This is a genomic window from Lysobacter sp. 5GHs7-4 (assembly GCF_021284765.1).
Taxonomy (GTDB): domain Bacteria; phylum Pseudomonadota; class Gammaproteobacteria; order Xanthomonadales; family Xanthomonadaceae; genus Lysobacter.
In genome coordinates this window covers 339731-452766 of the sequence record NZ_CP089924.1, presented here as the reverse complement: position 1 = coordinate 452766, position 113036 = coordinate 339731, and the positions used below count along the sequence as shown (strand labels likewise).

Annotated in this window: 99 protein-coding genes; 43 read left to right on the top strand and 56 right to left on the bottom strand. The window is 69.0% G+C overall.

Annotated elements, in window-relative coordinates:
• Positions 1-470 precede the first annotated feature (470 nt).
• Positions 471-710 carry a hypothetical protein gene (locus tag LVB77_RS01905; RefSeq protein WP_232908537.1) on the bottom strand — a complete coding sequence of 80 codons (240 nt, stop codon included), beginning with the start codon at positions 708-710 and terminating at the stop codon, positions 471-473.
• Between the two features lie 149 nt (positions 711-859).
• Positions 860-2116, bottom strand: a complete 1257-nt coding sequence (locus tag LVB77_RS01900) for a TCR/Tet family MFS transporter (protein WP_232908536.1) — start codon at positions 2114-2116, stop codon at positions 860-862.
• A gap of 426 nt (positions 2117-2542) precedes the next feature.
• Between LVB77_RS01900 and gltB the strand changes: the two genes are divergently transcribed.
• Both gltB and LVB77_RS01890 read left to right on the top strand, forming a co-directional pair.
• Positions 2543-7000: a glutamate synthase large subunit gene (gltB, locus tag LVB77_RS01895; protein WP_232908535.1), complete on the top strand. Its 4458-nt coding sequence runs from the start codon at positions 2543-2545 to the stop codon at positions 6998-7000.
• 220 nt (positions 7001-7220) lie between these two features.
• Entirely contained in the window at positions 7221-8699 is a 1479-nt protein-coding gene (locus tag LVB77_RS01890) for an FAD-dependent oxidoreductase (RefSeq protein WP_232908534.1), read from the top strand.
• Between the two features lie 126 nt (positions 8700-8825).
• Here LVB77_RS01890 and folE read toward each other — a convergent pair whose 3' ends face one another.
• The 10 genes from folE to LVB77_RS01840 form a co-directional block, all read right to left on the bottom strand.
• Positions 8826-9419 carry a GTP cyclohydrolase I FolE gene (gene folE / locus LVB77_RS01885; protein ID WP_232908533.1) on the bottom strand — a complete coding sequence of 198 codons (594 nt, stop codon included), beginning with the start codon at positions 9417-9419 and terminating at the stop codon, positions 8826-8828.
• A gap of 87 nt (positions 9420-9506) precedes the next feature.
• Positions 9507-11240, bottom strand: coding sequence for a diguanylate cyclase (locus tag LVB77_RS01880; RefSeq protein WP_232908532.1), 1734 nt, complete (start codon positions 11238-11240; stop codon positions 9507-9509).
• 52 nt (positions 11241-11292) lie between these two features.
• Complete coding sequence (locus tag LVB77_RS01875) at positions 11293-12486, bottom strand: 7TM-DISM domain-containing protein (RefSeq protein WP_232908531.1); 1194 nt, start codon at positions 12484-12486, stop codon at positions 11293-11295.
• A 58-nt stretch (positions 12487-12544) separates the two neighbouring features.
• A complete protein-coding gene (locus LVB77_RS01870) occupies positions 12545-13750 on the bottom strand; it encodes a 7TM-DISM domain-containing protein (protein ID WP_232908530.1) in 1206 nt (401 codons plus the stop codon).
• Between the two features lie 414 nt (positions 13751-14164).
• Entirely contained in the window at positions 14165-15625 is a 1461-nt protein-coding gene (locus LVB77_RS01865) for an efflux transporter outer membrane subunit (protein WP_232908529.1), read from the bottom strand.
• Entirely contained in the window at positions 15619-16356 is a 738-nt protein-coding gene (locus LVB77_RS01860; protein ID WP_232908528.1) for an SDR family oxidoreductase, read from the bottom strand. Before LVB77_RS01860 ends, LVB77_RS01865 begins: the two co-directional genes overlap by 7 nt.
• 100 nt (positions 16357-16456) lie before the next feature.
• Positions 16457-19621, bottom strand: coding sequence for a multidrug efflux RND transporter permease subunit (locus tag LVB77_RS01855; protein ID WP_232908527.1), 3165 nt, complete (start codon positions 19619-19621; stop codon positions 16457-16459).
• 228 nt (positions 19622-19849) lie between these two features.
• Positions 19850-21076 carry an efflux RND transporter periplasmic adaptor subunit gene (locus LVB77_RS01850; RefSeq protein ID WP_232908526.1) on the bottom strand — a complete coding sequence of 409 codons (1227 nt, stop codon included), beginning with the start codon at positions 21074-21076 and terminating at the stop codon, positions 19850-19852.
• On the bottom strand, positions 21073-22017 hold the full coding sequence (locus LVB77_RS01845; protein WP_232908525.1) for an SDR family oxidoreductase: 945 nt from the start codon (positions 22015-22017) through the stop codon (positions 21073-21075). Before LVB77_RS01845 ends, LVB77_RS01850 begins: the two co-directional genes overlap by 4 nt.
• On the bottom strand, positions 22014-22283 hold the full coding sequence (locus LVB77_RS01840; protein WP_232908524.1) for a DUF2798 domain-containing protein: 270 nt from the start codon (positions 22281-22283) through the stop codon (positions 22014-22016). Before LVB77_RS01840 ends, LVB77_RS01845 begins: the two co-directional genes overlap by 4 nt.
• A 168-nt stretch (positions 22284-22451) precedes the next feature.
• Here LVB77_RS01840 and LVB77_RS01835 point away from each other — a divergent pair, with 168 nt between their 5' ends.
• On the top strand, positions 22452-23537 hold the full coding sequence (locus LVB77_RS01835) for a LysR family transcriptional regulator (protein WP_232908523.1): 1086 nt from the start codon (positions 22452-22454) through the stop codon (positions 23535-23537).
• Positions 23538-23710: 173 nt separating this feature from the next.
• Here the strand turns inward: LVB77_RS01835 and recD are convergent, their stop codons facing one another.
• Genes recD through recC form a run of 3 tightly spaced genes read right to left on the bottom strand, consistent with a single transcriptional unit; the run spans position 23711 to position 32525 of the window.
• Entirely contained in the window at positions 23711-25531 is a 1821-nt protein-coding gene (gene recD, locus LVB77_RS01830) for an exodeoxyribonuclease V subunit alpha (RefSeq protein WP_232908522.1), read from the bottom strand.
• Positions 25528-29160, bottom strand: coding sequence for an exodeoxyribonuclease V subunit beta (locus LVB77_RS01825; RefSeq protein WP_232908521.1), 3633 nt, complete (start codon positions 29158-29160; stop codon positions 25528-25530). The genes recD and LVB77_RS01825 overlap by 4 nt, the downstream gene beginning before the upstream one ends.
• Positions 29157-32525: an exodeoxyribonuclease V subunit gamma gene (gene recC / locus LVB77_RS01820; RefSeq protein ID WP_232908520.1), complete on the bottom strand. Its 3369-nt coding sequence runs from the start codon at positions 32523-32525 to the stop codon at positions 29157-29159. Before recC ends, LVB77_RS01825 begins: the two co-directional genes overlap by 4 nt.
• 457 nt (positions 32526-32982) lie before the next feature.
• On the opposite strand from recC, the gene LVB77_RS01815 reads away from it, so the two are divergent.
• The 6 genes from LVB77_RS01815 to LVB77_RS01790 all read left to right on the top strand — a co-directional run bounded on the left by LVB77_RS01815 (position 32983) and on the right by LVB77_RS01790 (position 37469).
• Positions 32983-33771, top strand: a complete 789-nt coding sequence (locus LVB77_RS01815; RefSeq protein WP_232908519.1) for an ATP-binding cassette domain-containing protein — start codon at positions 32983-32985, stop codon at positions 33769-33771.
• The gene (locus LVB77_RS01810) at positions 33771-34520 is read left to right on the top strand and encodes an MlaE family lipid ABC transporter permease subunit (protein WP_232908518.1); all 750 of its coding nucleotides are present in this window, start codon (positions 33771-33773) and stop codon (positions 34518-34520) included. Before LVB77_RS01815 ends, LVB77_RS01810 begins: the two co-directional genes overlap by 1 nt.
• A gap of 96 nt (positions 34521-34616) precedes the next feature.
• Positions 34617-35195 (top strand): outer membrane lipid asymmetry maintenance protein MlaD, encoded by a 579-nt coding sequence (gene mlaD, locus LVB77_RS01805; RefSeq protein ID WP_232908517.1) that lies wholly within the window; start codon positions 34617-34619, stop codon positions 35193-35195.
• Entirely contained in the window at positions 35192-35848 is a 657-nt protein-coding gene (locus tag LVB77_RS01800; RefSeq protein WP_232908516.1) for an ABC transporter substrate-binding protein, read from the top strand. Before mlaD ends, LVB77_RS01800 begins: the two co-directional genes overlap by 4 nt.
• Before the next feature lie 2 nt (positions 35849-35850).
• Positions 35851-36132 carry an STAS domain-containing protein gene (locus LVB77_RS01795; RefSeq protein ID WP_232908515.1) on the top strand — a complete coding sequence of 94 codons (282 nt, stop codon included), beginning with the start codon at positions 35851-35853 and terminating at the stop codon, positions 36130-36132.
• 74 nt (positions 36133-36206) lie between these two features.
• Positions 36207-37469 carry a VacJ family lipoprotein gene (locus LVB77_RS01790; RefSeq protein ID WP_343226216.1) on the top strand — a complete coding sequence of 421 codons (1263 nt, stop codon included), beginning with the start codon at positions 36207-36209 and terminating at the stop codon, positions 37467-37469.
• Between the two features lie 363 nt (positions 37470-37832).
• Here LVB77_RS01790 and rmuC read toward each other — a convergent pair whose 3' ends face one another.
• Positions 37833-39188, bottom strand: coding sequence for a DNA recombination protein RmuC (rmuC, locus tag LVB77_RS01785; protein ID WP_232908514.1), 1356 nt, complete (start codon positions 39186-39188; stop codon positions 37833-37835).
• A gap of 150 nt (positions 39189-39338) precedes the next feature.
• Between rmuC and LVB77_RS01780 the strand changes: the two genes are divergently transcribed.
• Positions 39339-39728, top strand: coding sequence for a hypothetical protein (locus tag LVB77_RS01780; RefSeq protein WP_232908513.1), 390 nt, complete (start codon positions 39339-39341; stop codon positions 39726-39728).
• On the opposite strand, the gene LVB77_RS01775 is transcribed toward LVB77_RS01780, so the two are convergent.
• Positions 39725-40669 carry a LysR family transcriptional regulator gene (locus tag LVB77_RS01775; RefSeq protein WP_232908512.1) on the bottom strand — a complete coding sequence of 315 codons (945 nt, stop codon included), beginning with the start codon at positions 40667-40669 and terminating at the stop codon, positions 39725-39727. The two genes, LVB77_RS01780 and LVB77_RS01775, sit on opposite strands and share 4 nt — an antisense overlap.
• Positions 40670-40764: 95 nt before the next feature.
• Here LVB77_RS01775 and LVB77_RS01770 point away from each other — a divergent pair, with 95 nt between their 5' ends.
• From LVB77_RS01770 to LVB77_RS01760, 3 genes are all read left to right on the top strand, one after another.
• Positions 40765-41715 (top strand): DMT family transporter, encoded by a 951-nt coding sequence (locus LVB77_RS01770; RefSeq protein WP_232908511.1) that lies wholly within the window; start codon positions 40765-40767, stop codon positions 41713-41715.
• Positions 41716-41744: 29 nt separating this feature from the next.
• Entirely contained in the window at positions 41745-42443 is a 699-nt protein-coding gene (locus tag LVB77_RS01765; protein WP_232908510.1) for a hydrolase, read from the top strand.
• A gap of 310 nt (positions 42444-42753) precedes the next feature.
• Positions 42754-43086, top strand: coding sequence for a hypothetical protein (locus LVB77_RS01760; RefSeq protein WP_232908509.1), 333 nt, complete (start codon positions 42754-42756; stop codon positions 43084-43086).
• Between the two features lie 10 nt (positions 43087-43096).
• Here the strand turns inward: LVB77_RS01760 and LVB77_RS01755 are convergent, their stop codons facing one another.
• Together LVB77_RS01755 and LVB77_RS01750 are read right to left on the bottom strand one after the other, a co-directional pair.
• Positions 43097-44281, bottom strand: a complete 1185-nt coding sequence (locus LVB77_RS01755) for a hypothetical protein (RefSeq protein WP_232908508.1) — start codon at positions 44279-44281, stop codon at positions 43097-43099.
• Between the two features lie 80 nt (positions 44282-44361).
• Complete coding sequence (locus LVB77_RS01750) at positions 44362-45531, bottom strand: class I SAM-dependent rRNA methyltransferase (RefSeq protein WP_232908507.1); 1170 nt, start codon at positions 45529-45531, stop codon at positions 44362-44364.
• 138 nt (positions 45532-45669) lie between these two features.
• Between LVB77_RS01750 and LVB77_RS01745 the strand changes: the two genes are divergently transcribed.
• The 3 genes from LVB77_RS01745 to LVB77_RS01735 all read left to right on the top strand — a co-directional run bounded on the left by LVB77_RS01745 (position 45670) and on the right by LVB77_RS01735 (position 47482).
• The gene (locus LVB77_RS01745) at positions 45670-46434 is read left to right on the top strand and encodes a rhomboid family intramembrane serine protease (protein WP_232908506.1); all 765 of its coding nucleotides are present in this window, start codon (positions 45670-45672) and stop codon (positions 46432-46434) included.
• A gap of 79 nt (positions 46435-46513) precedes the next feature.
• Positions 46514-46885: a hypothetical protein gene (locus LVB77_RS01740; protein WP_232908505.1), complete on the top strand. Its 372-nt coding sequence runs from the start codon at positions 46514-46516 to the stop codon at positions 46883-46885.
• A gap of 24 nt (positions 46886-46909) precedes the next feature.
• Positions 46910-47482, top strand: coding sequence for a cysteine hydrolase family protein (locus tag LVB77_RS01735; RefSeq protein WP_232908504.1), 573 nt, complete (start codon positions 46910-46912; stop codon positions 47480-47482).
• 17 nt (positions 47483-47499) lie between these two features.
• Here the strand turns inward: LVB77_RS01735 and LVB77_RS01730 are convergent, their stop codons facing one another.
• A complete protein-coding gene (locus LVB77_RS01730; protein ID WP_232908503.1) occupies positions 47500-49242 on the bottom strand; it encodes a phosphoethanolamine transferase in 1743 nt (580 codons plus the stop codon).
• A gap of 294 nt (positions 49243-49536) precedes the next feature.
• Between LVB77_RS01730 and LVB77_RS01725 the strand changes: the two genes are divergently transcribed.
• The 4 genes from LVB77_RS01725 (at position 49537) to LVB77_RS01710 (ending at position 53604) form a co-directional block, all read left to right on the top strand.
• A complete protein-coding gene (locus tag LVB77_RS01725; protein ID WP_232908502.1) occupies positions 49537-51189 on the top strand; it encodes a M20/M25/M40 family metallo-hydrolase in 1653 nt (550 codons plus the stop codon).
• On the top strand, positions 51179-52090 hold the full coding sequence (locus LVB77_RS01720; RefSeq protein ID WP_232908501.1) for a hypothetical protein: 912 nt from the start codon (positions 51179-51181) through the stop codon (positions 52088-52090). The genes LVB77_RS01725 and LVB77_RS01720 overlap by 11 nt, the downstream gene beginning before the upstream one ends.
• 159 nt (positions 52091-52249) lie before the next feature.
• Entirely contained in the window at positions 52250-52837 is a 588-nt protein-coding gene (locus tag LVB77_RS01715; protein ID WP_232908500.1) for a hypothetical protein, read from the top strand.
• Between the two features lie 74 nt (positions 52838-52911).
• Positions 52912-53604 (top strand): aspartate/glutamate racemase family protein, encoded by a 693-nt coding sequence (locus tag LVB77_RS01710; protein ID WP_232908499.1) that lies wholly within the window; start codon positions 52912-52914, stop codon positions 53602-53604.
• 12 nt (positions 53605-53616) lie between these two features.
• Here LVB77_RS01710 and LVB77_RS01705 read toward each other — a convergent pair whose 3' ends face one another.
• Complete coding sequence (locus tag LVB77_RS01705) at positions 53617-54093, bottom strand: Lrp/AsnC family transcriptional regulator (RefSeq protein WP_232908498.1); 477 nt, start codon at positions 54091-54093, stop codon at positions 53617-53619.
• Positions 54094-54218: 125 nt separating this feature from the next.
• Here LVB77_RS01705 and phhA point away from each other — a divergent pair, with 125 nt between their 5' ends.
• Positions 54219-55112 (top strand): phenylalanine 4-monooxygenase, encoded by an 894-nt coding sequence (phhA, locus tag LVB77_RS01700; RefSeq protein ID WP_232910424.1) that lies wholly within the window; start codon positions 54219-54221, stop codon positions 55110-55112.
• Positions 55113-55251: 139 nt separating this feature from the next.
• A complete protein-coding gene (locus tag LVB77_RS01695; RefSeq protein WP_232908497.1) occupies positions 55252-56835 on the top strand; it encodes a DUF389 domain-containing protein in 1584 nt (527 codons plus the stop codon).
• A 72-nt stretch (positions 56836-56907) separates the two neighbouring features.
• Here the strand turns inward: LVB77_RS01695 and LVB77_RS01690 are convergent, their stop codons facing one another.
• A complete protein-coding gene (locus tag LVB77_RS01690) occupies positions 56908-58299 on the bottom strand; it encodes an FAD/NAD(P)-binding protein (protein ID WP_232908496.1) in 1392 nt (463 codons plus the stop codon).
• 144 nt (positions 58300-58443) lie between these two features.
• Positions 58444-59169 carry a hypothetical protein gene (locus tag LVB77_RS01685; protein WP_232908495.1) on the bottom strand — a complete coding sequence of 242 codons (726 nt, stop codon included), beginning with the start codon at positions 59167-59169 and terminating at the stop codon, positions 58444-58446.
• A gap of 175 nt (positions 59170-59344) precedes the next feature.
• On the opposite strand from LVB77_RS01685, the gene LVB77_RS01680 reads away from it, so the two are divergent.
• Both LVB77_RS01680 and LVB77_RS01675 read left to right on the top strand, forming a co-directional pair.
• Entirely contained in the window at positions 59345-60481 is a 1137-nt protein-coding gene (locus tag LVB77_RS01680) for a histidine kinase (protein ID WP_232908494.1), read from the top strand.
• Complete coding sequence (locus tag LVB77_RS01675) at positions 60478-61110, top strand: response regulator transcription factor (RefSeq protein WP_232908493.1); 633 nt, start codon at positions 60478-60480, stop codon at positions 61108-61110. The genes LVB77_RS01680 and LVB77_RS01675 overlap by 4 nt, the downstream gene beginning before the upstream one ends.
• A 479-nt stretch (positions 61111-61589) precedes the next feature.
• On the opposite strand, the gene LVB77_RS01670 is transcribed toward LVB77_RS01675, so the two are convergent.
• The 6 genes from LVB77_RS01670 to LVB77_RS01645 form a co-directional block, all read right to left on the bottom strand.
• Positions 61590-61976 (bottom strand): HU family DNA-binding protein, encoded by a 387-nt coding sequence (locus LVB77_RS01670; RefSeq protein WP_232908492.1) that lies wholly within the window; start codon positions 61974-61976, stop codon positions 61590-61592.
• A 279-nt stretch (positions 61977-62255) separates the two neighbouring features.
• Entirely contained in the window at positions 62256-62954 is a 699-nt protein-coding gene (locus LVB77_RS01665) for a YafY family protein (protein ID WP_232908491.1), read from the bottom strand.
• Between the two features lie 105 nt (positions 62955-63059).
• Positions 63060-64412: an NIPSNAP family protein gene (locus LVB77_RS01660; protein WP_232908490.1), complete on the bottom strand. Its 1353-nt coding sequence runs from the start codon at positions 64410-64412 to the stop codon at positions 63060-63062.
• Between the two features lie 101 nt (positions 64413-64513).
• Positions 64514-65113: a hypothetical protein gene (locus LVB77_RS01655; RefSeq protein WP_232908489.1), complete on the bottom strand. Its 600-nt coding sequence runs from the start codon at positions 65111-65113 to the stop codon at positions 64514-64516.
• 100 nt (positions 65114-65213) lie between these two features.
• Complete coding sequence (locus LVB77_RS01650) at positions 65214-66590, bottom strand: ATP-binding protein (protein WP_232908488.1); 1377 nt, start codon at positions 66588-66590, stop codon at positions 65214-65216.
• Positions 66587-67252, bottom strand: a complete 666-nt coding sequence (locus tag LVB77_RS01645; protein ID WP_232908487.1) for a response regulator transcription factor — start codon at positions 67250-67252, stop codon at positions 66587-66589. The genes LVB77_RS01650 and LVB77_RS01645 overlap by 4 nt, the downstream gene beginning before the upstream one ends.
• A 224-nt stretch (positions 67253-67476) precedes the next feature.
• Between LVB77_RS01645 and LVB77_RS01640 the strand changes: the two genes are divergently transcribed.
• The 3 genes from LVB77_RS01640 to LVB77_RS01630 all read left to right on the top strand — a co-directional run bounded on the left by LVB77_RS01640 (position 67477) and on the right by LVB77_RS01630 (position 69503).
• Positions 67477-67803, top strand: coding sequence for a hypothetical protein (locus LVB77_RS01640; protein WP_232908486.1), 327 nt, complete (start codon positions 67477-67479; stop codon positions 67801-67803).
• On the top strand, positions 67800-68348 hold the full coding sequence (locus tag LVB77_RS01635; RefSeq protein WP_232908485.1) for a GNAT family N-acetyltransferase: 549 nt from the start codon (positions 67800-67802) through the stop codon (positions 68346-68348). The genes LVB77_RS01640 and LVB77_RS01635 overlap by 4 nt, the downstream gene beginning before the upstream one ends.
• A 123-nt stretch (positions 68349-68471) precedes the next feature.
• Positions 68472-69503, top strand: a complete 1032-nt coding sequence (locus LVB77_RS01630) for an MBL fold metallo-hydrolase (protein ID WP_232908484.1) — start codon at positions 68472-68474, stop codon at positions 69501-69503.
• Between the two features lie 101 nt (positions 69504-69604).
• On the opposite strand, the gene dinB is transcribed toward LVB77_RS01630, so the two are convergent.
• The 3 genes from dinB to LVB77_RS01615 form a co-directional block, all read right to left on the bottom strand.
• A complete protein-coding gene (dinB, locus tag LVB77_RS01625) occupies positions 69605-70681 on the bottom strand; it encodes a DNA polymerase IV (protein ID WP_232910423.1) in 1077 nt (358 codons plus the stop codon).
• A gap of 581 nt (positions 70682-71262) precedes the next feature.
• A complete protein-coding gene (locus tag LVB77_RS01620; RefSeq protein ID WP_232908483.1) occupies positions 71263-71733 on the bottom strand; it encodes a hypothetical protein in 471 nt (156 codons plus the stop codon).
• 25 nt (positions 71734-71758) lie between these two features.
• The gene (locus LVB77_RS01615) at positions 71759-72199 is read right to left on the bottom strand and encodes a hypothetical protein (protein WP_232908482.1); all 441 of its coding nucleotides are present in this window, start codon (positions 72197-72199) and stop codon (positions 71759-71761) included.
• A 218-nt stretch (positions 72200-72417) separates the two neighbouring features.
• On the opposite strand from LVB77_RS01615, the gene LVB77_RS01610 reads away from it, so the two are divergent.
• Complete coding sequence (locus LVB77_RS01610; protein WP_232908481.1) at positions 72418-72852, top strand: hypothetical protein; 435 nt, start codon at positions 72418-72420, stop codon at positions 72850-72852.
• A gap of 345 nt (positions 72853-73197) precedes the next feature.
• Here the strand turns inward: LVB77_RS01610 and LVB77_RS01605 are convergent, their stop codons facing one another.
• The 3 genes from LVB77_RS01605 to LVB77_RS01595 all read right to left on the bottom strand — a co-directional run bounded on the left by LVB77_RS01605 (position 73198) and on the right by LVB77_RS01595 (position 78754).
• Positions 73198-73746: a hypothetical protein gene (locus LVB77_RS01605; RefSeq protein ID WP_232908480.1), complete on the bottom strand. Its 549-nt coding sequence runs from the start codon at positions 73744-73746 to the stop codon at positions 73198-73200.
• Between the two features lie 15 nt (positions 73747-73761).
• Positions 73762-75105 (bottom strand): RHS repeat-associated core domain-containing protein, encoded by a 1344-nt coding sequence (locus LVB77_RS01600; RefSeq protein ID WP_343226242.1) that lies wholly within the window; start codon positions 75103-75105, stop codon positions 73762-73764.
• A gap of 742 nt (positions 75106-75847) precedes the next feature.
• The gene (locus LVB77_RS01595) at positions 75848-78754 is read right to left on the bottom strand and encodes an RHS repeat protein (protein WP_232908479.1); all 2907 of its coding nucleotides are present in this window, start codon (positions 78752-78754) and stop codon (positions 75848-75850) included.
• A gap of 136 nt (positions 78755-78890) precedes the next feature.
• Here LVB77_RS01595 and LVB77_RS01590 point away from each other — a divergent pair, with 136 nt between their 5' ends.
• From LVB77_RS01590 to LVB77_RS01555, 8 genes are all read left to right on the top strand, one after another.
• The gene (locus LVB77_RS01590; RefSeq protein ID WP_232908478.1) at positions 78891-79925 is read left to right on the top strand and encodes a class 1 fructose-bisphosphatase; all 1035 of its coding nucleotides are present in this window, start codon (positions 78891-78893) and stop codon (positions 79923-79925) included.
• 289 nt (positions 79926-80214) lie between these two features.
• Positions 80215-81606, top strand: a complete 1392-nt coding sequence (locus LVB77_RS01585) for a sigma-54 dependent transcriptional regulator (protein WP_232908477.1) — start codon at positions 80215-80217, stop codon at positions 81604-81606.
• A gap of 883 nt (positions 81607-82489) precedes the next feature.
• Positions 82490-83215 carry a 2OG-Fe(II) oxygenase gene (locus tag LVB77_RS01580; RefSeq protein WP_232908476.1) on the top strand — a complete coding sequence of 242 codons (726 nt, stop codon included), beginning with the start codon at positions 82490-82492 and terminating at the stop codon, positions 83213-83215.
• A gap of 50 nt (positions 83216-83265) precedes the next feature.
• A complete protein-coding gene (locus LVB77_RS01575) occupies positions 83266-83520 on the top strand; it encodes a DUF2164 domain-containing protein (RefSeq protein WP_232908475.1) in 255 nt (84 codons plus the stop codon).
• 62 nt (positions 83521-83582) lie between these two features.
• Positions 83583-83822: a hypothetical protein gene (locus LVB77_RS01570; protein WP_232908474.1), complete on the top strand. Its 240-nt coding sequence runs from the start codon at positions 83583-83585 to the stop codon at positions 83820-83822.
• A gap of 13 nt (positions 83823-83835) precedes the next feature.
• Positions 83836-84108, top strand: a complete 273-nt coding sequence (locus tag LVB77_RS01565; RefSeq protein WP_232908473.1) for a hypothetical protein — start codon at positions 83836-83838, stop codon at positions 84106-84108.
• A 60-nt stretch (positions 84109-84168) separates the two neighbouring features.
• Positions 84169-84375, top strand: a complete 207-nt coding sequence (locus LVB77_RS01560) for a hypothetical protein (RefSeq protein ID WP_232908472.1) — start codon at positions 84169-84171, stop codon at positions 84373-84375.
• A gap of 101 nt (positions 84376-84476) precedes the next feature.
• On the top strand, positions 84477-85013 hold the full coding sequence (locus LVB77_RS01555; protein ID WP_232908471.1) for a hypothetical protein: 537 nt from the start codon (positions 84477-84479) through the stop codon (positions 85011-85013).
• Positions 85014-85047: 34 nt separating this feature from the next.
• Here the strand turns inward: LVB77_RS01555 and LVB77_RS01550 are convergent, their stop codons facing one another.
• From LVB77_RS01550 to LVB77_RS01530, 5 genes are all read right to left on the bottom strand, one after another.
• On the bottom strand, positions 85048-85482 hold the full coding sequence (locus tag LVB77_RS01550) for a response regulator (RefSeq protein WP_232908470.1): 435 nt from the start codon (positions 85480-85482) through the stop codon (positions 85048-85050).
• Positions 85475-86614, bottom strand: coding sequence for an ATP-binding protein (locus LVB77_RS01545; protein WP_232908469.1), 1140 nt, complete (start codon positions 86612-86614; stop codon positions 85475-85477). The genes LVB77_RS01550 and LVB77_RS01545 overlap by 8 nt, the downstream gene beginning before the upstream one ends.
• Positions 86615-86826: 212 nt before the next feature.
• Positions 86827-87930 (bottom strand): PA0069 family radical SAM protein, encoded by a 1104-nt coding sequence (locus tag LVB77_RS01540; RefSeq protein WP_232908468.1) that lies wholly within the window; start codon positions 87928-87930, stop codon positions 86827-86829.
• Between the two features lie 114 nt (positions 87931-88044).
• On the bottom strand, positions 88045-88482 hold the full coding sequence (locus LVB77_RS01535) for a DUF1566 domain-containing protein (protein WP_232908467.1): 438 nt from the start codon (positions 88480-88482) through the stop codon (positions 88045-88047).
• A gap of 62 nt (positions 88483-88544) precedes the next feature.
• Positions 88545-89213, bottom strand: a complete 669-nt coding sequence (locus tag LVB77_RS01530; protein ID WP_232908466.1) for a hypothetical protein — start codon at positions 89211-89213, stop codon at positions 88545-88547.
• Positions 89214-89479: 266 nt separating this feature from the next.
• Between LVB77_RS01530 and LVB77_RS01525 the strand changes: the two genes are divergently transcribed.
• Complete coding sequence (locus LVB77_RS01525) at positions 89480-90415, top strand: rhodanese-like domain-containing protein (RefSeq protein ID WP_232908465.1); 936 nt, start codon at positions 89480-89482, stop codon at positions 90413-90415.
• Between the two features lie 51 nt (positions 90416-90466).
• Here the strand turns inward: LVB77_RS01525 and LVB77_RS01520 are convergent, their stop codons facing one another.
• Complete coding sequence (locus LVB77_RS01520; RefSeq protein WP_232908464.1) at positions 90467-91240, bottom strand: SIMPL domain-containing protein; 774 nt, start codon at positions 91238-91240, stop codon at positions 90467-90469.
• Positions 91241-91525: 285 nt separating this feature from the next.
• Between LVB77_RS01520 and cls the strand changes: the two genes are divergently transcribed.
• The 3 genes from cls (at position 91526) to LVB77_RS01505 (ending at position 94492) form a co-directional block, all read left to right on the top strand.
• Positions 91526-92929 carry a cardiolipin synthase gene (gene cls, locus LVB77_RS01515; RefSeq protein WP_232910420.1) on the top strand — a complete coding sequence of 468 codons (1404 nt, stop codon included), beginning with the start codon at positions 91526-91528 and terminating at the stop codon, positions 92927-92929.
• Positions 92930-93056: 127 nt separating this feature from the next.
• Complete coding sequence (locus tag LVB77_RS01510) at positions 93057-93326, top strand: hypothetical protein (protein ID WP_232908463.1); 270 nt, start codon at positions 93057-93059, stop codon at positions 93324-93326.
• 422 nt (positions 93327-93748) lie between these two features.
• Positions 93749-94492, top strand: coding sequence for a pyridoxine 5'-phosphate synthase (locus LVB77_RS01505; protein ID WP_232908462.1), 744 nt, complete (start codon positions 93749-93751; stop codon positions 94490-94492).
• A 21-nt stretch (positions 94493-94513) separates the two neighbouring features.
• Here LVB77_RS01505 and LVB77_RS01500 read toward each other — a convergent pair whose 3' ends face one another.
• From LVB77_RS01500 to dnaA, 15 genes are all read right to left on the bottom strand, one after another.
• On the bottom strand, positions 94514-94921 hold the full coding sequence (locus LVB77_RS01500) for a biopolymer transporter ExbD (RefSeq protein ID WP_232908461.1): 408 nt from the start codon (positions 94919-94921) through the stop codon (positions 94514-94516).
• Positions 94922-95051: 130 nt separating this feature from the next.
• Positions 95052-95468 carry a biopolymer transporter ExbD gene (locus LVB77_RS01495; RefSeq protein WP_232908460.1) on the bottom strand — a complete coding sequence of 139 codons (417 nt, stop codon included), beginning with the start codon at positions 95466-95468 and terminating at the stop codon, positions 95052-95054.
• A gap of 18 nt (positions 95469-95486) precedes the next feature.
• Positions 95487-95906 (bottom strand): biopolymer transporter ExbD, encoded by a 420-nt coding sequence (locus tag LVB77_RS01490; RefSeq protein ID WP_232908459.1) that lies wholly within the window; start codon positions 95904-95906, stop codon positions 95487-95489.
• A gap of 51 nt (positions 95907-95957) precedes the next feature.
• Positions 95958-96710, bottom strand: coding sequence for a MotA/TolQ/ExbB proton channel family protein (locus tag LVB77_RS01485; RefSeq protein WP_232908458.1), 753 nt, complete (start codon positions 96708-96710; stop codon positions 95958-95960).
• 74 nt (positions 96711-96784) lie between these two features.
• On the bottom strand, positions 96785-97456 hold the full coding sequence (locus LVB77_RS01480; protein ID WP_232908457.1) for an energy transducer TonB: 672 nt from the start codon (positions 97454-97456) through the stop codon (positions 96785-96787).
• Between the two features lie 146 nt (positions 97457-97602).
• Positions 97603-98736: a tetratricopeptide repeat protein gene (locus LVB77_RS01475; protein WP_232910418.1), complete on the bottom strand. Its 1134-nt coding sequence runs from the start codon at positions 98734-98736 to the stop codon at positions 97603-97605.
• 221 nt (positions 98737-98957) lie between these two features.
• Positions 98958-99761, bottom strand: a complete 804-nt coding sequence (locus tag LVB77_RS01470; RefSeq protein WP_232908456.1) for a M48 family metallopeptidase — start codon at positions 99759-99761, stop codon at positions 98958-98960.
• Between the two features lie 83 nt (positions 99762-99844).
• Positions 99845-100687 (bottom strand): type II CAAX endopeptidase family protein, encoded by an 843-nt coding sequence (locus LVB77_RS01465; RefSeq protein WP_232908455.1) that lies wholly within the window; start codon positions 100685-100687, stop codon positions 99845-99847.
• A gap of 10 nt (positions 100688-100697) precedes the next feature.
• Positions 100698-103169: a DNA topoisomerase (ATP-hydrolyzing) subunit B gene (gene gyrB, locus LVB77_RS01460; RefSeq protein ID WP_232908454.1), complete on the bottom strand. Its 2472-nt coding sequence runs from the start codon at positions 103167-103169 to the stop codon at positions 100698-100700.
• A gap of 121 nt (positions 103170-103290) precedes the next feature.
• Complete coding sequence (locus LVB77_RS01455; RefSeq protein WP_232908453.1) at positions 103291-104859, bottom strand: XVIPCD domain-containing protein; 1569 nt, start codon at positions 104857-104859, stop codon at positions 103291-103293.
• A gap of 89 nt (positions 104860-104948) precedes the next feature.
• On the bottom strand, positions 104949-105488 hold the full coding sequence (locus LVB77_RS01450; RefSeq protein WP_232908452.1) for a hypothetical protein: 540 nt from the start codon (positions 105486-105488) through the stop codon (positions 104949-104951).
• A gap of 80 nt (positions 105489-105568) precedes the next feature.
• Positions 105569-105919, bottom strand: a complete 351-nt coding sequence (locus tag LVB77_RS01445; protein ID WP_232908451.1) for a hypothetical protein — start codon at positions 105917-105919, stop codon at positions 105569-105571.
• A gap of 150 nt (positions 105920-106069) precedes the next feature.
• Positions 106070-107185, bottom strand: a complete 1116-nt coding sequence (gene recF / locus LVB77_RS01440; RefSeq protein WP_232908450.1) for a DNA replication/repair protein RecF — start codon at positions 107183-107185, stop codon at positions 106070-106072.
• 352 nt (positions 107186-107537) lie between these two features.
• Entirely contained in the window at positions 107538-108638 is a 1101-nt protein-coding gene (gene dnaN / locus LVB77_RS01435) for a DNA polymerase III subunit beta (protein WP_232908449.1), read from the bottom strand.
• 299 nt (positions 108639-108937) lie between these two features.
• A complete protein-coding gene (dnaA, locus tag LVB77_RS01430; RefSeq protein WP_232908448.1) occupies positions 108938-110272 on the bottom strand; it encodes a chromosomal replication initiator protein DnaA in 1335 nt (444 codons plus the stop codon).
• A gap of 378 nt (positions 110273-110650) precedes the next feature.
• Between dnaA and rpmH the strand changes: the two genes are divergently transcribed.
• From rpmH to yidC, 3 genes are all read left to right on the top strand, one after another.
• Positions 110651-110791: a 50S ribosomal protein L34 gene (gene rpmH / locus LVB77_RS01425; RefSeq protein ID WP_031374044.1), complete on the top strand. Its 141-nt coding sequence runs from the start codon at positions 110651-110653 to the stop codon at positions 110789-110791.
• Positions 110792-110860: 69 nt separating this feature from the next.
• Positions 110861-111298: a ribonuclease P protein component gene (rnpA, locus tag LVB77_RS01420; RefSeq protein ID WP_232908447.1), complete on the top strand. Its 438-nt coding sequence runs from the start codon at positions 110861-110863 to the stop codon at positions 111296-111298.
• A 15-nt stretch (positions 111299-111313) separates the two neighbouring features.
• A complete protein-coding gene (gene yidC / locus LVB77_RS01415) occupies positions 111314-113032 on the top strand; it encodes a membrane protein insertase YidC (RefSeq protein ID WP_232908446.1) in 1719 nt (572 codons plus the stop codon).
• The last annotated feature ends 4 nt before the right edge of the window (positions 113033-113036 follow it).

Sequence of the window (113036 nt, the reverse complement as noted above, 5' to 3'; positions counted from 1 at the left end):
GGAACCGGAGAGGCGCGATAGCCGGGATTCGCGGTCGCGGCTTATGACCGAAGGAAATCCCTGTGGGACGCCGCCCCTACAGGGAGCGCGCCAGCAAGAGAAAGGGGCAGCTAGCGCGAGTACGCGATGGTGCGGTAGCCGCCGCACCCTACTGCACTGCCCAGAGAGCTTGCCGCAATCCCGGCATGACGCTGAAGTCACTGGATCCCCGCCTACGCGGGGATGACGAATCGAGGCAGACGATGCGACCGACGTCTTGCGCCTGCGCGTACATGTGTGTGTGCGTGCAACGGCAGCGTGATTCCAACCGCCGGCAACCTGCATGTGCGAGCCACGACAGCGCGATGGCCAACGCAGTCCCGTAGGATGCGGTAAGCCGAAGGTGCACCGCATCGCTCTCCACCGCATGCAAAGTCACGACGGCGCGGCTTTCACCGCACCCTACGCGCAGACGTCAGACCAACGCCGCCTCAACGCCGATCGTCGCCCTTATCGTCCTTGCCCGTCAGATCGATCTTCTCTTCCTTGTTGTTCCAGCGCACCTCCTGCTTGCGCTCGCACCACGACGGCACCGGCTCGCCGGGGCGATCGGGCTGGCTGGTGCATTCCGGGCGCGCGTCGACCGCGGCGTTGGTGTCGAGATAATCCGGCGAACTGGCGCAGGCGCCCAACAGCAGCAGCGGCGCTAGCAGGGAAAGACGCGGGGACATGGCAGGCTCCGTGGAGGGGACGAACCCCGACCTTGCCGCAGCACCGGGCGCGCCGGCAAGGGCCCACGGTCAGGCCCGCCCGGCGCCGAAATGTTTCGATTCAGCTGGCCCTACCCGCCCGGTCGAGCCGATTCGCCGGGCCGATGCGATCACGCCGTCTCGGCCACCACGTTCAGTGGCACATCTCTGACACGCGCGTAGCGCCACGCGATCAGCACGCCCAGCACCAGCAATGCCGAGGCGATGAACCAGGGCACGCCCGGCAGATGCACCGGCGTGGCCTTGCCGACGAAATAGCCGAAGCTGCCGGCGAACAGCGTGGGACCGACGATGCCGGCCAGGCTGATCAGACTCATCAGCGCACCCTGGATGCGGCCCTGCACATCGGCGCCGACCTGGCGCGTGATCAGGGCCTGGGTCGCCGGCGCGGCCATCGCCCACAAGGCGCTGATCGGCAGGCCGACCAGGAACACCCAGCCGCTGCCGGCCAGGCCGTAGATCAGGAAGCCGATCGCGCCGCAGCCCAGGCCCAGCAGCAGCGTGCGGCGCTCGCCCAGGGCCTTCACCGCGCGCCCGATCAGCACCACGTTGACGATCACGCTGAGGATACCGACCAGGCCCAGCACGTAACCGACTTCCTGCTCCTTCCAGTTGTAACGGTAGTCGGCGAACAGCACGAACACGCTGGGATAGACGTAATGGGCGAGGTTGGCGATGAACACCACCGCCGCCAGGCCGAACACCTGCGGATAGCGCTTGAGCAGCATCAGCGAGCCGATCGGATTGGCGTGCGACCAGTCGAACTTGGGGCTGCGCTTTTCCACCGGCAGCGATTCGGGCAGAACGAACAGGCCGTAGAGGAAATTCAGCAGCGCCAGACCGGCGGCGAACCAGAACGGCAGACGCAGGTCGTAATGACCGAGCTGGCCGCCGATCACCGGACCGATGATGAAACCCAGACCGAACGCGGCACCGATCATGCCGTAGCTCTTGGCGCGTTCCTCGGGCTTGGTGACGTCGGCGATGTAGGCGTTGGCGGTGCTGAAGCTGGCCGAGGTGATGCCGGAGATCACCCGTCCCACCAGCAGCCACGGCAGGCTGTTGGCCAGCGCCATGAAGATGAAATCCAGACCCAGGCCCAGACACGACAGCAGGATCACCGGTCGGCGGCCGTAGCGGTCCGACAACGAGCCCTGGATCGGCGCGCACACGAACTGAATCGCCGCGAACAAGGTGCCGAACACCGCGATCCAATAGGCCGCGTGCTCGGTGTCGCCGCCGGCGAATTGTTTGATCAGCCCCGGCAGCACCGGAATGATCAGGCCGAACGACAACACGTCGATCAGCACGGTAACGAAAATGAAAACGAGCGCGGCGCGGCGCGCGCCGGGTGCGGATGCGGTCACGTGGGGGGCGTCGAAGCGGAAGCGATGGCGCAGTCTAGCGCGCGCGACCGTTTCGGACCCGTGCCGGAGGTCGCGCGGGGATGGTTTCGGACGTTACTAATTGCTCGCGTTGGCGGAAATTTCGCGATTGCGATCAGACACTTGCGGCCACGCTGCGGCAGCTCGCGACTGCGCCGGCGAAGCCCTGGGCGCGGTCGCACCACGATGCGTGCCGCAACGAATTGCCGCATCGCACAAATTGTGATTTATTCGAATCACGCTCGGTCACGACACGCCGGTACGGGACAACTCCCGCGCCTTTGGCAGGTTTGACCGTGCGCGCAGCGAGCAAGCGATCCATCCGTGTTCTTACAGGCCTGTCGCGCGTCGCGATCCATCGGCGCCGCGTTGCGCGGGCGTGTTTCCCAGAGCTGTTACGGAGATGCGATGCAAGCCAACCAGCAAGCGATGCTGTACGACCCTCGCGACGAGCGCGACAGCTGCGGCTTCGGCCTGATCGCGCAGCTAGACGACCGCCCCAGCCGCGCGCTGGTCGATCGCGCGCTGGAAGCGCTGGCGCGCATGACCCATCGCGGCGGCATCGCCGCCGACGGGCTCAGCGGCGACGGCTGCGGCCTGCTGATCCGCCACCCCGACGGTTTCCTGCGCACGCTGGCGCGCGAAAGCGGCATCGCCCTGGGCGCGCACTACTGCGCCGGGCTGGTGTTCCTGCCGCACGACGAAGCCGATGCCGCGCACGCGCGGGCGACGCTCACGCAAACCCTGGAACACGAACACCTGCGCCTGGCCGGCTGGCGCAGCGTGCCGGTGGACCTGAGCGCCTGCGGCGAGCTCGCGCGCCGCACCATGCCGCGCATCGAGCAGGTGTTCGTCGAGGCCGCGTCGCCGTTCGATCCGGCCGGCTTCCAGCGCTCTTTGTTCCTGGCGCGGCGCCGCGCCGAACAGCGCCTGCGCGAGATCGCGGATTTCTACGTGGTCAGCCTGTCCTCGGCCAGCATCGGCTACAAGGGCATGGTGCTGCCGGACCGGCTGACCCAGCTGTATCCGGATCTGCAGCGCGAGGATCTGCTGGCCAGCGCGGTGGTGTTCCATCAGCGCTTCTCCACCAACACCACGCCGCGCTGGCCGCTGGCGCAGCCGTTCCGCCTGCTCGCCCACAACGGCGAGATCAACACCATCGCCGGCAACCGCGCCTGGGCGCAGGCGCGCGCGCACGCCTGGCGCACGCCGACGCTGGACCTGCGCGAGTTCGACCGGGTGGTGAGCACCGACGGTTCGGATTCGCAGAGCCTGGACAACATGCTGGAAGTGCTGCAGGCCGGCGGCATGGACCTGCTGAAGGCGATGCGCATCCTGATTCCGCCGGCCACGCAATCGCTGGAGTACAAGGACGCCGACCTGGCCGCGTTCTACGAGTACTACGCGCTCAACACCGAACCCTGGGACGGCCCGGCCGGCATCGTCACCTGCGACGGCCGCTACGCCGCCTGCACGCTGGACCGCAACGGCCTGCGCCCGGCGCGCTGGCTGCGTTCGCGCGACCGCCATTTCCTGATCGCCTCGGAAGCCGGCGTGTGGGAGCTGCCGGCCAGCGAGATCGAGGCCAAGGGCAAGCTGGGCCCGGGCGAGATGATCGCCGCCGATCTGTACCAGGGCGAGTTGCTGGATTCCGAAGCGATCGACCGCATCAACCGCGCGCGCGCGCCGTACAAGCGCTGGCTCAAGCAGGGCATGACCTACCTGCACAGCGAGCTGATCGATCCCAACCTGGCCGCCGAGCCCTTCGATCCCGACACCCTGGCCGGGTTCCAGAAGCTGTTCCAGCTCAGCCGCGAGGAACGCGAGCAGGTGCTGCGCCCGCTGGCCGAGACCGAACAGGAAGCCACCGGCTCGATGGGCGACGACGTGCCGATGGCGGTGCTGTCGCAACAGGTGCGGCCGCTGTACGACCAATTCCGCCAAGCTTTCGCCCAGGTCACCAATCCGCCCATCGATCCCCTGCGCGAGGATTGCGTGATGTCGCTGGCGGTGCAGCTGGGCCGCGAGGGCAACGTCTTCGTCGACGGGCCTGGCAACGTCGGCCACATCCACCTCAACTCGCCGGTGCTGGCCCAACGCAAGCTGCGCCAGTTGCTGGCGATGGCGCCGTTCGACACCTCGCACCGCTTCATCGACCTCAACTTCGACCCGGCCGAAGGCCTGAAGGCGGCCCTGCACCGCGTCTGCGCCGAAGCCGAGGCGGCCGCGCGCGACGGCGCGGTGCTGCTGATCCTGAGCGACCGCCGCCCGCGCCGCGACGCGCTGATGCTGCACGCGCTGCTCGCCACCGGCGCGGTCCACCAGCATCTGGTGCGCACCGGCCTGCGCTGCGAATCCAACCTGATCGTCGAGACCGGCACCGCGCGCGATCCGCACCACTTCGCCTGCCTGCTCGGTTTCGGCGCGACCGCCGTCTATCCCTACCTCGCCTACCAGACCCTGCACGACCTGGGCGTGCGCGGCATCCTCAAGACCAAGCACGGCGAGGTCGCGCAGATCGGCCGCAGCTACCGGCGCGGGATCAAGAAGGGCCTGCTCAAGATCATTTCCAAGATGGGCATCGCCACCATCGGCAGTTACCGCGGTGCGCAGCTGTTCGAGATCATCGGCCTGGACCGCGAGGTGGTGGAGCTGTGCTTCGACGGCGCGCCCTCGCGCATCGGCGGCGCCGGCTTCGCCGAGCTGCAGGCCGATGCCGCGCATCTGGCCGCGCAGGGTTGGGACGCCAACCGCCTGCCCGAGATCGGCGGCCTGCTGCGCTACGTGCCCGGCGGCGAGTACCACCTGTTCAATCCCGACGTGGTCACGCGCCTGCAGCGCGCGGTCGGCAGCGGCGAATGGACGGATTGGCAGTCGTACGCCGAAGCGGTCAACGAACGCCCGACGGCGGCGCTGCGCGATCTGCTGCAACTGCGCAGCGAAGGCCGCGCGCCGATCGCGCTGGACGAGGTCGAACCGGTGTCGGCGATCGTCAAGCGCTTCGACTCGGCGGCGATGAGTCTGGGCGCGCTGTCGCCGGAAGCGCACGAGGCGCTGGCGATCGCGATGAATCGCCTGGGCGGGCGCTCGAATTCGGGCGAAGGCGGCGAAGACCCGGCGCGCTACCGCAGCGACAAGGTGTCCAAGATCAAGCAGATCGCCTCCGGCCGTTTCGGCGTCACGCCCGAATACCTGGTCAACGCCGAGGTGCTGCAGATCAAGGTCGCGCAGGGCGCCAAGCCCGGCGAAGGCGGTCAGTTGCCGGGCCACAAGGTCAACGAGCTGATCGCGCGGCTGCGTTTCGCGATGCCCGGCATCGGCCTGATCTCGCCGCCGCCGCACCACGACATCTATTCGATCGAAGACCTGGCGCAGCTGATCCACGACCTGCGCCAGGTCAATCCGCAGGCGCTGATCTCGGTCAAGCTGGTCTCGCACGCGGGCGTGGGCACCATCGCCACCGGCGTGGCCAAGGCCGGTGCCGACCTGATCACCGTGTCCGGCCACGACGGCGGCACCGGCGCCAGCCCGTTGTCGTCGATCCGCTACGCCGGCACGCCGTGGGAGCTGGGCCTGGCCGAGGCGCGCCAGGCGCTGGTCGCCAACGATCTGCGCGAGCGCGTGATTCTGCAGACCGACGGCGGCCTCAAGAGCGGTCTGGACGTGGTCAAGGCCGCGCTGCTGGGCGCGGAGAGTTTCGGCTTCGGCACCGCGCCGATGATCGCGCTGGGCTGCAAGTACCTGCGTATCTGCCACCTCAACAACTGCGCCACCGGCGTGGCCACGCAGGACGACAAGCTGCGCCGCGACCATTTCACCGGCCTGCCCGAGCGCGTCGAAAACTTCTTCCGCCTGCTCGCCGAAGAAGTGCGGCAGTGGCTGGCCACGCTGGGCGTGCGCACGCTGGGCGAGATCGTCGGCCGCACCGATCTGCTGCAACAGATCGAAGGCGACAGCGCGCGCCAGCAGCGCCTCGACCTGGCGCCGCTGCTGGCCGGCAGCGGCCTGGCCCACGGCGGCCATTGCGGCATGCCGGCGCCGCCGGTCGAACCCGAGGGCCTGGCCGCGCAACTGGACGTCGAACTGGCCGACGCGATCGAGCACAAGCGCGGCGGCCGGCACGCCTATGCGATCCACAACACCGACCGCAGCATCGGCGCGCGCCTGTCCGGCCGCATCGCGCGCGCGCACGGCGACCGCGGCATGGCCGATGCGCCCTTGGACCTGCGCTTCACCGGCACCGCCGGCCAGAGCTTCGGCGCGTTCCAGGCCGGGGGCCTGCGCTTCGAACTGGAAGGCGAGGCCAACGACTACGTCGGCAAGGGCATGGCCGGCGGCCGCATCGTGCTGCGCCCGCCGGTCGGCGCGCGCTATGTCGCCCACGAGACGCCGATCCTGGGCAACACCTGCCTGTACGGCGCCACCGGCGGCGAGCTGTACGCGGCCGGGCGCGCCGGCGAACGCTTCGGCGTGCGCAATTCCGGCGCGACGGCCGTGGTGGAAGGCGCGGGCGATCACTGCTGCGAATACATGACCGGCGGCGTGGTCGCGGTGCTGGGCCGCACCGGCCTGAACTTCGGCGCCGGCTTCACCGGCGGCATGGCCTACGTGCTGGACACCGAACGCGACTTCGTCGACCGCTACAACCACGAACTGATCGACATCCTGCGCATCTCCGCCGACGGCTTCGAGCATCACCGCTCGCACCTGCGCGATCTGCTGGAGACGCACGCCGAACTCACCGGCAGCACGTGGGCGCGGCGAATTTTGGACGAGATGCGCGACTACATGGGCAAGTTCTGGCTGGTGAAGCCGAAGGCGGCGAGCTTGGAATCGCTGGCGGAGACGCTGCGGAGCGCGGCATGAATGCGCTCGCTGTGGTGGCAAGAGCAAATCCCCCCTGCCCCCCTTTTTCAAAGGGGGGAACGGCAAAGGCGGTTTCGTTTGAAACCCGCACGTTTGAAACCCGCACACCTGAAACCCGCACCTTGCGCGGAAAACCGGTACCTCTCCCCCCTTTGAAAAAGGGGGGTTGGGGGGGATTTGCTTTTAGCGCGCGACCACGCAGCCAGCGGAGCCGGACCGAATGAGCAAGAAGCAAGTGTTCCAGTTCCGCGAAGCCCCGCGCGAGATGCCGGCGCGGATCCCGCTGGCGCTGCGTCAGGGCGGCGACTGGGGCGAGTTGTACGGGCGTTTCGGCGAGGCCGAGGCCAAGAAGCAGGCCGGCCGCTGCCTGGACTGCGGCAATCCCTATTGCGGCTGGGCCTGCCCGCTGCACAACTACATTCCCAACTGGCTGGAACTGGCGCGCGAAGGCCGCATCGACGAAGCCGCCGCGCTGTGCCACGAAACCAATCCGCTCCCGGAAATCTGCGGCCGCGTCTGCCCGCAGGACCGTCTGTGCGAGGGCAGCTGCACGCTCAACGACGGCTTCGGCGCGGTCACCATCGGCGCGGTCGAGAAGTACATCGTCGACAAGGCGCTCAGCGGCGGTTGGCGCCCCGACTTGTCGGCGGTGCAAGCGTCGGGACGGCGCGTGGCGGTGGTCGGCGCCGGTCCGGCCGGCCTGGCCTGCGCCGACCGGCTGGCGCGCGCGGGCGTGCAGGCGGTGGTGTTCGACCGCTACGAGGCCATCGGCGGCCTGCTGCAGTTCGGCATCCCCAGCTTCAAGCTGGAAAAGTCGGTGATCGCGACGCGGCGCGAGGTGCTGGAGGGCATGGGCGTGGAGTTCCGTCTCGGCGTCGAGATCGGGCGCGATATCGGCTTCGACGCGCTGCTGGCCGATTTCGACGCGGTGTTCCTGGGCCTGGGCAGCTACCGCTACACCGACGGCGGATTGCCGGGCCAGGATCTGCGCAACGTGCTGCCGGCGCTGCCGTTCCTGGTCCAGAACGGGCGCCTGGTGCAGGGCTCTAACGAAGGCCGCGCGATCGCCGGCTGGGAGGACCGCATCGACTTGCCCGACCTGCGCGGCAAGCGCGTGGTGGTGCTGGGCGGCGGCGACACCGGCATGGACTGCGTGCGCAGCGCGGTACGCCTGGGCGCGGCCGAGGTCAGCTGCGTGTACCGCCGCGACGAGGCCAACATGCCCGGCTCGACGCGCGAAGTGGCCAACGCGCGCGAGGAAGGCGTGCGCTTCCTGTTCAATCGCCAGCCCTTGGCCTTGCTGGGCGAAGGCGAAGTGAGCGGCGTGCGCGTGGCCGAGACGGTGTTGGGCGCGCCGGATGCGCGCGGGCGCCAGCGCGCGGAAATCGTGCCCGGCAGCGAGTCGGTGCTGGACGCGGACGTGGTGGTGATCGCGTTCGGCTTCCAGCCCGATCCGCCGGCCTGGCTGGGCGCGCACGGCATCGAACTGGAAAGCGACGGCCGCATCCGCGTGCCGAACAAGGGCGGCTGCAAGTCGCGCGGCGCGGCGGCGGCGGCTACGCGGCCGTATCAGACCACGCACCCGCGCGTGTTCGCCGGCGGCGACGGGGTGCGCGGCGCAGACCTGGTGGTGACGGCGGCGTACGAGGGCCGCGAGGCGGCGGCGGGGATCGTGGCGCTGCTGCGGTCTGGCAGCTAAGAGAAATCCCCCTGCCCCCTTTTTCAAAGGGGGGAATGCTTCAATGGGGATACAAAGCTTGCCGTCGCGACGTTGTGTTCCCCCCTTTGAAAAAAGGGGGGCTAGGGGGATTTGCTCCGCCCGCTCTTAGCGCCCCGGACCCACGTCGATAAACCGCAGGAACTCCGCGCGCGTGCGCGCGTCCTCGCGGAAGGTGCCGAGCATCTTCGAGGTGATCATGCTGACGCCGCGCTTGTGCACGCCGCGCGTGGTCATGCACTCGTGCGCGCCCTCGATCACCACGCCCACGCCCAACGGCTGCAGCACGTCCTGGATCGACTGCGCGATCTGCGCGGTCATCTTTTCCTGCACCTGGAAGCGGCGCGCATAGGTCTCGACCACGCGCGCGAGCTTGCTGATGCCCACGACCTTGCCGTTGGGCAGGTAGCCGACATGGGCCTTGCCGATGATCGGCGCCATGTGGTGCTCGCAGTGGCTTTCGAACTCGATGTCGCGCAACACGATCAGTTCGTCGTAGCCGGCCACTTCCTCGAAGGTGCGCGCCAGATACTCGCGCGGATCGTCGTCGTAGCCGCTGAACCAGTCGCCGTAGGCCTCGACCACGCGCTTGGGCGTGTCCAGCAGGCCCTCGCGGGCGGGGTCTTCGCCGGCCCAGGCCAACAGCGTGCGCACGGCCGACTCGGCCTGTTCGCGGGACGGCTTGTTCTTGTCGTCGGCCATGACGCAGCCTCAGCAATGGGGGATGGGCATCCTACTCCACTGCGCTCGGGCATCGGAAACACACAGCGTTCCGCCGACCGCGCGGCGTCAGCCCGGCTGCGGTTCCGGCGCCGCTGCCAGCGTCTGCGCGGGCGCGGCCGGCGCCACGCCGACGGTGTTGCGGCCGGCGCTGCGCGCGCCGAGCAGGGCGTGTTCGGCGCGGTCCAGCAGGCTCTGCACCGGCTCGCCGCGCTGCGCCATCGCCAGGCCGACGCTGGCGCTGACCGCGATCTCGTGGCCGTCGATGCGGAACGGGCGCTGGCTGAAGGCGTCGGCCAGGCGCCGGCCCAGCAGCTCGCAATCCACGCGCTCGCATTCGGCCACCACCGCGAAACTGTCGCCGTCCATGCGCGCGATGGTGTCGTCCGGGCGCAGCACCCCGCGGATGCGCGCCAGCGCCTGCTGCAACAGGGCGTCGCCGACGGTGCGGCCGTAGCGGGCGTTGATCTCGCCGAAGCCGTCCAGGTCCAGCAGCAGCAGGCCGTGGTGCTTCAGACCCAGGCTGCCCGGCGCCGACCAGGTTTCCAGCAGCAGACGCAGCGCCGAGGCGTTGAGGGTGCCGGTGAGTGGATCGCGGTCGCCGGACTGGCGCGCCAGCAGGGTCAGGCGATGGCGGTTGGCCGCGTGCTGGCTCAGCGCCAGCGCCAGCACGCCCGATTCCAGCACCGCCGCCAGCGCCAGGCCGCGGTCGGCCCATTCGGCGCGGCCGACGCCGAACGGATAGGCCGCCAGCACGCCCACGAACAGCAGCAGCGGCGTCCAGCCCAACAGGTAGTAGCCGGCGTAGGGCGCGCCGCGCCGCCAGGCCATGACCGCGGCGGAGAACATCAACGGAATGCCGACCAGCAGCAGGGCGTTGCCGCCGATGTACCAAAAGCCGTGCACGCGCTCGCGCAGCACGATCAGCACCGCCAGCCAGGCGATGTTGGCCCACTGCACCGTGCGCACCAGCAGCGCCAGGCGCGGCAGCAACCGCGGCAGCTCCAGGAAGCGCAGGCTGAAACCCAGCTGGAAGATCGTCGCCAGCGTCGCCAGGGTCCAGGTTACGGTCAGCCGGCCGTTGGCCAGACCCGACAGGCCCCACATCTCGGCCGCGTCGCCGGACACCAGCAGCAGATAGACCGCCGCGCAGGCCAGGTAGGCGCCGTAGGCCAGGTAGACCAGGTCGCGGAAGGCGTACCAGATCGCCACCATCGCCACCGCCATCAGCATCATCGCGGTGAAGGCGGCGACCATGAAGCGCGAATCGCCGCGCTCCTGGCGCGCCAGTTCGGGCACGGTCGCCAGCCGCAGGCTCAGCGCCTCGGCGGTGTTGCCGCCCACGCGCAGGTAGGCGACGTCGCCGCGGGTCCAGCCGTTGGGTAGCGGCAGCACCCAGCCGCGGCGCAGCAGCACCGGGCCGCCGTTCTCGGCGTCGTTGACGATGCGCGGCGGCGCGCCCGGCGGGTAGTAGGTGACCGGTCCGCGCGCACGCGCGCCGCGCAGCACCAGCAGGCGGCTTTCGCTGGCGGCGATGTCGCGGTCGGTGGTCAGGCGGATCCAATAGCCGGCGTCGCGCCGCGGCATGGTCAGGTAGACCAGATCGTCCGGGCCCTGCGCGAGCGAGCGCGCGCTCACCGGCGCCGACGACGGCGGACCGTCCAGCTCGCCCTCGGTCAGCAGCAGCTCGGCCTTCAGCGCCTGCGCCGCGGCCGGCGCGCTGAGCGCGCAGGCGAACGCCAACGCCAGCACCAGTCCGGCGGCTCTCCAGATCGCGCGCATCCCAGGGTTCCCCAGCAGCATGGGCGGAGTCTAGCGCCTACGCGCGCGCTCGGCCGTACCGCGCGTTCGCGGGTCAGCGCACCGGACGGTCCGCCGACGGCCCGGCCTGCGCACGCCGCTGGCGGTGCGCCGCGCGCTGGGTCAGCGCGATCATCAGCACGCCGGTCTCCATCACCACCGCCAGCAACAGCCCGCGCTCGGTCAGCAGGGAGTTGCCGAAGCCGAAGGTCTTGGCCGCCAGCAGGCCGGCGAACAGCATCAGCGGCGTCCAGCCGACCAGGTAATAGCCGGCGTACTCGGCGCCGCGCCGCCAGGCCGCGATCGCGGCGTAGACGATGATCGGAATGGCCAGCAGCAACAGGCCGTTGCCGGCCATGAACCAGTATTGGTAAACGTAGTCGAAGGCCAGCGCCAACACCGCCAGCGCGATCGCGTTGGCCCATACGATCGCGCGCAAGGCCGTCGCCGCGCGCGACACCAGGCGCGGCAGGTCGAGGAAGCGCACGGTGAAGGCGAGCTGGCACATGGTGGTCAGCGTGGCGACGAACCACGGCACGCCGTCGCGCTGCATCGCCGAGCCGAACCACTCGGCCGGCACCTTGACCCAGGCCGTCATCATCAGCAGGTACACCGACAGGCAGGTCATGTAGGCGCAGTAGTACAGGTACACCGGATCGCGCGACACCAGCCAGAAGCGACCGACCACCAGGGTCATCACCAGCATCAGCGCATACACGACGATGGCGAAGCGGCGGTCGCTTTCCAGCTCCCGCATCAGCACGTCGCGACTGGCCACGCTGACGTCGACGGTGGTGTCGAAGCGCGTGGCGATGCGTGCGTAGGCCGCATCGCCCGCGCGCCAGCGCGCTTCCAGCGGCAGCGCCCAGCCGCGCCGCAGCAGCTTGGGGCCGTCCTCGCGCGCGTAGCCCACCAGCGATATCTGCGCCGAACCGGGCGGGTAGTAACCGATGAAGCCGTAGGCGCGCGCGCTGCGCATCACGATCACGTGCGGGTTGGCCGCGTCGAGGTCGCGATCGATCCTGATACGCAGCCAATGCCCCGGGTCGCGGCGCGCCAGCACGATGCGTACCGGCGCGGCGGGGGCCGCGGCGGTCCAGCGTTGGGCGGCGGCGGCTTCGTCCGGACGCGCCCAGCTGCGGCCATCCGCGTCCAGGCGTTCGACCGTCAGCGTCTGCGCGGGCGCGGCGAACGCGCTCAGCAACGCGATCGCCAACGCGAGCCATCGTGCCGCCCACACCTTGCGCATGCCCCGTTACCGTTCCTTCGTGTCCCTTCAGTCTAACGGCCGCGGCCGAATTCGGGGGTTAGGCCGGCTCGCGGCGCAGCATGCGATGCCGGTGGTGCCGCGCGGCACGCTGGGTCAGCGCCATGACCAACACGCCCGACTCCAGCACCACGGCCAGAATCAAGCCGTATTCGGTCCATTCGACCGAGCCCCAACCCAGGGTCTTGGCCGCGAGCATGCCGGCGAAGGCCATCAGCGGCGTCCAGCCCAGCAGGTAGTAGCCGGCGAATTCGGCGCCGCGCCGCAAGGCCACCACGGCCGCATAGATCAGCAGCGGAATCGCGGCCAGCAACAGCAGATTGCCGCCGATGTACCAGTAGACGTAGATGCGCTCGAACGCCGCCGCCAGCACCAGCAGCCACAGCAGATTCAGCCACATGATCGCGCGCAGGATCTTGGCGGTCCGCGGCAGCCAGCGCGGCAAATCGAGGAAGCGCAGGGTGAAGCCGATCTGGAAAACGGTGGCCAGAGTCGCCGCGGCCCAAGGCACGCCGTTGACGCGCGCCGGCTCGCTCATCCAGTGCTCGGGCACGCCGACCCAGCCCGACATCACCAGCATGTAGGCGGAGATGCAGATCAAGTAGCCGCAGTAGTACAGGTACACCGCTTCGCGATTGACCGCCCACAGTCCGGCGATGAACAGCGTCATCAGCAGCAGCGCCGAGTAGGCCGCGATGGTGAAGCGGCGGTTGCTCAGGCGCTGGCGCGCCACCTCGGCGCGGGTGGTGAAGTCGATGCTCAGCGCGCTGGAAATCCGGCCCTGTATCCGCACGTACGCGATGTCGCCGCGCTTGAAGCCCTGCCGCAACGGCAGCTCCCAGCCCTGCTGCAGCAGCATGGTGCCGTCGTTGTCCAGAGAGCTGACCAAGACCGCGCGCGTGGCGCCGGGCGGGTAGTAGGCCAGCGCGCCGAACGCGCGCGCGCCGCCGATCGAGATCACCAGCTCTTCATCGGCGGCGATGTCGCGATCGACGCTCAGGCGCAGCCAATGACCGCCGGACTGCCGTGGCAGGTCCAGGCGAATGGGCGCGCCGTTGCGGTCGCCGCTCCAGCGCGCGGCCACGGCGGCCTGCGGCGGCGGCGGCGGCGTGTCCAGCGACGACGGTTGCGGGCCTTCTACGCGCAGCCATTCGACGCTCAGGGTCTGCGCATGGCCCGGCGGACAGAACAGGCCGGCCAGCGCGATCAGCAGCGCGTATCCCGCCAGGCTCCAGGTGCTGCGCATGCGTTCGCGTTCCCGCCGTTATCGTGGCGGAAAGTCTATCGCCTGCGCGCGCGGGGAAAAAAGAAAACCGACGGGACGTGAGCGGCGCATGCGAGGGGGAGGGACCTGCGCCGCCCGCCGACCCGCCGGCGGGAAAGAGGTGGAACCTCAGCGATGCGGGGCCGAACTGACGGTCGGCACCGCACCCGGGACGAGGTTCCACCGATCGAAAACCATGGAGTCGAAAGCGATCGACACATCCGGATCAGGCCGGCGCCGCGAACGCGGAACGATCCCGCGCTGCGGCCCGGCCGCTCGCGTGGATTCGGAGCGAGTCCTCATCCGCGCGCCGTGGGTAAAACCGGCCCGCCACCAGGAGGCGGGCCGTGCGACGGCCGGGCCGACCGCCGCAAAACACCTGCAAACCAGCGGACCTCAGCGCGAGGCCACGTCTTCGCGCAGCGGAACGCGCGAGGACCAGCCGCCGGCCAGGGCCTTGTACAGCGCGACCGCGCCGGTGACGCTGCGGGTGCGGCCGTCGGCAAAGGCGTCCTGCGCCTGCAGACGGGTGCGCTCGGCGTCCAGCACTTCGAACAGGTCGGCCGCACCGGCCTCGTAACGCACGCGCGCCAGCTGCGCCGCCTTGGCGCTGTCGACCGCGGCGCGTTCCAGATGGCCGTCTTCGATGCGCGCGCGCCCGTAACGCACCAGGGCGTTCTCGGCGTCTTCCAGCGCCAGCAGCACGGTCTGCTGGTAGCGCGCGAGTTCGCCGGCGGCGTCGGCATCGCTGGCGGCGATGCGCGCGCGCACGCGGCCGATGTCCAGGAACGACCAGTCGATGCCCAGCGCGACCAGACGGGTCTCGCTGGCGCGCTCGAACAGGGCGCTGCTGTCGATCGCCTGGCTGCCGATCAGCCCGCCCAGGGTGAAGCGCGGGAACAGATCGGCGGTGGCCACGCCGATGCGCGCGGTGGACGCGTGCAGGCGGTGCTCGGCGGCGGCGACGTCGGGGCGGCGGCGCAGCAGATCGCCGGGCGTGCCCGCGTCCAGCAGCGCCGGCAGGGCCGGCAGCGGCTGCTGCGGTTCGAGCTGGGCGATCAGGGCGTCGGGCGTGCGACCGGTCAGCACCGCCAGGCGGTGCATGGCGACGGCGACCTGGGCCTCCAGCGCCGGCACCCGCGACAGCGTGGCTTCGAGCTGCGCGCGCGCGCGCGAGGTGTCGAACTCGGTGCCGCGGCCGGCGCTGAAGCGCGCGTCGACCAGGCGCAGGGTCTCGCGCTGGTTGTCGGCGTTCTCGCGCGCCACGCGCAGGCGTTCCTGCAGGCCGCGCAGTTCGACGTAACCGCTGGCGACCTCGCCGACGATCGTCACCTGCAGCGCCTGCAGATCGGCCGCGCTGGCCCAGGTATCGGCGCGCTGAGCCTCGACGTTGCGGCGCACGCGGCCCCACACGTCCAGTTCCCAGCTGGCGTTGACGCCGGCGCTGTAGCTTTCGTTGTCGCGCGCTTCGCGGGCCACGCCCGGCAGCTGGTCGCTGCTGGAACGCGCGTCCTGCGCGTTGGCGCTGGCGGTCAGGGTCGGGAAGCGGTCGAACTTGGCGCCGCGCAGCAGGGCATTGGCGCGGTCGTAGCGCGACAGCGCGATGCGCAGATCGTGGTTGGCCGACAGCGCGTCCTCGACCAGTTGGGTCAGCATGGCGTCGTTGAAGCCGCGCCAGAATTCGACGTCGGCTTGCGGGCTCGCGGTTTCGGTGGCCGCGTTCGCGACGGCGGCGGTTTCGCCGGCGTGCGCGAACGCGTCCGGCGTGGCCAGGGTCGGGCGCACGTAGTCGGGGCCGACCGCGCACGCGCTCAACAGCGCGGCGGCGACGCCGAGTACCAGGGTACGGATCACCATGGCAGGGATTCCTCGAAGTGGAAGTAGCCGCCGTTGGGGCCGGCATCGTCGATCAGGGCCAGACGCACGCTGGTGCGCGCGCCCTCGGCGACGCTGAGATCGCCCTGCGCGTTCATGTCGGTGAGCACCGATCCGGGGTGGATGGTGTTGACCTTGTGCGGGGTCTCGCGCAGCTCGTAGGCCAGGTGCGCGGTCCACGCGTTCACCGCGGTCTTGGAGACGTTGTAGGCCGGCACCTTGTAGTGGTAGATCGGAGAGGCCGGGTCCTGGTGCAGCGCGATCGAGCCCAGAATGCTGGACACGTTGACGATGCGCGCGGCCGGCGCCTTGTGCAGCAGCGGCAGGAAGGCCTGGGTGGTGGCGATCAGGCCGAACAGGTTGGTGTTGAACGTGCCCAGCCAGACGTCCAGGCTCTGCTGCGAAGGCTTGAGCGCGCCGTCGTCGCGGAACACGCCGGCGTTATTGACCAGGATGTCGAGGCGGCCGTGCTTGCTGGCGACTTCCTCGGCGGCGGCGGCGATGGAGCTGTCGCTGGTGACGTCCAGCGCGATGGCTTCCACCGGCAGGCCTTCGGCCTGCAGCTGCAGTGCGGCCTCGACGGCCTTGCCGCGGTCGCGGCCGGCCAGCAGCACGTGCACGCCTTCGCTGGCGAGCTGGCGCACGGTCTCCAGACCGATGCCGCGGGTGGCGCCGGTGACCAGCGCGATCTTGGAAGCGTGTGGATTAGCCATGGGAGATTTCCTTGATTCGTGGGGGACGGACCGCAGCGGGTCCGGCGACCTGGCGGCGGAACCCTCCACCGCCAGGCCTTGCATCGTGGGCGTGCGCCGATCAGGCATGCGCGGCGGCGTGGTCGGCCGAGTGGTTCACCAGCGGCTTGCTGCCGGCCAGCTTGCGCAGGGCGACGTAGAACACCGGCGTCAGGAACAGGCCGAACAAGGTCACGCCGAGCATGCCGGCGAACACGGTGATGCCGGTGACCGAGCGGATTTCCGCGCCGGCGCCGTGCGAGAGCACCAGCGGCACGGTGCCGGCGATGAACGCGATCGAGGTCATCACGATCGGGCGCAGACGCAGGCGGCAGGCTTCCAGCGCCGACTCGATGATGCCCTTGCCCTGCAGTTCCAGTTCGCGGGCGAACTCGACGATCAAGATCGCGTTCTTACAGGCCAGGCCCATCAGCACGACCAGGCCGACCTGCACGAACACGTTGTTGTCGCCGCCGGTCAGCCACACGCCCAGCAACGCCGACAGCATGCACATCGGCACGATCAGGATCACCGCCAGCGGCAGGGTCCAGCTTTCGTACAGCGCGGCCAGCACCAGGAACGCGAGCAGGATGGCCAGCGGGAACACGATCAGCGCGGCATTGCCCTGGCTGGCCTGCTGGTAGCTCAGGTCGGTCCATTCGATTTCCATGCCGTGCGGCAGCACCTTGGCGGCCACGTCCTTGACCACGTCCATCGCCTGGGCGGAGGACATGATGCGCGGATCGACGTCGCCGGCGATGTCGGCGGCCGGGTAGCCGTTGTAGCGCAGCACCGGGTCGGGGCCGTAAGTCTGCTTGACGCTGACCATCGAACCGATCGGCACCATCTCGCCGCGGTCGTTGCGGGTGCGCAGGTTGGCGATGTCCTCGACGCTGTCGCGGAACGAACCGTCGGCCTGGGCGATGACCTGCCAGGTACGGCCGAACTGGTTGAAGTCGTTGACGTAGGCCGAGCCCAGGTAGGTCTGCAAGGTGTCGAACAACTCGGTCAGCGGCACGCCCTGCGCCTTGGCCTTGACGCGGTCGACTTCGGCGTCGAGCTGCGGCACGTTGGCCTGGTAGGTGCTGTTGGCGTAGCCCATGCCCGGGGTCTGCATCACCGTGCCCTGGAACGCGCTGACCGCGTTCTGCAGCGCGCCGTAACCCAGGTTGCTGCGGTCCTCGATGAACATCTGGTAGCCGGCGCCGTTGCCCAGGCCGAGGATCGGCGGCGGCATCAGGGCGAAGGTGAAGCCCTCCTGGAAGCCGCCGATCTTCTGGTTGAGCTCGGCGGTGATTTCCACCGCGCTGCGGCTGCGCTCGCTGAAGGGCTTCAGCGGCAGGAACGCCACGCCGGTGTTGGGCGTGTTGGTGAACTGCACCGCGTTCAGGCCGGGGAAGGCCATGGTGTTCTGCACGCCGTCGATCTTGCCGGCGATGTCGGTCACCTTCTTCAGCAGGGCGTCGGTGCGCGCGATCGACGAGCCTTCCGGCAATTTCACCGCCGCGATCAGGTACAGCTTGTCCTGCAGCGGGATGAAGCCGGCCGGCACGATCTTGAACATGAAGCCGGTGGCGATCAGCAGCACCGCGTACACCACGAACACCGCGCCGCGCTTGCCCAGGGTGCGCTTGACCGCGCCCTGGTACTTGTTGGAGCTGGACGCGAAGAAGCGGTTGAACGGACGGAACAGCCAGCCGAACAGACGGTCGATCAGACGCGTCGGCGCATCCTTGGGCGCGCTGTGCGGACGCAGCAGGCGCGCGGCCAGGGCCGGCGACAAGGTCAGCGAGTTGATCGCCGAGATCACCGTCGAGATGGCGATGGTCACCGCGAACTGCTTGTAGAACTGACCGGTCACGCCCGACAGGAACGCCATCGGCACGAACACCGCGCACAGCACCAGCGCGATCGCGACGATCGGGCCGGACACTTCCTTCATCGCCTGGTGCGCCGCGGCCAGCGGCGTCAGGCCTTCCTCGATGTTGCGCTCGACGTTTTCCACCACCACGATCGCGTCGTCGACCACGATGCCGATCGCCAACACCAGGCCGAACAGGGTCAGGGTGTTGATCGAGAAGCCCAGCAGGTACAGCGCGGCGAAGGTGCCCACCACCGAGACCGGAACGGCCAGCAGCGGGATGATCGAGGCGCGCCAGGTCTGCAGGAACAGGATCACCACCAGCACCACCAGCGCGATCGCCTCAAGCAAGGTCGTGACCACGGCCTTGATCGAGTCGCGCACGAAGATGGTGGTGTCGTAGACGGCTTCGTACTTGATGCCTTCCGGGAAGCTCTTGGCGATGCGATCCATGTTCGCGATCACCTGCTCCTGGATCTCCAGCGCGTTGGCGCCCGGCGACTGGAAGATACCGATGCCGACCGCGTTCTTGCCGTCCAGCTGCGAACGCAGGCTGTAGTCGCCGGCGCCCAGTTCCAGACGGGCGACGTCGGACAGACGCACGATTTCGCCATCGCTGCCGCTCTTGACCACGATGTTGCCGAACTCTTCCTCGCTCTGCAGACGGCCCTTGGCGTTGATCAGGGTCAGGAAGTCGCTGTTGGGCATGGGCTCGGCGCCGAGCTGGCCGGCCGAGACCTGCACGTTCTGCTCGCGCATCGCGCGCAGCACGTCGCTGGCGGTCAGGCCGCGCGAGGCGATCTTGTCCGGGTCCAGCCACACGCGCATGGCGTAGTCGCCGCCGCCGAAGATCTGCGCGTCGCCCACGCCCTGCAGGCGCGCCAGGGAATCCTTGACGTGCAGGCGGGCGTAGTTGCGCAGGTACAGCGTGTCGTACTTGCCGTTGGGCGAGGTCAGGTGCACCACCATCAGGAACACCGGCGCCTGCTTCTGGGTCGTCACGCCTTGCCGGCGCACGTCCTCGGGCAGACGCGCCAGCGCCTGGCTGACGCGGTTCTGCACGCGCACCGCCGCGTCGTCGGGGTCGGTGCCGGGGCGGAAGGTGACGGTGATCGCCAGCACGCCGTCGGAACCGGCGACCGACTTGATGTACATCATGTCCTCGACGCCGTTGATCGCTTCTTCCAGCGGCGTGGCGACGGTTTCGGCGATGACTTTGGGGTTGGCGCCCGGATACACCGTGCGCACCATCACCGACGGCGGTACGACTTCGGGATATTCGCTGATCGGCAGGATCGGTATCGCGATCAGGCCGGCAGCGAAGATCACGATCGACAGCACGGCGGCGAAGATCGGCCGATCGATGAAAAATTTGGAAAAGTCCATAACGGATTCCTTGGTGCGGCCTTAGCCGCATGAGTCCCCGGCCGTCGCCATGGCGACGGCCTTGATTGCGGAAACCTTCGAGTGCGCCCGGCGTTCGTTGCCCGTTCCCGTGCAAGCCGGAACGAGCGACATCGAGCGTTCTCGCCCGAAGAGCCCTGGATCCCCGCCTTCGCGGGGATGACGGATCGGGGCCTTCGGAGGATCCCAGGGTTCAGCGTGTCGTTTCGATCACTTGGCCCCGGCGGTGCTGGCGACGGGCTGGCCCGGCACCGGCGCCGGCGCGCCCATCGCGATGGTCTTCGGAGCCACCGGCGCGCCGGGGAAGAAGATCTTCTGCACGCCGTGCACGATCACCTTGTCGTTCGGCGCCAGGCCCGACTGGACCACGCGCAGACCGTCGATCATGCGGCCCAGCACCACGTCCTTGCGCACCGCCTCGCTCTTGGCGCCCAGCACGTAGACGTACTTGCGGTCCTGGTCGGTGAGCACGGCCTTGTCGTCGATCAGCATGGCCTTGAAGTCGCCGCTGCCTTCCAGCTGGATGCGCGCGAACATGCCCGGCGTGAACTGGCGGTCCGGGTTGGCCACCACCGCGCGGGCGCGGATCGTGCCCGTGGTCGGATCGACCTGGTTGTCGGTGAAGTCGACCGCGCCTTCGTGCGGGTAGCCGGTTTCGCTGGCCAGGCCGACGCGGACCGGGTTCTTGTTGTCGGCGCGCTCGCCCTTGCGGGCCAGATCGTTGTAGCGCGAGTAGGTCTGCTCGTCGCTTTCGAAGTAGACGTACATCGGATCCTGCGAGACCAGGGTGGTCAGCAGGGTCTGATCGGCCTGGGCCAGGTTGCCGACGGTGATCAGCGCGCGACCGGCGCGGCCGCTGATCGGCGCGCGCACTTCGGTGAAGGTCAGGTCGAGCTGGGCCGAGGCCACCGCGGCTTCGGCGGCGCGCACGCCGGCGTTGCCCTGGGTGGTCGCGGCGCGGCGGGTCTCGAACTCTTCGCGCGAGATCGCCTTGGCCTCGACCAGGGTCTGGGCGCGCTGGTCCTGGGTCTGGGCCAGGCGCGCTTCGGCGCGCGCGCGTTCCAGTTGGGCCTGGGCGCGGTTGAGCTCGGCGCGGTAGCGGCGCTGGTCGATCACGAACAGCAGATCGCCCTTCTTGACCTCCTGGCCTTCCTTATAGGCGACGCGTTCGACGTAGCCGCTGACGCGCGGGCGCAGTTCGACCGATTCCACCGCCGCGACGCGGCCGGTGAATTCGTCCCACTGACGGACCTGCTTGCTCAGCACCTGGGCCACGCTGACTTCGGCCGGCGGCGGCATGCCGGCGGCTTCGCCTTCGGCGGCCTGACTGCCGCAGCCGGCCATCGCCAGCGCAATGACGACGCTCGCGGCCAGCGCGAGTACGGGGAGCCCGGGGCCGGCGCGGCCGGAGCGGGCGAGGACTTTGCGGGGGCTCATTGTGGGGAGGGTTCCTGGTTGGTTTTCGAAGTAGTGATCGCTTTCAGCAGTGCGCGCGCGTCTTGCAGACAGCGTTGCGCCTTGGCGTCGGATGGGCTATCCGGATCTTGCGTAGACGTGGCGGGCGTCGCCTGGGTGGTCGTGGCGGCTGGCTGGGCGCGCGCGGGCGTAGCCGCGTGCGGCGGGGGTTCGCGGTCGATGTCGTCCGACAGGTCGACCGCGTAGGACGGCAGCGCGCCCGGCCCGGGCGCGCGCGCGTAAGTGACGACGGCGCGCGGCGGTTCGCTGCGCAGCTCGGCCTGTTCGATCAGGGCCAACGCGCGCTGTCCGATCGACAGGGCGCTGGGCCATTCCGGGCAGGCGTGGCAATCGTTGAGTTCGGTGCGCACCGGCATGTCGACCGCGAGCAGCTGCACGCGCACCGACATCTGCCGGGCCTCGTCGTGCAGCACGCGCGCCAGCATGCGCAGGGCGGCGGCGCCGATCGAACGGTGGCCGTAACCGGCCCAGGGGTGTTCGCTGCCCGGGCCGCCGATCAGCACGTAGCTGCCGCCGCGGTCGCCCTCGGCGAGCAGGGGCAGCAGGTGGCGGGCGGCGGCCAGGTGCGGCAACAGGTCTTCGTCGAGCTTGCGGCGCAGGAACGCGGCAGGGTGATCGAGCAGGCGGCCGCGCTCGTTGCTGCCGCAGACCGCGGCGACCACGCCGGCCAGCGGGCGCCCGAGCTTGCGCAGCGCGCGCGCGAGCTTGGCGCCGTCGGCGTCGCTGGCGACCGAGCCGCTGAGCACGGTCAGGTCGGCCTCGGGGTAGGCCGCCGCCAACAACTTGAGCTCGCGGCCGCCACGGGCCACCGCGATCACCGGCCAGCCGGCCTTGACCGCGGCGCGGACCACGCCGCGGCCGACGCCGCCGGTAGCGCCCAGGATCACCAAGGGGGACTTCATTGTCCCGCTCCCGGGATTTTTTCTCCCATCAGCGGGACGGTTTCGTGACGCGTGTGGCGGGACAGCAGGGCGCCGACCGCGGGCAGCACCAGCATCGCGGTCGGCAGCGCGACCGTGAAGGCCAGCACCCAGGCCAGCATCCAGGCTTCCTCGGTGCCTTCGGCCAGGCCCTGGCGGAAGACAATGGCGGCCAGCACGATCAAGGCTGACATCGCTATCATCATCAGCGGCAGGAAGGCGAGGCGGGCTTGGCGGGCGGTCAACATGGCGGCGGCAGGGGGTTCCGGGTGTGCGGCAAAGATTAGGCGCACGAATGGCACTTGATTAGCCGTTGATTCAGGGAATAATTGTCCCGACATCGGGCTAATGCCCGGCTCGGCTCCCCCGCCAGTCCCGAGACGGCCCTCCCGTCATCCCTATATCCGGAGTCCCCCATGGCCCGCGATCTCAACGACACCCTGATCTTCGTCAAGGTGGTCGAGCACGGCAGCTTCATTTCCGCGGCGCGCGCGCTGCGGCTTCCCAAGACCACGGTCAGCCGCAAGGTGCAGGACCTGGAAACGCGCCTGGGCGCGCAGCTGCTGCATCGCACGACCCGCAAGCTCGGCCTGACCGAGGCCGGCAACATCTACTTCGAACACTGCCAGCGCATCGCGCGCGAGCTGGACGAAGCCGAAAGCGCGGTCGGCCAGCTGCAGGGCGGTCCGCGCGGCTGGCTGCGTTTCACCGCGCCGTATTCGGTCGGCATCACCTGGATCGCGCCGTTGCTGGGCGAGTTCCACGCCCGCCATCCGGAAGTGCGGCTGGAGATGCTGCTGACCAACGAGCCGCTGGACCTGATCGACAAGGAAATCGACGTCGCCCTGCGCGTGGGGGAACTGCCCGATTCCAACCTGATCGCGCGCCGCCTGGCGGTGTTCCGCACCCAGGTCTACGCCAGCCCGAACTACCTGGCGCGCCACGGCGAGCCGCTGCATCCGGACGATCTGCAGCACCACCGCACCCTGGCGATGCAGAAGTCGCGGCGCAACGGCGCCTACGTGTGGACGCTCAGCGACGGCGACCGCAGCATCGACTACCGCGTCGATCCGGTGCTGGTGGCCAACGACCCGGGCGCGCTCAAGGGCGCGTTGCTGTGCGGCGAAGGCCTGATGCTGGCCAGCGACGTCACGGTCAAGGCCTACGCCGAGCAGGGCTACGTGCAGCGCGTGCTGGCCGGTTGGACCGGGCCGGAGATGGACTTCAACGCGGTGTTCCCGCGCGGCCAGGTGCAGTCGCCGAAGGTGCGCGCCTTCGTCGACTTCCTGGTCGAACGCCTGAACTTCGACGCCGACTACATGCAGGTGCTGTGCCCGGACCGCCAGCGCTTCCGCAAGGCCTCCGAGGACGCCTCGGCGGCGATCGCGGCCGAGTTGGCCAAGGTCGCCAAGCAGCGGCCGGGCAAGGTGTCGCCGGAGGTGGAGGTCGATGCGATCGTGGCCAATGCGCGCCACGATAGTGAGGATGCGGAGCTGGCTTAGCGCTGGCTTCGCGCGATGGTGCGCGGATACCGACCGTGTCCGCCATGCGTCGGGGGATGCAGCGCCGAAGGCGCTAATGCCGTTGCTCGCAATTCGCCCGTTGCGAAGTTCGTCGCAGCCGCATTGCCGCGGTCGCGGCTCGCGCCGCTCCTGCCCCAAAGCCGCGATGCGCCTCAGCGCAGCCGCGCCGCCAGTCCCGACACCCGCATCGCGTGGCGCGACAGCGCCGCGCGCAGCACCGGTTCGCTCGCGCACAGCGTCAGCTCGCGGCGCGCGCGGGTCATGCCGGTGTACAGCAATTCGCGCGACAGGCTGCGCGCGTCCAGGCGCGGCAGCTGCAGCCACACGCGGTCGAACTCCGAACCCTGCGACTTGTGCACCGTCATCGCGAACGCACCCGCGTGCGCAGGCAGCGCGGCGGGGTAATAGCCGCGCACGCCTTCGCTGCCACCGGCGAACCAGACGATGCTGCCTTCGTTACCCTCGCCCGCGCGCAGGCAGACGCCGATGTCGCCGTTGAACAGGCCGTGGCGGTAACTGTTCTCGGTGATCAACAACAGACGGCCATGGAAATAGGCCGGCCGGTAGCTGCCGGCCAGCGCCTCCTCGATGCGCGCGTTCAAGGGCGCCGCACCCTGCGGGCCGTCGCGCAGCGCGGTCAGCAGGCGCACACGGCCGGCCAGCGTCAAGGCCTGGGCGGGATCGTCGACCGCGGCCAAGGCACGCCAATCGGCGAGCAGGCGTTCGCGGCCGGTGCCGGACAAGGGATCGATCGCATCCTCGTGGAAGTGCACGCCGCGCAGCGATCCCTCGCGCAGCAGCGCCAGCGCCGAATCGGCGTCGCCAGCGCGCGTGGCCTCGGCCAGCGGCGCCAGATCCAGCGTATCGGCCTGCCGGTAGCCGCGCCACAGGTGCACGCGGTGGCCGGCCAGCGGCGCGGCGTCGGCGGGCGCGACCGGGCCGGCGCCTAGCAGAGGCCGCAGCGCCAGTTCGATCGCGGCCGGCAGCGCGTCGTCCTCGCCGGCGGCGTCGACGATCGCGGCCAGCACGTCGCCGGCCTCCACCGACGGCAGCTGATCGCGGTCGCCCAGCAGGATCAGGCGTGCGCCGTCGGGCACGGCCTCGACCAGCTTGCACATCAGCGGCAGATCGACCATCGACGCTTCGTCGATCACCACCGCATCGAAGGGCAGCGGATCGCGCGCGTCGTGACGGAAACGCGGACTGTCGGGCAGGCTGCCGAGCAGGCGGTGCAAGGTGCGCGCCTCCATCGGCAGCGCCTGGCACCAGCGCGGATCGACGCCGGGCACCAGGCTCAACGCGGCGGCGGCCGCGCGCAGGCTTTCGGCCATGCGCTCGGCGGCGCGGCCGGTCGGCGCGGCCAGGGCGATGCGCGGCGGCGGCGCGCCGTGCTGCCAGGCCTGGGCGATCAACAGCAGCAACAGGCGTGCGACCGTGCTGGTCTTGCCGGTGCCGGGGCCGCCGGTGACCAGCAGCAGCGAGCGCGCCAACGCCAGCGCGGCCGCGCGCGCCTGGCGATCGCCGTCGCGCGCTTGCGGGAACAAAGCCTCAAACAGCGGCGCCAGCGCGGCGCTGTCGGCCGGCGGCGGCGACTGCGCCGCCAGCGCGCGCAGACGCGCGGCCAGGCGGCGTTCGTATTCGCGGTAGCGGCGCAGATACAGCAGACCGCGTTCCAGCACCAAGGGTGCGCTCGGATCGGCCGCGCCTTCGTCGGCCGGTTGCGAGACCCAACGCGAATGGCGCAAGGCGGCCAGCCATTGCGCGGGCTCGACCAACACCGCCGCGCGCACGTCTTCGTTGGGCTGCGCGGCCTCGAATGCGGCATGGCCGTCGGCGATCGCGCGCGCCGCCAGCGCCGCGCCCACCTGCACCAGCTCCGGCGTGGCCGGATCCAGGCGCCGCAAGGACTGCGCCAGCGCATGGTCGACGCTGCGCACCAGGCCGCGCCGCAGCAGGGCGTCGACCAGGCTCATGGCGCGGCCCCCGCGTCGCCGCCGAACAAGGCGTCCAGCGCTTCGACCAAGGCCTGCGGCGGTCGTTCGGCATGGATGCCGTCGCCTTCGTTGTCGCCGCGCATCGGATCCAGGCCGCGGCAGAACAGATAACGCGTGCCGCCGAAGTCGCGCGCGTAGTCGTAATCCGCGCCGAGGCGGAAACGCAGCCAGCGGTGCAGGGCCAGGGTGTAGATCAGCGACTGCAGGGTGTATTCGCTGTCGTCCATCGCGCGCTCGATCGCGGCGGCGTCGTAGGACGGCAGGCGGTTGGTCTTGTAGTCGAGCAGGTAGTAGCGGCCCTCGTGCAGGTAGACCAGGTCGATCTTGCCGGTCATCAGGCCGTCCAGACGGCGCCGCTGGCCGAAGGCCTGGCGCGCGCGCAGCCAGCCGTGCGCATGCAGCAGGGCCAGCAGCTGCGCGGTGGAGGCGTCGTTGAGGGCGAAATGGAATTCCATCTCGGCGCGCAACGCCGACGGCGGCAGATCGGCCAGGCGCGTGCCCTCGGGCAGGGCCGCGGTAAGCGTCGCGCCGACCAGGCGGGCCAGGGTGTCCAGGCCGCCGCCGTCGATGTCCAGATCGGTGTAGCCCTGTTCGCGCATGGCCCGGCGCAGTTCGCCGTCCTGCCCCTCCGGCACCTGTCCGTAGCGCCGCCAGTTCGCCCAGGCGGCGAAATCGCAGCGCTCCAGGGCGGTGTGCACGGCGTTGCCGAAACGGCTGCCGGAGAAGCGCAGTTCCATCACATCGATCGGCTGTTCGTCGGGCGCGGGCAGCGGCAACGGCTCGGGCTCGTCCTGCGCGCCGCGCTCGTCGACGACGCGCTGGCCGGCGTCTTCGCGGGTGAGCTGGGTGAAGCTGTGCACCCACCAGTCGCGCGACAGGCCGCGCCGCACGCTGCGCGCCGGCGGCACGATACCGGGCGAGAGCGGACTCAGCGGCGCGGGCCACGCGTCCACCGGGCCGTCCTCGACGACGATGTCGCCGACTTCGCCGGTGATCAGCGCGGCCGGATCGTCGAGCATCGGCGCCAGCGGCGTCGAGGCGCCCAGGTACAGCGGCCCGGTCGCCAGCCACAGCGCGTGGCGGGCGCGGGTCAGGCCGACGTAGAGCAGGCGCGCGTCCTCGGCCGCGGCCTCGCGTTGCGCGCGCGCGCGCGCCTCGGTCCAGGCCGGCGTGGCGGCGTCGTCGTGCTCGCCTTCCAGCTGCAGCACGCGGCCGTCGTCGTCGGGGTATTCGCAATGGCGGCCGCCGCGCGGCTCGCGACCGATCGCCGCGAACGGCAGGAACACCAGGCCGAACTCCAGGCCCTTGCTCTTGTGCAGGGTCAGGATCTGCACACGGCGCGCGTCGGATTCCAGGCGCAGCTGCTGTTGCTCGTCGTTGTCGTCGGCCTCGGCGATGCGCAGGCGCAGCCAGTCGACCAGGCCGTGCAGGCCCAGCGCCTGCGCGTCGGCTTCCTGCAGCGCTTCGCCCAGTTGCAGCAGATTGGTCAGGCGACGCTCGCCGTCGCCCAACGCGAGCAGGCGCGGCGCCTGCTGCGCGCACAGATCGGCGACCAGCGCCAGCGGGCCGTGGCGCTGCCAGCGCTCGCGCCATTCCAATGCGTGCAGCTGCCATTCGCGCTGCCAGGCGTCTTCCGCGTCCAGGCGCGCGATCGCGTTCGCATCCAGCCCCAGGAACACGCTGGCCAGCGCGCCGCGCAGGCGGCCGTTGTCGCCGGGCTGCAGCAGCGCCTCGAACAAGGCCAGCAGCTCCAGCGCCTGCTCGGTCGCGAACACGCTCTGGCGGCCGGCGGCCACGGCGGGGATACCGGCGGCGACCAGCGCGCGCTGCATGCGCGCGGCTTCGTCGTGGCTGCGTACCAGCACGGCGATGTCGGCCGGCTGCAGTTCGCGGCCGTCGACGCGCGCCTGGCCGTTGCGGGCGTCGGCGAGCCAGCCGTGGATGGCGGCCACGCAGGCGCGTGTGGCCAGTTCGCGCGACTCCGGTGCGCTCCACAGCGCCTGCTTGCGGCCGTCGTCGGGCGCGGACAGGCGGCGCAGGGTCAGCGCGGGGGCGGGCCGCCCGCCGCGTTGCAGGGCCTCGTCGGCGACGCGGCCGCCGGGCTCGACGGACAGGAAGCGGATGCGCGCATCGACGAAGGCCTCGGCGCCCGCGCGTCGGTACAAGGCATCGACCGCGCGCAGCAGCGACGGCCGCGAACGGAAATTGCGCTGCAGCGGCGGCGCGCGCCGCGCGCGATCGGCGGCGCCCAGGTAGGTGTGCACGTCGCCGCCGCGGAAACCGTAGATCGCCTGCTTGGGATCGCCGATCACGAACAGACTGCCGCCGTCGTCGCGGCTGCGCGGTCCGAACACGCGCTCGAAGATCGCCCATTGGCGCGCGTCGGTGTCCTGGAACTCGTCGACCAGCGCCACCGCGTACTGCGCGCGCAGACGCGCGACCAGGGCCGACGCATGCGGGCCGTCCAGGGCCTGCGCCACGCCCTCGATGAGGTCGTCGTAGGTCTGCACGCGACGCACTCGTTTGAGCTCGGCCAGCCGCGCGGCGGCCTCCTCGCGCACGCGATGGACCAGGGCCAGGCCCTGCGCGTCCAGCCAGCGCGCGCGCATGGCAGCAGCGTCGAGGTATTCGGCGATCGCGACGAACAGCGGCGACGTCGGCGTCTGCTTGCCCTTGTTGGTGCGGTTGAGCAGCGCCTCCGGCGTCATGCGCTCGATGCGCGGCTCGATCGCCGCACCGGCATCGCCGTTCGCGCACCAGCGCGCCAGCGCGTCGCGCAAGGCGCCGGGCAGTTCGGCGCGCCAGGTCTGGCCGTTGAGCGCCTTGGCCGCGATCGCCGCGTCCAGGTCGGCGAAGGCTTGGACACCGTGCAGCCGGTAGGCCTCGCACACGGCCGCGGCGCGCGCCTGCAGCAGCGGCAGCGGATCGGGCGCGGGCGCCGGCACCGGTGGTTTCAGTCGCGGTGCGCGCAGCAGCGCGCCCAGGTCGGCGGCCAGCGCCGCGGGCCCGGCGGGCCAGCGCGCCTGCAGCAATTGCGCGGCGACCGCGTCGGTGCCCAGCGCGCGCCACAGGTCCACCGCGACTTCTTCGCGCAACTCGCGGTCGCTGCCGATCATCTCCGGCGCCACGAAGGCCTGGCCGGTTTCCAGGGCGTGTTCGGCGAGCACGCGCGCGCAGAAGCCGTGGATGGTGACCACCGCGGCCAGGTCGATTTCGTCCGCGGCGCGCGTCAGACGCGCCTGCACCGCCGCCGGCGCTTCCTGCGCCGAACGCGCGCGGATCAGCGCACGCGTGAGCGCGCGTTCGCCGTCGTCCTCGTGCTCGGGCAAGGTGCCGGCGGCGATGTCCTTGGCCAGGCGCAGGCGCGTGCGCAGGCGCGCGCGCAGCTCCTGGGTGGCGAAGTCGGTGAAGGTCACCGCCAGGATCTGGCTCACGCGCAGTCCGCGCTCGATCACCAGCCGCGCGACCAGGGTCGCCAGGGTGTAGGTCTTGCCGGTGCCGGCGCTGGCCTCGATCAGATGCAGGCCGTGCAGCGGCAGGCTCAGGTAGGGGTCGTCGACGACGGCCGGCGCCGGATCGTCGAACAGGTCGCGCATGCGCTCGCTCATGGCGCGGCCTCCTCGCTGCGCGCGTGCACGACCGCGTCGAACACCAGGCGCGCGATGGCGCGGAACTCTTCGCCCAGCTCGTCGCCCGCCGCGCCCGCGGCGTCGAAAGGATCGCGGCCGCGCAGGGCCAGGCGCGCGCCGCTGGCGTCGGCCTCGCTCCAGCTGTGGCTGCCGCCGTGCCATTGTGCGGCGGCCTGATTCCAGCCGTCGCGGCCTTCGGCGTCGGCGGCGTACCACAGCCAGCCGGCGCGCGGCAGGAACGGCAGCGGCATGCGCAGACCGTGCGCGCGCAGGCGCAGCAACGCGTCCAGCGCGGCGCGCGCGCGCGCGGGTGCGGCCGCTGCGCGCAGGTTCGGTCCCACGCCGCCGCCGGCTTCGGCGAACTGCGCCAACGGGCGCGCATCGCCCAGCGCCGAGGACACCAGCCAGTCCAGGCCGTGCGCGATCTGCGCCGGTCCGTGCAATTTGCCGAAGCGCAGCCGCGCCAGGCCGGCGGGATAGAGATCGTCGATGCGCCCGTGCAACAGCGCGCCGCCCACCTCGAGTTCGAAACGCTGCGACTGCGACTGCTGCCGATCGCGCCACTGCGCGAACGCGTCGGCGTAGGGCCGCACCTCGGCCAGCACGCTGTCGAGCTGGCGCCGCCCCAGCGGGCCGGACGGCAGCAGCGCGCGTGCGCGCAGATGGGCGTGCAGATCGTCCGCGCGGCCGTCGAGCAGCGCCTGGTACACCGCCTGCTGCAGTTGCTGACGCTGCAGGCCGCGGCCCGGCAACAGCAGCGGCTCGACATCGTCGACGGCGGCGCCCGGATCGGGCAGGCGCAAGTTGAGACCCTGGCGCAGGAAGGCGCCGGGCGGATCGCGCAGGAACGCGCGCAGATCGGCCAGCGCGATGCGCGGCGGGCCGCCCGCTGCGACCGTGGACGCATCCTCGATGGGCGCGGGCAACATCACGCCTTGCGCCCAGGGCGTCGGTTCGTGGCGCTCGCCGGCACCGGCCTGCGCGGCCGGCCGCCATTCGGCGCGATAGCTGTAGCGGCGCGGCTCGGGGCCGTCGCCGACGCCGTCGCCGGCGCCGAACGCGGCCGGCGAGAACGGCTGCAGCGGTTCGCGCACGGTCAATGCCGCGCGCGCGTCCGGCGCCTGGTGATAGCGCGCCGCCGCGTCCAGCAGGTCGGCCACCAGCGCCGACGGTTCGCGCAGGCTGCCGTCGCGCGGATCGGCGCCCAGGTAGCTCAGGTACAGGACGTCGGACGCGGCCACGAACAACTGCAGGAACAAGAACCGATCGTCCTCGCGCAGCGAGCGGTCGCCATGGCGGCGCGCGGCCGTGCCCAGTTCGGCGGCGAGGCGGTTGAGGCCGCCGACCGGATCGCGACGCGGGTAGTCGCCGTCGTTCATGCCCAGCAGGCAGATGGCGCGGAACGGGATCAGGCGCATCGGCACCATGCGCCCGAAGCTGACGCCGCCGGTGAGCAGCGGCGCGCGCGTGTCGGCATCGGCGAGCGCGGCGCGAAAATGCGCGCGCACCACTTCGGCCGGCACCGGCGCGTCGAAACCGGCCTGCTCGGCCTCGCGCGCGAAACTTTCCACCAGCAGACGCAGGCGCTCCAGGGTGCGTTGGTCGCCGCCGTCGCGCGGGCGCCGCGGCAGCAAAGCCTGCAACAGGCCCAGCAGGCGGTCGCGCCATTCCGACGGCGTCATCGCCGCGCCCAGCGCGCGTTCGTTGCGCGCCAGCACGCGCAGCAGACGGATCAATGCATCCAACGCATCCAGCGCGCTGCCTTCCAGCTCGGTGTAGGGCGCGACGCCGGCGATGTCCTCGTCGCCGCCGCTGGCGTGGCCGATCAGCAGGCGGTCCAAGGCGTAGCGCCAGGTGTAGGCGTCGTCGGCCGGGGCCTGATGGCGCGCGCGATGGGCGTCGTCGATGCCCCAGCGCGCGCCGGCCTCGTGCAGCCAGGCGTGCAGGCGTTCCAGCGCTGGCGCGTCCAGGTCGGCGGCGTCGGCGATCGCCGGCGCGGCCAGCAGATCGAGAATTTCGCTGAGGCCGAAACGCGACACCGGCAACGCGAGCAGGCGCAGGAACACGTCGGCCAGCGGTTCGGCCGCCAGCGGGCTGACGTCGGCCAGCGCGTAGGGGATGAAACCCGGACGCCCGGCCAGGCCGCCGAACACCGCGGCGATGTGCGGCGCGTAGGGATCGATGTCGGGCGCCAGCACGGCGATCTCGCGCGGCTGTAACGGCGGATCGAAGCGCGGGTCTTCCAGCAGGCCGCGCAGTTGGTCGTGCAGCACCTGCACTTCGCGCAGACGGGTGTGGCAGGCGTGCACCTGCAGACTGGGATCGCTGCGATCCACCTGGCTGCGCCAGGCCGGCGAGGGCGGCGCGCGCCGATGCAGCAGGTCGCGCTGCAGTCGCTTGAGCAGGCTGTCGCGGGCGGGGTCGTCGTGGGGATCGGCTTCGGGATCGGCGTAAGCGGCGATCTCGCCCGAGGGGTGGACCACCTCGTAGCCGCCCAGCACCGCCATGAAATCGCGCCCGGCCGCGCCCCAGGCGATCAGCAGCGGATTGTCTTCCTCGTCCTCGGCCGCGATGCCGTTCTCGTCCAGGCGCCGGCGCTCGGCGTAGGTCGTCAGGTCGCCCCAGTATTTGCGGGTCGGCGTGGGCAGATAGAAATGCAGCACGCCGGCGCGCGCCTGGGTGGCGATCACGCGCAGCACGTCGGGCGAGACGTTGAGCGTGGCGAACGCGAACAGGCGCGGCGGCAGGCCCTGCGGCGTGTCCGGGCCGTCGCTGCCGAACCGGGCCAGGTAATCGCCGATGCGGCGCGCGCGGTACAGGCGGCCGCCGGCGACCCGGCGCCACAGCGCGGCCTGGGCGTCGTCGCGCTGCTGGCCCGCGTCCCAGGCCAGCAGCCAGTCGCGGCGCCAGGCCTGGTACTTCTCGAACAGGGCCGCCAACTCGCCGGCCAGCGACCAGGGCTTGAGCGGATCGGCGCCCGACAGATAGGCGCGCAGCTCGGCCAGGGCCGGCTCGCGCAGCGCGGCCGGGTGCGAGAGTTCCTTATAGAGGCGCCAGCGCAGCGCCTCGGCGCCGATGTCGTCCTCCGCGCCGGGCACGTTGGCGTCGAGCACGTGCTTGACGAACTCGCCCGGGGTCGGGAATTCCAGATTGGCGGCGATGCCGTAGGTCTGCGCCAGCGTGGCCTGCAGCCAGCGTCGCATCGCCACCTGCGGGATCAGCACCACGTCCGGCGCCAGCGCCGATTGCCCTGGCGCGGGCGTGCGCAGCTCCTGCGCCAGCAATCCGGCCAGCACGTCCAGCGCATTGGAGTGGTAGAGGCGGAAGTCGGGACGGCCGGGCATCGCGACATCTTGCCGGAATCGGGATTTGGGGAGCGGGAATGAACGCTGGCCATTGCGGCGAAGAGGAGCGGAAAGCGCAGGAAGCACCACGACCCAGCGCTCTATCGATTCGTCGTCGCCGCGCAGGCGGGGATCCAGTGACCGGGTCGGCCTGCGACCGTCGAGAGTCGCCGTAGCGCCGTGCGGACCCGCGCAGACTCGGCGGTCCGCTCCCGCACGCGCCGAAGTCCCTGGATCCGCCGGCACGCCGCGTCCACCCAACCGCGCTTAAAACCTTCTTAATCCGGCCCCGACAGCATCCGACGACACGATCGCGACGCGTCCGGCGTAGCGTCGCCGTCTAACCTGCGACAATGACCGCGCTGCATCCCCCGTTCAGCCTCCGCACGCCAAGCTGCCGACACTTGCGTCCCCGTCCGGCCGCCGCGGCCGCACTTTTCCGGATCACGCCCCACGCATGAGCACCGAAACGCCCATCGTCCGCCTGACCGACCTGCGACTGGATCGCGGCGGACGCGCCGTGCTGCGCGACATCAACCTGTCGGTGCCGCGCGGCAGCATCGTCGCCGTGCTGGGCCCGTCGGGCAGCGGCAAGTCGACGCTGCTGTCGGCGCTGACCGGCGAACTCGCGCCGGCCGCGGGCCGCGTCGAAGTGCTGGGCCAGGACGTGCCGCACCGTTCGCGCGCGCTGCTGGAGCTGCGCAAGGGTCTGGGCGTGCTGCTGCAGGGCAACGGCCTGCTTACCGACCTCACCGCGGCCGAGAACGTGGCCCTGCCGCTGCGCACCCACACCGACCTGCCCGACGCGCTGATCCGCCGCCTGGTGCTGATGAAGCTCAACGCGGTCGGCCTGCGCGCGGCCGCCGACGCCTATCCGCGCGAACTCTCCGGCGGCATGGCGCGCCGGGTCGCGCTGGCGCGCGCGCTGGCGCTGGACCCGCCGCTGATGATCTACGACGAACCGCTGACCGGGCTGGACCCGATCGCCTCGGGCGTGGTCATGAGCCTGGTGCGCCGCCTCAACGACACCCTGGGCCTGACCAGCATCATCGTGACCCACCACGTCCACGAAACCCTGCCGGTGGCCGACCACGCCATCGTGATCGCCAACGGCGGCATCGTCTTCTCCGGCACGCCGGCGCAGCTGGAAGCCAGCACCGACCCGCTGGTACAGCAGTTCCTGCGCGGCCAACCCGACGGCCCGATCGCGTTCGACGCCGCGCCGCGCACGGCGGAGGCCGCCTGATGGCCTTCGTCGACGCCACCCGCCAGCTCGGCCGCGCCGGCCTGTTCACCCTGTCGGTGTTCCGGGCCTCCAAGCCGACCCCGGACTTCTTCCGCGAGCTGATTCGCGAAATCTACAAGATCGGTGCGCGTTCGCTGCCGATCATCGCCGTTGGCGGCGCGTTCGTGGGTCTGGTGCTGACCCTGCAGGGCTACCGCACGCTCGCCACCTTCGGCGCCAGCAACTCGCTGAGCACCCTGCTGGGCCTGTCGCTGTACCGCGAACTCGGCCCGGTGCTGACCGCCCTGCTGTTCATCGGCCGCGCCGGCAGCTCGATCGCCGCCGAACTGGGCCTGATGCGCGCCACCGACCAGATCACCGCGCTGGGCCTGATGGCGATCGATCCGGTCGGCAAGGCGGTCGCGCCGCGCTTCTGGGCGGCGGTGCTGAGCGTGCCGCTGCTGACCGGTTTCTTCTGCAGCTTCGCGATCGCCGCCAGCTATCTGGAGGCCGTGCACGTGATCGGCCTGGACCCGGGCTACTTCTGGCCGGCGCTGAAGGACAACGTCGATTTCGTCGACGACTTCTGCGTGGCCTTGTTGAAGTCGGGCGTGTTCGGCGCCACCTCGGCGCTGGTCGCGGCCTACGTCGGCTACCACGCCGAGCCGACCATCGAAGGCACCTCGGTCGCCACCACCAAGGCAGTGGTCAACGCCTCGCTGCTGGTGCTGATGTTCAACTTCGTCATGTCCGCGCTGTTGTTCCAATAACGAATTCCGTCGCAAGCACCCGTGCCTCCAGGCGCGGACTTTCCAATGCAACACCCGCTCTTGGCGGTTAACGATCGGTACTTGGAGATCCACCTCATGTCCGTGCGCAGTCCCCGCATCGAATTCGCCGTCGGCGCGTTCCTGTTGCTCGCCCTGGCCTCGCTGCTGGTGCTGGCGATCGCCTCCACCAACGGCAAGTGGGGCTTCGGCGGCGACAGCTACGCGCTCAAGGCCCGCTTCACCACCATCGGCGCGCTGCGCCCGAACGCGCCGGTCAAGATCGGCGGCGTCGCGGTGGGCCAGGTGTCGCACATCGAGCTGGACCCCAAGACCTTCGAGTCCAAGGTCACCCTGGATATCAACAGCCAGTACAAGGATCTTCCCGCCGACACCTCAGCCGGCATCTTCACCAGCGGTCTGCTCGGCGAGAGCTATATCGGCCTGACCCCGGGCGGCGATCCCGAATCGCTGAAGCCCGGCGACGAGATCTTCCTGACCCAACCCGCGGTCGACCTGATCCAGCTGGTCGGCAAGTACATGTTCAGCGGCGGCGGCGCCCAGGGCGGCGACAAGAAGGACGCCGCGACACCCGCCACCGAAGACGTACCGGCGTATTTGCAAGGCGATGCCCCGCAAGGCGACGCCGCCCCCACCCAAGACGAGAAGAAGCCATGAAGCGCACTTTCATTTCCCTGCTGATCGCCTCGGCGCTGCTCGCCGCCGCGCCGGCCGCCGTGTTCGCGCAGACCGCGCAGCCGGCCGCCACCGCGCAAGCCGGCTCGCCCAGCCAGATGGTGCTCAGCAACAGCACCCGCATCCTGAGCACGCTGGAATCGCGCCGCGCCGAGTTCATCAAGAACCGCGCCGCGCTGAGCCAGTTCATCAGCACCGAGTTCAACCAGATGTTCGACCGCGACTACGCGGCGCGCCTGGTCCTGGGCACGCACGGCCGCGGCGCCTCCGACGCCGACGTCAAGCTGTTCGCCGATGCGCTCAGCACCAGCCTGATGCAGCGCTACGGCTCCTCGCTGCTGGACTTCAACGCCAAGCTCAAGGTGCGGATCAAGTCCGAAACCCCGCTGCGCGGCGGCGCCATCGTCAAGGTGTCCAGCGAGTTCCTGCGCCAGGGCGGCGAGCCGGTGCCGGTGGATTACCTGATGCGCAAGGTCGGCAGCAACTGGAAGGTGTTCGACGTGATGGTGGAGGGCGTGAGCTTCGTGCAGACCTTCCGCAATCAGTTCGACACCCCGCTCAAGCAAAAGACCATCGCCCAGGTCGCCGCCGACATCCAGGCCGGCCGTCTGCAGGCGCAGGCCCAGGGCAACTGAGCATGAGCGCGGCCACGGTCCGACGCGAAGGCGAGGCGCTGGTGTTCGCCGGCGCGCTTGAGCGCGCGGCGGTGGCCGGGTTGTGGCGGCAGGCGCAGCCCTTGCTGAAGGATCTGCGCCGCCTGGACCTGAGCGCGGTCAGCGCGGTCGACAGCGCCGGTTTGGCGCTGCTGGCCGAACTCGCCGCGCGCGCGCCGGATATCGGCGTGATCGGCGCGCCGCCGGGCTTGAGCGAGCTGCGCGCCGCCTACCGACTCGACGAGGGACTGGGCTTTTCCAGCTGATCCCAAACACACCGTTGCGGTCGCCAACGCCTTATGGACGTGGCCGGGCCGCCCCTAGCGAATAGACTGCGACCATGCGCTCCCCCTCCCCCGTAATCGCTCTTGCCCTGGTGCTGTTGCCGCTGGCCGCCCACGCCCAGCAGATGTCGGCGCAGCAACGTAAGACCTACGAATCCTGTCTGGCTGCCGGCGACGGCAGCGCGGATGCCGCGCTGGCGTGCCGGTTGAAGATCGAAGACGGCGCGACCGGCATCGCGCCTTCGGCCCCGGCGCAGGCCGACGTGGCCGAAGGCACGACGGCGCCCGTCGAAACCGAAGCCGAAGCGGCCGCGCGCGAGGCGGCCACGGCCAAAGCCGATGCGGAAGCGTCGGCCACCGCGGCGGCCGACGCCTCGAACGCGCGCAGCGCTGCTGCCGAGGCCGAACCGATATCGGCGCTCGACGCGTCCGCGCCGGAGCAGGTGCAGGCCGCATCCGACACGGCGGCCGATGCCGGCACTGCCGCCGCGCAAGCGACCGATCCGCGCACCGACGCCGAGCGCGACTTCGACGCGCTCTACGGCGCGCAGTCGCAGGAATACGACCCGGTCGCCGACCCGACCCTGCCCGCGCCGGCCTCGCTGCCGACCATCTACGACCCGTGGCAGGGCTACAACCGCAAGATGCACCGCTTCAACAACGCGGTCGACCGCATCATCGCCAAGCCGCTCGCGCGCGCTTACGTGCGCGTGGTGCCGCGCCCGGTGCGCTTGGGCGTGAGCAACTTCTTCAACAACCTCGGCCAGCCGGTGTCGGCGGTGAACGCGCTGCTGCAGGGCAAGCCCAAGCAGGCCGCGCAGTCGCTGGGCCGCTTCGCGCTCAACAGCACGGTCGGCATCGGTGGCATCTTCGATCCGGCCAGCGACGCCAAGCTGCCCAACCGCAGCGAGGACTTCGGCCAGACCCTGGGCATCTGGGGCTGGAAGCGCTCGCGTTACCTGGAACTGCCGCTGTTCGGTCCGCGCACCGTGCGCGACGCCTTCGGCGCGGTCGGCGACGCGCCGCTGAGCCCGCTGCGCAAGGTCGAGCGCGACCGCATCCGCATCCCGATCCAGGGCCTGCAACTGGTCGACGTGCGCGCCCAGCTGCTGCCCACCGACGCCCTGCGCGAAGGCGCCGAGGACGACTACACCCTGGTGCGCGATTCGTGGATGCAGCGCCGCGACTACCAGATCTTCGGCGACCGCATGGACGCCGAGGACAACGGCCTGCCGGACTACCTGCGCGACGACAGCAACCCCAGCGTGCCGGCGGACGCGATGCCGATCCTGCCGACGGACGCGAATTACAACCGCTGAAGTGCCGCCCTCACCCCAACTCCTCTCCCGCAAGCGGGAGAGGGGCTTTTAAAGCGCGGCGCAACTCACATTCCAAGCTCGACTGAGCCCCTCTCCCGCTTGCGGGGTGAGGGACAGCGCTTGCGAGCCATTGGCTCGCGCTGCACCGAACGCCCGACCGCTGTGCGGTCGGGCCGGGTGCGGGTTGGGGTGAGGGCAGCGCAGCGCCGCAACTCCACATCGCGACCGTTCGCAGGATGCGGGGAACCGAAGGCGAACCGCATAGTCGCCATGCCGCGCAGGCGATGGAGCTCGGGATCCATCGCGACTTACGTCGCTCCCACAGAAAGCAAAGCCGACCCACTTGCACCGTCGACGCCCGGCTCAGGCCTCGTCGTCGCCCTCGGCGCCATCGTCGTTACCCAGCAAACGCCGCGCCTCGTCGGCCGGCAGGCTTTCCACGCCCTTGAGCCGGCGCTCGATCGCGCGCGTGCGCACGCCGGCCGCGTCGATGCTGTTGCGTACCGTATCCAGCTGCGTGCGGGTTTTTTCCAACACGCCCGCGAACTTGCCGAACTCGTTCTTGACCGCGCCCAGCAGTTGCCAGACCTCGCTGGAACGCTGCTCGATCGCCAGCGTGCGAAAGCCCATCTGCAGGCTGTTGAGCAGCGCCAGCAAGGTGGTCGGCCCGACCAGGGTGACGCGGAAATCGCGCTGCAAGGTTTCGAACAAGCCCGGGCGCCGCAGCACCTCGGCGTACAAACCTTCGGTGGGCAGGAACAGCAGCGCGAAGTCGGTGGTGTGCGGCGGCGCCAGGTACTTGTCGCGAATGCGCTTGGCCTCGACCTTGACCTGACGCTCCAGTCCCGCGGCCGCCAAGGCCAGCGCCTCGGCATCGGCGCGGTCCTGCGCATCGAGCATGCGCTCGTAATCCTCGCGCGGGAATTTGGCGTCGATCGGCAGCCGGATCGGCAGTTCCGGCGCGCTGCCGGGCAGGCGCACCGCGTACTCCACGCGCTCGCCGCTGCCGGGCACGGTGGCGACGTTGCTGTCGTACTGCTCGATCGTCAGCACCTGCTCCAGCAGCGCGCCCAGTTGCACTTCGCCGAAGGTGCCGCGGGTCTTGACGTTGGTCAGCACGCGCTTGAGATCGCCGACGCCGCTGGCTAGCTGCTGCATCTCGCCCAGGCCGCGCTGCACCTGTTCCAGGCGCTCGGACACCAATCGGAAGGATTCGCCCAGGCGCGTCTCCAGCGTGGTCTGCAGCTTCTCGTCGACGGTGGCGCGCATCTTTTCGAGCTGACCGGTGTTGTCGGCCTGCAGTTCGCGCAGGCGCTGTTCCAGCGTGGTGCGCAGCTCGCCGATGCGCAGTTCGTTGCGTTGGGTGAGTTCGCTCAGACGCTGGCCCAGGCCTTCGGCGAAACGCTGCTGCAACTCGGCCGCCTCACCGCGCGCCTTGCGCGCGTCCTCGGTCAGCGCCTCGCGCAGCACGTCCAGGCGCTGGTCGGTGCTGCGGGTCAGTTCGGTCAGGCGCCCGCCGAAGCCCTCGATGCGCTGCTCCTGCGCCGCCGACAGGCTGTCCAGCTGCTGGCGCAGCTCGCCGCGCCCCTCGCGCTGCTCCTCGCGCAGCGACTGCTCCAGCCGCCCGTCGGGCTTGCGCAGCAACAGCACGATCAGCAGCACGATCGCCACCAGCACGGCGATCAACAACAAGGTCAGCAGCAGCGGGGTTTCGGCCATGGCGACAGTGTAGCCCGGCCGGTCGCAGGGGCTAAGAAGCGGCTTGTCGGAACGGTCGCGCTGCTGAGATAGTGCGGCCGACCTTCGCTATCGCACCCTACGCTTCAGACCAGGCCGTCGCCGCAACGCCTACGCCCAAGCCGGAACAGCATGACCTCGACTACACGCCAACGCCTGACCAAGATCGCGCGCATCGGACTGGCGATCAAAGTGGCGGCGCTTATCCCTGCCTTGACGGCCTGTTTGGTGGTCTTGTTTGCCATGTCCGGCGGCGAAGCGACGTACGAGGCCTGCGGCGACCACTCCGCGTTCGTGGCCTGGTGCTTCAACTATTGGTGGGCGGCACTGATGTTCGGCACCTTGGCCGTTGTCGTCATCGAGTGGGTGGTCGTGCAGTTCATCCGCTGCCCGCATTGCAGGTTCCGTCTCGCACGCGCACACGGCCCGAGCTGGGCGTTCTTCGTCCTCAACGCCGACATCCGCTACTGCGCGCACTGCGGACGTTCGCTGGACGGGGCCAACGACAGCGTCGTTGGTTAGGCCGCCGCCGCGCTCAGCCAGCCCGGATTGCGCTTCCAGCGCTCCTCCAAAAACTCCACGAACGCGCGCACCTTCGCCGGCACGTAGCGCCGCTCGGGCATCAGCGCGTGCACGTCCAGGCCGGCGATGTCCCAGTGCGGCAGCACGCGCTCCATGCGGCCGTCGCGGATCTCGTCGGCGATGGCGAACTCGGGGATGCGCGCGATGCCGGCGCCGGCCAGCACGGCGGCTTTCAGCGCGAGGCTGGAGTTGGCGTCCAGGCGCGCACCCAGGGCCACGCGTACGACCTCCTCGCCGTGGCGCAGCTCCCAGGTGCGGCCGGTCGCGGCCAGGCTGAAGTGCAGGCAGTCGTGCGCGCTGAGCTCGTCCGGGCGTTGCGGACGGCCGCGCAGGTCCAGGTACGCGGGCGAGGCGCACAGCCAGACGCGACTGTAGGAAATCTTGCGCGCCACCAGGCTGGACGCGTCCAGGCGCCCCATGCGGATCGCCAGGTCCTGACTTTCCATCACCAGATCGGTCGGGCGGTCGTCCAGCTGCAGATCCAGATCGATCTGCGGGTAGCGCAGCAGGAACGCGCCCACGTGCGGGGCCACGTGCATCACCCCGAAGCTCATCGGCACCGACACGCGCAAGCGGCCCTGCACCACCTCGCCGGTGCCGGCGACCGCGTCCTCGGCCGCACGCGCCTCGGCGAACGCGGTCTGGGCGTGACGCAGATAGGCCTGGCCGGCCTCGGTCAGGCTGAGCCGGCGCGTGGTCCGGTGCAGCAGGCGCGTGCCCAGGCGCCGCTCCAGCGCCGAGACCTGTTTGCTGACCGCGGCCTTGGACAGGCCCAGGGCGTCGGCCGCGCGCACGAAGCTGCCCAGTTCGGCCACGCGCAGGAAGGCGAGCAGGCCGGCGAGGTCGGGGACGGGCAGACGGCCCTGCGGGATTGTTGACATAGAGAAACAGTTTAACCACCTGCGACCGGATTATCCGCCGGCGCCGAACCCGTAACTTGGCTCCCGTCCCGCCCTTCCCGACCCGGTACGCCGCCATGAGCCTGACCACGAAACGCCTGCTTCTCACCCTGCTGGCCGGCAGCCTGGTCGGCGCCATCTTCGTGATCTCCAAGCTCCTGCTGGGCCGCGGGCTCAGCCCGCTGATTGTTTCCCTGATCCAGACCGCCGGCGCCGCCACGGTACTGCTGGCCGTGCAGCGCGCGCGCGGCCAGCGCCTGCCGCTGGACCCGGCCTCGCGCCGCTTCTACCTGATCGCCGCCCTGATCGCGGTCGCCGGCTCGGCCCTGCTGGGCAACTGGGTGCTGGCGCGGATTCCGGCTGGCATCTTCACCGTGGTGGTGACCCTGTCGCCGATGTTCACCTCGCTGTTCAACGCCCTGGTCGAGCGCCGCTGGCCGTCGCCGACCGCGATGCTGGGCACCGGCCTGGGCCTGGTCGGCGTGCTGTTGGTGCTGGCGCCGCGCGCCCAGGCGGTCGAAGCCGAACAGGCGCTGGCGCTGGGCTTCGCCGTCGGCGTGCCGGTGCTGCTGGCGATCGGCAACGTCTACCGCAGCCGCTACTGGCCCAGCGGCCTGAGCGCGCCGATGTCCAGCGCCGGCACGATGCTGGTGCAGGCGCTGGCGGTGCTGCCGCTGATCGCGGTGAGCGGCCAACAGGCCAGCGTCGCGCAACTGGCCGCGTCCTGGCCGCTGCTGCTGGCGATGGTGCTGGTGACCTTGTCGGCCAACGTCGCCGCGGCCGCGCTGCAACGCATCGCCGACTCCGTCGCTTACAGCCAGATCGGCTACGTGGTCGCGCTGACCGGCGTGGTCTGGGGCGCGCTGTTGTTCGGCGAGCGCCTGGGCTGGGGCTTCGTGCCGGCGATGGCGCTGGTGTTCGCCGGCGTGGTGCTGGCCAACCGCCGCGTCGTGGCGCCCGCCATCGTCGCTCGCGTCGACACGATCGCCATGAGTTCCACCCTGCCCGCGCTGAACGGCGCGCGCTGATTCCCCCACCCTCCACTCGGAAATCCGTCATGCGCTTCCCGCTAGTCCGCACCGCCCTGCTCTCGCTGTTCGCCCTGTTCGTCGCCGCACCTGCCCATGCCGATCTGCGCGACCCGCTCACCCGCGACAACAGCGTGGTGCTGATGGTCGACTACCAACCGCAGTTCGTGTTCTCGGTGCAGTCGATCCCGGTGCTGGAGCTGATCAACAACGCGGTCGGCCTGAGCAAGGCGGCCAAGACCTTCGAGGTACCGACGTTCTACGCCACCATCAGCGCGCAGAGCTTCGGCGGCCCGTTCTTCCGCCAACTCACCGAAGCGCGCCCGGAGCTGACCCCGTTCGATCGGACCTCGATCGACGCCTGGCAGGAGCCGCGCCTGCGCGCCGCGATCGCGGCCACCGGACGCAAGAAGCTGCTGGTCAGCGGCCTGTGGACCGACAGCTGCGTGACCCTGCCGGTGCTGTCGGCGCTCAAGGAGGGTTACGAGGTGTACGTGGTGGTCGACGCCAGCGGCGACGTCAATCGCGAATCGCACGAGATGGCGGTGCAGCGCATGATCCAGGCCGGCGCGGTGCCGGTGACGTGGATGGCGGTGATGCTGGAATGGCAGGGCGACTGGGCGCGCGGCAACACCGGCGCGCAGGTGCAGAAGATCGCGCAGGAACACGGCGGCGGGTGGGGCCAGGGCATCGACTACCACCAACGCATGGTCGCGCCGCGCAAGTAAGCGCGCACCTCCAACCATTCCCCCTTTGAAAAAGGGGGGCCAGGGGGGATTTGCTTTTGCTCCTGACGACGCGGCAACGAACACCCGAACACCAAACGTATTTGCCGCGCTCACCCCTCACCCTGACTCTGCCCCGGCCCGACCGCACAACGGTCGGGCATTCGGTGCGGCGCGAGCCCATGGTTCGCAAGCGCCGCGCCTCACTCCGCAAGCGGGAGAGAGGACGTTGCCTCTCTCGTGAACGGGAGAAGGAACGTTACAGTGGCACTCCCCCATCGCCGCGGCATTCACGCCGCCGCCCGGAGTCGTCATGGCCGCTTGGTTCACCGTCGCTGCACCGCTGATTCCCGAAATCCTGCGCCTGGCGCGGCCCTACTTCACCCGCGCGCCGCAACAGGCGATCGCGCCGCCGTCGGACGTGGTCGCGGTGCAGATCGTCGAACTGCAGGACGTGGCGGCGCAGAACGCCGAGTCGATCAAGGTGCTGGCGGCGGAGATGCAGAAAACCATCGCCACGCTGCAGGAAGCGTCGATGCTGTTGGAGCAACGCTTGCGGCGCGCGCACCGCCTGAGTCTGGCGGCGGTGCTGGTGGCGGGCGTCGCCTTGGCGGTGGCGGTGGCGGGCTACGCCCTGGCGCGTTGAGCGCGAGGGTTCAAGTCTGCGGCCGGCTCGCCGCCGCATCGTCGGCCTGCGCCGGTTCCTGGGCGATGCGGTAACGGATGGTCGCCAACTGGTTTCGATACAGCGCATTGCCCTCGTCCAACGCCAGCGCCGCGCATTGGTGGCGCTCCGCTTCGCGGTATCGGCCCTGCGTCAGCAGCAGATACGCCAGATGGTGATTCAGGTAGGCGCTGTGCGGCGCGCGCGCGCAGGCCTGGGACGCCATCTCCAGCGCTTCGTCCCAACGCGACAGGCGCGCCAGGGCCTGCGCCTTGTGGCTGAGCAGGCTGGGCACGTAGGCCGGCGCCGCATGCGTCAGGGCCTCGTCCTGCACGGCGATCGCGTCCAGGCTGCGATCGGCGCCGATCAGCAGCGTCGACCGCTTCAGGGCGATGCCGACATGCGTCGCGTCGATGGACTTGGCGACGTCCAGCAGGCGCAGCCGCGCGTCCAGCGACAGGCTGCGCGCCTGGTTGGCCAGCTGCAGGTAGTAGTTCGCGGTCCGCTTCTTGTTGATGCGGTGCTGCTGCACGGCATGCGCGCGCATCTCGTCGGCACGTCCCTCGCGCGCCAGCGCCAGCATCGCGGTCAGGATCGCCGACCCGGGCCCGGCATGCCCCATCAGCGGCAGCCCCACGCGCAGCGCATCGCCGGCCTGGGCGATCAGGTCGACGTGACGCGCATCGGCTTTCACGAACGGGTCGTACAGCAGCACCGCGCGCAGATCGCGGCCGATGCCGTCGACGCGGTCGTGGGCGAACCGGATGCGGCCCGCTTCCGCCGCCCAGCGGGTCTCGAACGGCACCTTGGCGCGATCGATCGAATACTGCGGCACCACCGCGAAGGCCAGCGACGCGCCCAGCATCGGCGCGAAGTTCAGCGCCGCGTAACCGCCCATGCTGCTGCCGTAGGTCACCACCCGCGCGTAGCCGCGCGCGATCTCGGCGGCCCGGCGCACCGCTTCCAGCGCACCGTCGGACTGATACCAGTCGTTGCTGGCCGGCACCACGTGCAGGGCCGGCCAGCCGCGCGACTCGCACAGCTTCTCGGCCCAACCCAAACCCAGGGGATTGGGCAGCTCCGACCAGGGGGTGAAAGACACGACCAGGCAGTCCCGGTCGCGATCCAGCGAATTGGCGCGCAGACGCGCCGTTTCGCTACCGAATAATTCGCTCATTGTGCTTCGATGGTTGGCTCGCGCGGCCGACCGAACGCATCAGCGCCGGTCGGCTTCCAGGCCAAGCAATAGCACAAACCTCAGTCGAGTACGCGACAGAAAACCGCCTTCAAATAGCGCGATTCCGGAACTTGTGCCAACCAGGGATGATCCGCTCCTGCGCCAGACACTTTTAATACCTGCACAGTGCGCCCCGCATAGAACGCGGCGCGGCGGATCATGTCGAGGAACTGTTCCTCGCTGACCAGACCGGTGCAGGAGAAGGTCGCGAACAAACCGCCGGGCTTGACCACGCCCAACGCCAGCTTGTTCATGTCCAGGTACTTCTTCAGCGCCGGAATCACCTGCTCGCGGTCGCGGGTCATCTTGGCCGGGTCCAGGATCACCACGTCGAAGCGCTCGCCGGCATTCCCCATGTCGCGCAGGTACGGAAAAATGTCGGCCTGCACGAACTTGACGTGGGCGTTGTTGAGCTTGGCGTTGGCCTTGGCGATGTTGATCACGTCGGCGTCGATGTCCACGCCGATCACTTCCTCGGCGCCGCGCGCCTTGGCGTACACGCCGAAGCCGCCGGTGTTGCAGCACAGGTCCAGCACGCGCTTGCCGGCGACCTGCTGCGACAGCCACTCGCGGTTCTCGCGCTGGTCGGCGAAGAAGCCGGTCTTGTGCGCGCCGGCCGGATCGGCGCGGAAGCGGATGCCGTACTCGGTGATGGTCGCCGGCGGCACGGCCTCGGTGCCGCGGAAATCGAAACTCTCCTGCTTTTGCACGTGCTCGTCGGCGAAGGCGTAGAAGCGGCAGCCCGGGAACTGCGCGCGCAGCGCGTCGTAGATCCATTCGCGGTGGCGGAACGCGCCGGCGCTGAAGTATTCGACCACCAGCAGGTCGCCGTAACGGTCCACGACCAGGCCGCTGAGGCCGTCGCCTTCGCTGTGGACCACGCGCCAGGCGTCGCTGACCTGGTCCAGCTTGAGCACGTCGCGGCGCAGCGACACCGCCGCGGCGATCTTGCGCGCGAACCAGTCGGCGTCGATGACCACGTCGGGGTCGTTCTCGAGCATGCGCAGGGCGATGCGCGAGTGGCCGTTGTAGAAACCGCGGCCGATCCACTCGCCGTCGACGCCGATCACGTCGACGATGGAGCCGGGTTTGGGCCGCTGGGCGGGCTTGTCGACCAGACGCTGGAAGATCCAGGGGTGGGTGGATTTCCAGGCGTTCTTGAGGCGTACGGTGGGCAGTTCATTGTTCATGCGCACATTTTACGCGGGTTGGGCGCGGCACCGGCGGTTCGCCTTGCCGACGCGAGCCGGCGCCCATCCCACCGGCGGGACAAACTGGCCCGCCCAAACCGGCTTGTATTCGCAGCCAGCGGTGCCAATCTCGTCCCCATGCACCTGCCCACTCCGATCGCCCCGCCCGACACCCCGGCCCAGCGCGCGGCCGACCGCGGACGCTTCGTGCGCGCCCTCAACGCCAGCCTGGCCTTCGTGCTGGTGCTGGCGGCCATCTACAGCGCCCAGGGCCAGTTCGACGTCGGCGCCTGGTCGGTGCAGCCCTGGTCGCTGGAGGGCCTGATCGGCCTGCTGACCGCGCCTTTGCTGCACGGCTCGATCGAGCACCTGGCGACCAATGCGATCTCGCTGCTGATGCTGGGCCTGCTCGCCGGCGGCGTGTACCCGCGCGCCACGCTGCGCGCGCTGCCGCTGATCTGGCTGGGCTCCGGGCTGGGCGCCTGGCTGCTGGGCAGCGCCGGCAGCCATCATCTGGGCGCCAGCGGCCTGACCCACGGCCTGATGTTCCTGGTGTTCGTGCTGGGCCTGCTGCGCCGCGACCGGCCGTCGATCGCCGCGGCCATGATCGCCTTCATGTTCTACGGCGGCATGCTGCTGACCATCCTGCCGCGCGAGCCGGGCATTTCCTGGCAGGCGCACCTGGGCGGCGCGGTCGCCGGCGTGATCGCGGCCTTCCTGTTCCGCCACAGCGACCCGCTGCCGCCGCGCAAGCGCTACAGCTGGGAAGACGAGGAAGACAGCATGGTGCCCGCCAACGAGGAGCTGGAACCGCCCAGCCCGCGCGAGGTGCCGGTGCTGTGGAATCGCCCCGATCCCGAGCACGGCGTGGTCCTGCAGTTCCCGCCGCGCCGCGAACCGTGAACGCCGCGGCTTAACCCCGCCGCGGCGGCAGGCTAGAGTGGCGCACATCGCACCCCGTTCGGCCAGAGGATTCCGCCCGATGCGCCCAGTTTTCCGTGCCTTGGCCGTCAGCGCCCTGGTCCTGGCCAGTCCGCTCGCGGCCGCCAAGGGCGCCTGCCTGATCCAGGGTCAGCTGTCCGGCATGGCCTTCACCGATTGCAGCGAAGTCGACGACGCCAGCCCTTCGGGCGCGTACAAGATGCAATGCGAATCCAATGTCGCCTCGATCCAATCGGCCGGCGGCAGCGCCACCGCCACGGTCAGCAATGCTTGCCCGTCGGGCGCGCAGGGCGCCTGCGAGAACCCGATGGGCCGCAAGGTGCGCACTTACTACTACGCCCGCGATCCCCAGGCCCTGACGGTCACGCAGCGCAGTTGCGAGGCCACCGGCGGCACCTGGCGCAAGCCTTGAACGATACTTGATACCGGATCGGCCATGACCTCCGCCCTGCTGGTGATCGACGTGCAAAGCGGCTTGTTCGACGGCGAACCCCGTCCGGACGACGCCGATGCGGTGATCGCGCGCCTGAATTCGCTGATCGCGCGCGCGCGCGACGCCGGCACGCCGGTGATCTTCGTGCGCCACGAACGCATCGGCACCCTGCTGGAACCCGGCACGCCGGGCTGGGCATTCCAGGCGCAGCTGGACGTGCACGACGACGACCTCATTGTCGGCAAGACCTCGCCCGACGCCTTCCTGCGCACCTCGCTGGAAGGCCTGCTGCAATCGCTGGGCGTGGACCGCCTGGTGATCGGCGGCTACGCCAGCGATTTCTGCGTCGACACCACCACCCGCCGCGCCGCCGCGCTGGGCTATGCGGTGACGCTGGCCGCCGACGCCCACACCACCCACGACAAGCCGCACCTGACCGCCGCGCGTATCCGCGAGCACCACAACGCGACCCTGGTCGACATCGTCAGCTTCGGCGTGCCGATCGACGCGGTGAACAGCGCGGACATCCAGTTCGAGCGCGTGGAGCGTTCGGCGGCGCGCGGCGCACGGCGCTGAGGCCGCCGCGGGCGGCGCTATTCGCTGGCGCGCACGTTCGGCGCTTGGCCGGAGGGCCGCAAGGCGTAGCGGCTCAAGTCGGCATCGAGTTCGCTGAGGCTGTACATCTCGCCCAAGCGTAGCCGCCCGTCGCGCACGCCGACCTCGCGGAACGGATTGTCGGTGTAGAGGTTGGAGCCCTGCAGGTAATCCACGCCCGATTCGATGTTGGGGTTGTCGATGCGATAGCCCAGCTGCGCCATCAGCGCCCGTCCCAATCCGTAGTGGCTGATCCAGCCGCCGTTGCCGGGCGGCAGGTGGTCGCGCAGGCCGCGCGCGCGCACCAGCACCGGCACCTGCGCTACTTGCGGCGTGAGCACGTTGTGGCCCCACACGCCGTTCTCGCCCAGCATCTGGCCGTGATCGGACGTAACCACGAACAGGCCCTTGCCGGGCAGCGCCTCGAATCGCTGGTACAGCTGCGCGATCAGCGCATCCTGGTAAAGGATCGCATTGTCGTAGGCATTGCGCTGGCGCGTGTGGAACGGCAGCGTCGGCGCCGTCGGCCAACGCGCGTAGCGCTGGCCGTGGTGGGCGTAGTTCTTTTCGTAGGGCAGGTGCGCGGTACGCACCATGATCACGACGAAGTTGCGCGTGTCCGGCGCCACCCGCCGCGCCATGTCCAGGATCGCGTCGTCGCGCACGGCGATCACGCGCTTGAGATCGCTGTCGCGCGTGCGCACCACATCGATGCTGGCCACGTCGAGCTCGTTGAGCAGGTTCGGGCTTTGCGTGGACAGCCAATGGGTGCGGTAGCCGGCGGCCTTGGCCAGGCGCATCAGGTTGGTTCGGTACGAACGCTGCTGGGCCAGATTGCCCGGCTCGCGCACGCCGTTGATCAGCAGCGCCAGCGAGGCCGAGGTGGCGGTGGCGCCGGCGATCCCGTGATGCCAGCGGGCCTGGCCTTGCGCGACCCAGCGCGACAGCGTCGGCGTGGTGTCGCGCGCGTAGCCAGCCACGCCCCAGTGATCGCTGCGGGTGGAGTCGAAAATCACCAACCACAGGTTCTGCGGCACTGCGGATGCCGGCGGCGGCGTGCGCGCGACCCGGTAAGGCTGGTACTGCAGGTTGTAGGAATGCACCGGCTTGCCGAGCAAGTTGGCGGCATAGAAGCTGAAGGTATTGATGGAGTTGTGCAGCGAACTGCGCGCCGGCGCCGGCATGTACTGCGGCATCGCGCGTTGGCCGGCCTTGTAGGGTTTGGTCGCCAGCGCGAAAGCGAGCACCAGCAAGGCCAGCGGCGCGCGCGGTAAGGGCCAGCGCGGCAGGCCCAGGTTGTACAGCGCGAACAAAGCCGCATAAGGCAACGCGCCGGTCAGCAAGGTCGGCCAGTGCGTGCGGGCGCCGGCCCAGGCGGCTTCGGCGATATCCGGGGTTTCGCGCGGGATCATCGCCAGGTCCACCGGCGTGAGCGGACGGCCCATGGCGGCGATGTGGCACAGCTGCAGCAGCTGCATCAGCGCGAACGCCGCCAGCAACAGATTGGCGGGCCAGCGACGGCCGCCCAGCCACAGGCACAGGTGCATGCCGAACAAGGCCAGCGCCCACGGCAACTCCAATCGGCTCAGGTTGTGCGGGCTGGTCATCTGCTGCAGGAAATCGTCGGCCAGCGTCAATGTCGCGCAGGCCGCGGCCAGCGCGATCAACGCCGCCCAGCGGCGCAGGCCGGACGGGCGCGAGCGCCCGGGAGCCGATCGTAGTGTCGTTGCCGTGACCGCCATGCGCGCTTTCGTCCGGGTGCGAAGGCGGCGACGTTAAATAGGGGAAAACCCTTACGAGTTAAGGATTTGCTAGCGCACGCATCGAGCGCGCCAGGATGATCGCTGGAATGAGTTCGATTTGCGCACGGCCTGTGCCTACTCTGAATGTTGGTTCAGCCCAGGGGCCGATCTTCACTGCGGCCTTACCCACGTATCGTCCGATCTTTTGCGGCGCACGCGCCGGCCGGTACGGCCGGCCTATGCGCATGCGCCGCGCGGTGCTAGCGTCGCCAGCGTCGCCACTTCGGACCTGCCATGCGATTCGCTCTGACCGCGGCCGCGCTGCTGCTTTTGGCGGCCTGCCAACGCGCCGTGCCGCCCGAGGACGCGGCGGGCGCGCGGCGCATCGAGGCCGACGTGCGCGCGCTGGCCGACGACCGCATGCAGGGGCGCGCGACCGGCAGCGCCGGCTTCGATCTGGCCGCGGGTTACGTGATCGAACGCATGCGCGCGATCGGGCTGCAGCCGGCCGGCGACGACGGCGGCTACCGCCAGCGCGTGCCGCTGCTGCAGGCGCAGCGCCTGGCCGAGGGCAACGCACTGGTGATCGAACGCGACGGCGCCGCCACCGCGCTGCGCTTTCGCGATCAGTTCCTGCCGCTGCTGAACTTCGAGGCCGAGCGGGCACAGGTGTCGGCGCCGGCGGTGTTCGTGGCGCAGGCGGTGCACGCGCCGGAACTGGGTCAGGACGACTTCGCCGGTCTGGAGCTGCGCGGCAAGATCGCAGTGCTGTTCGGCGGCGCGCCGGCGCGGTTCCCCGCCGACCAGCGCGCCTACTACGCCAGCACCGACGAGAAGCTGCGCGCGCTGGCCGAACGCGGCGCGGTGGGCGCGGTGTTCGTGGCCACCACCGGCGACGAGGAAACCTACCCCTGGGCGCGCTCGGCCGCGCAGTGGCAGAGCCCCGGCCTGAGCCTGCGCGGCGCCGACGGCGGCCCGCTGGAACGCCGGGCGCCGCTGCGCGTGGTCGCGCGCGTCAGCGCCGCCGCCGCCGACCTGCTGCTGGGCGGCGACGGACGCAGCGCCGCCCAGCTCTACCGCGACACCGATGCCGGCCGCCTGCGCGGTTTCGCGTTGCCGGGCAAGCTCAGCCTGGCCGCGCACCAGCGCATCGTGCCGCTGCAATCGCACAACCTGGTCGCGCGCCTGCCCGGCGGCGCGCGTGCGGACGAGCACGTGGTGTTCAGCGCGCACCTGGACCACATCGGCGTCGGCGCCGCGGTCGGCGGCGACGCCGTCTACAACGGCGCGGTCGACAACGCCTTGGGCGTGGCGGTGATGCTGGAGGCCGCGCGCGCGCTGGCGACGGCGCCGACACGACCGCGGCGCTCGCTGCTGTTCGTGGCGGTGACCGGCGAGGAGCACGGCTTGCTGGGCGCGCAATGGTTTGCGCGCCATCCCGGCGTGGCGCCCGGCACCCTGGTCGCCAACCTCAATCTGGACATGCCCCTGCTGCTGGCGCCCACGCGCGACGCGGTGGCGGTGGGCATCGAGCACTCCAGCCTCGGTCCGCTCACGCGGCAGGCGGCGCGCGAGGTCGGCATGACGCTGTCGCCGGATCCGGCGCCGCAGGAGGTGATGTTCGTGCGCAGCGATCAGTACGCCTTCATCCGCGCCGGCGTGCCGGCCGTGTACCTCAATGCCGGCGTGGTCGGCGCCGGCTTCGGCGACGATCCGCGCGCCGCGCAGCGCGACTACCTGCGCCGGCACTACCACCAGCCCAGCGACGACGCCCGCCTGCCCATCCAGTACGCCGACGCCGCCCGCCTGGCGCGGCTCAACGCGCGCCTGGCGACCTTGATCGCCGACGCGCCGCAGCGCCCGACCTGGAACACGGGCGATTTCTTCGGGCAGCGCTATGGCGCGGCCCGCCCCGTCGCGCCGCCGGAGCCCGCGCATGACCGCTGAACGCCACCCAGGCTACGCCCTGCTGCTGCGCTGGCCCTTCCTGCTGGCGCTGGGCCTGCTGATCCTCAACGACACGGTGCTCAAGGGCGCCTGGCACAACGCCTTCACCGGCAAGCTCTCGGACTTCGCCGGCGTGTTCGCGTTCGCGTGGTTCTGGTCGGTCGCGATCGGGCGGGCACGCACGGCGATCCATGTCGCGGTGGCGGTCGCGTTCGCGTGGTGGAAGTCGCCGTGGTCGGCGGGCGCGATCGAGGCGTGGAATGGCTTGCCGTTGTTCGATGTCGCGCGGGTGGTCGATTACGGGGATTTGTTGGCCTTGGCGGTGTTGCCCTTGTCGTGGTGGTGCCTGGCGCGGCCTTCGACACCGGCTCGTGGCGCCAAGCTCGTGGCGCCGTGGCCGCAGTTGGCGGTTGCCCTGGTCGCTATCGTCGCGTTCACGGCGACCAGCCGCGCAACGACGAAGATGACGGTCGAGGACGGTATCGTGTATTTGGCGCCCCTGTCGCCGGACGCGATGTTGCAGCGCTCGGTCGAATCCAGCCACAACGCCACCAGCGACTCTTCGCTGTATCCGCTGGTCTTCTCTTGGACGGATTGCGAAGTAGTCGCCGAGTTCGAATTGCGAACTACCGGCGCGATGACGCAGATGAGCCTGCGCCGCTTCCTGAGCCGTCAGTGCGACGTGCGCGCGGCCCCGCTCAGCGAGTTGTTCCTGGCGATGGAGCCGGAGCTGCGCTCGCGCCTGGGCGCGCGCCTGCTCAAGCCCTACACCATTCCAAGCGATGCGGTGTTCCAGGGGGATGCGACCTCCGACGAATCAGCACCGAACTGCGCGAACCCGTCGTCTCCTGCGGAAGACGCGCAGTGCGCGCAAGCCAACGAGGCCGCTGGAAACCCGTAGGCGACGCGATGCGGTTCGCCGCGCTCACCGCATCCTACGGTGCGCCGGTATGTGCCGGCGGGGCGACCATGCGGTGGCACCGCCTCGATCGCGACGATTCGCGCGCGCGGGCCCGCCGCTGCATTACTCTGTAGGCCGCCTCCGCCCGCACCCGGACCCATGGAAGACAACCTTTACGCACCGCCGGCCAGCGAGGTCTTCGACCACGAGCCGCTCGTGACCGCGCACGGCTTCTATGTGGTCTCTCCGCTCAAGTTCTGCCTGCTGCTCGTCGGCACCCTGGGCCTGTACCAGCTGTACTGGTTCTACATGCAATGGGCGCGCTACCGCCGTCGCAGCAAGGAAACGGTATGGCCGATCGCGCGGGCGATCTTCCCGATCTTCTTCGCCCATTCGCTGGCCAGGCACTTCGATGCGGCCATCCGCGCCCGTGGCCAGCGCTACGACTGGTCGCCCGGCACCACCGCCACGATCTTCGTGCTCGCCTGGCTGGTCAACGCCGTGATCGACCGGCTCGCCAGCCGCGAAATCGGCTCGCCCTACACGGACATGGTGAGCATCGCCATGCTGGTGCCGCTGGGTCTGAGCCTGTTGAGCCTGCAACGCGCCGCCAATCACGCCAGCGGCGATCCGCAGGGCGCGTCCAACCGCCACTTCACCTGGGCCAACTATCTGTGGCTGGTGGCGGGCGCGCTGATCTGGCTGCTGGCGCTGATCGGGCTGGCGACGTACTTCGTCGAGGTCTGATCGGACTATCGGGACAGCGCGACGATGCGTGCGCTTGCCGCATCCTGCGCAATCGGCTTGCCTATACTCGCGGCATGAAGACCTTGGGCCTGCTGGGTGGGATGAGCTGGGAATCCACGGTTCCCTATTACCGCCAGATCAACCAGACCGTGAAGGAACGCCTGGGCGGTCTGCATTCGGCGCGCCTGCTGCTGTACAGCGTCGACTTCGCCCAGATCGAGCGCCTGCAGCATGCCGGCGACTGGGACGCGGCCGGGCGCGCATTGGGCGAGGCGGCTCGAAGCCTGCGCGCGGGCGGCGCCGAGCTGCTGGTGATCTGCACCAACACCATGCACAAGGTGGCCGACACCGTGGAGGCGATGTCGGGCCTGCCGCTGCTGCACATCGCCGACCCCACCGGCGCGGCCATCCGCGCGGCCAGGCTGCGGCGCATCGCCTTACTGGGCACGCGTTTCACCATGGAGCAGGACTTCTACCGCCAGCGCCTGAGCGAGCGTCACGGCCTGGACGTGCTGGTGCCGGAGGCGGACGAACGCGAGCTTGTGCATCGGGTGATCTACGACGAGCTGTGCCTGGGCGAAATCCGCGACGCCTCGCGCGAGGCCTATCGCGGCATCATCGCCAAGCTGGTCGCGCGCGGCGCGCAGGGCGTGATCCTGGGCTGCACCGAGATCGGGCTGTTGATCGGCGCGCAGGATGTCGAGGTGCCGGTGTTCGATACCACGGCGCTGCATGCGCGCGCGGCGGCGCTGGCGGCGATCGGGTAGTGGCGCAGCGCCCTACTTCACCGGCAACGGCAGGCCGCGGAACGCCTTCACCGTGCGCAGCACGAAACTCGAATTGACGTCCGCCACGCCGGCCTGGTTGAGCAGACGGTCGAGCAGGAAGTGCGAGAAGTGCTCCAGGTCGCGCACCGCGACCAGCAGCAGGTAGTCCATGTCGCCGGTGAGCGCGTGGCAGGTGACCACCTCGTCCCATTCGTTGACGAAGCGCCGGAACAGCTCCAGCGCCTCGGTGTCGTGGTGGTTGAGCTGCACGCGCACGAAGGCCTGCAGGCCCAGGCCCAGGCGTTCGGGATCGACCTCGGCGCGGTAGCCGGAGATCACGCCCTCGCGCTCCAGGCGCTGGACCCGGCGCAGGCAGGCCGAGGCCGACAGGTGCACGCGTTCGGCCAGCTCGGCATTGGTCTGGCGGCCCTGGCGCTGCAGTTCGGCCAGCAGCAACAGGTCGGTGCGATCCAGCTCGACTGCGCTCATATTCGCGCAAACAATTCGTTAATGACGCAAGAATCATGCGCCACAACCGAGTTTCGACGCAACAACGCAAGCTTCTTGCGCCGATCCGGCGATACAGTCATGGATCCACCGGGATGACCGCCGCCATGAACGCCACCACGCCGCAACGCGTCGAACACCAGCTCACCGACAAGGGCTACGTGCCGGTCTACACGACCGCCGTGGTGGACCAGCCGTGGTCGAGCTATACGGCCAGCGATCACGCGGTGTGGGCGCAGTTGTTCGAGCGCCAGCAGCAGGTGCTGGTGGGCCGCGCCAGCGACGAGTTCCTGCGCGCGCAGCGGGCGATGCACATGACGCCCGACCGCATCCCCAAGTTCGACGACCTCAACGCGGTGCTGCGCGCCGCCACCGGCTGGGAGCTGGTCGGCGTGGAAGGCTTGCTGCCGGAACTGACCTTTTTCGATCACCTGGCCAACCGCCGCTTCCCGGTGACCTGGTGGATCCGCAAGCCCGAGCAGATCGACTACCTCAGCGAGCCGGACCTGTTTCACGACCTGTTCGGCCACGTGCCGCTGCTGATGAACCCGGTGTTCGCCGACTACATGCAGGCCTACGGCCGCGGCGGCGTCAAGGCGCACGCGATCGGGCCGGAGGCGCTGGTCAACCTGACCCGCCTGTACTGGTACACGGTGGAGTTCGGCCTGATCAAGCAGGCCGACGGCCTGCGTATCTACGGCAGCGGCATCGTCTCGTCCAAGGGCGAGTCGATCCATTGCCTGGAATCGGACGCGCCCAACCGCATCGGTTTCGATCTGGAGCGCATCATGCGCACGCGCTACCGCATCGACACCTATCAGAAGACCTACTTCGTGCTCGACAGCTTCGAGCAGCTGATGGAAGCCACCGCGCCGGATTTCGCCCCGCTATACGCGAAGCTGGCTGAGCAGGGTTCGGTGCCGGCCGGCGAGGTGCAGGCCGGCGACACCGTCTATCACCGCGGCAGCGGCGAGGGCTGGCTCAACGACGGCGACGTCTGAGCCCGGCGGACGCTTCGCTCGAGCGCTTCGCTTGCAACGCGCGCCCGACGCGATTTAACTGAAGCCGCGCGAACGACGCGCGAGAGGCGCCGCCAGGCGCGTCCGCGCGCGCTCGCTTCCATCGAACAGGGGAACCGGAATGGCCCATCCTGCCGCGCTGTGGCGCTGGCTGCGGCAGTGGCGCCGCACCCATCTGAACGTGCCGCGCGCCGAAGTGCTGCACCACATCGACGACGGCGGCGCCCTGGGCGCGCGCTTCGTGTTCATGACCGTGATGTCCTGCGGCATCGCCATGCTCGGCCTGCTGCAGAACTCGGTCGCGGTGATCATCGGCGCGATGCTGATCTCGCCGCTGATGGGCCCGATCGTGGAAATGGGCATGTCGCTGGCGACCTTCGATTTCCGCACCTTGCGCTCGGCGCTGGCGACGCTGGCGGTGGGCGTGGCGACGGCGTTGCTGATTTCGGTGCTGATCGTGACGGCATCGCCGCTGCGCGAGGCCACGCCGGAGATCCTGGCGCGCACCCAGCCGACCCTGTTCGATCTGCTGGTGGCGGTGTTCTCGGGCCTGGCCGGCGCCTACGCCACGATCACGCGCAAGGGCGAGACCATCGTCGGCGTGGCCATCGCCACCGCGCTGATGCCGCCGCTGGCGGTGGTCGGCTTCGGCATCGCCACCGGCAACGGCAGCATCGCCGGCGGTGCCGGCTTCCTGTTCATGACCAACCTGCTCGCGATCGCGCTGTCGGTGACGATCATGGGGCGCTGGTACGGTTTCGGCGGTCACGACACGCCCAAACAGACGGCGTGGCAGGCGACCTTGATCGTGGGGTCGTTCGTGCTGCTGTCGGTGCCGCTGGGCCTGGCCTTGCGCGAGATCGCCGCGCGCGGCGTGGCCGAAGCGACGGTGCGCAACACCCTGGACGACGACGCGCGCCGCAACGGCGGGCGCATCGCGACCCTGCGCGTGGACAGCGACGGCGCCACCCTCAATGTCGATGCGACCCTGCTCACGCCCAAGCACCGTCCGCAGTTGGCTTCCGCGCTGGAGCGCAAGCTGGAAACCGCGCTGGGGCGGCCGGTGGTGATCGAACTGCAGGAGGTGCTGACCGCCGACGACGCCAGCCTGGCGCGCGAGCAGAACACGCTGGCGCAGTTGCGCGAGAGCGTGCTCAACCTGCAGGGCGCGGCCCAGCGCGACGCCGCCAAACGCGATGCGGGCGAACAGGCGCTGCGTCAGTTGCGCGCCAGCGCGATCGCCCATTTCGGCGAGTTCGAACTGGTGCAGGGCGGCAGCCAGGCGCGTTGGCGGCTGCGCGCGCGCGCCGGACTGGATCTGTCGGCGTCGCGGCGCCTGGAGTCGGCGCTGCTGGCGCAGCCGGAGGGCCCGCGCGTGCAGGTGGTGCCGGCGTTGCAGGCGCTGCCGACGATAGGCTTCGCGGCCGGTTCGGCCGAACTCGACGCGACGGCGCTGAACGCGCTGCAGGACACCGTCTGGGCACTGGCGCGCTGGCAGAACGACGCGGTGCAGGTGCAGGCCTGTGCCGGCGGCGACACCCAGCTGGCGCAGGCGCGCGCCGATGCGGTCGCCGGCTGGCTGCGCGAGCAGGGCGTCGCGGTCGAGGCCGCGCGTGCGGCGAGCGTCGCCGAAACCCGCACCCTGGCCGCGCGCGATGGCGCGGCCGCGGCGCAGCGCGCGCGGATCGAGCCGGTGCTGCACTAGGCGAGCCGCGCGGAGCCCGCCGGCCCAACACGGGCCGGCACGACAACGGCCAGTCCGGTCTTGGCGCGCCGCTCAGGCGCGCGCCGCGCGCGCGACCGGCATCGGCCGCGGCGCGGCGTCGGTGGCGGCCGACAACTGACGCGCCAATGCGCGCGCGGCCATGCGCAGCTCCGGCACCGCGGTGATTTCCCACAAGCGCCCGCGCAGCAACGGGCCCAGGACATACAGGCCGCGCACCGGCGCGCCGTTGCCGTCCAGCGCCTCGTAGCGCTCCGAAGCGTTCAAGCCCAGGCGCAGCGGATCGGCGCTGATCAGTCCGGATTCGCGCAGGTGCGCGATCAGCGGATGGGTGGTGCGCTCGATGTCGGTGTCGAAACCGGTGGCGCGGATCAGCACGTCGTAGTGCTCGCTGCGGACCTGGCTCTGGCCGCGTTCGCGGATCAGCGCCTCCACCGAATCGGCACCGCGGCGCGCGCGCAACAGGCGGCCGGCGCGCACGGTGAGCTGACCGCTGACCTGCAGCGCGTCCAACTCGGCCGCGACCGGCGGCGCCAGGCGGTGGCGCACGCTTTCCCAGTGCGAACGCAGGTGGCGCAGGAAGCGCGCGCGCTGCGGCGGCGGCAGGCCGCGCCAGTAGCCCTGCAGGTAGGGCCGCAGCGCGTCGATCAGGCTGCGCCAGTCCGACACGATCGGCAGCAGCATGCGCAGCGCGCGCAGCAACTGGCGCAGATCGTGGGCGTTCAAGGCCTGCAGCACCGTCGGTGGCAGCGCGATCGGCGGGCTGGCTTCGTCCAGGTGGCGGCGCGGCAACAGGCCGTGGCGCGACAGCGCCGCGATCGGCCCCGTGTGGCCGCGCCGGCGCAGGGTCGCGACCACGTCGGCCATGGTCAGGCCGGTGCCGACCACCAGCAGGCGCGCGTCCGGCGCGATGCGGTCGATCGCACCGTCCTGCCAGGGCCAGCCCAGATAGCTGGCGTGCACCGCCAGGCGCGGGCCCACCCCGGCCAAGGGTTGCGGCGGCAGCGCGCCCAAACTCAACACCACGCGCTCGCTGAAGAAGTCGCTGCCGTCGGCCAGATGCACGCGGAAACCGCCGGGGCTGCGCTCGACCGCGATCGCTTCCTGTTCGACCAGGTGCAGCGTCGCCGCGCTGGTGTCGGCGGCCGCGCGCAAGCGCGCGTGCAGGTATTCGCCGTACAGCAGCCGCGGCAGGAAGCTGTGGCGCGCGCGCTCGGTCAGATTGAGCCAGTCGGCGAACTCGCCCGGATAGTCGGCGGCCGCGCCCAGATCGCGCGCACGCACGTTGAGCAGATGCTCCGGCCGCGCTTCGCCGTAGGCCACGCCACGGCCGTAACTCTCGGCCACGCCGACCAGGGTGATGTCGACGTCGGCGCCGGCCTGCGCCGCCAGTTCGCTCGCCAGGGCGCTGCCGCTGAAGCCGGCGCCGATGATCGTGATCCGCATGTGCGCTGCCTCACGTGGGGGTGAGGCGTAGTTCTAGTGGATCGCGTGCAGGCGCAGGTAAAGCGGCGGTTAATGCGCGCATCTGGGCCAAAAGCAAATCGCACACGCACATAACCGAACGGAATCTGACCCTCGTGGCGCCGGTCACGCCGCGCGCGAACTTTCGCCGCCCAGCGCGGTAGCCGGCGCCGCCCCGCGCCGGGGCGCGGCGTACTTGCGATCCAACAGCACTTTGGCGATCACCGCCGCCAGCAGCGGACCGAACCAGGCGACGTAGTGCAGGGCCGTGCCGTCCACCGCCGGCAACAGGCGCGGCAGACCGATGCCCAGGAACGCGATGTGGGTGGCGATGGCGTTGCCCAGCATCGCGCTGTAATGCTCGATCAGCCACCAGCGCGGGCGCGCGGCCAGGCGCTGGCGGTGCAGGCGCTTGTTCAAGGTGTCGTAGCCCACGTACAGGCCTATCGCGGAAAAACCGATGAACAGCGGCGAGCCGTCGCGCAGTCCCAGCGCCAGCACACCCAGGCCGGCCAGCAAGGCCAGCATGCCGGAGGCGACATAGACCGGACCGGTGTAGCGCGCGACGTCGTGCTTGTCGCGGATCGCACGCCACGCCGCCCACACGCCGTTGGCGGTGATCGCCACCAGATAGCCCAGGAACACCGCGGTGTAGACCTGGCCCTGCGCGTAACGCACCAGCGCCATCGGCACGGCGGTGACCAGGATGCCCAGCATCGCCAGCAGGTAGGCCTGGCCGAAACGGCGGTGCGCCGGACTGCCCTTGCGCAGCGCGGCGGCGGCCCAGAACGTGACCAGCGCGATCGCGCCGATCGCACCGTGCGCGGCAACCAGGATCGAGTAGGCGGTCATATCGGCGTCTCCTTGGCGGTGGCGCACAGGGTCGGCCGGCGGCGGACGCCGACGCAGTGCCCGCGGTCACCGACGCGACCTGCCGGAAGTCACCTTTCGCCCAACGGCCATTGCCAGCGCGCGCGGGCGCACGCAGCATGCAGGCATGAAGTCCTCAGGCATGCAGTCATCAGGCATGAAGTCCTTGTTCGAACGCACGATCCTGGACAACGCGTTCCTGCGCGTGGTGTTCCAGCCGATGAACCTGCCGGCGCTGCTGACCTGGCTGGCGGTGGCGCTGTCGCTGCGCTTCGACGACAGCCCGGACAATCCGGGGCAGTGGCTGGCGATGGCGGGGTTCGCGCTGGCGTTCCTGATCGGCGATTTCGTGCCGCGCAGCCAGCGCGCGCTGACCGCGGCGCTGCTGGCTTCCGAAGCGGTCTGCGCATTGGCGGTGAGCTGGCTGGCGCCGCGCGGCGGCACCTCGCCGGCGCTGCTGGTGATCCTGTCGGCGCAGCTGGCGATGGTTTATTCGGCCCGCACCACCCTGGCGGCGTTGCTGTTGATCGACCTGGCCCTGCTCCTGGTGCTGCGCGCGTCGGGCCATAACGCGGCCCTGATCGTGGTGCTGATCTTCGCCGGCTTTCAGGCGTTCTCGTCGCTGATCGCGCACTACGCGCGCCGCGCCGAGGAGGCGCGCGACCAGCTCTCGCGCGTCAACGCCGACCTGCTGGCCACGCGCGCCCTGCTGGCCGACAGCGCGCGCGACGCCGAACGCCTGCGGGTGGCGCGCGAGCTGCACGACGTCGCCGGCCACAAACTCACCGCCATGACCTTGAACCTGCGCGCGCTGGCCGCCGACCCGGATTACGCCAAGCGCCCGGAAATCGCGATCGCGCAGCGCTTGTCGGGCGAATTGCTGGGCGATATCCGCAACGTGGTGCAGGCGCTGCGCGATACCCGCGGCCTGGATCTGGGCGTGGCGCTGCGCGCGCTGGCCGCGCCGATGCCGCGCCCGCGCCTGGAGCTGAGCATCGCGCCGGACGTGCACCTGACCGATCCGGCGATCGCCGAAACCATCCTGCGCCTGGTTCAGGAAGCGCTGACCAACAGCGCCCGCCACGCCGATGCCGACTGGGTGCGGGTGGCGATCGGGCGCGAGGGCGCGCGGCTGCGCATCAGCGTCGAGGACGACGGCCGCGTGCGCGGCGCGCTGCACGAAGGCAACGGCCTGGCCGGCATGCGCGAACGCGTCTCGGCGGCCGGCGGCAGCCTGGCCCTGCAGACCACCGGACGCGGCGCGCTGCGCATCGACGCGGAGCTGCCGGCATGAGCGCGCCGCGCATCGCCCTGGCCGACGACCAGGCCCTGGTGCGCGCGGGCCTGCGCGCCTTGCTGGAGCTGCAGGGCGTGAGCATCGTGTTCGAGGCCGACGACGGCGAGGCCTTGCTGACGCGATTGTCCGAGCATCCGGTCGACGTGATCCTCAGCGACATCCGCATGCCCGGCGTCGACGGCATCGAGGCGCTGGTGCGGCTGCGCGAGCGCGGCGACCGCACGCCGGTGCTGCTGCTGACCACCTTCGACGACGGCGACCTGCTGCTGCGCGCGACCGAGGCCGGCGCTCAGGGCTTCCTGCTCAAGGACGCCGCGCCGGAAGACCTGTACGACGCGATCGTGCGCGTCGCCGCCGGCGACACCCTGCTGCAGCCGGTCAGCACCGAGCCGGTGCGCGCGCGCTACCGCTACCACGCCGACGACGCGCCGCGCGCGCTGTTCACCGAGCGCGAGGTCTCGGTGCTGCGGCTGATGGCCGGCGGCTATTCCAACAAGGAAATCGCACGCGCGATGTTCCTGGCCGAGGGCACGGTCAAGAATTACGTGTCGGTGATCCTGGAAAAGCTGGACACGCGCGATCGCACGCGGGCGGTGTTGAAGGCGATTACGTTGCGGGTGATTTGAGGGCGCTCGGGAGCATTCGCGGCAAAAGCAAATCCCCCTCCATCCCCCTTTGTCAAAGGGGAGGCAAATCGACGCGAGTGCGGATCTGTCGCAGCAAGGTTCGCCAAACCCGGAGCGCGCCGCATCACCGACAGCGCCGCGTCAATCACCATCCCCGCGCTCTGTTCCCCCCTTTGAAAAAGGAGGGCAAGGGGGGATTTGCTTTTGCTCGTGGCCAGGAAGAGTAGATCCCCTCAATCACCTCTACAAAGGGGGAAGACCGGCTTGGCGCGCACGCGGCATTGCGCCCGCCTTGCGGCCGACGTTCGATTCGCGGATGAGATATGCCCGGCGCGACGAGCGGGGTCGCTATGACCTGGGCAGAGAGAAAAATCCAGCGCCGCGGCCGCGGGCCGGGCGGAGCGCACACCCCCTTCCGCGGACGGAAGAGGGTGCGGCGTGCGGAGGCGGCGCCAGGCCGCGCTCCGCGGGACGGGCGATCAGGCCGCGGCGTCCTTGAGCTTCTTGAGCGGACGCACCTTGACCTTCACCGAAGCCGGCTTGGCAGCGAACCACTGCTCTTCCTTGGTGAAGGGGTTGATGCCCTTGCGCTTGGCCTTGGCCGGCACGTTGACGGCGGTGATCTTCAGGATGCCCGGCAGGGTGAACGCGCCAGCGCCCTTCTTGCTGATCGAAGCGTGCACGGCGCCTTCCAGCGCGCCGAGGATCGCGCGCACGTCCTTGGCCACAACGCCGGTGGCTTCGGCCAGGTGGGCGACCAGGCCCGACTTGCTCAGCGCTTCCTTGATCGGCTTCGGAGCGGCCGGCTTGGCGGCGGCCTTCGGAGCCGCCTTCTTCTTCGCAACAACTTTCTTCTTCGTCGCCATTTATTTGTCCCGGTGATGCTGGATGAATGGATGGTTTGCCAGGAAACCCCTTCGGCAAGGCGGAATGTAGGGCAACAACGCGGCCACGCCAAGCGCCGAATGGCGGAAAAAGCGCTTTTTTTTCGTCGTCGCGCCCGAGCGGTCGCCGACACGGGCGCGAAACCGGCTCGGATCGGGTCGAAAGCCTGTGCCGCGCGACCGCAGCGGCCGTGTCGACGGCGCCGCAAAACGGCCGGTTCCGGCGGCCGTCGCGCATTCATCGCCGACGTGCGCCGGCCTTCAGCCGACCTCGGCGGGGTTGGCGCCGACCGAACGCAGATAGGCGTCCAGGCCGCGCTCGCGGCTGTCGCCGAAGATCTCGCCGGTGGGGGCGTAGTCGACGATGCGGTCGGGGCGGAAGTTGCGGAAATCGCCGCGCAGGCGGCACCACGCGCCCAGGGTCCAGCTGCCGCCCCAGAACGACAGGCACAGCGGTTCGATCTCGCGCTGGCTGGCGCGCGCCTCGTTGTCGCGGTAGGTCAGCCGCAGCACGCGCAGCTCGGAGATCGCCGCGTGCAGGGCGTCGATGACGCCGCTGGCCTCGATGCGGTCGCCCAACTGCGGGGCGAAGATGCGGGTGCGGCGGCTGCGGTCCTTGAGCTCCGACGGCAGCACCGCCTCGATCTTGAGCAGCGCCGCGGTGGCGCTTTCGCCCAGGCGTTCGCCCGCGAACGCGCGCACGAAACGCGTGCCGACGACCAGGGCTTCGAGCTCGTCGGGACTGAACATCAGCGGCGGGATGTCCGAACCCTTGCGCAGCACATAGCCCACGCCGGCCTCGCCTTCGATCGGCACGCCCGAACGCTGCAGGTCGGCGACGTCGCGGTAGACCGTGCGCAGCGACACCGCCAGCGTCTTGGCCAGCTGCTGGGCGGTGATCGCTTGGCGGCGTCCGCGCAGGGCATGGATCAGCAGGAACAGTCGGTCGGCACGGCGCATGCCGCATGATCCCGCGCCCGGCCACGGCGCTCAACAGCGGCGCACGGGCGGCGGGCCGGCGGCAGGGGCGTGGGCGGCGACGGCAAGGCGGACATGGCGCGCGCCCTACGAGACGTGCGCCAGTTCCGCGTCGCTGTCGCGTCCGTGCCGCAGCGGACCGGCAGCCGCCGCGATCGCGCGCGCGGCGACCGCCGCGGCGGCGTGGCCCGGGTCGCCATCGGCGAGTTCGGAACGCGCCGCCGGACCCAGGCGCAGCATCGCCGGTGCGGCACTGAGGTGGCCCAGCATCGCGTCCACCAGGGTGTCGCGCCAATGCGGGTCCAGGTTCAGCGTGCGCGTCGCATGCGCCCAATGGTCCTCGTCGGCATAACGCGCGAACCACACGAACACGCGCTCGTTCTCGCGCACGGGCAGGCGCGGGAAGGTGTTCTCGGAGGCATCGGTAAGGTAGGTGGCGACCAGTTCGGCACCGGAGCCGCGCAGCAGCGGCGCGAAGGCCGATTCGAACAGGTCCGCGAAGCCTTCCTCGGCCGGCGCGCTGAGCGAGCAGATGCCGGCCACGTAGACCGCCTCGGGCCGCGCCTGGCTGCCGACCGGCGCGCGCGCCAGCGGCGCCGGCGCGAAGCCGGACCCCGGACGCGCGGGCTTGAGCAACAGCACGTCGTCGTTGTCCAGCAAGGTCGCGTTGGCGGCCTCGCGGTGGCGCTGCCAGACCGGGCCGAAGTAGAACGAGGTCAGCGACGCGGCGCGTTCGCGCATGCCCGGGAAGCCGCGCAACCAGACGTAGCGGTTGGGGTCGTCCAGATCGCGGAACTGGCCGATCACGTGCATGCCCACCGCCTCCTGGGTCTCGACGAACTCGCGTTCGAACAGGTCGATCAATTCGTCGCGGCGGCCCGGCTGCATCGTGTATTGGCGCAGTTCGATCACCGCGTCGTCGTGGACCAGGCGGCCGTGCGCGTCGATGCGGCGCATCCACATGTGCCAGTTGGTCTCCCAGGTCTTGCCGCCGTCGGTGGAGAACGCCTGGTGCCAGTGCGCGGCGTTGGCGCTGATCTGGTCCCAGGTGAATTTCGCCAGCACCGGCCGGCCCTCGTGCTCGGCCGCGCCGACGAAGGTGCCCACGCCGTCCTTGAACGCGCCGACCACCGGCGGCTCCAGCACGCCGTCGTGGTTGCCGGCCCAGTACAGGCTCCACTGGCGGGTCTCGGGATTGAACAGGCGCAGGGTCATGCCGAGGAATTTCTGCCCGCTGCCCGGCCGGCCCCAGTCGGTGACGAAATCGTCGACGTTGCCCAGCCCGCCCAGGATGGGCTCGCAGCGTTGGGTGGCCTCGAACACTTCCCAATCGCTGGAGCCGACCAGGCGTTCGCGCAGGCGCTCGTTGCGGATCGTCCAATGGCCGTGGAAGAAATCGAAATCGTGGCGGCCGTCGGTGGCTTGCGTGCTGTCGTTCATGACTGTCTCGCTGCGCGCGGCGCGCGCCTGGGTGTAGACGGGGTGGATCGCATTCGGTTGGATCGCGTTCGGGTGGAGCGCGTTCGGATGGATCGAGGCGCTCAGGCCAGGCGGCGCATATGCATGACCCAGTTGGTCTCCCAGGTCTGGCCGCCGTCGGGCGACAGCGCCTGTTCCCAGCGCAGGCTGTCGGCGGTGATGTCCGACCAGACCGCGCGCGAGGGCAGCATCCGGCCCTGGTGCGCTTCCTGACCTTCGAACACGCCGACGCCGTCGCGGAAGGCGCCGATCAGCGGCGGTTCGAGCACGCCGTCGCGGTCGCTGGCCCAGTACACGTACCACTGCCGCGTCTGCGGCCGGTACAGGCGCAACGCCATGCCGACGATGCCGCCGCCCCAGTCGGTGGTGTAGCGGTCCATGCTGCCGATGCCGCCCAGCACGGGCTTGCATTCGTCGATGGCGTCGAACTCGATCCACTCGTCGCTGCCGGCCAGGCGCTCCTTGAGACGGCGGTTCTTGACCTGCCAGCGCCCGTGGTAGAAGTCGAAATCGTGGCGGCCGTCGTGTTCGGGCATGGCGTTGCGTCCTGTCGCTGGAGTGGGGTCGGTGTGCGCCAGCGCGGTCGCGGGCAGCGCGGCGGACAGCGCCATCGCCTGGGCGGCCACGCCCCACTGCAGGATTCGTCGTCGTTGCCGGTCCATGCTCGCGCCCCACCCGTGCCGATCGCACCGGCACAGACTGCGCCCGGGCTACTGCCAGCCTGCTGTCAGTAGCCTGGATTGCGGATTCTGGATTGCGGACTCAGGCCGCCGGCTCGGGCGCGCAGGGGAAGAACACGGCGATGCAGAAGCCGCCGCCGTCGATGCCGTCGCAGGGATGGAGGCGGGCGTCGTGGATCTGCGCGATGCGCGCCACCAGCGACAAGCCGATGCCGCTGCCGCTGTCGGCGCGGCCGGGCGTGGACTGGCCCGGGACGCGGAAGAAGCGGTCGAAGATGCGGTTGCGGTCGGCCTCGGGCACGCCCGGCCCGTTGTCGGCCACGCGCAGCTCGACTCCGGCCACGCCGTCGCGCACCGCATGCAGGCACGACACCGACACCTGTCCGTCCATGCCCGCGTAGCGCACCGCGTTGTCGATCAGGTTGCGCAGCAGGATGCCGAGCTGGTCGACGTCGCCCAGGATGGTGCAGGGCTCCGATTGCAAGGTGACGCGCTGACGGCGGTCGCGCGCCAGGGTCTCGAAATCGCGCACCACCAGCACCACCAGTTCCGACAGCGACACCGGCAGCAGCGGCGGCGCGTCCACGCCGGCGTCCAGGCGCGCCAGATCCAGCAGCTGCTCCGACAGCCGCGCGCTGCGCTGCACGCCGGCGCTCAGGCGCCGCAGCGCGGCGTCCTTCTCCTCGATGGTGTCCGCGCGCAGGGCCAGGTCGGCGTGCGCGGTCAGCACCGCCAGCGGCGTGCGCAGCTCGTGGGCGGCGTCGGCGATGAAGCGGCGCTCGTGCTGGACCGCGCTGTCCACGCGTTCCAGCTGGGCGTTGAAGGCGTCCACCAGCGGCCGGAACTCGCTGGGCAGGCCCGGCGCGGCCAGCGGCGTGAGATCCAGCGGCTTGCGTTGCAGCAGGGTGTTGCGCAACGCCGTCAGCGGCCGCAGCGAGCGGCCGATCACGCCCCACACGGCGATGCCGAACAGCACGAAGATCAGCGCCGCGGCCAGCATGCTCCAGGCGATCCAGCCGCGCATTTCGCTGACGATCTGGTACTTGGAGCGGCCGACCTGCACGGTGATGCCGCGGCGCGCGTCGGTGAGGCTGTAGACGCGCCAACGCTCGCCGTCGATCACGCGGGTGGCGAAACCGTCGCGGAAGTCCGGCTTGAGCGCTTCAGCGGGCGCCGCCGCCGAATGCACCACGTTGCGGCCGCCCACCCACACCTGGAAACTCATCTTCCAATCGCGCGTGCCCGGTTGCGGCGTGTGCGGCGCCGCGGGCAGGCGCTCCAGACCGTCGGGCATCGAGCCCAGGATCTGTTCGGATATCACCCGCAGCGAGGCGTCCCACAGCCCGGTGCGCTCGCTGCGCTGCTGCCAGACCTGGCAGCCCATCCATACCAGCCAAGCCACCATCACCGCCTTCAGCAGCACCCAGGTCAGGCGCCAGCGCAGCGAACGCGTCCTCATGCCTGCGCGCCGCCGATGCGGTAGCCGTAGCCGTGCACGGTGGCGATGACCTGATCGCCGAGCTTGCGCCGCAGCTGGTGCACGTAGACGGCGATGGTGTTGCTTTCGATGGTGCCGGAACTGCCGTACACCGCTTCCTCCAGCTGTTCGCGGGTGACCACGCGGCCCTGGCGTTCCATCAGCAGCATCAGGGTGCGGAACTCGTGCGCGCTCAAGGCCACCGGTTCGCCGTCGCGGGTGACCTCGCGCCGGGCCGGGTTCAGCACCAGGCCGCCGTAGCTGAGCACCGGCGAGACCCGGCCCTGGCTGCGCCGCATCACCGCGCGCAGGCGCGCGTACAGCTCGTCGGGCTGGAACGGTTTGACGATGTAGTCGTCGGCGCCCGCGTCCAGGCCGACGATGCGGTCGCTGAGCTTGTCGCGCGCGGTCAGGATCAGCACCGGGGTGGCGTCGTAGCGCCCGCGCAGCACCGACAGCACGCTCAGGCCGGAGCTGCCGGGCAGGCCCAGGTCCAGCAGCACGGCGGCGTAGCCGTGATCGACCAGCGCGGTCTTGGCCAGGGCGGCGTCGCCGACCCAATCGACCTTGAAACCGTGCTGACGCAGGCCGTCGCGCACCGCCTCGCCGAGCATGACGTCGTCTTCGACCAGCAGGATGTTCATGGCGGCAACGGGTTCCGGTAGAGGCAGAGCGAGCGGCAAGCGATCCGGACGCATCGTGCGCGTGCGCGATTAAGAAGTTCTTAAACCGGCGCGCGACGCGTTCAGCGGATTTTTACGCCACTTAAAAACTTCTTAAAAGCCGGCGCGCAGCATCCCTGCACACCGGCCTACCCCACGGGCCGCATCGAACGGAGATCGTCGTGCCCGCATCGTCACGTCCCGTCATGGCCCTGATCGTAACCCCGGCGCTGCTCGCAGGCTGCGCCTCCATCCCGCGCAGCCCCACCCCGCTGGCCGACATCGCCGACTTGGATTGCGACGGCCTGGCCCGCGAACAGGCGGCCAGCGAGCGCACCCGCGAGGCCGCCCTGCGCGCCCGCAGCGGCGCCTGGAAGGCGATGCTGCCGGTCGCCGTCGCCGTGCGCTACGCCTCCGCGCAGTCGGCGCTGTCGGACGCCGAACAGCGCCTGCAGCAGGTCCGCGGCCGTCGCGACGCGCGCCAGTGCGCCGACGCCGACAGCGCCGTCGTCGACCTGGGGGCGGAGGTATGAGCGCCGGTGCCGGTTTGGCTTCGGCGCACGAGGCCGCACGCGTCGCGCTGGCCCTGGTGCCGGCGGCGCCGCATGCGCGCGCGGCGCAACCGGACGACCTGCCCGCCTTGCTGGAGCTGTGCGCCGAACACGCGCAGCACACCGCCTTCGAACGCCTGCCTTACGGTCACGCTCACGACGGCCTGCTGGAGCTGCGCGAGGCGCTGTTCGAACCGCCGCTGCGGGCCTGGGCCTGGATCGCCTATGTCGACGGCGCGGCGGTCGGTTACGCCAGCGCCACGGTCGGTTTCTCGCTGCTCGAACGCGCCTACCACCTGTGCCTGGAAAGCCTGTACGTGCGCGCGGCCTGGCGCGAACGCGCGGTCGAGACGCTGCTGTTCGAACAGGCGCTGGACGCCGCCGCGCGCTTCGGCTGCCTCAACCTGCAATGGCAGGCGCCGGCCTGGAGCGAGGCCGCGCGCGCGCTGGACCTGCCGCGCCGCGCCACCCGCATGGAAGCGGTGCGCTACGTGCTGCCGGTGCAGGCCGGTCATGGCGACGTCTGACCCATGTCCGATCCCGCATCCGCTGCCGGCGCCGCCCTGCCGGTTCCCCTCGCCCCGACGCGTCCGCCGCGTCGGCGCCGCGCGCGTCGCGCGCTCCTGTCCCTCTTCGTCGTGACCGCCCTGATGACCACGCTCTCCCTCAGCGCCTGCCGCAGCACCGCCTATCCCGACTCGCCGCAGTTCCGCGACGGCGGGTTCCGCAATCCCGTCGCGCCCAAGACCGTGGGCTGGCGCGAAATGCCGGCCATGCTGTGGCGTTTCGCGTTCGACAAGCCCGCCGACACCGTGCCGGCGACCGCGCCGCCAGTGGCCGCGCTCACCCGCGAACAGCTGCTCGCCGCGCCCGACGGCAGCCTGGTGCGCTTCGGCCATTCCACCGTGCTGCTTAAGCTGGACGGCGCGTTCTGGCTCACCGACCCGGTGTTCTCCGAGCGCGCCTCGCCGGTGCAGTGGGCCGGCCCCAAGCGCTTCCACGCACCGCCGATGACGATCGCGCAGCTGCCGCCGATCAAGGGCGTGATCCTGTCGCACGACCACTACGACCACCTCGACAAGGCCGCGGTGCTGGAACTGGCGGCCAAGACCGAGCATTTCCTGGCGCCGCTGGGCGTGGGCGACCTGTTGGTCGAATGGGGCGTGGACGCGGCCAAGGTGCGGCAGCTGGATTGGTGGCAGTCGACCACCATCGACGGCGTGCGCCTGACCTCCACGCCCTCGCAGCACTTCTCCGGGCGCGCGATGTTCGCCGACAACCCGACCCTGTGGACCTCGTGGGTGATCCGCAGCTCCACGCTCAACCTGTATTTCAGCGGCGATACCGGCTATTTCGACGGCTTCAAGCAGATCGGCGAGAAGTACGGTCCCTTCGATCTAACGCTGTTGGAATGCGGCGCCTACAACCCGCAGTGGGCGGGCGTGCACATGCTGCCCGAGCAGACCCTGCAGGCGCACCTGGACCTGCGCGGCCGGCGCCTGCTGCCGATCCACAACGGCACCTTCGACCTGGCCATGCACGCCTGGACCGACCCGATGGAACGCATCACCGCACTGGCGCGCGAGGCCGGCGTGGAAACGCTGACCCCGGTGATGGGCACCCCGGTGAACCTGCACGCACCGCCGGCGACGTCGGCGTGGTGGCGCACGGCGTCGCGGTAACCGTCTTCCGCTATCCCCCTTTCTTGCTTCCGTTCCCCCCTTTGAAAAGGGGGGGCTAGGGGGGATTTGCTCTTGCTCCTAACCCCAAAAGCAAATCCCCCTCAATCCCCCTTTTCCAAAGGGGGAGGTGCATCGTCGGAGGCGAACAAATCGCTCTGCGCGACATAGCCCTCCTCGTCGACGAAGCCCGACAAGCCCACGCCGACCAAGCGATACAAGGTCTCGGCCGGATGCTCCACGCGTGCGCGCAACGCGCAGGCGATGTCGGCCAGTTCCTGCTCGCTGCCCGGCGGCGTCGGCTGAGTGAGGCTGCGCGTGAGCGTGCGGAAATCGGCGGTCTTGAGCTTCAGCACCACGGTGCGCGCGAGCCGCCCGGGTTCGCGCTGGTAACCGGCCCAGGTCTTGGTCGCCAGGCGGCGGATATGCGGCTCCAACTCGTCCAGGCGCAGGTCCTCGACGAAGGTGTCCTCGGCCGAGATCTGCAGCGTCGGCCGTTCCGGCTCCACCGCGCGCTCGTCGATGCCCAGCGACAGCTCGTGCAAACGCCGCCCCCAGCGGCCGAAGCGCTGCTCCAATGCCAGCGCGCCCAAGGCGCGCAGGTCGGCGACCACGCTCACGCCCAACTCGGCCAGCTTGGCTTCCATCACCTTGCCCACGCCCGGAAGGCGCCCCACCGGCAGCGGTTCCAGAAAGGCCTCGACCTGATGCGGACGGATCACGAACAAGCCGTCGGGCTTGCGCCAGTCGGACGCGATCTTGGCCAGGAACTTGTTCGGCGCCACGCCGGCCGACGCGGTCAGCTGGGTTTCCTCGCGGATCGCGGCGCGGATCGCCTCGGCGGTGGCGGTGGCCGAGGGCAGGCCGGTCTTGGTCTGCGTGACGTCCAGGTAAGCCTCGTCCAGCGACAAGGGCTCGATCAGGTCGGTATGGCGCGCGAAGATCTGGCGCACCTGGCGCGACACCGCCTTGTAGCGCACGAAATCCGGCGGCACGAAGATCGCATGCGGGCACAGGCGCTCGGCGCGCACCGCCGGCATCGCCGAGCGCACGCCGAACTTGCGCGCCTCGTAGCTGGCCGCGCACACCACCGAACGCGCACCGCGCCAGGCCACCACCACCGGCACGCCGCGCAACGACGGATCGTCGCGTTGTTCGACCGACGCGTAGAACGCGTCCATGTCGACATGCAGGACTTTGCGGTTGGGGGCGGACACGGTGCGGCGCGACGATGCGAAGGCGGCATGGTAGCGCGGCGCGGGAGGGAAGCGATGTGCTGAAAGGGCTTGGCGGGAGTGGGCGCGAACAAATCCCTCTACGACCATTTCAAAGGCGGGGAATCGCCGACGCGACGTTCAACATCCAAGTAAGCGCCCCGCAATCCTCTCCGCAGAAAGAGCAGCACTCGCTTGAGCTTCCCCCTTTGTAGAGGCGGATTGAGGGGGATTTGCTTCTACCGCCACCGCCGGCCGTAAGTCGCGCTCCCACCACGGTCACGAACCACGCACACCGCGCCCGCCCCTAGCGCCCTATGGGAGCGACGTGAGTCGCGACGAATCCACGCACGGCATCGCAACCGCATCGACCGACCATCACGACTCACGTCGCTCCCACACAACGCGCGGCGCCGACGCGCGGCAGCCACCCGTCAGCAAGCCTCTTGAACCACGATCGGCAACGGCAGCGCCCGCCACCGCTCACCGCCCCAGTAAAGTCCGGCGCGGACGGCGCCCCACGCGCCGCCGCGCCGTTCCCCCATCGCTCAGTTGGGCGTCGGGTAAGCGGTGTAGACCACCCAGCGGCGGTTGATCCGGCGCATCACGATCTGCACCGCATTGGCCTGGATGCTGGTCGCCGCCGTGCACAGGCCGTTGCCGTCGGTGGCCGTGCACTGGCGCGCGAACGCCTGCAATTGCAGGGTGCGCGCGGCCTCGGCGCCTTCGGACGCGGGCTCGGGGCAGTACAGCGGGTTCTGCTGCCGCGCCAGCTGATCGAAGGCCTCGCGCCAGGCCTGCTGGTCCCAGAACAGCGTGCGGCCGAACTGGCTGAAGCCCGCCGGCGGCTGCACGCCGGGGATGTGCGCGGCCAGATGGCCGCCGGCCTCGGCGTTCATTTCCGGAATCGCGCTCATCTGCACGGTGACCAGATTGGCGCAGGCGTCGACCGCCAACGCGGGCAGGGCGACGGCGGACAACAACGCGGCGACAGCCGCGGCGAGGATGCGCTTGTGCATGTCGATGCTCCTTGGCTGCGCCGCGTCAGTAGGTGGGTTCCAGCGCGCCGGCGGCGCTGACACCGGCACCGTAAGTGCCGTCGGCCAGCGAATAGATCTGCGCATTGGGCAGCGCCGCGATCAAGGCGTTGTAGGCTGCCAGCACCGAGGCCTGCCACACCGCGGTCTCGCCGATGATGAACACCGCGTTGGGGTTGTAGTTCTGGCCCTGCAGAATCCCGGTGACGGTCGCCACGTCGGCGGCCGAGAACTGATTGTTGGCGGCGTCGTAGATCGCCAGATGGATACCGATCACCTGGGTGCCTGCGGCGTTGAGCGCGGCGATGCCAATGCAGGACGTGAACGCGGTGAACTGGATGGTCGGCTGCGTATCGCCGCCGGCGGTGGGCGCGACGTTGGCGGCGGCCGCCCACTCGCATTCGGCGATGGCCAGCGGCGCGGCGCCGGCGTTGATGGTGTAGGGCATGACGGAACTCCGAAGCTGGGTAGGGAGTGGCCGTTGTAGGCTCCCTCGCCTCGTCGCGGCATGCGGAAGCGCCGCCCAGCCGCCGCCCTTCACACGCGCGAAGCCGCCCGCGTTGCGCTTCACGCCCGCAGCGGCGCCGCGTTGTGTTCGGTATGAGCACCCTCGCCCCCTCGCACTACCCCAAGCCCGCATCGCGGCCCGTCGCCAGAACCGCCGCCGTGCGCGCGCCCGACGCCCTGTTTCTGGGCCTGCCCTGCCCCGGCACACCGGCGTTCGATGCGCTCTGCGCGTTCTGCGAAGAACACCGCGTCGCGGTGCTCGCCTCGCTGCCCTGGGTCGCCGCCGAGATCGCCGGCCACGATGGTTTCGCCGCCATGCTGCGCTTCGTGCGCGCACTGGGCGGCCGCCGTGTCTATGTCCCGCGCGATCGCCGCGGCTTCGCCGACCGCCTGGGCGTCGAACTCAGCGCCACCACCCACGCCCGCCTGCTCGCCCACACCAGCGAAGCCGGCACCGTCGAGGTGCCCTCCGCCTGGGGCGTGTTCATCGCATTGCGCCGCATCGCGATCCGCGCAGCGATGGATGCGGGCGGGGATTTACGGACGGTGGCGCAGTCGTTCGGGGTGAGTGAGCGGCATTTGCGGTGTAGGTGAGTGGAGAGACCTACTTAGAAGCCCGCGTCGCAGAAGGGCGCTTCTCTCAGGCGATGCAATGACGCAGCACCATTGTGTTTTAACGCCTTCAGGCATCAGAGTTCTGCAACTTTGTCGCTGAATTCCGATGGCGATAATGAGTCTTTGCGCGCCCCTATCGCAGCAGCCGCTTCTTCAAGGTCTGCGATTATTGCAAAACGCTCTACTCGGAGGAGGCCGGGGCAGCCAGTTGCACGGGCACGCCCTCCAGCGATGGCTGAAGAGCGAAGTGTCAACTTCTGCTGTAGCACAGATCAGAAATGTACTCTGACCCCTATTCTTTATAGGGCGCAAGAAGTGCCTGGGTCACTTTCGATTGCCCTTTGAACTGTGGGAGAGCCCATCTAGCTGCTCTTCAAAGCCCGGCACCACAATCGCATTTGTCATGTACTTACGACCATCGAAGTTCACGATTGTCTGCATGTCCGGCGCACCTACTCGATAGGTGAGGTCAGCCATCGTCTGAAAAACCCCGTCGTAGTCCACCACTAGATCGCAGTTGTTTGAGCCAACATCGTTGAATTCATTAGCAGGCTCAAAGAAAAGGAAATAGGTGTCGCCGATTTCCAATGCGCTATTCGAGCAAAGCGTCAATCCGGAAATGGCCGTTGATTGATCTTTCGACCTAGCCTTGTACTGCTTAACCACGTCTATCCGCAGGGCGTAGTTGTTGTTGCAGATGCCCTTTTTTTCTGTAACACATGAAGCGTCTATGCTTCTAACAGTTGCCTCAACAACGAGATCCGATCTCCCATAAAGCTCATCGACGGGCCGACTCGTAGGGACCCCTGAAATCCCGGTGGAAGGACCGTATGCCCACAACAGGACCAAGACCACGATGAATAACTTGTTCATACGACCGCCCTCATTTTAGTTGCGCCGACTACGATCCATTATTCGTTTCGCGGCCTGATCCACATCAGATTCGAACCTGCAATTCCACCCTTGGCAGCCAGCGCTCATTTCTCTGACCTTCTGATTATCAAAATCAGTATCGAAATGCAGTATCTCGTGCACGATTCTAGACACTCTATAGTCTTCGAAATTGTTACCAAAGAATCGTTCTGCGTTTAAGACAATCGTACCCCTGTCTCTTTTGCTTTCGAACGAAGCATATGCCAGCGCGCTGTAGGGAAGCTTTGTTCCTTGGTATGTGGCTACACTCCAATCGCTACTGTCTATTTTTATGCTTTCTAGTTTGTTAAACGCTCGAATTGCTCGAGAATCACCGGCGCGTTGAGCTGCTCTCCCGGCAGCATTGACGTCTCTCACCACCGAATTGACCTGGGCCTGCGTCGCTTCTTTCGGACCAACCGATTTCACCATTGTCGCTGTAATTTTTTGAGGCATCACGGCCGTTGAATCCCTGACGGTTCCACTCGTGGTTCCGGTCAAACCGTCACCAACGTATGAAGCTCCGCGGTCCTTTGGTTTTCGCCCGTCTGGATCAGTGAAGGTGTATGGATTGTTATTCGCATACCAGTAACGGTTGAAATTGTCGCCCGTGCCGGAGTTGGCCGTGACTGGATCAACACTCAAGAACCGCCCCAACGTCGGATCGTAATACCGCTGCTGCATGTACGTCAGGCCCGTGGCCCCGTCCATCACATGCCCGGTGTAGCCGATCCCATCGACCGTCTTGTTGATCGCGCTGCCGTAGGGCTCGTAGTTCGTCCGCTCGATCAGCGCGCCCGCGGTGTTCGTCGTCGCCACTGGGCTGCCCAGCGCATCGGTGTGGTGATACGTCGTGGCGATGACCGTGTTGCTGGGCCAGTTGTGGTCCACCGTCGCGATCAGGCTGCCGGCCAGGTAGATGTTCTCCTGGGTCGTTTGCACGCCCGCGGTCGTCTGCTTGGAACCGAACAGGTACTGCCCGGCCTGGCTGTACTGGAACAAACGTACCGTGCCGTCGGCCTGCATGGTCTGCACGCGGCGGCCCAGGCCGTCGTAGGCGTAGCTCTCCTTGCCGGTCACCTCGCGCAGGCGGTTGCCGAAGGTAAACCAGTAGGCCTGGCCGTTCTTGTTGTTCAGATTGCCCTGGACGTCGTAGCCCAGGCCGGTGACCGTAGCGCCGCCGGCGTTGCGGACGTTGGTCAGGCGGTTGTTGGCGTCGTACCAGTAGCTGTGCTCGCGCACGCCCGGGTGGCTGACGCTGCGCAGGTTGTCGATCGGGTCGTAGGCGTAGTCGATCCAGTGGTTGGTGCCGCCGAACATCAGCGAACCGGCGCGCAGCAGACGGTCCTGGGCGTCGTATTCCAGGTAGCGGTGGAAGTTGGCGCCCTGGGCGTTATCCGTGATCTGGGTGGGGTTGCCGTTCTCGTCGTAGGTGTACGAGAAGCTTGACAGGCCGCCGTCATCGACCGTCCACGGCAATTGGCGACCGTTCTGCCACATCGCGTGGAGCAGGCCGTTGCCATAGGTGAACTGCTTGATCGCGCCGTTGGGGTAGTAGCTGACGCCGCTGGCGTAGGTGCCGGTGGTGGTGCTGCCGGCGACGGTGGCCACCTGGGTCGCCTGGCCCAGGGCGTTGGGCGCATAGCCCACCGCCAAGCCGGTCGGGTAGGTCTGTACCGACAGGTGGCCGTTGCGGTCGTAGCCGTAGCCCAAGGACCAGGTGTACCAGCCGGGTTGGCTGATGCTGTCGCCCTGGCCGTCGAGCAGGCGGCGCTTGTTGTAGTGGTAGGCGTTGATCCAGGGCCAGGTATTGTTGCTGCCGTTGTAGGTGGTGATCGTGGCCGGCAGGCCGTCCTTGGTGTAGGTCCAGGACTGATTGCCCAGGCCGTCAGGGAAGCCCAACTGGGTGATGCGGTTGCGTGCGTCGTAGTTGCGGGTGACGGTGCGGCCGGCGTTGTAGGCGGCCACGTGGTCGCAGTTGACGCTGTTCAGGCCCGACAGGCCGGCGGCCGACCAGGTCATGTTGTCGTTGGCGTCGTAACCCATGACGGTCGAGCCGGTCTCAGGCTCGTCCGTGCGGCACAGGCGGTTGAGGCCGTCGTAGGTGTACCGGCGCAGCGCCTGCACCGGCTGGCCGGCGTAGGTGCCCGAGCGGGTGACCGACTTGGGGCGCAGGAAGTAGATCGGATCGCGGTCGATGGTGGTGGTGGCCACCGGCTGGATGATTTCGATCGGGTAATCGGTGGTGGGCTGGTCCCAGGCCGCGTAGCGGGTGCGGGTCTGGTGGCCGCGCGGGTTGGTGACCACGATGTCGCCGCCCCACGCATAGGCGGTGGTCGTGGTGAGTTTGCCCAGCTCCGAGTCCTGCTCGACCTTGGTGGCCCGGCCCAGCGCGTCGTAGGTGGTCCAGGTGCCGGTGGTTCCAGTTGCCGTCCGCGTACGGGTTGCGCGGATAGGAGGCGAAGGTCTGCCGCCCGTCGTGATCGAAGGCGTTGCGGACGATCCGGTAGGTGCCGTTGGAATCGGCGTTGTCGCGTTCGTACTGCAGGATCGGGCGCCACAGCGCATCGAACAGGGTCAGCTTTTCGTAGTTGCCCTGCACCACCGTCTGCCGCCAGTGGCCGGCGGGCACGCCCATTTCTTCCTGGTTGACCTGCTGGAACGAGAACAGCTTGTCGTTCCAGGCCACGGTGTCGTCGGTGGGATAGACGATGCGCGACAGCCGGCCCATGGTGTCGTACTGGTAGCTGGTCTTGTAGCCGTTCTCGTCGGTCACCCAGTCGATCCAGCCGCTGTCGTTGACGGACGCCGACTGCGTGCTGCCCGAGGGCGACTCGGCGGTGGCCGGGTGCTGGATGGTCTGCGGGATGCCGCGCTTCCAGTTCGACAGCGTGGTGACGTTATTGTTGCCGTCCGTGACCGTGGCGACGGTGCCGTCGGCGTTGTAGGTCAGGGTTTGCGACGGCGTGGTCTCGCCGTAGCGGAAGCTGCGGTAGGGCTGGGCGTTGGCGGTGAACTCGGTTTCGCCGAGCTTGATGCCATTCGTATATGAACGCTTGGTCTGGCCCAGCACCCACTTCGACAGATCGTCGTGGTACTCGGTCACGTCGGTGCGGGTGTGGCCGCCGTTGATGGTGCTGGCGCGGGTGACCGAGGTGGGGCGGGCGAACCCGTCAAAGAGATTGACTGCACTGGAGTAGGTCACTCCATCCTGGACGATGGTATTAGTGGTCTCTGGTCGCAGGTACTCCGAGGTGAAGCCGTCGCCGCGCGGTTGCGGACTGGTCGCGATGGGTGTCGGAAAGGGTTGCCCAGACGTCGCCAAGTTGTAGGCGGTGGTCTGGGTTTGACCGATCGCGGTGGGCCCACTGCCCCTTTCGACCTTCAGCAGCTTGCCTTCGTTGTAGCGATAGCTGTTGCCATAGGTGTATCGCGACCATTGGCCGCCGGGGGCGTTGACGATGGTGGTCGCGGTTCCCGCGCAGGCGTCGGACGTGCACACCACCGCGCTGCAGTTACTGCCTCCGCAGGTGGGACCGGTACCAGGCGCGAAGAAAATCGATGCGCTGTAGCCGTACGTCCACTGCATAGCAGCCAAGCCAGGGCCAGAAACGGTCTTGCTGATTAACGAGAACGCGTCATAGGCCAACGGATAGTAGGCCACATCGTCGTTGTCGTTGTTGTACGGCGAAGTGTAGTTCGCACACATTTTTGGCACATTGCTGCGCCCGTGCCGTTTCGGCTCGACCAGGAAGGTGCCGGAGGCGCCGGAGGGGTGAGTGATGGTGCCCTGCGCGCCGCCGGTGATGACTTCGCCCGGATCGCCGCAACTGCGTAAGGGATCGTCCGCGCCCGGTTGGCCCTGGTCGTAGCGAATCTTCGCGCTGGACAGTGCGGAAAAAGCAATAGTCCACCGGCTGTTGTCCGGCTGCACCACGGCGGTCAACGTGCCGGTGGTCGCGGTGGGATAGCTGTATTCGTAGGTCCAGGTCTGACTGCCGGTGCCAACGCTGGCCACATGCCCCTGCGCGTTATAGCCCACCGTGATCTGGCGGCCATCGTTGGCGAGAATAGACGTGAGCCGCGCCGGTTGATCGTAATTGTTGGTGTAGGTGTAGGCGACCCAGTTACCGAAGCGGTCTTCCACGCGAGTCGCGTACAGGACGTTGCGTCGGCGCACGATCTGTCCGCTGCCGGCCTGCCCGCCCTTCAAGGAGGGTTCGACGTATTGCGCCATCCAGTCGAACCAGTACTTGGTGCCGTCGGCCGTGACCGCCAAGAACCCTTGGCCACCGTTGTTTTTGGCGACAGGCAAGCAGGAAAAATAGGTAAAGCTAGACGTCATCCAATAATATGGACCGCCTGTCGGCGGAGCGGTTGCGGACCCCGCGTTGTAGAGCATCTCGCCGCCACCGGGCATATCGGCATGGTTGCCTTGCCAGAAGTCCTCCGCATTGAACACCGTGCCGCTGCTGGAGACCTGTGCGGGTCTGGCCGCCGCAGCGCTGGCGACCGAGCAACGCGATGCCGGCCCCCAGTTGGATGCGAACACGCCGCTTAGCTTGGGCGCATCCAATTCCCAGTCCGCCAACGTGGAATCGTTGATGTAGCCCTTGCGGTTGCTGACTTTGAAGCTGCGCGAGAAGGCCACACTCAACTTGCTATTGCCGGGAATACTGACGTCGGTCGAGGAGAACGACAGCGCTCCCGTTTGCAGATCGACCGCGTCGCCGAATAGCGTCGGGCCGTGCGAGGCGATGGTCTCTTTGGCGCCTATGAGCTTGCCGTACTCTTCCCAAGGCCGGCTAACCTCTTGCGCACGCGAAGCGGTGCTGAGCAGTAGCAGCGCAACGCCTGTTTGCATCCACCATTTCTTCATCGCGCCCCCTGGGTGTTCGGCGCTCACGTCCACGATGGACCGGTGCGCCGCGCGTTGGATCAGCGTGGTCTTGAGGGGATTTTGGTTCAAGGTCGAAAGATTGCGTATCGAATGCGCCTGGTGGCCCTATGTTTTAGCTACTCCTGGTGCAAGCGATGGGACATTGCTGCAGCCCGATGCGCCGGAATCGGCGACAATAGCCGCCTCGCCACCGCCCGCACCCGCCATGACCCAGGCCCCCAGCGCCAGCACCGCCGTTTCCCTGACCCGCTACCTGATCGAGGAGCAGCGCGCCGGGCGCATCAGTCCGGATCTGCGGTTGTTGATCGAGGTGGTGGCGCGCGCCTGCAAGTCGATTTCGATCGCGGTCGGCAAGGGCGCGTTGGGTGGCGTGCTGGGCGATGCGGGCACGGGCAACATCCAGGGCGAGGCGCAGAAGAAGCTGGACGTGCTGAGCAACGAGATTCTGCTGGAAGCCAACGCCTGGGGCGGTCATCTGGCCGGGCTGGCGTCGGAGGAGATGGACACCTCGCACCCGATCCCGGACGTGTACCCGCGCGGCAACTATCTGTTGCTGTTCGATCCCCTGGACGGCTCCAGCAACATCGACGTCAACATTTCGGTGGGCACCATCTTTTCGGTGCTGCGCTGCCCGGACGGCGTGACCCAGGCACAGGATAAAGACTTCCTGCAGCCGGGCACCGATCAGGTCTGCGCCGGCTACACCACCTACGGCCCCAGCACGATGCTGGTGCTGACCATCGGCAACGGCACGCACGCCTTCACCCTGGACCGCGAGGTCGGCAGCTTCGTGCTGACCACGCGCGACATGCGCATTCCGGAAGAGACCAAGGAATTCGCGGTCAACATGTCCAACCAACGCTATTGGCAGGCGCCGATGCAGGCCTACGTCGGCGATCTGCTGGCCGGCAAGGAAGGCCCGCGCGGCAAGGACTTCAACATGCGCTGGGTGGCCTCGATGGTGGCCGACGTGCACCGCATCCTGACTCGCGGCGGCATCTTCAGCTATCCGCTGGACGCCAAGTGCGAGGCGCAGGGCGGCAAGCTGCGCCTGATGTACGAGGCCAATCCGATGAGCTTCCTGGTCGAGCAGGCCGGCGGCGCGGCCAGCACCGGCCGTCAGCGCATGCTGGAAGTGCAGCCCACCGGCCTGCACATGCGCGTGCCGGTGTTCCTGGGCAGCAAGCGCGAAGTCGAAACCGCGGTGCGTTACCACGCCGAGCACGACGCGCAGGCCTGACCGCTACGCACCGCGTCGGCAAGGTTTGCATGCATGAACCGAGTCTGGCGCGATTCGTGCTTGGGCTCGGCGCCATGCTCTGCGAAGTCCGCCCACCGCGATGACCGTCATCGCGGTGACCGCTCTTCGTCATCCCCCGCGTTGATAACTCTTGCCCACGAACAGCGGCGTGGAACGCGTTATGGGCGCGGAGAGCAGGGCGATGGCCAACGGTGGACCGCGCGAGCCCGGTGCTCGAGGCGCGGGTAAGCACGATCCGGCAGGCAGGGACGCGGCCACGCGCGAACCTGTGCCCCGGGAACCACCATCGCGCGAACTGATCTACGTCACCCGCGGCAGCGCCGGACGGGTGCTCTGCCTTGGGCAGCTGCAAAGCATGGGCTGGAACCTGCGCCGCGCCCCCGACTCGCGCAGCGTGCTGCGTATCCTGCAACACGACCCGCGCCAGCCGCACGCGGCCCTGCTGGACCTGCGCGAGGGCTTCACCCACCACGATCTGGCCGAGTTCGGCAGCGCGCTGTCGGCCAACAACGTCGGCTGGGTCGCCGGCGTCGACGCCGCGCAGTTGGACGAGGAGCCGGTGCGGCGGCTGATCCGCGACTACTGCTACGACTACGTCACCCTGCCCTGCCCCGAGGCCGTGCTGAACACGGTGATCGGTCATGCGCACGGCATGGCCACGCTGGCCTGCGAGCGCGGCGAGACCACCAGCGAGGCCGGCTTCGACGGCATGATCGGCGAGAGCGCGGCGATGCGCATGCTGTGCCGCACGCTGCGCAAGGCGGCGTTGACCGAGGCGCCGGTGTTCATCGCCGGCGAGACCGGCACCGGCAAGGAACTGGCCGCGACCGCGGTGCACCGGCACTCGCGCCGGCACGCGCATCCGTTCGTGGCGATCAACTGCGGCGCGATCCCGCACAGCCTGGTGCAGTCGGAATTGTTCGGCTACGAACGCGGCGCGTTCACCGGCGCCCAGCAGCGCAAGCTGGGACGGATCGAGATGGCCAACGGCGGCACCCTGTTCCTGGACGAGATCGGCGACCTGCCGCTGGAAAGCCAGGCCTCGCTGCTGCGCTTCCTGCAGCAGGGCAGCATCGAGCGGCTGGGCGGGCACGAGCAGATCCCGATCGACGTGCGCATCGTCTCGGCCACCCACCACGACCTGGACGCGGCGGTCGCCGACGGCCGCTTCCGCGCCGACCTGTACCACCGCCTGTGCGTGCTACGCCTGCAGCAGCCGCCGCTGCGCGACCGCGGTGGCGATATCGACCGTTTGGCCGAGCACGCGCTGCGGCGCTATTCGCAGGAGAGCCAGCGCACCCTCAAGGGTTTCTCGCCCTGCGCGCGCCACGCCCTGCACAGCCATCCGTGGCCGGGCAACGTGCGCGAGCTGATCAACCGCGTGCGCCAGGCCGTGGTCATGGCCGAAGGCCGGCTGATCACCGCCACCGATCTGCATATCGACAGCGCCTCGACGCAACCACCGCCGACCTTGGACGAGGTCCGCGACGCCGCCACCAAGGACGCGATCGAACGCGCCCTGCAGCGCAACCGCGGCCGCCTGATCGACGCCGCGCGCGAGCTGTCGGTGTCGCGGGTCACGCTGTATCGGCTGATGCAGCGGCATGGCTTGCGCAGCGGCGACGATCCGGGGGCGCCGGATTCGGTGAGCGTGGCTTGAGGTGGTGAGTGGATTGCCGCGTCCTCTTGCATTGGGATTCGCGGCACTCGGGGAAATCGCGGCTCACGCCGCTCCCACAGAGAGCAGATCCTGCCGCAATGGCCGTTGCTGTTGCTGTTGCTGTTGAGTTTGCTCCGGCATTGAAGTCCATTGATCCGAAGCCACACGACCACTCCCAGACCCGGAGGGCGGCGCGCAGGACGCGCGCCGTTTTTCGATAGGACAGGGATGTCCTATCGAAAAATCCCGGCGCAAGAACCGAAGCCACACGGGAGCTCTGGGCTCAGACCCTTCTCTTTGGTTACTTTCTCTTGGGTCAGCAAGAGAAAGTGACCCGCATGCGCAGCAGGCGGAAGCCTTTGACCTTCGGTCAGAAGAAGCAAAACAACACCAAAAGCAAATCCTCCCCAACCCTCCTTTTCCAAAGGAGGGAGCTAAAAAGCGTGACGCCGGAGTTTGGAGTGCCCCCGGCAACCTGGGCACGATCGCGTTCGTCGAGGCGCTCCCGACTCCCGCCGCCTGGTTGACCCGGACCACGCCCTGGCCGCCGCGGAGCGCGTCGTCCGCGATCAGCGCATGCCGCAGTCGGGGCATGGTCCCGGCCACCCCAGTGGGTGATTGGCTAGCGACCGACGGCCCTGCACGCAGGCCATGCGCCGGGATAGACCTGTCGAAGCGAAGCCCTTGCCAACCCATCAAATAGCTGATTTATATGTGCTTTCTTGGAAAAATTCGCACCCAGCGAGCACGCTTGGGAACGTAAACGTTTCACCATCGCGCACACAGGCGCCGGCCGGTACGGCGCACGCGAGCTTGCGTTTTTGCAATGCGGTTTGCGCGTGCGAGGATGACCGCTTTCCCGATGCATTGCGTAGAGCCGCGCATGACCGACGCCCCGCCGCAGCCCGTCCCCAACGACTTCATCGAGGTGTACCCGCAGGCGCTGGACCGCGCCGCCTGCGCGGCGCTGCTGCAACGCTTCGACACCAGCGGCGATGTCGCGCCCGGCCGGGTCGGCGGCGGCGTGATGCCCGAGCTCAAGGACAGCCGCGACCTGACCATCACGGGTCGCGAAGAATGGCGCGACGCCGAGGCCGCGTTGAACAACGCCGTGTTCGCCGGCCTGCTGCATTACCTGCGCCGCTATCCGCACACCCTGATCGCACCGCTGATGCTGGAAGTGCCCGGCGCCGACGGCCAGGGCCGCCACCGCCTCACCAGCGAACGCCTGGCCGCGATGGACGATGCCACCCTGGCGCCGGTGGTGCAGGCCGTGCTGCGCCCGGGCGCGATCAACCTGCAGCGCTACACCGCCGACCGCGGCGGTTACCCGTACTGGCACTGCGAGCTGTTCCCGCGCGACCCCAACGCCGAAACCCTGCACCGCCACCTGTTGTGGACCATCTACCTCAACGACGGCTTCGAGCAGGGCGAGACCGAGTTCCTCTACCAACAGCGCAAGATCGCCCCGCGCGCGGGCGACCTGTTGATCGCGCCGGCGGCGTTCACCCACACCCACCGCGGCAACCGGCCCAAGGGCGGCGACAAGTACATCGCGACCAGCTGGATTCTGTTTCAGCGCGCGGAGCGCCTGTACGGGGGCGGTTAACGCCTCGGCCGCGCGACGCCCCCTTCCCCTGCCCCGATCACCGCCGCCTCATGTCGACCATCGCTTTCAGCAAAGACGAAACCGCGCTCCTCGTGCGCAAGATCCAGCTGTATTTCTCGCAGGAACTGAGCCAGCAGATCGGTCAGTTCGATGCCGAGTTCCTGCTGGATTTCTTCTCCAAGGAAGTGGGCGCGTACTACTACAACCGCGGCCTCTACGACGCGCAGAGCGCCTTGAACGCGAAGCTCGAAGACGTGCAGGATGCGATCTACCAACTGGAGCAGCACACCGATTTCAAGCGCTAGGCACGCCGATGGCACTGCGCGGCTCAGGCCGTGCCCGTCGCCGGACACAGGGAGGACGTGGCGTGGGAATCGAATACACCATCGAGTTCGTCGTACCCGATCACTACGATCGCTCGGCGCTGCAGCGCAAGCTGCCGGCTGCGCCGCAAGCGCCGCGGCCACCCTACGACTACACCGTCGAGCCTTACGGCTTTTGCTTCGTCGATCACCTGGTGGATGCCGAGATCGCTGCATTGGCCTTCAAGCGGCTGATCGACGAGGCGCTGCGGCACGGCGACCGCGTCCAGATCCGCGAACGGTGACCGGAGCGCCCGCATGGTTTACTTCTTGCTCGTTCTTGCCGCGTGGGGCTCGCTGTTCTTCCGCCTTCCCACCTGGCTATCGATCCTGAGCAGTCTCGCTTTCCTGGGGCTGGGCGCGATCTTCCTGCTGTTCGGTTTGACGTTCTCGTACTGGGACAGCCACATGACGTCCGGCAGCTCCGGAGCGACCTCGACCCTGGTGACCGGCGTCCTGCTGCTGTTGTCGCGCGCCGCCTTGGTGGTCAAACTGGTCTTGCATGCGATGGTCGCTCCGCCTGAGCCATAAAAAGGCGCACGCAGTGGGCGCCTCCCACGTTAGCGAACACCTGGACCCCTGGGATTCTCGATGAGCGACGACGACAAGCGAAACGCAGCGCTGGAACAGGCGCTCGCAACCATGAGTCCACGTGAGGCCAAGGTCTTTCGTGAACGCTTCGAGGGTTTATCGTCGGAGGAAATGCTTCGCGTCGCCGCCGACCAATTGGCGTCCGTGCGTGCTCGTCTTCGGGAACTGGAACTTCGGACGCCCGATGATCCGGATGATGCTGCCTAGCCCACACACGCGAATCGGAGCCATGCACCGCGCTGACCCGCGATCGCGGCGCAATCGGATTTAGGGCCACCATGGACGGCGTTCGCAAGGGGTCGGCGTGAATGTTCTGGCGAAACCTGACTAAGCTCATCGCCGCCGCGGCGTTCTTCGCCTTCTGCTTCGTCATGCTGGGACGCGTGATCGGCTACGCCTCGCCCTGGCTGGGCTTGCTGGGAATGTTCTATTTCATGGGCCTGGCCAAGGTCGCCGAGCCGCTGTTCGTGCTGCGCATGCCTCGCGCGCTGCATGCGGTCGACTCTGAGGTGTCCGCGCGCCCGTGGTATCGCCGGCTGGGCGTGCGCGGTTTCGGCGATCTGCTGCGGAACACGCCGCTGCGCTACCTCAACGGCTCGGTGTATCGCTCGGCCGGACGGCGCAGCCTGGATGCGGTGCGGCGCCAGGCCGAGTCCGCGGAAGCCACCCACTTCTGGGCCGCGGTTTTGTTCACGCCGTATATCGCTTACGTGGCCTGGCGTGGGTTCTGGATGGAAACCCTGGTGTTCCTGGCGGTGCAGATCGCGTTCAACGTCTATCCGATCCTGCACCTGCGCGCGGTGCGTGCGCGTCTGGCCGGACTGGGGTTCGGCGCGGCGGGATGACGCGGAACGGCGTCGCGGCGCAGGCGCCCTGCGCTCAGGGCGTGCGCGGGTGGTTCAACACCAGCCAGTACAAACCGACCTGCTTGACCGCCCACACGAACTGTTCGAAATCCACCGGCTTCTGGATGTAGCTGTTCACGCCCAGGGCGTAGCTGGCTTCGACGTCGAAAGGTTCGGTGCTGGTGGTCAGCACGACCACGGGCAGGGTGCGGGTGGATTCGTTGGCGCGGATCGCCTGCAGCACTTCGCGGCCGTCGACCTTGGGCAGGTTGAGGTCCAGCAACACGATCGAGGGCAGGTCGACCGGGTCGCGGTCGGCGTAGCGGCCGCGCGCGAACAGGTAGTCCAGGGCCTCGGCGCCGTCGCCGACCACCACCAGTTTGTTGGCGACCTTGGCCTCCTCGAACGCGAGCCGGGTCAGCTCGACGTCGTCGGGGTTGTCTTCGACCAGCAGGATGACCTTATGCATGCGCGGTTTCCTCGCCCACGGCAGCGGGCAATTCGACGGTAAACAAGCTACCCACATCGGGCGTGGACTGGACCTGAATCTGGCCGCGGTGGCGGTCGGCGATGCGCTTGGCGATCGCCAGGCCCAGGCCGTGGCCGCCGCCCTGGTCCGGTCCGTGCAGGCGCTGGAAGGGTTCGAACAGTTTGTGGACGTAGCGCATGTCGAAGCCGCTGCCGTAGTCGCGGATGCCGACCCGCAGGCGGCCGTCGGCGCGCTCACCGCTGATCTCGATGCGGATGGGGTCGCGCTCGCGCGAGAACTTCCAGGCGTTGCCCATCAGCTGGGTCAGCAGCAGCTTGAGCAGGCGCTCGTCGCCTTCGACGTACAGGCCGGGCTGCACGCGGATGTCGGCGCGGCGGTGCGGGTCGGCGTCCAGCAATTCGGCGCCGACCCAGTCGGCGAGCAGGCTCAGGTCCACGCGCGCCTGGCGCATCGCGGTGCGGGTGACGTGCGAAAGCTCGTTGAGCGCGGCCAGCAGCGCGGTCATGCGGCCGGCGGCGGCGCGGATGCGGTCCAGGTAGTCGCGGTCGGTCTCGTCCAGGCGCTCGGCGGCGCGGTCGGCGAGCAGGCCGGAGAAGCTTTCGATCGAGCGCAGCGGCGCGCGCAGGTCGTGCGCGACCGCGTCGGCGAACAATTGCAGGTGGCGGTTGGAGGCGTCCAGTGCGTCGGCGTAGCGGCCGGCGTCGGTCTGCGCCTGCGCCTCGGCTTCGACCTGGGCGCCGATGTCGCGGATCTGCACCAGCAGGCAACGCGGCGCGTTGTCGGGGCCACGGACCACGGCCACGTTGGCGTGGGTCCAGACCGGGCTGCCGTCGCGGCGCAGGTAGCGCTTGCGCACGTCCAGGGCCGGTATGGCGCCGTCGGTCAGGCCTTCCAGAAAGCCGCGCGACAAAGCGACGTCGTCGGGGTGGGTGAACTCGGCGGCCGGGCGGCCGACCATGTCGCGCGCATCGAAGCCGAGCAGACGCTCTAGCACCGGATTGACCTCGACCCAGCGGCCCTGCAGATCGACGATGGCCATGCCGATGCCGGAGGCCTGCATCGCCATGCGGAAACGGTCCTCGCCCGTTTCTTGAGCGGCGGCTTCGGTCATTCGTTACGGACTCGGAGTTCCTCTGGCGGGGAAGTGTACCGTTTGCGACCGTGACGGGGCGGTGCAGGGTGGCCGGCCGGGCTGAACCGTATGCCACCGTCCTGGCGCAGGCGGTGGCTGCGGCGGCGTTGCCTGTGCGCTAACGCCGGAAGAGACGAGTGCGCCGTGCACAAGCGCGGCGTCGCCGCGCCGTGGCGCTCAGTACTAGCCGCTCAGAACAGCTCGCCCTGCGGCGAAACTGAGCGCGGCTTCACGAATTGGGCGGTGTCCAGCGCAGGCAGGCGGCCGTAGCCGCAGCGCCGCCAGGCCTTGGCGAAGCGCTGCTCGATCAGTTGCGCGAACGGGCCGGTGCCGCGCATGCGCGTGCCGTAGGTGCTGTCGTAGTCCTTGCCGCCGCTCATCTGCTGGACCAGGCTCATCACGTGCTCGGCGCGGTCCGGGTAGTGCAGGGCCAGCCACTCGCGCCAGATCGTCTTGAGCTCGTGCGGCAGGCGCAGCACCACGTAGCCGGCCGCGCGCGCGCCGGCCTCGAAGGCCGCGGCCAGGATGTGTTCGAGTTCGGCGTCGTTGATCATCGGGATCATCGGCGCGGCCATCACGCCCACCGGCACGCCGGCGTCGGCCAGCTCGCGCATCGCGCGCAGGCGCGCGTGCGGCGCCGAGGCGCGCGGTTCCATCTTCGACGACAGGTGGTTGTCCAGGGTGGTGACCGAGAAGTACACGGTGACCAGACCGCGCCGCGCCATCGGCGCGATCAGGTCGAGGTCGCGCACCACGCCGGCGTTCTTGGTGATCAGGCTGAAGGGGTGCGAGCACTCGCTGAGCACCTCGATCAGCGAACGGGTGATGCGGTAGCGGCGCTCGATGGGCTGATAGGAGTCGGTGTTGATGCCCAGCGCGATCGGCGCGCAGCGGTAGGAAGCGCGCGCGAGCTCGGCACGCAGACGCTCGGCGGCGTTGGTCTTGGCGTACAGCTTGGTTTCGAAGTCCAGGCCCGGCGACAGGTCCAGGTAGGCGTGCGAGGGCCGCGCGAAGCAGTACACGCAGCCGTGCTCGCAGCCGCGGTAGGGATTGATCGATTGGCCGAAGGCGATGTCGGGCGACTCGTTGCGGTTGACGATGCTGCGCGCGCGTTCTTCGGTGACCTGGGTGTCCGGGCGCGAGGCCTCGTCGGCCGCTTCGTGCAGCGAGCCCCAGCCGTCGTCCTCGCCGTGGGCGGCGGTGACGGCGTAGCGGCCGGGCACGTAGGACGCCGCGCCGCGGCCCTTGAAGGCGGCGGGCTGGACCGAGAGTTGGGAGCGGCGGGCGTCGTCCATGCGCCCAGGCTAGGCCGCGGCCGTCGCAGCGCGTGCGACGACGCGGGCCGAGCGCGCGGCGCCTAAGGGCGTCGGCGATACCGGTCCGGGTCGACGACGGCCGCGGCTTCCGCCTTAACGGTCGGCCTGCAGCGGCCGCGACGCGCGCACGTAGCCGCCGAGATAGTTGTCGGGTGCGGTGTAACTGGCAAGCCCGTTGCCGAACGATACGATCCAGTACGCCGGCGGCGCCCATGCGCTGGGCGTGCGGCTCCAATACCAGTCCAGGCGCGTCACCGAAAACACGGCGGTATCGATCGCGGGCTCGGACCGCGTGCGATCGGCCAGGGCGAACAACTGCTCGATCGTGGGCAAGCGCCAGTCGCTGAAACCGCCCAGCCTGAGATCCGCGCAGAGACGCTCGGCGGCCGCGTAGCCCACCTCGCGTTCGTTGAGCGTGCCTCGGGACCACATCAGTCCCAAATGGACGTCGCTTACGGTGCCGTCGCCGTTGTCGATGAAACGCAGGCCGGGCACTTGCGCGGTTCGCGGCGTAGTGGCGTCGCTGGTCAATGCAAACCTCCTGAGGCGCAAGCCCGCGGTCCGCGGTCAAGGTATCGGCGGTGCGAGTCGGGCTAGTCGAAACAGGACTCGAAATTATGTTGCTCGACCCGTGTCGCGTTGAACTTCTTCACGAACGACTCCGGCCTGCGCACGAACGCCTCGAAACGCACTTTACCGCTGCCCACCGCCAGCGCCAATGCGTCGTAGAAGCTGTCGTCGCCGCCAAGAAACAGCTGGCTTCGCGCCGCTCGTTCCAGCTTCTCCACGGCTTTTTGCAGCTCGCGCCGCTTGCCGGCGGCGGTCCGGGCCAGCCGCTTCACGTCCTGCAGGCGATAGCACTCGCGCAATGCCGATCTGGCGGTGTCGGCGTAATCGGGATCGTTGCCGAACTTCGGCCAGTTCAGCGCCGCGACCACCGCCCAGAAATCCGTAGGATCGATCCTGCCCAGGCGCGCCTGCAGCCGCTTGGCTTGCGGATCGGCGCGCGCGGCATCATCGGACACGGGGCGGCTTTTCTTCAGCAGACTCGACACCTCTGCCTGAGACAGCGAGAACACCGTGCTCGGCCCCAGCGCTTTCAAGATCAGTCGATAGACGTCTTTCTTCGATCCTGCCTTGCGCAGGCCGAACGCCTGGCCCTTGAGCAGGCGTGCCTCCTGATGCCTGGCACTGGTGAGGCGATACGCGTCCTTCGCCGCGTAGGTGTGCCAGTCATAGGAGTCCGTCTTGAGCACTGCCATGCCGTCGTCTCGCGCGGTGGGAGATCGCTGCCTTGCCGGGTACAGAACGTGTCTGCCGCGCACCGATGGGCCGTACGTCGCGGCGGCGCGTCTTCGCCCTACCATGACCCAAGCCGATGCGCTGCTCAAGTACCGCAGTCGCGCGTTGCCCGCTCGGTCTTCGCCTGCGCTTATAGTGGCGGCCGATGTCGACCGGTTTTTTGACGTCGTAGGGCCCGGTCGAAACTTTGGAATTCCGCCGCACTGGCCGCAGGAGGCTGGCCGCCATGAACACGTCCCCGCCCGCGCGCCAGCGCATCGAAGCCCTGCTGCGCGCCCATCGCCTCGTGTTGTTCATGCGCGGAACGCCGCGATCGCCCGAGTTCGGTCCGTCGCTCAGGGCGTGCCATGTACTGGATGGGATCGACATGGACTATGCCCACGTCGATGTGCTCGCCGACCCGGCGCTGGGTGCGGCGCTACGCAGCTTCGGCGATGGGCCGGCGACGCCCAGGCTGTATTTCGACGGCAAGCTTGTGGCCAGCGGCGATGCCATCGAACGCATGGCCAACACCGGCGAACTGCACGCGGCTCTGGGGTTGGTCGCGCCCGAGCGGCGACCGCCGGCGGTGCAGGTGACGCCTGCGGCGGCCGACTTCATCCGCGCGGTCATCGACAACAGCGTCGCCGGCACGGTGGCGGAGATCCGGGTGGATAGGCAGTACTGCGCATCCTTGAGCTTCGCGCCGCGCCGGCAGGACGCCATCGCGCTGCCGTTGGAGGGCGGCGGCGTGCTGCAGTTCGACCCGATCAGCGCGCAGCGCGGCGACGACCTGTCGATAGACTGGCAAGACGTCGAGCGCGGCCCCAGTCTGCTGCTGCATCATCCCAAGGCGCCCGTGCCCGAACCGGTGCGCCCGATCTCTCCCGCCCAGGCCGACGCCGGTGCGCGCGACGGCAGCCTGACCATCGTCGACATACGGCCCGCGCAGGAACGTGCTCTGGCGCGGCTGCCGGTGCCCTTCCTGCATATGGACGACGGTACCCACGAGATTCGCAACCTGCCCGCCGAGGCGCCCCTGGCGGTGCTATGCCACCGTGGCGACCGCAGCTACCACGCCGGCGTGTTCTTGCGCCAACAAGGGCACTTGCACGTCAGTTACGTCGAAGGCGGCATCCAGGCCTGGGCCGACGTCGTCGATCCTTCGATCGGGCGCTACTGAGACCGCCGCACGCGCATCGGCCCGGTATTCGAGGCGGGCGCTGCGTGGCGTTCATTCGATCGCGAAGGTCACGTCCACCGACGCGCTCACGCTGATCTGTCCCACCGACAGCGTGGCGCCGTCGCCGCCCTCGCCGCCGCCGAGGTTCTGCACCGTGTTCTGCATCATCTGCCCGCGGCCGCCGCCGCCCCAGGCGCTGCCGCTGCGCCACCAGCCGCCGGAGTAGGATTCGGAGACCTGCTGCACGGCGCCGCGGCGCGCGCCCAGGCCGGCGGTCAGCGCGTCGGCCTTGTCCTTGGCCGCCTGCACCGCCAGCGCGCGTGCGGCGTCGCGGTGTTTGCGCAGCTGCGAGGTGCGGAACTCGATGCCGTGGATGTACTGCACGCCGTTGTCGAGCAGGCCGGCCAGCACGGTCTCGAAATCCTCGACCTTGGTCAGGCGGATGCCGATGCTCTTGCGCACCACGTACATCACCGGCACCAGGCGCGAGCGTTGCTGGCTGGCGCGGTCGGTGTCGTCGTAATCGAACTGCGGTTCGATGCTGATGAAATCGGTCTGCACGTCCTTGGCGGGCACGCCGCTGCGGGTCAGGAAGGCCAGCGCGGCGGCGACGCGCTCGTCGTTGAGGCGCTTGGCCGGGGCCAGCTCAACGTTGCGGGTTTCCACGCCGACGTTGAGCAGGATCTCGTCCGGGGCGACCTTGATCTCGGCGCTGCCGGAGACGTTGACGCTGCGCGTGGCGGTGCCGACGGCGGCCGCTTGCGCTGCGGCGGGCAGCAGCGGGCAGGCCAGCAGGAGCGGCAGTAGCAGGGTGGCGATTTTCATGGGATGAGGTCCTGGTCGGAAGGAGCGCCGTTGGCTGTGCCCGACCGGCGCGGCCGCCCGACGAGCCGCGTGGGCATGCGGCGCGGCTGCGATGCCGTCGCCCATGCGCGTGCGCCTCTCCCCTGGCCGGTCCGTGTGCAGGCCTGTGCATCCTACCGCTCGCCGGCGGCACCTACTTTGCGCCGCTGCCGCCTCGGGCTAGCCTGGGCGCGCGATCGGCGCGCCCGCGCCGCTCGTCCCAAGGAGTACGCCGTGCCCGACCTGTTGTCCGCGTTCTGGAACGATCTGACCCGCATCCCGCACCTGGGCCTGTACCTGACCCTGGGCTGGGCCGCGTACCTGATCGGGCTGGGCCTGTGGATCGTGCTGCAAAAGCGCGAGCCGGTGGCGACGCTGAGCTGGCTGATCAGCCTGGCTGCCCTGCCCTACCTGGGCTTCCTCATCTATTACGTGTTCGGTCCGCAGCGCATCCATCGCCAGCGCCTGCGCCGGGTGCGCGCACGCGCGGCGTTGCCGGCCTCGATGTCCGGCCTGAGCGAATCGCCGGAAGCGGTGGAGCTGGCCAAGCTGGCGCAGGCGACCACCGGCCTGCCTCCGACCACCGCCACCCAGGCGCGCCTGCTGATCGACGGCGGCGCCAAGTACGCGGCGCTGCTGGAGGCGGTGAGCCAGGCGCGCGAGCACATCCACCTGGAGTACTACATCTACCAGCCCGACGGCTGCGGCACGGCGCTGCGCGATGCATTGGTCGAGCGCGCGCGCGCCGGCGTGCAGGTGCGTCTGCTGCTGGACGCGGTGGGCTCGGGGTCGACCTCGCGGCGTTTCCTGCGGCCGCTGGTCGAAGCCGGGGGCGAGGTGGCGTGGTTCCATCCGATGAAGCTGCGCTGGTTCTGGAAACGGCCGTGGCTGAATCTGCGCACGCATCGCAAGATCGTGGTGATCGACGGCTCGGTCGGTTTCACCGGCGGCATCAACATCACCGACGAGGAAGACGAACGCATCCGTAAGGACGCCTACCGCGACCTGCACCTGCGCCTGGAAGGCGACGTGGTGCGCGAGCTGCAGCTGGTGTTCTGCGAGGACTGGGCCTATGCCACCGGGCAGGCGCCGCTGCGGCTGCAGCATCCGGCGCCGCAGCGCGGCGACATCGCCGCGCAGGTGCTGGTGTCGGGCCCGGATTCGTCCTGGGAGGCGATCCACCGCCTGCACGTGGGCGCGATCCATGCCGCACGCGAGCGCGTGTGGCTGGTGACGCCCTACTTCGTGCCCGGCGAAGCCGCGCGCATGGCCCTGACGTCGGCCGCCTTGGGCGGCCTGGACGTACGTCTGCTGGTGCCGCGCTTGAGCGACAGCCGGCTGGTCACCTACGCCGCGCGTTCCTACTTCGACGAGCTGCTGGAGGCCGGGGTCAAGATCCACGAGTACGGTCCGCGCATGCTGCACACCAAGGCGCTGCTGTGCGACGAGGACTTGGCCATCATCGGCAGCGCCAACTTCGACCACCGCAGCTTCCGGCTGAATTTCGAGATCTCGGTGCTGTTCCACGACCGCACGCTGGCGGCCGAACTGGCCCAGCTGATCCAGGCCGAATGCAGCTACGCGCCGCGGGTGCGCACGGACCGCGAACAAGGGCTGTGGCGGCGGCGCCTGCCCGAGGCGCTGGCGCGGCTGGTCTCGCCGCTGCTGTGAACGCGCACTGGGTCACGTCATGCGCGACGAGCGGTCGCCGCGGGCCGGTCGCCGGGCTGTAGGGGCGCGGTCGGCGCGCTACACTCGCGGCGACTGGCAACCACCTCCGCAAGGGAGCACCGCCGCGATGTACTGGCTGTTTCTGCTACTGGCCCTGGCCGCGCTCGTAGTCGCCTTCAAGGCCTCCTCGGGCGCGCTGCTGGTGATTTCCCTGCTGGCGTCGCTGGGTTTCTTCATCGCCTGGATCCTGGGCCTGATGGCCGCGCGCATCGGCAGCGCCAGCCGCGACGAAGGCATGATGCTGGACCCGAACGAACTGCGCCGCCTGCGCGAGCAGGCCGAAGCGCGCAAGTTGGCGGCGGCCGCGCAGCAGACGTCGGATCCGCAGCAGCGTTGAGGTGTGGGGTATGGGGCATTCGGCTCTCGCCGAGCGGTCCCTGCCCTGCCCGCGATTCGCACGCGGGTCGTAGGGTGCGGTGACAACCGCACCATCGCCATGGCCCATACCTGCGCCGATGCGGTGCGCCTCCGGCTTGCCGGATCCTGCGGATGGTTATGGCCGGCGCCTGATGCTTTCTGTGGGAGCGGCGTAAGCCGCGATGCTTTTAGCTCAGCTGCTGGCGAGCTTCCAGATTGAAGCCCGGAGCGCGGCTTGCATCGCGCTTGTGGTTCATCGCGGCTTACGCCGCTCCCACAGGGCTGGGCGTTCGGTTTGGGGTGGCCACTTCGACTCTGAGGCGTGATGCGGTTGCGAGCTTGTCTGCTGACGAGAGCGCTGCCGGGCTTGGGAAACGCGGCCTTGCGCCCTAGACTGCGCGCATGACCGTACTCAGCGTCAACGTCAACAAGATCGCGGTGCTGCGCAACTCGCGCGGCGGTAACGAGCCGGACGTGGTCGAAGCCGCGCGCGCCTGTCTGGACGCGGGCGCGCACGGCATCACCGTGCACCCGCGACCGGATGCGCGGCATATCTGCGACTACGACGTCGCCGCGCTGGCCGAACTCACGCGCGAGCGTAGGGTCGAGTTCAATCTGGAAGGCAATCCGTTCGCGCCGCCGCGGCCCGGCTATCCGGGCTTTCTGGCGCTGTGCGCACAGGCGCGGCCGGCGCAGGCGACCCTGGTGCCGGACGGCGATGGGCAACTGACCTCGGACCACGGTTTCGATTTCCGCCGCGACGGCGAGTCCTTGCGCCCCTTGATCGCGCAGCTCAAGGCCTTGGGCTGCCGCGTCAGCGTGTTCGCCGATGCCGGCTCGCCGGATTTCGAGATCGCCGCGGCGATCGGCGCCGACCGGGTCGAGCTGTACACCGGTCCCTACGCGCAGGCGCACGCGAATGGCGATGCGGCCGCCGCGCTCGCGCTGTTCGCCGATGCCGCGCGACGCGCGCAGGCCGCGGGCCTGGGCGTGAACGCCGGCCACGACCTCAGCCAGGCCAACCTGGGCGAGTTCCTGCGCGCGGTGCCGCAGGTACTGGAAGTGTCGATCGGCCACGCCCTGATCGGCGAGGCCCTGTACGCGGGTCTGGATGCGACGGTGCGGGCCTACCTGCGCTTGCTGTAGGCCCGGCCGCCCTACCCCGCCTTATTCCAGCGCCAGGTTCTTCAGCCCGCTTTGCCGCGCGGCCGACACGGCCGTGGCGAAGCCCTGATAGTCGGCATCGGCATTGGCGCTGATCTGCAGCACCGTGCGCGGCGCGGCCTTGGCCAGATTGGCCAGCTCGTCGGTCAGCGCGGCCTTGGCGACAGCCTGACCGTCCAGCAGGTAGCTGCCGTCGGCCTGGACCGACAACTGCGCGCGCGGCGGCGGCGCTTGCTTGACTGGCGGCACCGAGGTCGGGATCTGCATGTCGAGCGTGCCGCTCATGACGGGGGCGGCGACCATGAAGATCACCAGCAGGACCAGCATCACGTCCACCAGCGGGGTGATGTTCATTTCGGCGACGGGACCGGCGTTGCGCCGGGCGGATTCGAAATATGCGGAGACGGCCATTGCGCTACCCCCTGGGGGCGGGATGCCCGAAACCTACGCTAGACCCGTCCCGCCCGCCTGACAAGGGGCAAAAAAAACGCCGCCCAAGGGCGGCGTTTTCACGACGGTAAGCGTCAAGCTGTTCGATCGGTCAGTCGTTTTGGACGAAGCCGATCTTTTCCATATTGGCGTTCTTTGCTTTCGCCAGCACCTTGGCGAGGATGCCGTAATCGGCATCGGTGCTGACGTCGATCTCCAGCATCGGCTGGTTGGTCGGGTCACGCTGCACTTCGGCGCTCATCAAGCTTTGAAGCGCCGTGATCGGTTGCGGCGTGTCGTTCCAGAAGATCTGGCCGGACGCGTCGACGCGCAGACGGATGGGCTCCTTCGGCGGGGTCGGCGGCGGCGGCGTGGTCGTACGCTGCGGCAGGTTGACTTCGATCGGATAAGACATCACGGGCGCCGTCACCATGAAGATGATCAGCAACACCAGCATCACGTCCACCAGGGGCGTGACGTTGATGTCGGCCATGGGTGCGCCTGCGCCGGAGCCAGAACTGAATGCCATAAATAGTCTCCGGTAGCCTTAACGTTCTTTGATCGCCACGAAGCCGACCTTACGCATGCCTTGGCCCTGCGCGATCTTCACCACGTCTTGCACGATGCGGTACTTGGTCGTCTTGTCGCCGCGGACGTTGATCTGCGGCTGCGGCGTCTTCTGCGCTTCGATCGAGAGCCGGCTTTCCAGCAGGCCCTTGGTGATCGGTTCGTCGTTCCAGAACAACGAACCGTCTTCACGCACAGCCAGGGTGATCGGCTGCGTCGCGGGCGCTTTGTCAGCTTGCTTGTCGAGCGTGGCTTCGGGCAATTCAACCTTGACCTTATGCGACATCAAAGGCGCCGTGATCATGAAGATGATCAGCAGCACCAGCATCACGTCCACGAGGGGCGTGACGTTGATCTCGGCCATAGGGCCGCCGCTTTCGCTGTTTGCACTGAAGGCCATGTCCGAACTCCAACGACTACAAGTAAGGTGAAGACGTCGCGGTGAGGCGACTTAGCGCTTCGCGGACAGTTCGCCGACGCGCGAACCGGTAGCGAAGAAGTCGTGCAGGTCGTGCGCGAAGGTGTCGAACTTGCTGTTCGTCACGCGGTTCAGGCGCACGAAGAAGTTGTAAGCAAGCACGGCCGGGATCGCGACGAACAGACCGATGGCGGTCATGATCAGCGCCTCGCCCACCGGGCCGGCGACGGCGTCGATGGAGGCCTGACCGGTCGCACCGATCTTGATCAGCGCGTGGTAGATGCCCCACACGGTGCCGAGCAGACCGACGAACGGAGCGGTCGAACCGACGGTGGCGAGCACGGTCAGGCCGCTTTCCAGACGCGAGCTCTCGCGGGTCACGCCCTGACGCAGGGCACGATCGACGAACTCGGAACGGTTCAGCGACTCGACCAGACGCGAACCTTCGTGGCGCTGGTGGTGAGCGGCAGCCTGGGCGGCATCGAGCGCGATCTTGGAGAACGGCTCGCTACGCGACTGCTCTTCCATGAAGCGGATGGCGTCCTGCGCGTTCGGGGTTTCCCAGAACGTGCTGACGACGCGATCGGAACTGCCGCGAAGACGCAGATTCTTCACGAAGTTCACGACGATCCAGTAGACCGACAGGACCGACATGATCGCGAGCGTGAGGAACACGACCCAGCCGACGATGTCGAAGTTTTGCAGCAGATGGGCAAAGCTCATCTGCTGGAGGGCTTCGGCGTTGGAGCCCCCGGCAGTAGCAGCGGTGGTGGTTTCCTGCAGCATGACGCTTACCTTTGAATGTCGTGGATAAGGAAAGAGGTGGTACGTGGTGCGTTACAACCGTCCCGCGAACCCGATCAGTTCGGTGGGACGAAATCTACCGGGACGCGAACCTTGCTGGGCACGCCCGTGCCGTTGCGCATCTCGGGGTTGAACTTCCACTTCCGTGCGGCATCCATGGCGGCGCGGTCGAGGTTGCGGTTACGGCTGGACTTCTCGACGGAGACGTCGAGCACGTTGCCCGAGGCATCGATGCTGATGACCAGGACCACGGTGCCGCCCACGCCCTGACGCGCTTCGGTCGGCGGGTACTTAGGAGGATTGAGTCGCTTCGACGACGGATCGACGCCGGAGCTGATGGTGGTCGCCGGAGCGGGCGTCGACGGCGGGGTCGGCGGCTCCTGCTGGATGTCCACCGGGCTCGGCTCGTCGACGACGATCGGCGGATCTTCCGGCGGCGGCGGCAGCGGCGTCGGCTGCGGCGCGGCCAGCTGCTTGATCTGCTGCGGCGGCGGCGGTTCCGGCGGCGGCGGCGGGGGCGGCGGCGGCGGCTCCGGCGGCTTGATGAGGTTAACGACGGTCACTTGCTCTTCCGCCTTTTCGGTCGCCGGCGGCGCCATCGGTGCGAGCAGCAAGAGCAGCGCCGCGACATGCACGGCGATCGCGGAGGTGATACCGGCGATACGTGCCCAGTTCAGCCCTTCGCGGTCGTCATCTTTCTTAGCGTGGATTTCGAGGTCTTGCGTCATGCCGTCAGCTCGGGAAGTGTTTCCGGACGCAAAGGCGCCGCGGGCCGTCGTTCGGTTCCTGCAACCGTTTCCAGTCGCGTGAACCTCCTAGCATATACCAAACCGCGCCCCAGGTTCCAAGGGCGGATTTGCATATCGTGCGCCTATTATTTACCTGGCAGCGCGATGATCTTCTTGGCGTCGTCGGGCTTCTTAACGCCCTTGGCGATCGCCTGCTTGGCGGCTTCCTTGGCCTCTGGAATGCGGTCTTCCTGCCACAAGACACGGGCGAGATTGAGGTAGGTCTCGCCATCGGGTGCGAGCGGCGCGGCTTTCTTGTACGCGTCGATCGACGGGTTCACCTGGTCGGAGAAGTAGTACGACTGCGCCAACGCCAGGTAGGCCTGGAAGTCGGGCTTCAGCACGCCCTTGCTCAGGCCTTCGTTGATGACATCGGCCGCCTTCTTCTCGTTACCGTCGATCTGCAGGTAGGTCGAGTAGAGCTGGCGATAGTCCTTGTCTTCGTTGAGCTGGCCGGCTGCGCGCAGCTTCTCCAGCACGCCGGCGGCCTTGTCGAACTGATCGGCCTGCAGGTAGGTGGCGACCAGGTTGAGCTGGGCGCGCTTGTCGTTGGGGTTCTTGCTGGCGACGGCCTCGGCCATCTTGGTCGCTTCGCCGGTCTGGCCGGATTCGGCATAGGCGGCCATCAGCAGCTGCTGCCAATCGGACTTGGGCTCGGGCGAGGCGTCGATGGCCTGCTTGATGATCGGCGCGGCTTCCTTGTAACGCTCCAGGCGGTACAGAGCGTTGCCCTTGACGATCAGGTGCTCGGGCTTGGTGCTCTTGGTCTCGCTGAGGAAGCGGTCCATGGTGGCCAGCGACTCGGCGTACTTGTCTTCCTGCAGCTGCAGCTGCGCGAGCATGTACATCGCGCCGTAGTGGCCGTTGTTGTCCAGGCCGTTGAACTCGATGGCCTTGTTCAAGTAACCGATGGCGGCGGGCGTGTCGTCGGCGCCGTAGGCCAGCTGCGCGGCGATCTGCGCGGCGAAGGCGTGGTCGTAGGCGTTGGCGGCCGAGTTGGCGATGATCTCGTCGGCGATGGCGCGACCCTCGACGGCCTTATCGTCGTCGTAGAAGTCCATCATCTTCTTCAGCTTCGGGGTGACCTTGGCCGAGGCCTTGGCGTCGGGCTGCTGACGGGTGGCGTTGGGGTAGTCGACCTTGGACGCCGAGGACGAGGAGGACTTCTTGTCTTCCTTCTTGTCGGCGTGACGCTGACGGCGCTCTTCCGCCCGTTCCATCGCCGACTGCGCGTGAACCTGGGCGATCGAGCCCAGCGCGAGCACGGCGCCGATGGCGGCCGTCAGCACAGTGCGGTGGCGGGTGGAGAGCTTGTTCATGGTCACCTCAATCAACTGTGCTGGAAAGCGGGGTCGATGGCCGTCAAGGCCGGGGGGCCGTCACGCTAACAGAAACGCGGGGCGGGGCGATACGGGGTTTTGCAGCTGTTAATGCTTATCGTTCATCCACACTTGGGCGTACGGCCGGCCGAGCGCGCCTGCTGGTAGACCGGCGCGAGCCCGCCGGCCCGCGCGCGCAGTTCCTGGATGCGCGATTGCGGGTCCGGATGGGTGGACAGCCACTGTGGCGGACGGCTGGAACTGGCGGCGATCATGTTCTGCCACAGGTTCACGGCCTGCTGCGGGTCGAAGCCGGCCTGCGCCATCAGCTGCTGGCCGACCACGTCGGCCTCGCTTTCCTGGGTGCGCGAGCCGGGCAGCAGGAACAGGCCCTGCACCGCGGCGCCGCCGAGCTGGTTGGTGGCGTTGGCCGCGCCCTCGCCGTAGCGCGAGCCGAGCAGGGCGCCGGCGATGCTCAGGCCGGTCTGCGCGGTCATCTGGCGGGTGATGCGCTCGTCGTGGTGGCGCGAGACCACATGGCCGACCTCGTGGGCGATCACCGCCGCCAGCTGGTCCTGGTTCTTGGCCACGCTGAAGATGCCGGTGTTGACCCCGACCTTGCCGCCGGGCAGGGCGAAGGCGTTGGGCGAGCTGTCGACGAACACCGCGACTTCCCACTGCGCCTGCCAGCCTTGCGGCAGCTGGCGGGTGACCGCGTCGACCACGCAGCGCACGTAGGCGGTCTGGCGCGCGTCGGTGCTGAGCTTGCCCTTGGACTTGGCGTCGACGAAGGCCTGGGCGCCCATCTGGTTGAGCTGTTCCTGCGACACCGCGCCCACGCTCTGCCGCCGCCCGGTGGGCGAGGTGGTGGTGGCGCAGGCGGTGGCGACCAGCGCGATCGAGACACCGAGCAGCAAGGCTTTCACGGGTTGGCGGATTCCCCTGGTTATGACCGCGTTTGTAGACGGTTCGGGATTAACTTTTCGTCAAACGCGCCCGGATCGGGACATCAAGGCGCCAGGACGAGCAGCAGGCAGGCCAATAGATTGTTGACGCCGTGCGCGGCGATGGCCGCCCACAGGGTGCCGGTGCGGCGGTAGACCCAGGCCATGGCCGCGCCCATGCAGGCATAGGTGAGCCACAGCAGGCCGATCGCGCCGGGGCCGTTGCCGCTCAGGCCCGGTAATTCGTGCATCAGGGCGAAGGCCAGGCTGCTCAGGACGATGCCCAGGCCGGGCAGGCCGGCGGCCCAGAAGCGGCCGAACAGCACGCGCCGGAACAGCAGCTCCTCGTAGGCCGGCGCCAGCACCACTGCGAACAGCAGCGCCAGCGCGAACTGGCTGCGCATGGCGTCCTGGATCATCTCGACGTTGCTGGGCAGCGGCTCGATGCCCAGCACCCGGCCGATCCAGTCCAGGGCGCTGCTGAGGGCGAACGCGCCCAGGCCGATGCCCAGGCTCCAGGCCCAGGTGGACGGGCGCCGCGCGGCGCGCCACGAGGCGGCGCGTTCCTCGGGGCTGGCGCGGCGGCGCAGCCAGTACACCGCGAGCGCGGCGATGCCCATGGAGAATAGGGCCATGCCGAGCTGGGCGAGGCCGCCGGGCTGGCCCAGGTGCTGGAACGCGTCGGGGCCGCGCGCGCCGCCCTGCATGCCGATCTGGATGCCGCGCACGACGGCCCAGGCCATCATCGCGGCGAAGCTCAGCGCGATGGTGATCGCGACGGCGATGAGGAAATCCAGCGCGGCGTGGCCGATCACCGCGCGCGTGCGCGGCCGTGCCGGCGCCGCCACAGGCGGCAGCGGCGGCGGCGCGGCCGTGGTGGCGGCCGCGGAGGACGTGCCGGGCGTCATCGCCGGCGGCTCAGACGTCGAGATTGGCGACCTTGAGCGCGTTGTCTTCGATGAAGGCGCGGCGCGGCTCGACGATGTCGCCCATCAGGGTGCTGAAAATCTGATCGGCGGCCACCGCGTCCTCGATGCGCACCTGCAGCAGGCGGCGCGTCTCCGGATTGACCGTGGTGTCCCACAGCTGCTCGGGGTTCATTTCGCCCAGGCCCTTGAAGCGTTGGATCTGGCGGCCCTTCTTGGCTTCCTCGAGCAGCCAGGCCTGCGCCTGGGCGAAGCTGTCGACCGGCTGGGCGCGGTTGCCGCGCACGATCTGCGCGCCTTCGCGGACCAGGCCGTGCAGCAGCGAGGCGGCCTCGCGCAGGGCGCGCAGCTCGCCGCCCTCGAATGCCGACAGCGGCAGCACCTGGGTCAGTTCCTGGCCCATGTGGCTGCGCGTGACCAGCAGCGCGGCCTGGCGCGACTCGTTAGCCGGGTGCAGGCGCAGGCGGTAGCGCGGCTGACCCAGGCCGGTGCGGTTGAGGCGCTTTTCCAGCGCTTCGAGTTCGTGCTGCTCGTCGACGTTGGCCAGCAGGTGGTCGCTGTCGAGCGGGGTGAAGTCGATCAGCGCCTCGAGCACGTTGGGATCGTAGCGGTGCGCGTTGCGCGCGATCGCTTCGCGCGCGCCGGCATAGGCCAGCAGCAGCTGCTCCAGCGCCATGCCTTCGATCGGACGTTCGCCGGTGGCCGGAATCAGGCCCGCGCCTTCGACCGCATTGTTGGCCAGGTACGCGTCCAGCGCCGCGTCGTCCTTGAGGTAGATCTCGTTCTTGCCCTGCTTGATCTTGTACAGCGGCGGCAGGCCGATGTAGATGTGGCCGCGCTCGATCAGCTCCGGCATCTGCCGGTAGAAGAAGGTCAGCAGCAGGGTGCGGATGTGCGAGCCGTCGACGTCGGCGTCGGTCATCAGGATGATGCGGTGGTAGCGCAGCTTGTCCGGGTTGTACTCGTCCTTGCCGATGCCGGTGCCCAGCGCGGTGATCAGCGTGCCGACCTCGGCGCTGCCGAGCATGCGGTCGAAGCGCGCGCGCTCGACGTTGAGGATCTTGCCCTTGAGCGGCAGGATCGCCTGGGTCTTGCGGTTGCGGCCCTGCTTGGCCGAGCCGCCTGCGGAGTCGCCCTCGACGATGAACAGTTCGCTCAGCGCGGGGTCCTTCTCCTGGCAGTCGGCGAGCTTGCCGGGCAGGCCGGCGATGTCGAGCGCGCCCTTGCGGCGGGTCAGGTCGCGCGCCTTGCGCGCGGCTTCGCGCGCGCGGGCGGCGTCGACGATCTTGCTCGCGATCGCGCGGGCCTCGTTCGGGTTTTCCTGCAGGAATTCCTCGAGCTTGGCGGCGAACACCGCATCCACCACCGCACGCACCGGCTCGGTGACCAGCTTTTCCTTGGTCTGCGAGGAGAAGCCCGGATCCGGCACCTTGACCGACAACACCGCGATCATGCCTTCGCGCATGTCGTCGCCGGACAGCGCGACCTTGGCCTGCTTGGCGATGCCGCTCTGCTCGATGTAGCGCGTGAGCGTGCGGGTCAGCGCGGCGCGGAAACCGGTGAGGTGGGTGCCGCCGTCCTTCTGCGGGATGTTGTTGGTGAAGCAGAACATCGTTTCCTGGTAGGAATCGGTCCACTGCACCGCGCAGTCGACCACGATGTCGTCCTGCTCGCCGGAAATCGAGATCACGTTGGGGTGCAGCGGGGTCTTCAGCTGGGCCAGGTGCTCGACGAAGCTGCGAATGCCGCCTTCGTATTCGAAGATGTCGCGCTTGCCGTCCGGACGCTCGTCGATCAGTTCGATCCTGACGCCGGAGTTGAGGAAGCTCAGTTCGCGCAGGCGTCGCGCCAGGATGTCGTAGTGGAATTCGACGTTGTCGTTGAACGCCACCGACGAGGGCCAGAAGCGCACCTCGGTGCCGCGCTTGTCGGAGGCATCGAGTTGCTTGAGCGGATAGACCGGCTCGCCGTGACGGTATTCCTGCTGGAAGTGGTAGCCGTCGCGCCAGATGTCGAGCAGGAGTTTTTCCGACAGCGCGTTGACCACGCTCACGCCGACGCCGTGCAGACCGCCGGAGACCTTGTAGCTGTTGTCGTCGAACTTGCCGCCGGCGTGGAGCACCGTCATCACCACCTCGGCGGCGGAGACGTCGCGGCCCTGCTTTTCGCTTTCCTTGGAGTGGCGGCCGACCGGAATGCCGCGGCCGTTGTCCCACACCGACACCGAGCCGTCGTCGTGGATGATCACCCGAACCGCATCGGCATGGCCGGCCAGCGCCTCGTCGACGCCGTTGTCGACCACCTCGAACACCATGTGGTGCAGACCGGAACCGTCGTTGACGTTGCCGATGTACATGCCCGGGCGCTTGCGGACGGCTTCCAGGCCCTCCAGCGCGGTGATGCTGTTGGCATCGTAGTTCTGAGCGGGGGTCTGGCCGGGGGACGAGTCGTTGTTTTCGGACATGCGCTGTAGGCCGCCGCGGGCCGGCCGCGGGGGCCGGTGGACGCGACACATTAGCTGTTAGGGACTGAGGCCGATTATACCTCGCCCGGGCGCCCCCCGCCCGGGCGCCGTTGGCTGGGGCTCAGACCCGCGCCGGAGACGCGCTGCGCTGCGTTTCCTGGGCGTTGTGCTGGGCGAGGGCCGGCTCGGCCGGGCGATGCGCCTGCAGCGACTGCGAGGAGGCTTCCAGCGGGGTCGCCAGGGCCTGGGCGGTGGGCACCGCGGCCAGGCTGCGGTTGCCGCTGTCCTCCAGCCGGCCCTGGACCGCGATCAGGCTGCCCTGGTCGCGGCTGAAGACCACCGAATCGATGCGCGCCAGCGGCCCGCCGGGCGCGGTCTGGCTGGCCGAGGCCACGCTGGCCGCGGCCTGCACCAGCTGGGCGTCGCTGAAGGTGCCGCGCGGGATGTTGGGCGAGTTCTGCAGCCCGGCCAGGGCCTGTTGGTAGAGCTCGTGGCCCGGATGCCCTGCATCGCTGAGTTTGGGCCCAGCCGGCTTGGGCAGGGCGGGCGCCGGCGCGATCGGCACCCCGCGGTGTTCGAACTGGGCGTCCAGGGTGCGGTTGCTGGGCTCCTTGTTGAGCGTGTCCACGGCGCGGCCGTTTTCGCGCAGGCCTTCCGGCGCCAGGCGTTCGACCGCGTCGCGCTTGCCGTCCTTGTCGTAGCCCTTGGTGGTGTAGACCCATTCGCCCTGGTCGGAGCGGTGCACCACGTTGCGGTCGGGGCCCAGCGGCTCGGCGCGCTTTTTCAGGAACGGCGTGTCGCTGAGCGAATTGAGGTAGTCCACCGACAGGTTGGTGCTGCGGATGCCCAGGCCGTTGAGTTCGTAGCTGTCGCCGATGTTGCTGTGGGCGCCGCCGACGGTGACGTTGAGGAAGCGCTTGTTCTCGGTCAGGCCGGCATCGAGGTGGCGGCTGACCTTGAACTGGTCGCGGCGCTCGTCCTCGGCGGTGATCTGCACGGCGGAGATCACCGACGGCGGCAGACGGCGGTCGTAGTTCATCGGATCGCCGGTGGCGACCGGGTCCTGCAGCAGCGCGGCCTGGGCGACCTTGCCCGGCGCGACCAGCGGCGGCTTGCTGTATTTGACGCTCTCGACCAGGCCGTTGTCGTCGTAGGTGTACTTGGCGCCGGCCGGGTCCTGGATGCCGCGTTCGTCGACCAGGCGGGTGAAGTAGGCGGCCTCTTCGGCGCCGCGGCTGAAACCGATCGAGGCCACGCGGATCTGCACGTCCGGGTCGGCGGCCTTCCATTTCTTGGCCTGCTCGATGAACTGCTTGTACATGGTCTCGGCGCGTTCTTCGAACGTGTGGCCGCGGATGCCGTCCCAGGTCGAGCCGTCGCCCTGGGTGCCGATGCCGGCGACGTAGCCGGCGCCGATGTGGGGCAGCTGGCCGGCGCGTTTTTGCTGCTGGATCTGCTTGAACACGCGCACGATGCCGGTCTCGTGGGCATCGCTGTCCTTGAACATGTTGTTGCCGGTGCCGTCGTGCACGGCCACGTACAGGCGCTCGTGCGGATTGTTGGCGTGCACCAGCACCGGCGCCTGCAGCTGCGAGAGCTGCTGCTGGGCGGCGCGGTAGCTGTTCAAGTCGTGGGCGTTGGCGGCGTTGACCTCGACGCCTTCGCTCTTGCGCGGTTTGTCGTCGCTCATGTGACGTGTCCTTGTCGGTGCGCCCGGGGTGGGCGGCGCCGCGTCGATGGTTCGGGAATGCGGTGCGTCGGGCCTGCGCAGGTCCGGCGTCAGTAGGTCTGGCTGTAGACCTTGATCAGCTCGTCGCGGATATCGCTGTCGGGATTGGACGGATCCAGCGGCGCCTTCAGCGGGATCAGGGTGCGGGTGTAGACGTTGATGCTGCGGTCGTCGACCTCCAGCAGCACCGCGGTGCCGCCGATGCTGGCGCCCTCGGCGATGTCCTCGCGCGCGACGTGGTGGCGCACCAGGCCGTCGCGGAAGATCGCGGCGATGTCGACCTGCGCCTGCAGCGCGCTGCCGTCCTTGCTGACCCAGTCGACCTGCGCGGCGGGCGTGTTGCGCGGCACCGGGCCGTAGCTGGCCGAGAGCGCGTCGTCGTAGGCCTCCGGGCTCAGCGAGGCCGCCGACGGCGTCGGTTCCGGGTTGCCGAACTCGAAGCCGTGATAGCGCACCTTGCAGCGCTGGGTGTCGAAGCAGGCCACGTCGAAATCGTGGTGGCTGAAGCGCAGCGGCCAGCTGGCGACGGTACCGTCGTCGCCGGGTTCGGCGGCGTGGGCGGCGGTGGAGCCGGGGAGAGCGGTGGACATGGCGAATAGGCTTCCTGCGAGTAGCGTCAGGCCGATCAGGGTCGGCAGGTAGCGGCGGGGCGTGGGAGCGGCGGCGGGCATCAGAAACCGCCCACCAGCAGATAGAGCAGGGCGGCGGCGGCGATCAGGTCGAAGCCGGCCAGGCCGAGCAGAGCGCGGCGACGGCGCGACGGCGCGGAGCGGGCCCACAGGTAGAGCAGGGCGGCGGCCACGGCGACCGCGGCCGCGGCGATCGGCAGGTAGCCGATGAAGGCATAGCCGCGGGCGCCCTCGAAATTGGAGCTGCGTGCGCTCAGCGCCGCCGCCAGCGGAACCGGGGCCAAACCGACCGCAGCCAGGGCCGCCAGCAGGTAGCGCCACACGTAACCGGCCGAGGCGCGCGTGACGGGCGCGTCGGCGGGGGGCGTGCTGGGCGATGGCGGGTGGGTCATGGGCTCGCGGCTTCCTGCTGGAGCGGGGCCGGATCGGCTGCGATCCGTGCCGAACCATGCTGGCACAGGGCCGGGCGACGGCCTAGACGGGCTGCGCCGCGGCGAACCTCCGGTGCGGCAGGCCGGTCTGCGAAGGTTCCACGTGGAACATCAGGACGGGCGCAGCTCTCCGTGTTCCACGTGGAACACCGTGGTCGCCACCTCCAGCTCGGCCAGGGCCGGCGGCGCCTCGGTGCCGGTGATGAAGACCTGGGCGCCGCAGGCGACCAGGCGTTGCAGCACCCGCCGCTGGTGCTGGCGGTCCAGTTCCGAGGCCAGATCGTCCAGGGCGATCACCGGCCATTCCTTGCGTGCCTGCGCATGGTGCTCGGCCTGGGCCAGCAGGGCCGACAGGGCGGTGAGCTTGGCCTGTCCGCGCGACAGCGCCTCACGGCCCGGGACTCCGGCGAAATGGATGCGCCAGTCGGCCCGATGCGGGCCGACCGAGGTGTAGCCGGCGATCTGGTCGCGTTCCCGCGCCAGCAGCAAGGCATCGGCCAGCGGCAGTTCCTCCCGGCGCCAGCCAGGCTGGTAGTCCAGGCGGGTGTCGCCCAGCGCCGGCGCCAGGTCGGCGGCCAACGCGGCGAACCGCGGCTGCAGGTCTTCCAGGTAATGCTGGCGCCGCCGGCTCAGGGGCTCTCCGGCGTCGGCCAGCTCCCGGTCCCAGGCGTCGAGCTGGCCGTCGCGGGCGCGGGCCTTGAGCAGGGCGTTACGTTGCTTGAGGGCGCGGGTGTAGCGCCGCCACAGGCCGATGAAGTCGTGTTCCACGTGGAACAGGCCCCAATCGAGGTAACGCCGGCGCGCTTCCGCGCCGCCGGTGATCAGGGCGTGGCTGCCGGGCTCGAAGCTGACCACCGCCAGGGCGGCGCACAACTCCCCCAGCTGGCCCACGGGACTGCCGTCGAGGCGACCGATCCAGTCCTGGCCGCTGTGGCGCAGCCCGGCCTTGCGCAGGCGCACCGCCGTCGCCTCCCCGGCAGGCGCCGTTGCCCCCAGGTTCTCTTGCCATTCGACGAACACTTCCAACGCCGGATCGCCGGCCCGCACCAGGCCGTCGCGCACCCGCCCGCGGAAGCTGCGCCCGTACGCCATCAGGTGCAGGGCCTCGAGCAGGCTGGTCTTGCCGGCGCCGTTGTCGCCGGTGATCAGGTTGATCCCAGGCGCGGGCGCCAGCCGGACGTCGGCGAAGCGGCGCAGGCCACGGGCTTCGAGGCGGGTTACGTGCATGGCGGAATGATCGCAGATCGGATTTGGGGGAGGGGGAGGGCAGGAACGGTAGGAGCTCCCCGGTGCGAGCCTCTCCCTTTGAAAAAGGGAGATCGAGGGGAATTTCCTCTTGCTTGAGCTACGCGAGCAGCAAAAGCGAATCCTCCCCCGGCCCTCCCGGCCAACAGGCACAACCTGTTGTCGTTCACCCGCGCACAAACCTGCGGTTCGTAAACGCACGGCTTCACCCTTTTCCAAAGGAGGGAGCAAAGCGGATGCACGAGGCAGAAGCAGGTGACCCCATAAACGAAACGCCCGGCAATGCCGGGCGCCTCATGTTCCACGTGGAACCGGCCAGCAGACCGGTCTGCCGTTACAGACGCAGCGGCATCACCACATGGCGGCACTTCTCGTTCGCCGCCTCGCGCACCAGCGCCGAGGAGTTGGCGTCGCGCAAGGCCAGCACCACATGCTCGTCGCGCAAGGCGGTCAGGGCATCGAGCAGGTAGTTGACGTTGAAGCCCACCGCCAGGTCGTCGACCTTGGTGTCGGCTTCCACTTCTTCCTGCGCTTCTTCCTGTTCCGGGTTGTGCGCGCTGATCTTGAGCTGGCCGGGCGAGACCTCGATCCGCACGCCGCGGTACTTCTCGTTCGACAGGATCGCCGCACGCTGCAGCGCCGCGCGCAGGGTTTCGCGCTCGATCCGCACCTCGCGATCGGCGCCGATCGGAATCACCGCCTCGTAGTCCGGGAAACGGCCGTCGATCAGCTTGCTGGTAAAGGTCACGTCGTCGCGCTTGACCCGGATGTGGCCACGGCCCATCTCGATCTCGATCTCGCGGTCGCCGCCTTCCAGCAGGCGCTGCAGTTCCTGCACGCCCTTGCGCGGCACGATGATCTGGCGCTTGGTCTGGCCGCTGCCTTCGTACGCGGTTTCGCACAACGCCAGGCGGTGGCCGTCGGTGGCCACGCAGCGCAGGCTGCTTTCGCGCAGGTCGAACAACAGACCGTTGAGGTAATAGCGCACGTCCTGCTGCGCCATCGCGAACGCGGTGCGCTCGATCAGTTCCTTCAAGGCCGCTTCCGGCACGCGCACGCGCTCGGTCGCTTCGACCTCGTCGATCGACGGGAAGTCGTTGGCCGGCAGGCTGGCCAGGGTGAAGCGCGAACGCCCGGCCTGCACGGTGATCTTCTCGGCCGTCTGCGTGACCGTGACCTTGCTGCCGTCGGGCAACGCGCGAACGATCTCGAACAGCTTGCGCGCCGGGATCGTGGTTTCGCCGTCTTTGGCGTCGTCGACCAGGATGCGCGAGACCATCTCGACTTCCAGGTCGGTACCGGTCAGCGACAGCTGTCCGTCCTTGACCTGCACAAGCAGATTGGCCAGGACCGGCAGGGTCTGCCGGCGTTCGACTACGTTGACGACTTGCGCCAACGGCTTGAGAAACACTTCTCGTTGCAGGCTGAAACGCATGCGGACCCCTTAGCCCCTAGTCGGTTCGGGCGGCAACGCCCAATACAAAAGAGATGGATAAATCAAAAGCGTGGTGGTGATGGTGTCGCCGAAAACCCGGGAAAACTCAATTAACTATTTGTTTTTGCTGGATTTTTCGTTCATGCAAACCGCGGTAGAACCGGACCCTGAGCCCCGGGACAATCTGTGGATAAAACCCGAGGCCGGCTAAGGGCGCCGATCTATCCACAGCTTGTACGCGTGTCGTGCACTGCTTTGTTCGAAGAGTACCCGCAACCGGCGCCGTTCGTCGCCTGCGCTTACTCGCTGAGCTTGCGGATCAGCTTGTCCCAGTCCTCCCGCAGCTTGCCGTCGGTCTCCATCAGGGTGCGGATCTGCCGGCAGGCGTGCAGCACCGTGGTGTGGTCGCGACCGGCGAAGGCGTCGCCGATCTCGGGCAGGCTGTGCTCGGTCAGTTCCTTGGTCAGCGCCATCGCCACCTGACGCGGGCGCGCCAGCGAGCGGGTGCGGCGCTTGGACAGCAGGTCCTTCATCTGCAGGCCGTAGTAATCGGCCACGGTCTTCTGGATGTTGGGAATGCCGATCGCCTGCTGCTGCGCGCGCAGCAGGTCGCGCAGGGTTTCCTGGGCGAACTCGGCGGTGATCGCGCGGCCGGTGAAGTTGGCGCGCGCGGTCAGCGTGTTGAGCGCGCCTTCCAGGTCGCGCACGTTGCTGCGCATCTTCTTGGCCAGCAGGAACGCCACTTCCTCGGGAATCGCGGCGCCGCGTTCCTTGGCCTTGGAGATCACGATCTGCGCGCGGGTCTCGAAGTCCGGCGGCTCGATCGCCACCGACAGGCCCCACGCCAGGCGCGATTTCAGGCGCGGCTCCAGGCCCTCGACTTCGCGCGGGTAACGGTCGCAGGTCAGGATGATCTGCTGCTTGCCGTCGAACAGCGCGTTGAAGGTGTGGAAGAACTCCTCCTGCGTGCGGTCCTTGCCGGCGAAGAACTGGATGTCGTCGATCAGCAACGCGTCCACGCGCTGGAACTGGCGCTTGAACTGATCCATGGTCTTGTCCTGCAGCGACTTCATCATCGCGCTGAAGAACTGCTCCGAACGCAGATACATCACGCGCATGGCCGGATTGGCCTCGCGCATGGCGTTGCCGGCGGCGAACATCAGATGGGTCTTGCCCAGGCCGGTGCCCCCGTACAGCAGCAGCGGGTTGTGCGCGCGCTCGCCGGGTTTCTGCGCCGCCTGCCAGGCCGCGGCGCGGCCGAGCTGGTTGCTGCGGCCTTCGACGAAGTTGTCGAAGGTGTAGTGATTGTCCAGGTTGCCCTGGAAGGGTTCGATCGGCGCGGCCGCCACCGCCGGGCGACCGGCGCTGACCGGCTCGGCTTCGCGCACCGGCGCCACGCGCGGCAGCGAGCCGATTTCCAGGCTGACCTCGGCGCTGCCGGCGAAGTAGTTCAACAGCTCGCGGATGCGCGCCAGGTACCGCTCGCGCACGTGCTCGACCACGAAGGCGTTGGGCGCGTACAGCACCGTGACGTCGTCGCGCTGCGCCGCTTGCAGCGGCTTGAGCCAGGTGTGGACATCCTCGACCGGGTATTCGGCTTCGAGTCGTTCGAGGCAGCGGGGCCAGGCTTCCATCGGTCGGCAGGTCTTCTGTGCGATGCGGCCGGCCCGGGGGCTCGGCGGTCGAAACGCCGCCGGCCGCGCGGTACGGCTCGCGGCGAACGGGGCAGGGGGGTCGGCCAGACTATCACCGCGACGAGGTCCGGAACAGGACTTGTCCACAAGCCAGAACACAGGCTAGTCCACAGGCCGGCGTACCGCGCGAGCCAGCACCGGCGAGGTTCCGGGCCGGATTCGCGGTGGTGCGGCGGCCGTGGCGCGCGGGCCGCTTGTGAATAACCGCGTGCGCCGCGAACGCCGGCCGTTGCGTTCCCGCATTCAGTCCAACTTGACCGCCCCGCGAATGACCGCTAAGATCTCCGGTCTTTTCCGCCGTATTAATAGAGCCGGACCATGGCCACCAAGCGCACCTACCAGCCCAGCAACCTCAAGCGCAAGCGCGACCACGGCTTCCGTGCCCGCATGGCGACCGCCGACGGCCGCAAGATCCTGGCCCGTCGCCGCGCCAAGGGCCGCAAGCGTCTTTGCGCCTAAACGTCGTTCCGGTGGCCTGCCGCTGACGCGGCTCAAGGCCACCGTCCGGCAGTCGCCGGTACCGACCTTATGATATCCACCCGCTTCCCGCGCACCGCGCGGGTACGCGCGCGTTCGGATTTCGACCGCATCTTCAAGCACGGCCGGCGCGTGGCGCTGCCCGTGCTTGCTTTGCATTGGCAGACCGTCGACTGCGAAGCGCGCCTGGGCCTGGCGGTCTCGCGCAAGGTCGATCCGCACGCGGTCGGCCGCAACCGCATCAAGCGCGCGCTGCGCGATACCTTCCGCAAGCTGCGCGCCGAGCTGGCGCGCGGCGATTACGTCGTGGTCGCCCGCCCGGGCGCCTCGCGTTGCACGCGCGCGGAACTCGACCAGGCCTTCCTGGGTCTGCTCAAGCGCGCCGGCGCGTTGCCCGCACCTGCGGTGGCCGGCACAATGCCGGCCGAGCTTGCATCCAGCGATCCTGCACCCATTCACTCTCCACTGCCGGACCCCGGTCCCGGCTGAGCCTGCCTGCTGCCCATGAACCAGACCCGTGTATTCCTGATCTTCGCCTGGCTGATGGTGGCGACCTTGCTGTGGATGGAATGGGGCAAGGAGAAGTCCGCGCCTCCGGCGCCGGCGGTGACCGCCGCCGCCCAGGCCGCCGCGACCAGCACCGTACCGGGCGCGCCCGCGGCCAGCAACGCCACCGTGCCCAGCGCCGCTGCCGCCGCCGTACCGGCCGCGCCGGGCGCCGCAGTGTCCAGCGCGGTCGCCGCGCCCAATGCCGCGCAGACCGTCACCGTCACCACCGACGTGCTCAAGGTCGTGCTCGACGGCGGCACCCTGCACCGCGCCGACCTGCTCAAGTACCCCAGCGAAGCGGCCGACGACAGCGCGCCGGTGCGCCTGCTGGCCGAGGACGCCAACAACTACTTCGTCGCCCAGAGCGGCTGGGTCAGCCAGAACGGCGCGACCCCGACCCACGAATCGGGCTTCGTGCCCGAAGGCGCGCAGCGCGACTACGTGTTGAACTCGGGCGCCAAGGAAATCGCGGTGCCCTTCGTCTGGACCGGCGCCAACGGCGTGACCATCCGCCGCACCTACGTGTTCAAGCACAGCGGCTATGCGGTCACGGTGCGCGATGAAATCGTCAACGCCGGCACCGCGCCGTGGCAGGGTTCGATCTACCGCCAGCTCGCGCGCGTGCCGCGCGCGCTGACCCGCAGCGGCCCGATGAACGCCGAGCAGTACAGCTTCCAGGGTGCGGCCTGGTACAGCAGCGCCGAGAAATACGACAAGCGCAAGTACGACAAATTCGTCGACGACGGTGCGCTCAACCTGAAGGTCACCGGCGGCTGGGTGGCGATGCTGCAGCACCATTTCTTCGCCGCCTGGATTCCGGGCCCGAACGACCAGGGCGAGTTCTCGCTGGCCACCGCCAACACCAACGGCGGCGTGCCGCAGTACCTGATCCGCGATGTCGGTCCCGGCGTCAGCGTCGCGCCCGGCGCGAAGGCGCAAACCCAGGCGCGCCTGTGGATCGGTCCCAAGCTGGTTCATGCGATGAAGGCCGAGCAGGTGCCTGGCCTGGATCGCGCGGTCGACTTCAGCAGCTACAGCATCCTGGCCACCATGGCCGACGCGATCTTCTGGCTGCTCGACAAGCTGCACGGCCTGTTCGGCAACTGGGGCTGGTCGATCATCGGCCTGGTGGTGCTGATCAAGCTGGCGATGTACCCGCTGTCGGCCGCGCAGTACCGCTCCATGGCGAAGATGCGCAAGTTCCAGCCGCGCATCGAGCAGCTCAAGGAGCGCTACGGCGACGACAAGCAGAAGTTCCAGATGGCGATGATGGAGCTGTACAAGAAGGAGAAGATCAACCCGGTCGGCGGCTGTCTGCCGATCCTGGTGCAGATGCCGGTGTTTTTGACTCTGTACTGGGTGCTGCTCGAAGCGGTCGAGCTGCGCCACGCGCCGTGGATGCTGTGGATCCACGATCTGACCGCGCGCGATCCGTTCTTCGTGCTGCCGCTGATCAACATCGCGGTGATGTGGGCCACGCAGAAGCTGACGCCGACGCCGGGCATGGACCCGATGCAGAAGAAGATGATGCAGCTGATGCCGCTGGTGTTCGGCGTGATGTTCGCGTTCTTCCCGGCCGGTCTGGTGCTGTACTGGATCACCAACAGCGGTCTGGGCCTGCTGCAGCAGTGGTGGATGACCAAGCGCTACGCCGAGGCGCCGGCCAAGGGCTGATCCT

Bases quoted from the DNA above. Each gene is read 5' to 3' on its own strand.
- LVB77_RS01905 (WP_232908537.1), bottom strand. From the start codon at position 710: ATGTCCCCGCGTCTTTCCCTGCTAGCGCCGCTGCTGCTGTTGGGCGCC.
- gltB (WP_232908535.1), top strand. From the start codon at position 2,543: ATGCAAGCCAACCAGCAAGCGATGCTGTACGACCCTCGCGACGAGCGC.
- LVB77_RS01890 (WP_232908534.1), top strand. From the start codon at position 7,221: ATGAGCAAGAAGCAAGTGTTCCAGTTCCGCGAAGCCCCGCGCGAGATG.
- folE (WP_232908533.1), bottom strand. From the start codon at position 9,419: ATGGCCGACGACAAGAACAAGCCGTCCCGCGAACAGGCCGAGTCGGCC.
- LVB77_RS01880 (WP_232908532.1), bottom strand. From the start codon at position 11,240: ATGCTGCTGGGGAACCCTGGGATGCGCGCGATCTGGAGAGCCGCCGGA.
- LVB77_RS01875 (WP_232908531.1), bottom strand. From the start codon at position 12,486: ATGCGCAAGGTGTGGGCGGCACGATGGCTCGCGTTGGCGATCGCGTTG.
- LVB77_RS01870 (WP_232908530.1), bottom strand. From the start codon at position 13,750: ATGCGCAGCACCTGGAGCCTGGCGGGATACGCGCTGCTGATCGCGCTG.
- LVB77_RS01865 (WP_232908529.1), bottom strand. From the start codon at position 15,625: ATGGTGATCCGTACCCTGGTACTCGGCGTCGCCGCCGCGCTGTTGAGC.
- LVB77_RS01860 (WP_232908528.1), bottom strand. From the start codon at position 16,356: ATGGCTAATCCACACGCTTCCAAGATCGCGCTGGTCACCGGCGCCACC.
- LVB77_RS01855 (WP_232908527.1), bottom strand. From the start codon at position 19,621: ATGGACTTTTCCAAATTTTTCATCGATCGGCCGATCTTCGCCGCCGTG.
- LVB77_RS01850 (WP_232908526.1), bottom strand. From the start codon at position 21,076: ATGAGCCCCCGCAAAGTCCTCGCCCGCTCCGGCCGCGCCGGCCCCGGG.
- LVB77_RS01845 (WP_232908525.1), bottom strand. From the start codon at position 22,017: ATGAAGTCCCCCTTGGTGATCCTGGGCGCTACCGGCGGCGTCGGCCGC.
- LVB77_RS01840 (WP_232908524.1), bottom strand. From the start codon at position 22,283: ATGTTGACCGCCCGCCAAGCCCGCCTCGCCTTCCTGCCGCTGATGATG.
- LVB77_RS01835 (WP_232908523.1), top strand. From the start codon at position 22,452: ATGGCCCGCGATCTCAACGACACCCTGATCTTCGTCAAGGTGGTCGAG.
- recD (WP_232908522.1), bottom strand. From the start codon at position 25,531: ATGAGCCTGGTCGACGCCCTGCTGCGGCGCGGCCTGGTGCGCAGCGTC.
- LVB77_RS01825 (WP_232908521.1), bottom strand. From the start codon at position 29,160: ATGAGCGAGCGCATGCGCGACCTGTTCGACGATCCGGCGCCGGCCGTC.
- recC (WP_232908520.1), bottom strand. From the start codon at position 32,525: ATGCCCGGCCGTCCCGACTTCCGCCTCTACCACTCCAATGCGCTGGAC.
- LVB77_RS01815 (WP_232908519.1), top strand. From the start codon at position 32,983: ATGAGCACCGAAACGCCCATCGTCCGCCTGACCGACCTGCGACTGGAT.
- LVB77_RS01810 (WP_232908518.1), top strand. From the start codon at position 33,771: ATGGCCTTCGTCGACGCCACCCGCCAGCTCGGCCGCGCCGGCCTGTTC.
- mlaD (WP_232908517.1), top strand. From the start codon at position 34,617: ATGTCCGTGCGCAGTCCCCGCATCGAATTCGCCGTCGGCGCGTTCCTG.
- LVB77_RS01800 (WP_232908516.1), top strand. From the start codon at position 35,192: ATGAAGCGCACTTTCATTTCCCTGCTGATCGCCTCGGCGCTGCTCGCC.
- LVB77_RS01795 (WP_232908515.1), top strand. From the start codon at position 35,851: ATGAGCGCGGCCACGGTCCGACGCGAAGGCGAGGCGCTGGTGTTCGCC.
- LVB77_RS01790 (WP_343226216.1), top strand. From the start codon at position 36,207: ATGCGCTCCCCCTCCCCCGTAATCGCTCTTGCCCTGGTGCTGTTGCCG.
- rmuC (WP_232908514.1), bottom strand. From the start codon at position 39,188: ATGGCCGAAACCCCGCTGCTGCTGACCTTGTTGTTGATCGCCGTGCTG.
- LVB77_RS01780 (WP_232908513.1), top strand. From the start codon at position 39,339: ATGACCTCGACTACACGCCAACGCCTGACCAAGATCGCGCGCATCGGA.
- LVB77_RS01775 (WP_232908512.1), bottom strand. From the start codon at position 40,669: ATGTCAACAATCCCGCAGGGCCGTCTGCCCGTCCCCGACCTCGCCGGC.
- LVB77_RS01770 (WP_232908511.1), top strand. From the start codon at position 40,765: ATGAGCCTGACCACGAAACGCCTGCTTCTCACCCTGCTGGCCGGCAGC.
- LVB77_RS01765 (WP_232908510.1), top strand. From the start codon at position 41,745: ATGCGCTTCCCGCTAGTCCGCACCGCCCTGCTCTCGCTGTTCGCCCTG.
- LVB77_RS01760 (WP_232908509.1), top strand. From the start codon at position 42,754: ATGGCCGCTTGGTTCACCGTCGCTGCACCGCTGATTCCCGAAATCCTG.
- LVB77_RS01755 (WP_232908508.1), bottom strand. From the start codon at position 44,281: ATGAGCGAATTATTCGGTAGCGAAACGGCGCGTCTGCGCGCCAATTCG.
- LVB77_RS01750 (WP_232908507.1), bottom strand. From the start codon at position 45,531: ATGAACAATGAACTGCCCACCGTACGCCTCAAGAACGCCTGGAAATCC.
- LVB77_RS01745 (WP_232908506.1), top strand. From the start codon at position 45,670: ATGCACCTGCCCACTCCGATCGCCCCGCCCGACACCCCGGCCCAGCGC.
- LVB77_RS01740 (WP_232908505.1), top strand. From the start codon at position 46,514: ATGCGCCCAGTTTTCCGTGCCTTGGCCGTCAGCGCCCTGGTCCTGGCC.
- LVB77_RS01735 (WP_232908504.1), top strand. From the start codon at position 46,910: ATGACCTCCGCCCTGCTGGTGATCGACGTGCAAAGCGGCTTGTTCGAC.
- LVB77_RS01730 (WP_232908503.1), bottom strand. From the start codon at position 49,242: ATGGCGGTCACGGCAACGACACTACGATCGGCTCCCGGGCGCTCGCGC.
- LVB77_RS01725 (WP_232908502.1), top strand. From the start codon at position 49,537: ATGCGATTCGCTCTGACCGCGGCCGCGCTGCTGCTTTTGGCGGCCTGC.
- LVB77_RS01720 (WP_232908501.1), top strand. From the start codon at position 51,179: ATGACCGCTGAACGCCACCCAGGCTACGCCCTGCTGCTGCGCTGGCCC.
- LVB77_RS01715 (WP_232908500.1), top strand. From the start codon at position 52,250: ATGGAAGACAACCTTTACGCACCGCCGGCCAGCGAGGTCTTCGACCAC.
- LVB77_RS01710 (WP_232908499.1), top strand. From the start codon at position 52,912: ATGAAGACCTTGGGCCTGCTGGGTGGGATGAGCTGGGAATCCACGGTT.
- LVB77_RS01705 (WP_232908498.1), bottom strand. From the start codon at position 54,093: ATGAGCGCAGTCGAGCTGGATCGCACCGACCTGTTGCTGCTGGCCGAA.
- phhA (WP_232910424.1), top strand. From the start codon at position 54,219: ATGAACGCCACCACGCCGCAACGCGTCGAACACCAGCTCACCGACAAG.
- LVB77_RS01695 (WP_232908497.1), top strand. From the start codon at position 55,252: ATGGCCCATCCTGCCGCGCTGTGGCGCTGGCTGCGGCAGTGGCGCCGC.
- LVB77_RS01690 (WP_232908496.1), bottom strand. From the start codon at position 58,299: ATGCGGATCACGATCATCGGCGCCGGCTTCAGCGGCAGCGCCCTGGCG.
- LVB77_RS01685 (WP_232908495.1), bottom strand. From the start codon at position 59,169: ATGACCGCCTACTCGATCCTGGTTGCCGCGCACGGTGCGATCGGCGCG.
- LVB77_RS01680 (WP_232908494.1), top strand. From the start codon at position 59,345: ATGAAGTCCTTGTTCGAACGCACGATCCTGGACAACGCGTTCCTGCGC.
- LVB77_RS01675 (WP_232908493.1), top strand. From the start codon at position 60,478: ATGAGCGCGCCGCGCATCGCCCTGGCCGACGACCAGGCCCTGGTGCGC.
- LVB77_RS01670 (WP_232908492.1), bottom strand. From the start codon at position 61,976: ATGGCGACGAAGAAGAAAGTTGTTGCGAAGAAGAAGGCGGCTCCGAAG.
- LVB77_RS01665 (WP_232908491.1), bottom strand. From the start codon at position 62,954: ATGCGCCGTGCCGACCGACTGTTCCTGCTGATCCATGCCCTGCGCGGA.
- LVB77_RS01660 (WP_232908490.1), bottom strand. From the start codon at position 64,412: ATGAACGACAGCACGCAAGCCACCGACGGCCGCCACGATTTCGATTTC.
- LVB77_RS01655 (WP_232908489.1), bottom strand. From the start codon at position 65,113: ATGGACCGGCAACGACGACGAATCCTGCAGTGGGGCGTGGCCGCCCAG.
- LVB77_RS01650 (WP_232908488.1), bottom strand. From the start codon at position 66,590: ATGAGGACGCGTTCGCTGCGCTGGCGCCTGACCTGGGTGCTGCTGAAG.
- LVB77_RS01645 (WP_232908487.1), bottom strand. From the start codon at position 67,252: ATGAACATCCTGCTGGTCGAAGACGACGTCATGCTCGGCGAGGCGGTG.
- LVB77_RS01640 (WP_232908486.1), top strand. From the start codon at position 67,477: ATGGCCCTGATCGTAACCCCGGCGCTGCTCGCAGGCTGCGCCTCCATC.
- LVB77_RS01635 (WP_232908485.1), top strand. From the start codon at position 67,800: ATGAGCGCCGGTGCCGGTTTGGCTTCGGCGCACGAGGCCGCACGCGTC.
- LVB77_RS01630 (WP_232908484.1), top strand. From the start codon at position 68,472: ATGACCACGCTCTCCCTCAGCGCCTGCCGCAGCACCGCCTATCCCGAC.
- dinB (WP_232910423.1), bottom strand. From the start codon at position 70,681: ATGGACGCGTTCTACGCGTCGGTCGAACAACGCGACGATCCGTCGTTG.
- LVB77_RS01620 (WP_232908483.1), bottom strand. From the start codon at position 71,733: ATGCACAAGCGCATCCTCGCCGCGGCTGTCGCCGCGTTGTTGTCCGCC.
- LVB77_RS01615 (WP_232908482.1), bottom strand. From the start codon at position 72,199: ATGCCCTACACCATCAACGCCGGCGCCGCGCCGCTGGCCATCGCCGAA.
- LVB77_RS01605 (WP_232908480.1), bottom strand. From the start codon at position 73,746: ATGAACAAGTTATTCATCGTGGTCTTGGTCCTGTTGTGGGCATACGGT.
- LVB77_RS01600 (WP_343226242.1), bottom strand. From the start codon at position 75,105: ATGTTCGGCGGCACCAACCACTGGATCGACTACGCCTACGACCCGATC.
- LVB77_RS01590 (WP_232908478.1), top strand. From the start codon at position 78,891: ATGACCCAGGCCCCCAGCGCCAGCACCGCCGTTTCCCTGACCCGCTAC.
- LVB77_RS01580 (WP_232908476.1), top strand. From the start codon at position 82,490: ATGACCGACGCCCCGCCGCAGCCCGTCCCCAACGACTTCATCGAGGTG.
- LVB77_RS01575 (WP_232908475.1), top strand. From the start codon at position 83,266: ATGTCGACCATCGCTTTCAGCAAAGACGAAACCGCGCTCCTCGTGCGC.
- LVB77_RS01565 (WP_232908473.1), top strand. From the start codon at position 83,836: ATGGTTTACTTCTTGCTCGTTCTTGCCGCGTGGGGCTCGCTGTTCTTC.
- LVB77_RS01560 (WP_232908472.1), top strand. From the start codon at position 84,169: ATGAGCGACGACGACAAGCGAAACGCAGCGCTGGAACAGGCGCTCGCA.
- LVB77_RS01555 (WP_232908471.1), top strand. From the start codon at position 84,477: ATGTTCTGGCGAAACCTGACTAAGCTCATCGCCGCCGCGGCGTTCTTC.
- LVB77_RS01550 (WP_232908470.1), bottom strand. From the start codon at position 85,482: ATGCATAAGGTCATCCTGCTGGTCGAAGACAACCCCGACGACGTCGAG.
- LVB77_RS01545 (WP_232908469.1), bottom strand. From the start codon at position 86,614: ATGACCGAAGCCGCCGCTCAAGAAACGGGCGAGGACCGTTTCCGCATG.
- LVB77_RS01540 (WP_232908468.1), bottom strand. From the start codon at position 87,930: ATGGACGACGCCCGCCGCTCCCAACTCTCGGTCCAGCCCGCCGCCTTC.
- LVB77_RS01530 (WP_232908466.1), bottom strand. From the start codon at position 89,213: ATGGCAGTGCTCAAGACGGACTCCTATGACTGGCACACCTACGCGGCG.
- LVB77_RS01525 (WP_232908465.1), top strand. From the start codon at position 89,480: ATGAACACGTCCCCGCCCGCGCGCCAGCGCATCGAAGCCCTGCTGCGC.
- LVB77_RS01520 (WP_232908464.1), bottom strand. From the start codon at position 91,240: ATGAAAATCGCCACCCTGCTACTGCCGCTCCTGCTGGCCTGCCCGCTG.
- LVB77_RS01510 (WP_232908463.1), top strand. From the start codon at position 93,057: ATGTACTGGCTGTTTCTGCTACTGGCCCTGGCCGCGCTCGTAGTCGCC.
- LVB77_RS01505 (WP_232908462.1), top strand. From the start codon at position 93,749: ATGACCGTACTCAGCGTCAACGTCAACAAGATCGCGGTGCTGCGCAAC.
- LVB77_RS01500 (WP_232908461.1), bottom strand. From the start codon at position 94,921: ATGGCCGTCTCCGCATATTTCGAATCCGCCCGGCGCAACGCCGGTCCC.
- LVB77_RS01495 (WP_232908460.1), bottom strand. From the start codon at position 95,468: ATGGCATTCAGTTCTGGCTCCGGCGCAGGCGCACCCATGGCCGACATC.
- LVB77_RS01490 (WP_232908459.1), bottom strand. From the start codon at position 95,906: ATGGCCTTCAGTGCAAACAGCGAAAGCGGCGGCCCTATGGCCGAGATC.
- LVB77_RS01485 (WP_232908458.1), bottom strand. From the start codon at position 96,710: ATGCTGCAGGAAACCACCACCGCTGCTACTGCCGGGGGCTCCAACGCC.
- LVB77_RS01480 (WP_232908457.1), bottom strand. From the start codon at position 97,456: ATGACGCAAGACCTCGAAATCCACGCTAAGAAAGATGACGACCGCGAA.
- LVB77_RS01475 (WP_232910418.1), bottom strand. From the start codon at position 98,736: ATGGAACGGGCGGAAGAGCGCCGTCAGCGTCACGCCGACAAGAAGGAA.
- LVB77_RS01465 (WP_232908455.1), bottom strand. From the start codon at position 100,687: ATGACGCCCGGCACGTCCTCCGCGGCCGCCACCACGGCCGCGCCGCCG.
- gyrB (WP_232908454.1), bottom strand. From the start codon at position 103,169: ATGTCCGAAAACAACGACTCGTCCCCCGGCCAGACCCCCGCTCAGAAC.
- LVB77_RS01455 (WP_232908453.1), bottom strand. From the start codon at position 104,859: ATGAGCGACGACAAACCGCGCAAGAGCGAAGGCGTCGAGGTCAACGCC.
- LVB77_RS01450 (WP_232908452.1), bottom strand. From the start codon at position 105,488: ATGTCCACCGCTCTCCCCGGCTCCACCGCCGCCCACGCCGCCGAACCC.
- LVB77_RS01445 (WP_232908451.1), bottom strand. From the start codon at position 105,919: ATGACCCACCCGCCATCGCCCAGCACGCCCCCCGCCGACGCGCCCGTC.
- recF (WP_232908450.1), bottom strand. From the start codon at position 107,185: ATGCACGTAACCCGCCTCGAAGCCCGTGGCCTGCGCCGCTTCGCCGAC.
- dnaN (WP_232908449.1), bottom strand. From the start codon at position 108,638: ATGCGTTTCAGCCTGCAACGAGAAGTGTTTCTCAAGCCGTTGGCGCAA.
- dnaA (WP_232908448.1), bottom strand. From the start codon at position 110,272: ATGGAAGCCTGGCCCCGCTGCCTCGAACGACTCGAAGCCGAATACCCG.
- rpmH (WP_031374044.1), top strand. From the start codon at position 110,651: ATGGCCACCAAGCGCACCTACCAGCCCAGCAACCTCAAGCGCAAGCGC.
- rnpA (WP_232908447.1), top strand. From the start codon at position 110,861: ATGATATCCACCCGCTTCCCGCGCACCGCGCGGGTACGCGCGCGTTCG.
- yidC (WP_232908446.1), top strand. From the start codon at position 111,314: ATGAACCAGACCCGTGTATTCCTGATCTTCGCCTGGCTGATGGTGGCG.